This window comes from Flavobacterium ponti (genome assembly GCF_042652765.1).
Classification (GTDB): Bacteria; Bacteroidota; Bacteroidia; order Flavobacteriales; family Flavobacteriaceae; genus Flavobacterium; species Flavobacterium ponti.
The window spans coordinates 403,700-519,042 of the sequence record NZ_JBHSGW010000025.1 but is presented as its reverse complement, the minus strand read 5'-3'; the positions used below and the strand labels follow the sequence as shown (position 1 = coordinate 519,042).

107 protein-coding genes, 2 tRNA genes, 1 other RNA gene and 1 pseudogene (2 of these 111 running past the window's edge) are annotated in these 115,343 nt (G+C 30.3%); 66 read left to right on the top strand and 45 right to left on the bottom strand.

Annotated elements, in window-relative coordinates:
* Positions 1–1,440: the 5' portion of a hypothetical protein gene (locus ACFO3U_RS10775; RefSeq protein ID WP_379741913.1), read on the bottom strand. 120 nt of this gene lie to the left of the window's left edge; 1,440 of the gene's 1,560 nt are visible here — the first part of the coding sequence; it begins with the start codon at positions 1,438–1,440; its stop codon lies off the left edge, out of view.
* 157 nt (positions 1,441–1,597) lie between these two features.
* On the opposite strand from ACFO3U_RS10775, the gene ACFO3U_RS10770 reads away from it, so the two are divergent.
* The 4 genes from ACFO3U_RS10770 (at position 1,598) to ACFO3U_RS10755 (ending at position 3,908) form a co-directional block, all read left to right on the top strand.
* Positions 1,598–2,023, top strand: coding sequence for a PaaI family thioesterase (locus ACFO3U_RS10770; protein WP_379741910.1), 426 nt, complete (start codon positions 1,598–1,600; stop codon positions 2,021–2,023).
* Position 2,024: 1 nt separating this feature from the next.
* Positions 2,025–3,056, top strand: a complete 1,032-nt coding sequence (locus ACFO3U_RS10765) for an isochorismate synthase (RefSeq protein WP_379741907.1) — start codon at positions 2,025–2,027, stop codon at positions 3,054–3,056.
* Positions 3,053–3,769: a bacillithiol biosynthesis deacetylase BshB1 gene (gene bshB1 / locus ACFO3U_RS10760; RefSeq protein WP_379741904.1), complete on the top strand. Its 717-nt coding sequence runs from the start codon at positions 3,053–3,055 to the stop codon at positions 3,767–3,769. The genes ACFO3U_RS10765 and bshB1 overlap by 4 nt, the downstream gene beginning before the upstream one ends.
* Positions 3,770–3,832: 63 nt before the next feature.
* A tRNA-His gene (locus ACFO3U_RS10755) sits at positions 3,833–3,908 on the top strand.
* Between the two features lie 35 nt (positions 3,909–3,943).
* Here ACFO3U_RS10755 and ACFO3U_RS10750 read toward each other — a convergent pair.
* Together ACFO3U_RS10750 and ACFO3U_RS10745 are read right to left on the bottom strand one after the other, a co-directional pair.
* Positions 3,944–4,675, bottom strand: coding sequence for a sulfite exporter TauE/SafE family protein (locus ACFO3U_RS10750; protein WP_379741901.1), 732 nt, complete (start codon positions 4,673–4,675; stop codon positions 3,944–3,946).
* A gap of 44 nt (positions 4,676–4,719) precedes the next feature.
* Positions 4,720–5,742: a M28 family metallopeptidase gene (locus ACFO3U_RS10745; protein WP_379741898.1), complete on the bottom strand. Its 1,023-nt coding sequence runs from the start codon at positions 5,740–5,742 to the stop codon at positions 4,720–4,722.
* 152 nt (positions 5,743–5,894) lie between these two features.
* Here ACFO3U_RS10745 and ACFO3U_RS10740 point away from each other — a divergent pair, with 152 nt between their 5' ends.
* Positions 5,895–6,476: a MiaE family protein gene (locus ACFO3U_RS10740; RefSeq protein ID WP_379741895.1), complete on the top strand. Its 582-nt coding sequence runs from the start codon at positions 5,895–5,897 to the stop codon at positions 6,474–6,476.
* 8 nt (positions 6,477–6,484) lie between these two features.
* Entirely contained in the window at positions 6,485–7,192 is a 708-nt protein-coding gene (locus ACFO3U_RS10735; RefSeq protein WP_379741892.1) for a hypothetical protein, read from the top strand.
* 24 nt (positions 7,193–7,216) lie between these two features.
* On the opposite strand, the gene ACFO3U_RS10730 is transcribed toward ACFO3U_RS10735, so the two are convergent.
* Positions 7,217–8,470 (bottom strand): glycosyltransferase, encoded by a 1,254-nt coding sequence (locus tag ACFO3U_RS10730; RefSeq protein WP_379741889.1) that lies wholly within the window; start codon positions 8,468–8,470, stop codon positions 7,217–7,219.
* Positions 8,471–8,643: 173 nt separating this feature from the next.
* Between ACFO3U_RS10730 and ACFO3U_RS10725 the strand changes: the two genes are divergently transcribed.
* The 28 genes and pseudogenes from ACFO3U_RS10725 (at position 8,644) to ACFO3U_RS10590 (ending at position 42,237) form a co-directional block, all read left to right on the top strand.
* Positions 8,644–8,728 (top strand) — tRNA-Ser (locus ACFO3U_RS10725).
* A gap of 263 nt (positions 8,729–8,991) precedes the next feature.
* Positions 8,992–10,233 carry a site-specific integrase gene (locus tag ACFO3U_RS10720; protein ID WP_379741886.1) on the top strand — a complete coding sequence of 414 codons (1,242 nt, stop codon included), beginning with the start codon at positions 8,992–8,994 and terminating at the stop codon, positions 10,231–10,233.
* A gap of 43 nt (positions 10,234–10,276) precedes the next feature.
* Positions 10,277–10,603, top strand: a complete 327-nt coding sequence (locus tag ACFO3U_RS10715) for a DUF6660 family protein (protein WP_379741883.1) — start codon at positions 10,277–10,279, stop codon at positions 10,601–10,603.
* A 97-nt stretch (positions 10,604–10,700) separates the two neighbouring features.
* A complete protein-coding gene (locus tag ACFO3U_RS10710; RefSeq protein WP_379741880.1) occupies positions 10,701–15,017 on the top strand; it encodes a CusA/CzcA family heavy metal efflux RND transporter in 4,317 nt (1,438 codons plus the stop codon).
* Between the two features lie 11 nt (positions 15,018–15,028).
* Positions 15,029–16,297: an efflux RND transporter periplasmic adaptor subunit gene (locus ACFO3U_RS10705; RefSeq protein WP_379741877.1), complete on the top strand. Its 1,269-nt coding sequence runs from the start codon at positions 15,029–15,031 to the stop codon at positions 16,295–16,297.
* Between the two features lie 22 nt (positions 16,298–16,319).
* A complete protein-coding gene (locus ACFO3U_RS10700) occupies positions 16,320–16,685 on the top strand; it encodes a DUF3703 domain-containing protein (RefSeq protein ID WP_379742082.1) in 366 nt (121 codons plus the stop codon).
* 6 nt (positions 16,686–16,691) lie between these two features.
* The gene (locus ACFO3U_RS10695; RefSeq protein ID WP_379741874.1) at positions 16,692–18,683 is read left to right on the top strand and encodes a heavy metal translocating P-type ATPase; all 1,992 of its coding nucleotides are present in this window, start codon (positions 16,692–16,694) and stop codon (positions 18,681–18,683) included.
* A gap of 72 nt (positions 18,684–18,755) precedes the next feature.
* Positions 18,756–19,118, top strand: coding sequence for a hypothetical protein (locus tag ACFO3U_RS10690; RefSeq protein WP_379741871.1), 363 nt, complete (start codon positions 18,756–18,758; stop codon positions 19,116–19,118).
* 180 nt (positions 19,119–19,298) lie between these two features.
* Positions 19,299–20,150 (top strand): DUF3347 domain-containing protein, encoded by an 852-nt coding sequence (locus ACFO3U_RS10685; protein WP_379741868.1) that lies wholly within the window; start codon positions 19,299–19,301, stop codon positions 20,148–20,150.
* 14 nt (positions 20,151–20,164) lie between these two features.
* Positions 20,165–20,647, top strand: coding sequence for a DUF305 domain-containing protein (locus ACFO3U_RS10680; RefSeq protein ID WP_379741865.1), 483 nt, complete (start codon positions 20,165–20,167; stop codon positions 20,645–20,647).
* Entirely contained in the window at positions 20,637–22,871 is a 2,235-nt protein-coding gene (locus ACFO3U_RS10675) for a multicopper oxidase domain-containing protein (RefSeq protein WP_379741862.1), read from the top strand. Before ACFO3U_RS10680 ends, ACFO3U_RS10675 begins: the two co-directional genes overlap by 11 nt.
* Before the next feature lie 173 nt (positions 22,872–23,044).
* Complete coding sequence (locus ACFO3U_RS10670) at positions 23,045–25,567, top strand: heavy metal translocating P-type ATPase (protein ID WP_379741858.1); 2,523 nt, start codon at positions 23,045–23,047, stop codon at positions 25,565–25,567.
* 101 nt (positions 25,568–25,668) lie between these two features.
* Positions 25,669–26,514 (top strand): RteC domain-containing protein, encoded by an 846-nt coding sequence (locus ACFO3U_RS10665; RefSeq protein WP_379741855.1) that lies wholly within the window; start codon positions 25,669–25,671, stop codon positions 26,512–26,514.
* Positions 26,515–26,929: 415 nt separating this feature from the next.
* On the top strand, positions 26,930–27,268 hold the full coding sequence (locus tag ACFO3U_RS10660; RefSeq protein ID WP_379741852.1) for a helix-turn-helix domain-containing protein: 339 nt from the start codon (positions 26,930–26,932) through the stop codon (positions 27,266–27,268).
* A gap of 79 nt (positions 27,269–27,347) precedes the next feature.
* Positions 27,348–28,346 (top strand): transcriptional regulator, encoded by a 999-nt coding sequence (locus ACFO3U_RS10655; protein WP_379741849.1) that lies wholly within the window; start codon positions 27,348–27,350, stop codon positions 28,344–28,346.
* A 220-nt stretch (positions 28,347–28,566) separates the two neighbouring features.
* A complete protein-coding gene (locus ACFO3U_RS10650; protein ID WP_379741846.1) occupies positions 28,567–29,190 on the top strand; it encodes a P-loop NTPase family protein in 624 nt (207 codons plus the stop codon).
* A gap of 63 nt (positions 29,191–29,253) precedes the next feature.
* Positions 29,254–29,874, top strand: a complete 621-nt coding sequence (locus tag ACFO3U_RS10645; RefSeq protein WP_379741843.1) for a hypothetical protein — start codon at positions 29,254–29,256, stop codon at positions 29,872–29,874.
* A gap of 243 nt (positions 29,875–30,117) precedes the next feature.
* The gene (locus tag ACFO3U_RS10640; RefSeq protein WP_379741841.1) at positions 30,118–33,180 is read left to right on the top strand and encodes an Eco57I restriction-modification methylase domain-containing protein; all 3,063 of its coding nucleotides are present in this window, start codon (positions 30,118–30,120) and stop codon (positions 33,178–33,180) included.
* Between the two features lie 11 nt (positions 33,181–33,191).
* Positions 33,192–34,472, top strand: a complete 1,281-nt coding sequence (locus ACFO3U_RS10635; protein ID WP_379741838.1) for an SIR2 family protein — start codon at positions 33,192–33,194, stop codon at positions 34,470–34,472.
* Complete coding sequence (locus ACFO3U_RS10630; RefSeq protein WP_379741835.1) at positions 34,465–36,228, top strand: ATP-binding protein; 1,764 nt, start codon at positions 34,465–34,467, stop codon at positions 36,226–36,228. Before ACFO3U_RS10635 ends, ACFO3U_RS10630 begins: the two co-directional genes overlap by 8 nt.
* A 60-nt stretch (positions 36,229–36,288) precedes the next feature.
* Positions 36,289–36,954 carry a hypothetical protein gene (locus ACFO3U_RS10625; RefSeq protein ID WP_379741832.1) on the top strand — a complete coding sequence of 222 codons (666 nt, stop codon included), beginning with the start codon at positions 36,289–36,291 and terminating at the stop codon, positions 36,952–36,954.
* Positions 36,955–36,997: 43 nt separating this feature from the next.
* Complete coding sequence (locus tag ACFO3U_RS10620; RefSeq protein ID WP_379741829.1) at positions 36,998–38,380, top strand: hypothetical protein; 1,383 nt, start codon at positions 36,998–37,000, stop codon at positions 38,378–38,380.
* 137 nt (positions 38,381–38,517) lie between these two features.
* Positions 38,518–39,039 carry a hypothetical protein gene (locus ACFO3U_RS10615; protein ID WP_379741826.1) on the top strand — a complete coding sequence of 174 codons (522 nt, stop codon included), beginning with the start codon at positions 38,518–38,520 and terminating at the stop codon, positions 39,037–39,039.
* A 12-nt stretch (positions 39,040–39,051) separates the two neighbouring features.
* Positions 39,052–39,444 carry a helix-turn-helix domain-containing protein gene (locus tag ACFO3U_RS10610; protein ID WP_379741823.1) on the top strand — a complete coding sequence of 131 codons (393 nt, stop codon included), beginning with the start codon at positions 39,052–39,054 and terminating at the stop codon, positions 39,442–39,444.
* The gene (locus ACFO3U_RS10605; protein ID WP_140963774.1) at positions 39,434–39,877 is read left to right on the top strand and encodes a hypothetical protein; all 444 of its coding nucleotides are present in this window, start codon (positions 39,434–39,436) and stop codon (positions 39,875–39,877) included. The genes ACFO3U_RS10610 and ACFO3U_RS10605 overlap by 11 nt, the downstream gene beginning before the upstream one ends.
* A 113-nt stretch (positions 39,878–39,990) precedes the next feature.
* A pseudogene (locus ACFO3U_RS10600) lies at positions 39,991–40,185 on the top strand (winged helix-turn-helix transcriptional regulator); the annotation flags it as partial.
* Between the two features lie 1,421 nt (positions 40,186–41,606).
* Positions 41,607–42,029, top strand: a complete 423-nt coding sequence (locus ACFO3U_RS10595) for a DUF6943 family protein (RefSeq protein WP_379741820.1) — start codon at positions 41,607–41,609, stop codon at positions 42,027–42,029.
* Positions 42,030–42,057: 28 nt separating this feature from the next.
* A complete protein-coding gene (locus ACFO3U_RS10590; protein WP_379741817.1) occupies positions 42,058–42,237 on the top strand; it encodes a hypothetical protein in 180 nt (59 codons plus the stop codon).
* Between the two features lie 239 nt (positions 42,238–42,476).
* Here the strand turns inward: ACFO3U_RS10590 and ACFO3U_RS10585 are convergent, their stop codons facing one another.
* The 13 genes from ACFO3U_RS10585 to tpx all read right to left on the bottom strand — a co-directional run bounded on the left by ACFO3U_RS10585 (position 42,477) and on the right by tpx (position 57,811).
* On the bottom strand, positions 42,477–42,692 hold the full coding sequence (locus ACFO3U_RS10585) for a hypothetical protein (RefSeq protein WP_264558352.1): 216 nt from the start codon (positions 42,690–42,692) through the stop codon (positions 42,477–42,479).
* Between the two features lie 34 nt (positions 42,693–42,726).
* Positions 42,727–43,119 carry a DUF5675 family protein gene (locus tag ACFO3U_RS10580; RefSeq protein ID WP_379741814.1) on the bottom strand — a complete coding sequence of 131 codons (393 nt, stop codon included), beginning with the start codon at positions 43,117–43,119 and terminating at the stop codon, positions 42,727–42,729.
* On the bottom strand, positions 43,119–43,877 hold the full coding sequence (locus ACFO3U_RS10575) for a hypothetical protein (RefSeq protein ID WP_379741810.1): 759 nt from the start codon (positions 43,875–43,877) through the stop codon (positions 43,119–43,121). Before ACFO3U_RS10575 ends, ACFO3U_RS10580 begins: the two co-directional genes overlap by 1 nt.
* Positions 43,878–44,656: 779 nt before the next feature.
* On the bottom strand, positions 44,657–45,556 hold the full coding sequence (locus ACFO3U_RS10570) for a mechanosensitive ion channel family protein (protein WP_379741807.1): 900 nt from the start codon (positions 45,554–45,556) through the stop codon (positions 44,657–44,659).
* 79 nt (positions 45,557–45,635) lie between these two features.
* Positions 45,636–46,196 carry a 2'-5' RNA ligase family protein gene (locus ACFO3U_RS10565; protein WP_379741803.1) on the bottom strand — a complete coding sequence of 187 codons (561 nt, stop codon included), beginning with the start codon at positions 46,194–46,196 and terminating at the stop codon, positions 45,636–45,638.
* 1 nt (position 46,197) lies between these two features.
* Positions 46,198–47,241: a Gfo/Idh/MocA family oxidoreductase gene (locus ACFO3U_RS10560; protein WP_379741800.1), complete on the bottom strand. Its 1,044-nt coding sequence runs from the start codon at positions 47,239–47,241 to the stop codon at positions 46,198–46,200.
* A 168-nt stretch (positions 47,242–47,409) separates the two neighbouring features.
* Positions 47,410–50,694, bottom strand: a complete 3,285-nt coding sequence (locus ACFO3U_RS10555) for a fibronectin type III domain-containing protein (RefSeq protein WP_379741797.1) — start codon at positions 50,692–50,694, stop codon at positions 47,410–47,412.
* Between the two features lie 484 nt (positions 50,695–51,178).
* Positions 51,179–52,309: a 3,4-dihydroxy-2-butanone-4-phosphate synthase gene (gene ribB / locus ACFO3U_RS10550; RefSeq protein WP_379741794.1), complete on the bottom strand. Its 1,131-nt coding sequence runs from the start codon at positions 52,307–52,309 to the stop codon at positions 51,179–51,181.
* On the bottom strand, positions 52,299–53,753 hold the full coding sequence (locus tag ACFO3U_RS10545; RefSeq protein WP_379741791.1) for an LptF/LptG family permease: 1,455 nt from the start codon (positions 53,751–53,753) through the stop codon (positions 52,299–52,301). The genes ribB and ACFO3U_RS10545 overlap by 11 nt, the downstream gene beginning before the upstream one ends.
* Before the next feature lie 11 nt (positions 53,754–53,764).
* The gene (lolA1, locus tag ACFO3U_RS10540; RefSeq protein ID WP_379741788.1) at positions 53,765–54,406 is read right to left on the bottom strand and encodes an outer membrane lipoprotein periplasmic chaperone LolA1; all 642 of its coding nucleotides are present in this window, start codon (positions 54,404–54,406) and stop codon (positions 53,765–53,767) included.
* Position 54,407: 1 nt separating this feature from the next.
* On the bottom strand, positions 54,408–56,894 hold the full coding sequence (locus tag ACFO3U_RS10535) for an FtsK/SpoIIIE family DNA translocase (protein ID WP_379741785.1): 2,487 nt from the start codon (positions 56,892–56,894) through the stop codon (positions 54,408–54,410).
* A 38-nt stretch (positions 56,895–56,932) separates the two neighbouring features.
* Positions 56,933–57,307 carry a diacylglycerol kinase family protein gene (locus tag ACFO3U_RS10530; RefSeq protein ID WP_379741782.1) on the bottom strand — a complete coding sequence of 125 codons (375 nt, stop codon included), beginning with the start codon at positions 57,305–57,307 and terminating at the stop codon, positions 56,933–56,935.
* Between the two features lie 6 nt (positions 57,308–57,313).
* Entirely contained in the window at positions 57,314–57,811 is a 498-nt protein-coding gene (tpx, locus tag ACFO3U_RS10525) for a thiol peroxidase (protein ID WP_379741779.1), read from the bottom strand.
* A gap of 135 nt (positions 57,812–57,946) precedes the next feature.
* Here tpx and ACFO3U_RS10520 point away from each other — a divergent pair, with 135 nt between their 5' ends.
* From ACFO3U_RS10520 to ACFO3U_RS10500, 5 genes are read left to right on the top strand one after another with little or no spacing between them, the layout of a single operon-like run.
* Positions 57,947–58,270 (top strand): ArsR/SmtB family transcription factor, encoded by a 324-nt coding sequence (locus tag ACFO3U_RS10520; protein ID WP_379741776.1) that lies wholly within the window; start codon positions 57,947–57,949, stop codon positions 58,268–58,270.
* Between the two features lie 37 nt (positions 58,271–58,307).
* Complete coding sequence (locus ACFO3U_RS10515; RefSeq protein ID WP_379741773.1) at positions 58,308–58,784, top strand: DUF6428 family protein; 477 nt, start codon at positions 58,308–58,310, stop codon at positions 58,782–58,784.
* Positions 58,785–58,793: 9 nt separating this feature from the next.
* The gene (locus tag ACFO3U_RS10510; protein WP_379741770.1) at positions 58,794–59,402 is read left to right on the top strand and encodes a class I SAM-dependent methyltransferase; all 609 of its coding nucleotides are present in this window, start codon (positions 58,794–58,796) and stop codon (positions 59,400–59,402) included.
* 1 nt (position 59,403) lies between these two features.
* Entirely contained in the window at positions 59,404–60,018 is a 615-nt protein-coding gene (locus ACFO3U_RS10505; protein WP_379741767.1) for an arsenate-mycothiol transferase ArsC, read from the top strand.
* On the top strand, positions 60,011–60,661 hold the full coding sequence (locus ACFO3U_RS10500; RefSeq protein ID WP_379741764.1) for an MIP/aquaporin family protein: 651 nt from the start codon (positions 60,011–60,013) through the stop codon (positions 60,659–60,661). Before ACFO3U_RS10505 ends, ACFO3U_RS10500 begins: the two co-directional genes overlap by 8 nt.
* 10 nt (positions 60,662–60,671) lie before the next feature.
* On the opposite strand, the gene ACFO3U_RS10495 is transcribed toward ACFO3U_RS10500, so the two are convergent.
* The 6 genes from ACFO3U_RS10495 to ACFO3U_RS10470 all read right to left on the bottom strand — a co-directional run bounded on the left by ACFO3U_RS10495 (position 60,672) and on the right by ACFO3U_RS10470 (position 67,383).
* Positions 60,672–60,929, bottom strand: coding sequence for a DUF6952 family protein (locus tag ACFO3U_RS10495; RefSeq protein ID WP_379741761.1), 258 nt, complete (start codon positions 60,927–60,929; stop codon positions 60,672–60,674).
* 89 nt (positions 60,930–61,018) lie between these two features.
* Positions 61,019–61,327, bottom strand: a complete 309-nt coding sequence (locus ACFO3U_RS10490; protein ID WP_379741758.1) for a thioredoxin family protein — start codon at positions 61,325–61,327, stop codon at positions 61,019–61,021.
* 87 nt (positions 61,328–61,414) lie between these two features.
* Positions 61,415–62,050 (bottom strand): peroxiredoxin, encoded by a 636-nt coding sequence (locus ACFO3U_RS10485; protein ID WP_379741755.1) that lies wholly within the window; start codon positions 62,048–62,050, stop codon positions 61,415–61,417.
* Between the two features lie 248 nt (positions 62,051–62,298).
* The gene (gene katG / locus ACFO3U_RS10480; protein WP_379741752.1) at positions 62,299–64,476 is read right to left on the bottom strand and encodes a catalase/peroxidase HPI; all 2,178 of its coding nucleotides are present in this window, start codon (positions 64,474–64,476) and stop codon (positions 62,299–62,301) included.
* Positions 64,477–64,628: 152 nt separating this feature from the next.
* Entirely contained in the window at positions 64,629–66,098 is a 1,470-nt protein-coding gene (gene nhaC / locus ACFO3U_RS10475) for a Na+/H+ antiporter NhaC (protein ID WP_379741749.1), read from the bottom strand.
* An 82-nt stretch (positions 66,099–66,180) separates the two neighbouring features.
* A complete protein-coding gene (locus ACFO3U_RS10470) occupies positions 66,181–67,383 on the bottom strand; it encodes an aminotransferase class I/II-fold pyridoxal phosphate-dependent enzyme (protein ID WP_379741745.1) in 1,203 nt (400 codons plus the stop codon).
* Between the two features lie 198 nt (positions 67,384–67,581).
* Here ACFO3U_RS10470 and ACFO3U_RS10465 point away from each other — a divergent pair, with 198 nt between their 5' ends.
* The gene (locus tag ACFO3U_RS10465) at positions 67,582–68,034 is read left to right on the top strand and encodes an Lrp/AsnC family transcriptional regulator (RefSeq protein WP_379741742.1); all 453 of its coding nucleotides are present in this window, start codon (positions 67,582–67,584) and stop codon (positions 68,032–68,034) included.
* A 97-nt stretch (positions 68,035–68,131) separates the two neighbouring features.
* The gene (gene lpdA, locus ACFO3U_RS10460) at positions 68,132–69,535 is read left to right on the top strand and encodes a dihydrolipoyl dehydrogenase (RefSeq protein ID WP_379741739.1); all 1,404 of its coding nucleotides are present in this window, start codon (positions 68,132–68,134) and stop codon (positions 69,533–69,535) included.
* A gap of 207 nt (positions 69,536–69,742) precedes the next feature.
* On the opposite strand, the gene ACFO3U_RS10455 is transcribed toward lpdA, so the two are convergent.
* Complete coding sequence (locus tag ACFO3U_RS10455; RefSeq protein WP_379741736.1) at positions 69,743–70,117, bottom strand: DoxX family protein; 375 nt, start codon at positions 70,115–70,117, stop codon at positions 69,743–69,745.
* A 255-nt stretch (positions 70,118–70,372) separates the two neighbouring features.
* Here ACFO3U_RS10455 and ACFO3U_RS10450 point away from each other — a divergent pair, with 255 nt between their 5' ends.
* Genes ACFO3U_RS10450 through ACFO3U_RS10430 form a run of 5 tightly spaced genes read left to right on the top strand, consistent with a single transcriptional unit; the run spans position 70,373 to position 76,714 of the window.
* On the top strand, positions 70,373–71,578 hold the full coding sequence (locus ACFO3U_RS10450; protein ID WP_379741733.1) for a hypothetical protein: 1,206 nt from the start codon (positions 70,373–70,375) through the stop codon (positions 71,576–71,578).
* A 44-nt stretch (positions 71,579–71,622) separates the two neighbouring features.
* Positions 71,623–72,915, top strand: coding sequence for an anthranilate synthase component I family protein (locus ACFO3U_RS10445; protein ID WP_379741730.1), 1,293 nt, complete (start codon positions 71,623–71,625; stop codon positions 72,913–72,915).
* A gap of 59 nt (positions 72,916–72,974) precedes the next feature.
* A complete protein-coding gene (locus ACFO3U_RS10440; RefSeq protein ID WP_379741727.1) occupies positions 72,975–73,331 on the top strand; it encodes a four helix bundle protein in 357 nt (118 codons plus the stop codon).
* A 24-nt stretch (positions 73,332–73,355) separates the two neighbouring features.
* Positions 73,356–74,663 carry a tRNA lysidine(34) synthetase TilS gene (gene tilS / locus ACFO3U_RS10435; protein WP_379741724.1) on the top strand — a complete coding sequence of 436 codons (1,308 nt, stop codon included), beginning with the start codon at positions 73,356–73,358 and terminating at the stop codon, positions 74,661–74,663.
* The gene (locus tag ACFO3U_RS10430) at positions 74,660–76,714 is read left to right on the top strand and encodes a protein-disulfide reductase DsbD family protein (RefSeq protein WP_379741721.1); all 2,055 of its coding nucleotides are present in this window, start codon (positions 74,660–74,662) and stop codon (positions 76,712–76,714) included. Before tilS ends, ACFO3U_RS10430 begins: the two co-directional genes overlap by 4 nt.
* Before the next feature lie 70 nt (positions 76,715–76,784).
* Here the strand turns inward: ACFO3U_RS10430 and ACFO3U_RS10425 are convergent, their stop codons facing one another.
* The 7 genes from ACFO3U_RS10425 to ACFO3U_RS10395 all read right to left on the bottom strand — a co-directional run bounded on the left by ACFO3U_RS10425 (position 76,785) and on the right by ACFO3U_RS10395 (position 82,779).
* On the bottom strand, positions 76,785–76,985 hold the full coding sequence (locus ACFO3U_RS10425; protein ID WP_379741718.1) for a helix-turn-helix transcriptional regulator: 201 nt from the start codon (positions 76,983–76,985) through the stop codon (positions 76,785–76,787).
* Complete coding sequence (locus tag ACFO3U_RS10420; RefSeq protein WP_379741716.1) at positions 76,975–77,454, bottom strand: hypothetical protein; 480 nt, start codon at positions 77,452–77,454, stop codon at positions 76,975–76,977. Before ACFO3U_RS10420 ends, ACFO3U_RS10425 begins: the two co-directional genes overlap by 11 nt.
* Positions 77,455–77,543: 89 nt before the next feature.
* A complete protein-coding gene (locus tag ACFO3U_RS10415) occupies positions 77,544–78,617 on the bottom strand; it encodes an alanine/ornithine racemase family PLP-dependent enzyme (RefSeq protein WP_379741713.1) in 1,074 nt (357 codons plus the stop codon).
* On the bottom strand, positions 78,617–79,768 hold the full coding sequence (alr, locus tag ACFO3U_RS10410; RefSeq protein ID WP_379741710.1) for an alanine racemase: 1,152 nt from the start codon (positions 79,766–79,768) through the stop codon (positions 78,617–78,619). Before alr ends, ACFO3U_RS10415 begins: the two co-directional genes overlap by 1 nt.
* A complete protein-coding gene (locus ACFO3U_RS10405; RefSeq protein WP_379741707.1) occupies positions 79,761–80,891 on the bottom strand; it encodes an amidohydrolase in 1,131 nt (376 codons plus the stop codon). Before ACFO3U_RS10405 ends, alr begins: the two co-directional genes overlap by 8 nt.
* 6 nt (positions 80,892–80,897) lie before the next feature.
* On the bottom strand, positions 80,898–81,332 hold the full coding sequence (locus tag ACFO3U_RS10400; protein WP_379741704.1) for a GNAT family N-acetyltransferase: 435 nt from the start codon (positions 81,330–81,332) through the stop codon (positions 80,898–80,900).
* A complete protein-coding gene (locus ACFO3U_RS10395; protein ID WP_379741701.1) occupies positions 81,322–82,779 on the bottom strand; it encodes a sodium:solute symporter family protein in 1,458 nt (485 codons plus the stop codon). The genes ACFO3U_RS10400 and ACFO3U_RS10395 overlap by 11 nt, the downstream gene beginning before the upstream one ends.
* A 272-nt stretch (positions 82,780–83,051) precedes the next feature.
* Between ACFO3U_RS10395 and ACFO3U_RS10390 the strand changes: the two genes are divergently transcribed.
* On the top strand, positions 83,052–84,587 hold the full coding sequence (locus ACFO3U_RS10390) for a YifB family Mg chelatase-like AAA ATPase (RefSeq protein ID WP_379741698.1): 1,536 nt from the start codon (positions 83,052–83,054) through the stop codon (positions 84,585–84,587).
* Here ACFO3U_RS10390 and ACFO3U_RS10385 read toward each other — a convergent pair whose 3' ends face one another.
* From ACFO3U_RS10385 to panB, 6 genes are all read right to left on the bottom strand, one after another.
* Positions 84,588–84,959 carry an SET domain-containing protein-lysine N-methyltransferase gene (locus ACFO3U_RS10385; RefSeq protein WP_379742079.1) on the bottom strand — a complete coding sequence of 124 codons (372 nt, stop codon included), beginning with the start codon at positions 84,957–84,959 and terminating at the stop codon, positions 84,588–84,590. It abuts the gene before it with no gap.
* 124 nt (positions 84,960–85,083) lie between these two features.
* Positions 85,084–85,941 carry a KPN_02809 family neutral zinc metallopeptidase gene (ypfJ, locus tag ACFO3U_RS10380; RefSeq protein WP_379741695.1) on the bottom strand — a complete coding sequence of 286 codons (858 nt, stop codon included), beginning with the start codon at positions 85,939–85,941 and terminating at the stop codon, positions 85,084–85,086.
* 12 nt (positions 85,942–85,953) lie between these two features.
* Positions 85,954–86,742, bottom strand: coding sequence for a hypothetical protein (locus ACFO3U_RS10375; protein ID WP_379741692.1), 789 nt, complete (start codon positions 86,740–86,742; stop codon positions 85,954–85,956).
* Positions 86,743–86,757: 15 nt separating this feature from the next.
* Positions 86,758–88,107: a hypothetical protein gene (locus ACFO3U_RS10370; RefSeq protein WP_379741689.1), complete on the bottom strand. Its 1,350-nt coding sequence runs from the start codon at positions 88,105–88,107 to the stop codon at positions 86,758–86,760.
* 111 nt (positions 88,108–88,218) lie between these two features.
* Complete coding sequence (locus ACFO3U_RS10365; protein ID WP_379741686.1) at positions 88,219–88,914, bottom strand: RluA family pseudouridine synthase; 696 nt, start codon at positions 88,912–88,914, stop codon at positions 88,219–88,221.
* 39 nt (positions 88,915–88,953) lie between these two features.
* Positions 88,954–89,772 (bottom strand): 3-methyl-2-oxobutanoate hydroxymethyltransferase, encoded by an 819-nt coding sequence (gene panB / locus ACFO3U_RS10360; protein WP_379741683.1) that lies wholly within the window; start codon positions 89,770–89,772, stop codon positions 88,954–88,956.
* A gap of 137 nt (positions 89,773–89,909) precedes the next feature.
* On the opposite strand from panB, the gene nhaD reads away from it, so the two are divergent.
* The 7 genes from nhaD to ACFO3U_RS10325 all read left to right on the top strand — a co-directional run bounded on the left by nhaD (position 89,910) and on the right by ACFO3U_RS10325 (position 96,143).
* On the top strand, positions 89,910–91,196 hold the full coding sequence (nhaD, locus tag ACFO3U_RS10355) for a sodium:proton antiporter NhaD (protein ID WP_379741680.1): 1,287 nt from the start codon (positions 89,910–89,912) through the stop codon (positions 91,194–91,196).
* Positions 91,197–91,211: 15 nt separating this feature from the next.
* Positions 91,212–91,652, top strand: coding sequence for a Cif family virulence factor (locus ACFO3U_RS10350; protein ID WP_379741677.1), 441 nt, complete (start codon positions 91,212–91,214; stop codon positions 91,650–91,652).
* 90 nt (positions 91,653–91,742) lie between these two features.
* Positions 91,743–92,813, top strand: coding sequence for a sensor histidine kinase (locus ACFO3U_RS10345; RefSeq protein WP_379741672.1), 1,071 nt, complete (start codon positions 91,743–91,745; stop codon positions 92,811–92,813).
* Positions 92,806–93,489, top strand: coding sequence for a response regulator (locus ACFO3U_RS10340; RefSeq protein ID WP_379741669.1), 684 nt, complete (start codon positions 92,806–92,808; stop codon positions 93,487–93,489). The genes ACFO3U_RS10345 and ACFO3U_RS10340 overlap by 8 nt, the downstream gene beginning before the upstream one ends.
* A gap of 12 nt (positions 93,490–93,501) precedes the next feature.
* Positions 93,502–93,762, top strand: coding sequence for a hypothetical protein (locus ACFO3U_RS10335; RefSeq protein ID WP_379741666.1), 261 nt, complete (start codon positions 93,502–93,504; stop codon positions 93,760–93,762).
* Position 93,763: 1 nt separating this feature from the next.
* Positions 93,764–95,116 (top strand): TrkH family potassium uptake protein, encoded by a 1,353-nt coding sequence (locus ACFO3U_RS10330; RefSeq protein ID WP_379741663.1) that lies wholly within the window; start codon positions 93,764–93,766, stop codon positions 95,114–95,116.
* Entirely contained in the window at positions 95,094–96,143 is a 1,050-nt protein-coding gene (locus ACFO3U_RS10325) for a porin (protein ID WP_379741660.1), read from the top strand. Before ACFO3U_RS10330 ends, ACFO3U_RS10325 begins: the two co-directional genes overlap by 23 nt.
* Here ACFO3U_RS10325 and ACFO3U_RS10320 read toward each other — a convergent pair.
* Together ACFO3U_RS10320 and ACFO3U_RS10315 are read right to left on the bottom strand one after the other, a co-directional pair.
* On the bottom strand, positions 96,115–96,483 hold the full coding sequence (locus ACFO3U_RS10320; protein WP_379741657.1) for a ribosomal maturation YjgA family protein: 369 nt from the start codon (positions 96,481–96,483) through the stop codon (positions 96,115–96,117). The genes ACFO3U_RS10325 and ACFO3U_RS10320 overlap by 29 nt on opposite strands.
* Before the next feature lie 14 nt (positions 96,484–96,497).
* Positions 96,498–97,919, bottom strand: a complete 1,422-nt coding sequence (locus tag ACFO3U_RS10315) for an L-serine ammonia-lyase (protein ID WP_379741654.1) — start codon at positions 97,917–97,919, stop codon at positions 96,498–96,500.
* A gap of 238 nt (positions 97,920–98,157) precedes the next feature.
* Between ACFO3U_RS10315 and dnaK the strand changes: the two genes are divergently transcribed.
* Positions 98,158–100,053, top strand: coding sequence for a molecular chaperone DnaK (dnaK, locus tag ACFO3U_RS10310; protein ID WP_379741651.1), 1,896 nt, complete (start codon positions 98,158–98,160; stop codon positions 100,051–100,053).
* 132 nt (positions 100,054–100,185) lie between these two features.
* The gene (locus ACFO3U_RS10305; RefSeq protein WP_379741648.1) at positions 100,186–101,136 is read left to right on the top strand and encodes an NAD(P)H-dependent flavin oxidoreductase; all 951 of its coding nucleotides are present in this window, start codon (positions 100,186–100,188) and stop codon (positions 101,134–101,136) included.
* Positions 101,137–101,139: 3 nt separating this feature from the next.
* On the opposite strand, the gene ACFO3U_RS10300 is transcribed toward ACFO3U_RS10305, so the two are convergent.
* Positions 101,140–101,388: a hypothetical protein gene (locus tag ACFO3U_RS10300; protein ID WP_379741645.1), complete on the bottom strand. Its 249-nt coding sequence runs from the start codon at positions 101,386–101,388 to the stop codon at positions 101,140–101,142.
* A 73-nt stretch (positions 101,389–101,461) separates the two neighbouring features.
* Positions 101,462–102,517, bottom strand: coding sequence for a glutaminyl-peptide cyclotransferase (locus ACFO3U_RS10295; RefSeq protein ID WP_379741642.1), 1,056 nt, complete (start codon positions 102,515–102,517; stop codon positions 101,462–101,464).
* 87 nt (positions 102,518–102,604) lie between these two features.
* On the opposite strand from ACFO3U_RS10295, the gene ffs reads away from it, so the two are divergent.
* The 3 genes from ffs (at position 102,605) to fsa (ending at position 104,363) form a co-directional block, all read left to right on the top strand.
* Positions 102,605–102,703, top strand: an RNA gene (gene ffs / locus ACFO3U_RS10290) — signal recognition particle sRNA small type.
* 166 nt (positions 102,704–102,869) lie between these two features.
* The gene (locus ACFO3U_RS10285; RefSeq protein ID WP_379741639.1) at positions 102,870–103,673 is read left to right on the top strand and encodes an SDR family oxidoreductase; all 804 of its coding nucleotides are present in this window, start codon (positions 102,870–102,872) and stop codon (positions 103,671–103,673) included.
* Positions 103,674–103,706: 33 nt separating this feature from the next.
* On the top strand, positions 103,707–104,363 hold the full coding sequence (fsa, locus tag ACFO3U_RS10280; RefSeq protein WP_379741636.1) for a fructose-6-phosphate aldolase: 657 nt from the start codon (positions 103,707–103,709) through the stop codon (positions 104,361–104,363).
* A 76-nt stretch (positions 104,364–104,439) separates the two neighbouring features.
* Here fsa and ACFO3U_RS10275 read toward each other — a convergent pair whose 3' ends face one another.
* The gene (locus tag ACFO3U_RS10275) at positions 104,440–105,843 is read right to left on the bottom strand and encodes a TlpA family protein disulfide reductase (protein WP_379741633.1); all 1,404 of its coding nucleotides are present in this window, start codon (positions 105,841–105,843) and stop codon (positions 104,440–104,442) included.
* Positions 105,844–106,006: 163 nt separating this feature from the next.
* Between ACFO3U_RS10275 and ACFO3U_RS10270 the strand changes: the two genes are divergently transcribed.
* The 4 genes from ACFO3U_RS10270 (at position 106,007) to rocD (ending at position 110,261) form a co-directional block, all read left to right on the top strand.
* Positions 106,007–107,626 carry an ABC-F family ATP-binding cassette domain-containing protein gene (locus tag ACFO3U_RS10270; protein WP_379741630.1) on the top strand — a complete coding sequence of 540 codons (1,620 nt, stop codon included), beginning with the start codon at positions 106,007–106,009 and terminating at the stop codon, positions 107,624–107,626.
* A gap of 71 nt (positions 107,627–107,697) precedes the next feature.
* The gene (locus ACFO3U_RS10265; RefSeq protein WP_379741627.1) at positions 107,698–108,231 is read left to right on the top strand and encodes a DUF1697 domain-containing protein; all 534 of its coding nucleotides are present in this window, start codon (positions 107,698–107,700) and stop codon (positions 108,229–108,231) included.
* A gap of 123 nt (positions 108,232–108,354) precedes the next feature.
* Positions 108,355–108,765, top strand: coding sequence for an OsmC family protein (locus tag ACFO3U_RS10260; RefSeq protein ID WP_379741624.1), 411 nt, complete (start codon positions 108,355–108,357; stop codon positions 108,763–108,765).
* Positions 108,766–109,016: 251 nt separating this feature from the next.
* Positions 109,017–110,261 (top strand): ornithine--oxo-acid transaminase, encoded by a 1,245-nt coding sequence (gene rocD / locus ACFO3U_RS10255; protein WP_379741621.1) that lies wholly within the window; start codon positions 109,017–109,019, stop codon positions 110,259–110,261.
* 69 nt (positions 110,262–110,330) lie between these two features.
* On the opposite strand, the gene ACFO3U_RS10250 is transcribed toward rocD, so the two are convergent.
* Together ACFO3U_RS10250 and ACFO3U_RS10245 are read right to left on the bottom strand one after the other, a co-directional pair.
* Positions 110,331–110,687: a CCC motif membrane protein gene (locus ACFO3U_RS10250; RefSeq protein WP_379741618.1), complete on the bottom strand. Its 357-nt coding sequence runs from the start codon at positions 110,685–110,687 to the stop codon at positions 110,331–110,333.
* Positions 110,688–110,716: 29 nt separating this feature from the next.
* On the bottom strand, positions 110,717–110,992 hold the full coding sequence (locus ACFO3U_RS10245) for a DUF2752 domain-containing protein (RefSeq protein WP_379741615.1): 276 nt from the start codon (positions 110,990–110,992) through the stop codon (positions 110,717–110,719).
* Between the two features lie 107 nt (positions 110,993–111,099).
* On the opposite strand from ACFO3U_RS10245, the gene ACFO3U_RS10240 reads away from it, so the two are divergent.
* Positions 111,100–111,654, top strand: a complete 555-nt coding sequence (locus ACFO3U_RS10240; protein WP_379741612.1) for a Smr/MutS family protein — start codon at positions 111,100–111,102, stop codon at positions 111,652–111,654.
* Position 111,655: 1 nt separating this feature from the next.
* On the opposite strand, the gene ACFO3U_RS10235 is transcribed toward ACFO3U_RS10240, so the two are convergent.
* Complete coding sequence (locus ACFO3U_RS10235; protein WP_379741609.1) at positions 111,656–112,177, bottom strand: hypothetical protein; 522 nt, start codon at positions 112,175–112,177, stop codon at positions 111,656–111,658.
* Between the two features lie 329 nt (positions 112,178–112,506).
* On the opposite strand from ACFO3U_RS10235, the gene ACFO3U_RS10230 reads away from it, so the two are divergent.
* Both ACFO3U_RS10230 and ACFO3U_RS10225 read left to right on the top strand, forming a co-directional pair.
* The gene (locus ACFO3U_RS10230; RefSeq protein ID WP_379741606.1) at positions 112,507–114,288 is read left to right on the top strand and encodes an MFS transporter; all 1,782 of its coding nucleotides are present in this window, start codon (positions 112,507–112,509) and stop codon (positions 114,286–114,288) included.
* Between the two features lie 117 nt (positions 114,289–114,405).
* Positions 114,406–115,343, top strand: the 5' portion of a protein-coding gene (locus ACFO3U_RS10225; RefSeq protein WP_379741603.1) for a cysteine desulfurase family protein. The gene runs 187 nt beyond the window's last position; the window shows 938 of its 1,125 coding nt (coding positions 1–938); the start codon lies at positions 114,406–114,408; the stop codon falls past the right edge of the window.

The following is a 115,343-nucleotide window of genomic DNA, read 5'->3' as shown; positions in this document are numbered from 1 at the left end:
AGCAGAATCACTCCCAATAATTAGTTTATTATCATTTGGAGCTAAAAAGTCAGGTTTGTTTTGATTAGAATTTGAAGCTCTTAAGCAATTTTCAAAAATAGAATTATCCGAAAAATTATATAAAGGATCATTTGCAAACTGATTGTTAGTATCAACAAATTTTAGTAAGCAATTGGTGTATTTGAAATTGAAAATATTCCCTTTTTTCTTATGAGAAATTCCCAAATTACTTGAACCATAAATAATGCAATTGTTGAAATTAGCTTTTACTAATTCAAATTCAGTTTGTCCTTCATAGTCATCTAAAACCACACAAGTTTGATTTGGAGTTGGCCAATAATTCGCAAAGGTACAATGAGTAAATTCATAACTTCCACCAAAACTACCAATGAAAGAAGCTTCACCACAATTATTAATAACTACGTTTTTTCCATCTACAAAACCTGTTGTGGCATATAAACCAATATTTGAACAATTGTATATTTGAACATTATTTAGAGTTGCATTTACCGAATTTGTGCCATCATTTCCATTTACATAAAGACCAATAACAGCATTTTTGATGGTAAGATTATAGAGAACATTTGAATGACTTCCGTTGGTTAACCAAATTGTTCCCCATTGTCCTGGAACTTCTGAAAAATCAGGTTCTAAACGGTCTCCTTCAAAAATCACTTCTTTTTCTAAAGCATCTGTAGTTGAAGGTTTGCCATCAACAAAAAGAGATGCATCATTGGCAACAATTATTCCAGAATCAGCATGAAAATGTATGCGAGCTCCTTCTTCGATTGTTAAAGTTTTTGTAGGTGGCACAACGGCATATCCATAGATTACATAAGGTTTGCTATTATTCCAAATCAATTCGTTGCCATTTATAGGGTCATTTTCATTTAAAATACTGGCTCTAATAGGAATTGGGTTTTCATTATCGCCTAAATTTATTTCCTCATAATCAAATCCACCGTTTCCATTTGGAGTTCGACTTGGATAAATAAAATAAGCATCTTGAATTAAAGTAACTAATTCTACTTTTTGCATACCAGAAGTAGAATTAAATTCAATAAAATCAGTATATAAAAAATCTGTTGGATTTACATTGGCAACATCTTCAGTAACTTCTATAAAAACAAACATACTGTCTTTTGCAAGCATTTCGATATTTGAAAATTCTTTACCAGGAATTCCATCAACCATTAAACGATATTTTGAAGCTTGACCTTTGTTTAATCGAATACTTGGAATAGAAATATTTTTGTCACTTCTGTTGTAAACTTTTAAAGTATAAGTACTTGAACCAATATTAGTAAAAACAGTGTCCAAATAAACTGTGTCTTTAGAAAATTCTAATCCACCAGAACTAGTTTCAAAATCAAAATCGTTCCTACATGAAGTTAATGAAGCTACAAGTACAACCAAAAGTAATCCTATATATTGACGCATAAATAATCTGAATTTTCGTAAAAGTAATTATTAATTTGAAAAAGCTAAATATTCAAACGAAAAAAAAACGTTTTTAGTCTCAATTAACAATCTATTATAAAAAGTTATTAGGCTTAAGATTTAAAAATTGAGTAATTTTGTATGAAAATAATAAACCATGTTTGATAAAGATAAAATGCTTCAATTGTGTAACGATTGGTCAAAAAACACTTTGATGGAAACGTTAGAAATTGAATATATTGATGCTGGAGAAGATTTTTTAACGGCAAAAATGCCCGTTAATCCTAGAGTTCATCAACCCATGGGATTATTACATGGTGGTGCAAGTGTAGCTTTAGCAGAAAGTGTTGGAAGTGCTGCATCCATTATGTTTGTAAATCCTGAAAAATCTGAAGTTAGAGGAATTGAGATTTCTGCAAACCATTTAAAAGCCAAACGAGATGGAATGGTTTATGCAACTGCTAAAATAGTTCACAAAGGAAGAAGCATTCATTTGTGGGAAATTAGAATTACAGATGAAAATGATTCTTTAGTTTGTTTATGTAAATTGACAAATATGATTTTACCTCGAAAAGAACGCTAAAATGGAGATTCTTAAAAAAGCAGAAGTTTATTTTCAATCGAACTTACCTTTTGTTTTATTTGTTGAGCCTAATAGAAATCAACTGAATGCTTATTTTCAGAAAGATGATATTTTGCATGAATTTGAAAATCAAAAAGGATTTGTTTTTGTCTCTTTTAATGGTTTATCTAAAGTAGTTTTACCCAAAGAAAATTCAGATTATTTTGAAGAAGAAATTGATTTTAATTTCAATTTTAAATCAGAATCCATACAAATTCCAACATCAGATAAAGAAAAAAAACATTTTGAAAGCTTGGTAAATCATTCGGTTCAAGCTATTAAGTCAGGTGATTTTGAGAAACTTGTGGTTTCTAGAAAAATAGATTTTTCAGATGAAATTGATGTTTTCAAAACGTATCAAAATTTAATTAAAACTTATCCAACAGCTTTTCGTTATTTGTTTTTTCATCCAAAAGTTGGAATTTGGATGGGAGCAACTCCAGAGCAATTAATTAAAATTGAAGCTAATCATTTTGAAACCGTTGCTTTAGCTGGAACTCAATTATTTTCGGAAAATTTAAAATGGACTTCGAAGGAAATTCAAGAACAACAATTTGTGACAGATTATATTGTTTCCAATTGTGAAAATATGGCTTCAAATATTGAAGTTTCTGAGCCTTTTACAGTGCAAGCTGGGAAATTAGCACATATAAAAACCAAAATATCTGGAACTATTTCTAAGGAAAATGTAACGGTTTTAATTTCAAAATTGCATCCAACTCCAGCTGTTTGTGGTTTGCCTAAAGAAAAGGCCAAAGAATTTATCTTGAAAAATGAAAAGTATGACAGAAAGTATTATGCTGGTTTTTTAGGAGAATGGAATGTGAATGAAACAACCAATTTATTTGTTAACTTGCGTTGTATGGAAATAGGAACTATAAATTCAATTTATGTTGGCTGCGGTATTACAAAAGATAGTATTGCAGAAAAAGAATATATAGAAACTCAAAATAAATCAGAAACGATTAAAAATGTTTTAATTACGAAAGAATGAAATTAGATATATTAGCATTTGGAGCACATCCAGATGATGTTGAATTAGGAGCAGCAGGAACCATTGCCAAAGAAGTTTCACTAGGAAAGAAAGTCGGAATAATCGATTTAACTCGTGGTGAATTAGGTTCAAGAGGTTCAGCCGAAATCAGAGATGAAGAGGCTAGGAAAGGAGCAGAAATTCTAGGAGTTGCTGTTCGTGAAAATTTACGATTTAGAGATGGTTTTTTTGTAAATGATGAAGCACATCAAATGGAAATTATAAAAATGATTCGAAAGTACAAACCAGAAATCGTACTTTGTAACGCTATTGAAGACCGACATATTGATCATTCAAAAGGAAGTAATTTGGTAAGTGATGCTTGTTTTTTATCAGGTCTAATTAAGATTGAAACAGAACTTGATGGTTCACAACAAGAACATTGGAGACCAAAGCAAGTTTATCACTACATTCAATGGAAAAATATTGAACCAGATTTTGTAGTAGATATTTCTGGGTTTATGGACAAGAAAATGGATTCTGTTTTAGCTTATAGTTCACAATTTTATGATCCAAATTCTAAAGAACCTATTACACCAATTACTTCAAAAAACTTTTTAGATTCTATAAAATATAGAGCAGAAGATTTAGGTAGGCTAGTAGGTGTAGATTTTGCCGAAGGATTTACTACAGAAAGATATTTGGCAATCAATAGTTTAAGTAATTTGAAGTAAATTTATGTTTTTTTTGTTTGTAGAATAGAAAAACAGTAGTATATTTGCACTCGTTAAACAAATGGTGATTGTAGCTCAGTTGGTTAGAGCATCGGTTTGTGGTACCGAGGGTCGTGGGTTCGAGCCCCATCATTCACCCAAAAGTAAAAAACTCCTAAGATATTAGGAGTTTTTTTATTTTATACTATTCCATAAAGAAAAAATACCAATTCCTAAAATTAAAAACAATGACAATTTTTTGAATCTATTTTGTGGAATTTTATTTAATATTTTCTGACCAATCCATGTTCCTACAAATCCAATTATAAATAGAAAAGGAATATAAATTAATATTTCTTTGGTAATATATCCATTAAAAAAGTAAACAAAACTTCTTGTAAAGTCGATTCCAAAATCAATAGTGGCTGATGTTGCTACAAATACACTTTTTTCTAAATTAAAAGCAGCCATGGTAATTCCTCTAATTGCTCCACCTGTTCCTAGAAAACCAGCAGTAAAACCAGACAAAGAACCTCCAATAATACTTTCTTTAAGTTTAGGAGGAATAACGAGCTTGTCTTTAATCAAAAAAAGTAGGCTCAAAAGAATTAAAAATATTCCTAAACTAATTTCTAAAATTTTAGAGTTAAAACAATTACTTAGTAGTCCACCAATAATTACAAATAATATGGAAGGAATACCAATTTGAAGTAATAATTTCTTATCTAATCCATCTCTAAAGAGGTAAATTTTACTGATATTGCTTGATAAATGAAAAATAGCTGTGATACCTAAAACGGTATGAAAATTAAAAAATAATGCAGTAAATGGAACAAAAAAAACAGAAGAACCAAAGCCTCCAATTGTTCCAATGATTTCAGCAATTAATGCCAAGAATAAAAAAAGAATGCTTTTATCTAATGTCATAAAAAAAAGCACTCCAATGAGTGCCTTATATTAGTTATTTATATTTATTCACCGTTTCTGTCGGCAATTATTCTTTTATCTCTATTAGCAATTTCCCAAGCATCAGCAAATGCCAATTGAGCTCTTTTTGTCATTAGTTCATAATTGATTTTATCAGGAGTATCAGTTGGTTTGTGGTAGTCTGCATGAACACCATTGAAAAAGAAAATAGCTGGTACACCGTTTTTAGCAAAGTTATAGTGGTCTGAACGGAAATAAATTCTTTCTGGATCATTTCTGTCGTTGTATTTGTAGTCTAAATTAAGTCCAACATATTTGGTATTCATTTCTTCATTAATCTGGTGTAATTCTGTACTCAATCTGTCAGAACCAATCACATAGATATAATTTGGATTTTCTTCGTGAGCAGGATCAACTCTTCCAATCATATCAATATTGATATCAACAACTGTGTTTTTTAATGGGAATAATGGATTTTCAGAATAATATCTTGAACCATGTAAACCTTTTTCTTCAGCAGTTACGTGTAAGAATAAAATAGAACGTTTTGGACCATGACCTTCTTTTTTCGCTTGAGCAAAAGCTTGAGCCATTTCTAAAAGCGCAACAGTTCCAGATCCATCATCATCTGCTCCATTATAAATTTCATCATTTTTTGTTCCTACATGGTCATAGTGAGCCGAAATTACTACAATTTCATCAGGAAATTCACTTCCTGGAATAAATGCCCAAATGTTTTCAGAATCAACACCTTTATTACCAAATTTTTTAGTCATAAAAGCTGCTGGTACTTTTTGATAATAAGAGCTAGCTCCTTTTGGATAGTTTATACCAAGACTTTTATAATAATTGATAAGATATTCACCTGCTTTTTTTTGTCCAGCAGAACCTGTGTCTCTTCCTTCCATTTCATCACTAGCTACAATGTAAAGGTGCTTGCTTAAATCTGTTTTGTCAATAAGATTAATATAAGTTCCTGCATTTACTTCTTTTTTGTTTAGCGAAGAACTTGTTCCACAACTATACAAAGCTAATCCAATAATGCTATAAGCAATTATTCTTTTCATACTCTATTATTTAAATGATACTATATTTTTAAAAATATGTTTTTTATTTAAAAAAAACTCACTTTTTATTTAATTAGTATAAAGTTAGATTAAAAAGTTTCAATATTATAAGTTTAAATTTAAAAGTTTATTTTTGCAAAAAAGAAATTACAATGTTCAAATTAAAACTACCAACAGACCCAAGATGGGCAAAAATAGCAGAGTCAAACATTGAAGAGGTGTTAAGTGATCACGCTTGGTGCGAACAGAAAGCAGTGACCAATTGCATTACATTAATTACAATGTTACCAGAACATACACATATCATCACTGAATTAATCAAAATTGCTAAAGAAGAAATGGAGCATTTTGAGCAAGTTCATGAATTGATAAAAGCTAATGGTTGGGTTTTAGGAAGAGAACGTAAAGATCATTATGTAAATGAGTTGTATAAGTTTATGCAAAAGGGTGGAAGTAGGCAATCACATTTGGTAGAACGATTGTTATTTTCTGCAATGATTGAGGCAAGAAGTTGCGAACGCTTTAAAGTGTTATCAGATACCATAGAAGATCAAGAAATGGCTAAATTTTATAGAGATTTAATGATAAGTGAAGCCAATCATTACACTGTTTTTCTTGGATTTGCTAACGAAATAGGAGAAGGTTTAGATGTTAAAAAGCGTTGGGAAGAATGGTTAGCTTATGAAGCAGAAATCATAAAAAGTTATGGAAATTCGGAAGCAATTCATGGGTAGTTAAAATTATGAAAAATGCTATAATAAGAACATTACAGATATTTTTTTTAATAACTTTTATAAGTTGCAATAGTAGTTATAATAAGATAGAGATTGTTTTCTCTAAATCTGATTTAAAAGATACAATTCCAATTAAATATAGTCTTTTTAATCTGTCCAATAAAGATTCAGTTATATATAAAAAAAAGATAATCGAATATATTATAGTTAATAAAAAGTATGTTTTTGATAGTTTGCCAAACGGTGAATATATTTTAGAATATAGCGATATTAAACAAGATACTTTTACTAAAAAAATAAACTTAAGAAACAATGAAGTTTATAAAACCAAAATAATATTTGATTCACTTTCACTAGAAAAATATTATAGTCATACTCCAATTAATAATTTAAGAAACGGAGAATCATATAAGCTTTTTACTTGGGGAGGATGTATTGCAAGAATGGAATCTTTCTATAAAATTACTAATCTCAACAACAAATATTTACTTGATTCAAATTTAGATAACCAAAAAATTCTAACCAAAGACGAGATAAAAGCAATTAACAAATTTGAAGCAGAATTGTTAGCTTTAAAAGGGAAAGGAATATGTAACAGTACAGGACAAATGAGTTACTCTATATCTAAGCAAAATAAAATTGACACTATATCAGAAATGACTTGTAATTGGAATAGTTATAATTTATTAATGAGTAAACTTTACAAAAGAGAGTAATAAACATTTTAAATTAATAATTTACTACTTGGAATTTGGAGTTTTTTTATTAGAATTTTTCTCTTCAATCCATTTACTCATATACATTGTGCTTTTCAAAGTATGATGATTTAAAATCTGTCCCATAAAATTTTGGGAACGATGATTTTCTAGATTAATAATTAAATATCCAATTTGTTCAGCAAACTCTTTTTCAAAATTTACTTTATTGAAAGTTGTATTGATAATCTTTAAACCGTTGACTTGGGATTGTTTCCATGTATGTATATTCGTATAAAGTAAAACTGCTTTTTCAGCAAACTCAACGGGATTTTCTTCAATAAAACCATTCCAGTTTAAGTTGTTTTGCATTCCCTCAGCACCAATTTTTGTAGTTACGTTTGGTGTTCCAAAAAGCATAGATTCTATTAATTTTCCTTTTATACCAGCACCATAAGGTAAAGGAGCTAATAAAACTTTATATTTTTTGAATATAGTAGAACTGTCGTCAGCTCTTCCTTTTATAATAAAACCTTCTTTTTCGTTGTGCAATTGCTTTGCTTTTTCAGGAAGATATGCACCGTAAATATGAATTTCAGCTTTTGGTAATTGTTTTCTAATTAAAGGCCAAAATGTGTTTTTTAATTGTAATACTGCATCCCAATTAGGTTGATGATAAAAATTTCCAATAGAGAAAAAATGATTTCTTTCTTCAAATTTAGGATAGTTTTCAAAAGTATTTTCTTCCATCTCCTCGTAAATCATTGGAATATAGTACAATAATTTAGTAGGAATAGAAAAAGTATTCACTAATAAATCATATTCAAATTTAGAAATGATTAATGTCAAATCACATCTGTAGATAGAAGCAATTTCGCGTTTAGCAATTTCATTTTGTAAATGTTTTGTTTCGCAAGCTATTTGTTGTTTGAAGCACTGAAATCTTGCCTCACGTAAAAAATGCAAGTCTTCTGAATCTAATATTTTTATTGAATTAGGACAATTTTCTGAAACACGCCAACCAAATTGCTCTTCAGTCATAAAGCGATCAAAAAGTACAATTGTTGGATTTTCTGATTTTATAAAACTATCAAAGGAGTTGTTATTTAATTCAATTTCAACTGTTTTAACATTCAAGACATCCAAATCAACCGAATAATCAGAAAAAGAAGCAATAGAAGTAAAGGTGATTTGGAAGTCAAGCTTTTTGAAAAAAGTGATGATCTGCATCATTCTTTGTCCTGCAGCTGTTGAATTTGGTTCTGGCCAAACTGATCCAATAATAACAATTTTCTTCATAGATTATATCTTATGGCAAAGGTATAAAATAAAAAGTTATGCTCTAAAAATATGATTTTTAAAGAGATAAGTTTTTGGTCAAAAAAATATTTCAAATAAATTTAAAAAAGGTTTGTAGAAATAAAAAATGATACTATATTTGCACTCGCAATACGGAAGTAGTGCGATATATTGGAGAAATGGCAGAGCGGTCGAATGCGGCAGTCTTGAAAACTGTTGACTGTAACAGGTCCGGGGGTTCGAATCCCTCTTTCTCCGCGAGCTGAAAAGCAAATGGTAACAAAACCCACTAAATTCAACAATTTAGTGGGTTTTTTCTTTTAGGGCTATATCAAATTATTCATTAAATCTCAAAGTTTAGGTGTCTTTCAAGGTGTCACTAAAAAATTAAATTTTAAGTGACTCCTCTCAATGAAAAACACCGCTACTACAAGGTGTTCAACAACATATTCAAAAAATGTACATCTTGTGTGTAGTTATTAAATCGAATAAATTTAATACTAACTTTAAGGTCACCAATTATGAACACATCTGTATCAATTCTCTTTTACATCAAGAGAGCAAAAGTCAACAATTTAGGAGTTTGTCCAATTTATGCAAGAGTTACTATCAATGCAAAGCGTTTTGAATTTAGTACAAACAAGTATATCAATCCAGAAAAATGGACATCAGAAGGTACTAAAGTTAAAGGTACTTCCGAAGAAGCTAGAACAATAAACAGTCATCTTGATTATTTGAAAAATCAAGTGTTAGAAGCTGAAAAAAGACTATTTAAAAAAGATATTCCTGTTAGTACTGAAAATCTTAAAAATGAATTGTTTGGATTAGCTGAGACTAAACGAATGTTAGTTCCTATTTTCCAAGACCACAACAACAAAATCAAAGAATTAGTTGGTAAAGAATATGCACCAGGAACATTAGAGCGTTACACCACTTCTTTGAAACATACCATTGAGTTCATGCAATGGAAATATAATATTTCTGATATTGATATAACCAAGATTGATCACGCTTTTATAACCGATTATGAATTCTGGTTAAGAAGTGTTAGAAATTGTGCGAATAACACAGCTGTAAAATACATCAAGAACTTCAATAAAATTATCAAAATATGTTTGGCCAATGATTGGATTGATAAAAATCCATTTGCAAATTATAAATCAAAAGTTAAAGAAGTCGAACGAGTATATTTAACTGAAGATGAAGTTCAAGCTATACTTGAAAAGGAGTTTAAAACAGAAAGACTTTCATTAGTTCGCGATATATTCCTTTTTAGCTGCTTTACTGGTTTGGCTTACATAGATGTCAAAAACTTAACAAAATCGCATATAAGCTTTGGAATTGATGGTGAGAGATGGATATTTACACATAGACAAAAAACAGAAAGTGCTTCTAAAATTCCAATCTTACCAGTTACACAAATGATTATTGATAAATACCAGAATCATCCACAAAGTAACAATCAAGAAAAATTACTTCCTATTTTATCTAATCAAAAAATGAATGCCTATTTAAAAGAAATAGCAACTGTTTGTGAGATTGAAAAAGAATTAACTTTTCATATTGCTCGTCACACTTTTGCGACAACTGTAACGCTTACAAATGGTGTACCAATTGAAAGCGTAAGTAAAATGCTTGGACATAAAAATTTGAGAACAACACAACATTACGCAAAAGTGTTGGATAGAAAAGTAAGTGAGGATATGAAAACTTTGAAAGATAAATTTAGTTCTAGTTTTAAGTTGAATAGTAAAGAAGCATAAAAAAAAGTAAAAATTAAAAATTAATTTTACTACTTTTGCATCTGTGAAATTTTTAAACTACATATTATCACTGTATTTAGTAGTACTTTCATGTTTGCCTTGTGCAGATGTGGAAGCAACTAGTTTTACGCACACTTCTAGTAAAATAGACACAAACCACCAAAATCATTCACACGATAAGGAAAATGACGCTTGTTCTCCTTTTTGTGTTTGTAATTGTTGCGGACAAAGTGTTTTATCTTATGTTCCTACAATAGTTTTTAATTTTCATACTCCAACAGTAGAAATTCAAACGCTAAACTCCATTTACAAATCAACTTTATTTTCAAATTTTTTTGGGAGTATTTGGCAACCCCCTCAAATAGTATAATGAAGCCCGAATAATTTCGGGTTAGAGAAACTTGTGTATATCACAAATTATGGCAAATTTTTAATTTGCTAATTTCTAATTCATTATAATATTTTCAATGTTAGACAAAATCATACAATTCAGTATAAAAAACAAGTTTATTATACTACTTTTTACACTTGTGTTAATAGCTTGGGGAAGCTATTCAATAAAACAATTACCATTAGATGCATTACCAGATGTAACTAATAACCAAGTACAAATCATTACAAATGCACCAACTTTAGCAAGTCAAGAAATTGAACAACTTATCACATACCCTTTAGAACAATCTTTAAAAACAATTCCAAAAATTATAGAATTGAGAAGTATTTCTCGTTTTGGACTTTCTGTAGTTACAGTAGTTTTTAAAGATGATGTAGATATTTATTGGGCAAGGAATCAAATTTTTCAAAGAATAAGTCAAGCTAAAGAAAACATTCCAGATTATGCAGGTTCCCCAGAAATGGCTCCAATAACTACTGGTTTAGGAGAAATATATCAATATGATGTATATGCGAAAAAAGGATATGAAGATAAATACGACGCTACCAAATTAAGAACTATTCAAGATTGGATTATAGTTCCACAATTACAAGGAGTTGAAGGCGTTGCAGAAGTTGCTACTTGGGGTGGTAAATTAAAACAGTTTGAAATAGCTGTTAAACCAAATACCTTAAAGAGTTTAGATGTAACGATCACTGAAATTTTTGAAGCTTTAGAAAAAAATAACCAAAATACAGGAGGAGCATATATAGAAAAGGATCAAATGACCTACTTTATTCGCGGGGTAGGTATGGCAACTGGAAGTAATGATTTGGAAAATGTTGTTGTAAAAAACAGAAACGGTGCACCTGTTTTAATTCGTGATGTAGCTTCAGTTAATGAAGGATATGCTATGAGATATGGTGCAGCTACAAAAGATGGTAAAGGAGAAATTGTTTGTGGAATGGCATTAATGTTAAAAGGTGAAAACTCAAAAGCAGTTGTAGATAGAGTTAAAGAAAGAATGGTTCAGATTAATAAAACACTTCCAGAAGGAGTTGTTGCAGAAGCTTTTATTGACAGAGGTAAATTAGTAGAGAATGCCATTGGTACAATTAGTAAGAACTTATTAGAAGGAGCATTAATTGTAATTTTTGTATTGATTTTATTTCTAGGAAACTTACGAGCAGGATTAATAGTAGCTTCAGTAATTCCATTGTCAATGCTGTTTGCGGTTATATTAATGAATCAATTTGGAGTAAGTGGAAATTTAATGAGTTTAGGGGCTATCGATTTTGGGATTATTGTTGATGGAGCAGTAATTATTGTAGAAGCAACAATGCATCATTTACAGAAACTTAAAAGGAAAAAGAATTTGACTCAATTAGAAATGGATGTTGAAGTGTACCAATCTGCTTCTAAAATTCGTAACAGTGCTGCTTTTGGAGAAATAATTATTTTAATCGTATATCTACCAATATTAGCATTAGTGGGAACAGAAGGTAAAATGTTTAAACCTATGGCTATGACTGTTGGCTTTGCTGTAATTGGTGCTTTCATCCTTTCTTTAACTTATGTGCCCATGATGAGTGCAATGTTCTTGTCTAAAAAGACAGAACATACTGAAAATTTCAGTGATAAATTGATAGCATGGTTAGAAAAAATATATACTCCGTTTTTAGACAAAGCATTACAAATAAAAAAAGCAGTATTGGGTATTGCAATCGGATTATTTGTAATGGCATTACTAGTTTTCCAAAATATGGGTGGTGAATTTATTCCAACAATTGAAGAGGGAGATTTAGCAATAAATGTTACAATTATGACAGGAAGTTCGCTTACTCAAACTATTGAAACTTCAACTAAATGTCAAAAAATTTTAAAAGCAAAATTTCCTGAAATTAAAACTATTGTAACAAAAATTGGTAGTGGAGAAATTCCTACAGATCCTATGCCTATTGAAAGTGGTGATTTTATTATTGTTTTGAAAGATAAATCAGAATGGAGTTCGGCTGAAAACTGGGAAGATCTAGCTAACTTGATGAAAGAAGAAATAGAGGTTATTCCTGGAGCAAATATTGAAGTTTCTCAACCTATTCAAATGCGTTTTAACGAATTAATGACTGGTAGTAGAAGTGATATTGCTATAAAAATTTTTGGTGATGATTTAGAAGTATTAGATGAAAAAGCAAAAGAATTAATTTCAAAAATAAATAATATTCAAGGAGTGGGTGATTTAAAACCCGATAAAGTAACAGGGTTACCACAAATCACTATTAAATATGATTACGATAAAATAGCCTTGTATGGACTAAATATTACAGATGTAAATAAAATCATCAGATCCTCTTTTGCGGGTGAAAGTGCAGGTAAAATTTATGAAGAAAGTAAACGTTTTGATGTAGTAGTTAGAATGAATGCCGAAAATCGTAGTGATATTTCAGATGTATCTAATCTTTTTATACCATTACCAAGCGGCCAACAAGTACCACTTTATCAAGTAGCTTCTGTAGAATACGAGCAAGGACCAGTTCAGGTTTCTCGTGAAAATGGAAAGCGAAGAATAACCATAGGATTAAATGTACGTGGTCGTGATGTAAAAAGTGTTGTTGAAGAAATTCAACAAAAATTAGAAACAAATTTTGAACTTCCAGCAGGATATTATATAACTTATGGAGGTCAATTTGAAAATTTAGTAGAAGCCAATAAAAGACTTTCTGTAGCTTTACCTATTGCATTGGGATTAATTATGGTTTTGTTGTTCTTTACATTCAATAGCATGAAACAAGCCTTGTTAATTTTTACAGCTATACCATTGTCAGCAATAGGAGGTGTTTTTGCTTTATGGATGAGAGGAATGCCATTTAGTATTTCAGCTGGTATTGGTTTTATTGCTTTATTCGGTATTGCTGTTTTAAATGGAATTGTACTAATCTCCTTTTTCAACCAATTAAAATCAGAAGGAATTACAGACCCATTACAACGCGTTTTAATTGGAACAAAAACCAGACTTAGACCTGTATTAATGACTGCTGCTGTTGCTTCTTTAGGGTTTTTACCAATGGCTTTATCAACAAGTGGTGGTGCGGAAGTGCAAAAACCATTAGCAACGGTTGTTATCGGTGGCTTATTTTCTGCAACCTTACTAACCTTAATCGTTCTACCTATTCTTTATTTATTAGTTGAGAAAGGTTTTAAAAAAAGAAAAAAAATGTCAAATTCAATCATGACCCTAATCGTATTATTTATTAGTACGTTTTCATTTGCTCAAAACAGCAAACCCATAACTTTAGAACAAGCTATTACAATGGCTAAAACCAATAATATGGATTTAAAAATTGCCGATAAGGAAATTGAAAAACAAACAGTTCTTAAGAAAACAGCTTTTCAAGCAGATCCTTTGCAAATTGAATACATGGGTGGACAATACAATAGTGTAGATTATGATAATAATGTAAGTATTCAGCAATATTTTCCAATTGGTGGAAGTACAAAAGCAAACAGACAGCTTCAGGAAGAATTAGCAAAATTGGCTGAAAAACAAAAAGCATTATCGGAATATGAAATCGAAAAAGCGGTAACTATTGCATATTATCAATATTTATATGGTATTTCAATCCAAAAGCTAAATGACGAATTGTATGATGTGTATTCAAAATTTCTTAAAAATGCAGAACTTCGATTTAAAACAGGTGAAAGCGGAAACATAGAAGTAATTAGTGCCAAAGCTAAAGTAAAGGAAATTGAAACCTTAAAAGAACAAATGCTTCTTGATTTAGTAATCTATCAAAAGCAGTTGCAGTATTTTATACAGACAAATGAAGATATACTTCCAGAGAGTACAACTTCATTAAAATATAATAATACATCAGTTTTAAACGAAAATAAAGTAGACACATTAATAAGCGACTATTATACACAACAAGCAACGGTTTTTGAAAAAGAATCAAATGCTTTTAAAAAAATGAGAGCCCCAAAATTAGGCTTGGGTTACTTTGGTCAAACATTAAACAAAGAATCTTATTTTCAAGGGTTTACGGTTGGTTTGCAAATTCCTTTGTTTAGTGGAGCTAATACAGCTCGTGCCAAAGCTTCTGAAATCAGTATGTCGCAATCGCAATTAGAATTCGATAAAACAAAATTGACTTTAAAACTGCAAAAAGAACAATTAGTAAACCAATTTTCTAAACAAGAAAAAGCAATTCAATATTTTGAAAAGGAAGGGTTAAAATATGCAGAACAGATAATCACTACTGCTCAAAAAAGTTATGCCAATGGCGATATGAGTTACTGGTCTTACATCAGTTTCTTAAATCAAGCCATTGATATTAAAAAGCAAAATATCGAAGCAGTAAACGCTTACAATCAAAGTGCTATACAAATGCAATTTCCATCTTTCAATAACAATTAATACTCACGATAATGATCAATATATCTTTAAAACCAAATTATAAAATAGGCTCATTTTTTAAAATATTTCTTCTTTCTTCTTTCCTCTTGATTCTAAACTCATGTGGAGAAAAGAAAACAGAAGAAGAACATGAAGAAGAAAAATCGGAAACAGAAGTTGCATTAACTAAAACGCAATTTGAAACCGTGGGCATTGAAATGGGTAGTATTGAAATGAAAAACCTCAATACAATCATCAAAGCCAATGGTTACACAACTGTTCCACCTCAAAACCGAGCAGATGTTTCAACCTTAATTGGTGGAGTGGTAAAAGACATCTTTGTATTAGAAGGTACTTATGTAGCAAAAGGGAAAACTTTGGCTACACTTCAAAACCTTGAAGTTGCTGAAATGCAAGAAGATTACAATGCAGCTGTAGCAAACATTGAATATTTACAATTAGAATACAACCGTCAAAAAACTTTGAGTGAAGAAGATGTAAATCCTCGCAAAGTATTCCAAGAAGTAAAAGCAAAATTGGCAGTGGAAAGAGCAAGGTCACAAGCCGCTAAAAACAAATTACAAGCATTAAATGTAAGTCTATCTGGCAATTCTTCATTGATTCCAATTATTGCTCCAATAAGTGGTTACGTTGGTAAAATAGGCATTACAAAAGGAACCTTTGCAGATACAGGAATAAGTCTTTTTGAAGTAATTGACAACACACAAATGCACCTTGATTTAAATGTTTTTGAAAAAGATTTAGGTAAAATTTCTATTGGTCAAGAAGTTGATTTCGTGTTAACCAATCAATCTAATAAAGTGATTAAAGGAAAAATATTTGGCATTAATAAATCCTTTTCAAACGAAAGTAAATCGGTGGCAGTACATGCCAAGATTAATGAAAGTGATACAAAAGGTTTAATTTCTGGAATGTATGTTGCAGCAAATATTAATATTACTAATCAAACGGTTCAAGCATTGCCTAAAGATGCAGTTGTTAGAAACGGAGATAAATATTATATTTATATACAAGAAGAACATGTAGAAGAAACTCCAAAAGGTAAGAAAGAAACACACGTTCATAAAGAAGGAGAATCACATAATCATGAGGAAGAAACTACCGAAAAAGAACACGACGAAGTACACTTTAAAGCAATTGAAGTAGTTCCAGGAACAACCGATTTAGGTTATACGGAAATTAAATTAGTAGAAGAAATTCCAGCAAATGCAAAAATTGTTATTAAAGGAGCATTCTATTTATTGGCAGCTTCAAAAGGTGGTGGAGAACATGAACATTAATCATTTACAACAAAAAAGAGACATGAAAGTAAATACAATTATGCCAACAAAATTGAAATCTTTTTATGATACAGAACTAAAATTAGCAAAAATAAATAGTAACGAAAATAATTTACAAAAATCTTGGTTTCATCTAGAAAGAGCACATATAATCGGACAAAAATATCCGTATGAACATACATTCGTACATTGGAAAATGTTGCAATTTGGTGTTAAAATAAAAAGTTCAAAAGAAATTGTTGGTCAAATACCAAGATTACTGGTAGGTGGTGTAAAATCATTTGTTGGACACATTCCTGTTGGTAATACTGGTGGTGCAAATGTTCCACCATTAAAAGCAATGGATATTCCTGATGACATTAAAAAAATACTAAACGTAAACACATAAATTATTATGACAGATAAAAAAGCACACAAAACAGAAGACGATGCAGAATGTTGTAGAATAGAGGAAAAAATCAATAAAGCAGAAGAACAACATGCAGAAGAGGATGGACATGATCACGACCATACATCTAAAGAAAAATCTACATTCCAATTATTTTTACCAGCAATAATAAGTTTCGGCTTATTATTGTTGGCTATTGGGTTTGATAATTATTTTACCCAATCTTGGTTTACGGGTTGGGTTAGAATAGTTTGGTATGTTGCAGCCTATTTGCCAGTCGGACTCCCAGTTATAAAAGAAGCCATACAAAGCATTCGTAAAAGTGATGTATTCTCTGAATTTTTACTGATGTCTATAGCAACCATTGGAGCATTTGCTATTGGTGAATATCCTGAAGGTGTAGCGGTAATGTTATTTTATGCTATTGGAGAAATCTTTCAATCATTGGCTGTACAACGAGCTAAAAGAAACATAAAATCCTTACTCGACCAACGACCAGATGAAGTTACTATTCTCGAAAATAATGTAGCTAAAACAATCAAAGCTTCAACGGCTAAAATTGGAGATATTATCCAACTTAAAGCTGGAGACAAATTAGGTTTAGATGGAGAATTACTATCAGATAAAGCTTCCTTCAATACAGCAGCTCTTACTGGAGAAAGTAAACCCGATTCAAAACTAAAAGGAGAAACAGTTTTAGCAGGAATGATTAATTTAAATACTGTTTCGCAAGTTAAAGTAACAACAGCTTATACAGATAGTAAATTATCTAAAATTCTGGAACTGGTGCAAGAAGCAACATCTAAAAAAGCACCAACAGAATTGTTCATTAGAAAATTTGCTAAAATCTACACACCTATAATAGTGTTTTTAGCAATCGGAATATGTATAGTACCAATGCTTTTTGTGGAAAATTATGTATTTAACGATTGGTTGTATAGAGCATTAATCTTCTTGGTAATTTCATGTCCTTGTGCATTAGTGATAAGTATTCCTTTAGGATATTTTGGTGGAATTGGTGCAGCTTCTAAAAACGGAATCCTTTTCAAAGGAAGTAATTTTTTAGATGTAATGGCTTCTATTCAAAACGTTGTGATGGACAAAACAGGAACGATGACTGAAGGTGTTTTTAAAGTACAAGAAGTCGTTTTTAAAGCTGATTTTGACCAAAATGAAATACTTCAATTAGTAAACGCTTTAGAAAGTCAAAGTACGCATCCAGTTGCAACAGCAATACATGAATTTGTTGGAGAAATAGATAGTAAAATCAGTCTTAAGGTAGTTGAAGAAATAGCTGGACATGGTTTAAAAGCTAATGTAAATGGAAAAGAACTTTTAGTTGGAAACTTTAAATTAATGGATAAATTTTCTATTAAATATGATATTGATCCATCAAGTATTGTTTATACTTTAATTGCAGTAGCGTATGACAATAATTTTGTGGGTTATTTAACCATTGCAGATAGTATAAAAGAAGATGCACAAATCACAATTGATAAATTAAAAGCATTAGGAATCAAAACTACTATGTTAAGTGGAGATAAAAATAATGTAGTACAATTTGTGGCTCAAAAATTAGGAATTACAAATGCATTTGGAGATTTATTACCAGAAGATAAAGTAAATAAAGTCAAAGAAATTATAGCCAAAAACGAAACGGTTGCTTTTGTAGGCGATGGTGTTAATGATGCTCCAGTAGTTGCTTTAAGCAATGTGGGTATAGCAATGGGAGGTTTAGGAAGTGATGCAACAATAGAAACAGCAGATGTAGTAATTCAAGACGATAAACCTTCAAAAATTCCAATGGCAATAAATATTGGAAAACAAACCAAGAAAATTGTTTGGCAAAATATCACTTTAGCTTTTACAGTAAAAGCGATAGTTTTAATTCTAGGTGCTGGTGGTTTAGCAACGATGTGGGAAGCGGTTTTTGCCGATGTTGGTGTAGCATTATTAGCAATATTAAATGCAGTAAGAATTCAGAGAATGAAGTTTTAATCTTGATTTTTAACATTTTTTTGTTAGAAATAAATTTGTATTGATTAAATTTGTATTGTCTTATAAGAAGTAATGAAAAAATCATACATCATAATAATTTTGTTTTTAGGAATATTTTTTATTCCTAATAATACTTTTGCTTGTGGTAGTGAAAAGCAATCTTGTGAAAAAGAACTTTCAACTACTAAAACAAAAGAGAAAAGTTGTTGTGATAGTAACAATAATTCTGATGATAAAGGATGTAAAGGAAGTTGTGGTCACTCAAAATGTGGCTGCCCTTCAACTTCTATAAGTAGTTCCACATCAATAATACTTTCATACAAATCAAATAGTATTTTTAACTTTACATCTTTAAATAAAGTTAATTTTTTCTATAAAATAACTTCTGTTTTAGAAGGTCATTCTTCTATATGGCTTATACCTAAAATAAGCTAAATTTAAAATTTGACAGCCATACTTGTGTCAAATTTATAGCATTTGCTATTTTTTATAACAGTATTGAATCTTAAATTATTCATGTTTTAGATGCTTATTTAATTCATTATATCTGTTATTCAATCTAAATTTATTTCAAAACTTTATTAAAAAAATCTTTTAATATTAAAATCATATAAAATGAAAAATTCATTATTAAAAATATTGGTAACAATCGTAGTTCTGTTATCAATTACATCTTGCAATGCACAAATAAAAAATCAAAATACAGAAACCGTTAAAATCTACGGAAACTGTGGAATGTGTAAAAGCACAATCGAAAAAGCTGGTAATATGAAAAAACAATCCGTAGTGAATTGGAACAAAGAAACCAAAATTGCGACCATTTCATACGATAGCTTAAAAACTTCAAAAGATGAAATCCTAAAACGAATTGCTCTCGCAGGTTATGACAGCGATAGCTTTTTAGCACCAGATGACACGTATTCAAATTTGCCAAATTGTTGCCAATATGAAAGAGCAAAAGCAGTTTCGTCAAAAATGAATATGTCTACAAACGACCATTCGCAACATTCAAACGAAATGACCGAAATGCAAGACGAAAATCCGCTTTCAGCAGTTTTTGACAATTATTTTGCTCTTAAAAATGCGTTGGTAAAAACTGATGGAACTACAGCTTCAACAAGTGCCAAAAATCTTTCGACTGCATTAAGCGAAGTGAAAATGGCAAATCTTTCAAATGAAGTTCATATGGTCTGGATGAAAATTTTGGATAATTTAAAAATTGATACTCAAAAAATTTCGAACACAAAAGAAACAAGTCAGCAAAGGCAATATTTCAATTCGCTTTCAAAAAACCTTTACGAAGTGATGAAAATATCAAAACAAGAAACACCAATCTATTATCAATTTTGCCCTATGGCAAACGATGGAAAAGGTGCGAATTGGTTAAGTAAAGAAGAAACTATAAAAAATCCTTACTACGGTTCACAAATGCTAAGTTGCGGCAAAACCGTTGAAACAATAAATTAATAAAAATATCAACGATGGAAAATTCAGAAACACATAAAAAAAACAATAAATACACAATATTTTTTCTAATGTTAGGATGCTCTTTTGTAGCAATGTACATCACAATGTATTTAAACACTTATGCAATAGACCACGTATATTTTAGTCTCACACGTTTTTATATGACGTGTTTGGGCATTTCAACAATGGCAGTAATTATGTGGTTTTTTATGCGAAATATGTATAAAAACAAGAAAAAAAATATCGCAATACTGTTAGGCAGCTTTATAGTTTTTAGCTCTGCCCTATTTCTTGTCCGAACTCAAAAACCAATCATTGGAGATATTTTGTGGATGGAGGCAATGATACCGCATCATTCTATTGCAATTTTAACAAGTGAGCGAGCAGATATTAAAGATCCAGAAGTCAAAAAACTGGCAGAAGATATTATCGAGGCTCAAAAAAAGGAAATCGAGGAAATGAAAGTAATGATAAAACGATTAGAAAATGAAAAATAACAGATTTATTATTATCATTTTACTATTGTTCATTACAAGTAAAACTTCGGCTCAAAATATTGTAAAATATGAATTAACGGTTACGGACACTATTGTCAACTATTCAGGAAAAGAGAAAAGAGCGATTGCGGTAAACGGTCAAATACCCATGCCAACATTAACTTTTACTGAAGGTGATATTGCGGAAATTGTCATTCACAACAAATTAAAGGAAAGCACATCCTTACATTGGCACGGAGTATTTCTTCCCAATAAAGAAGATGGCGTTCCGTATTTAACACAAATGCCAATTGAACCCAACGCAACTTTTACATATCGTTTTCAAGTCATACAAAGCGGAACTCATTGGTATCACAGCCATAGTGGATTGCAAGAGCAATTGGGTATGTACGGTTCGTTGGTTTTATTAAAGAAAAAAGACGACCCAACGTTTAGAAAAGGAATTGACGATTTGCCAGCAGTTCCAATCATCTTGAGTGAATGGACAGACATAAAACCTGAAAACGTACACAGAATGTTGGCTAACGCAAACGATTGGGCTGCAATAAAAAAAGGAACTACACAAAGTTATTCCGAAGCTATAAAAGCAGGACACTTTAAAACAAAATTGACCAACGAATGGAAACGAATGTTAGCAATGGACGTAAGCGATGTGTATTACGACAAGTTTCTAATCAATGGTAAAAAAGAAAGTCAACTTTCTCAATTTAAAGCAGGCGACAAAGTGCGTCTAAGAGTTTCAAACGGAGGAGCATCGTCCTACTTTTGGCTGAATTATGCAGGTGGAAAAATGACTGTAGTAGCCAACGATGGTAACGATGTTGAACCCATTGAAGTCGATAGATTGATTATTGGCGTTTCAGAAACTTATGATGTTGTAGTTACAATACCGGACGAAGATATTGCTTATGAATTTTTGGCAACACCAGAAGACCGTACAGGTTCAACTTCAATATATTTAGGAAATGGCAAAATTCAGCTTAAAAGCAGAATGCCAAAACTGAAATATTTTGAGGGAATGAAAATGATGAACGATATGATGAATATGGACGGAAGTATGGACGATATGGGAATGGATATGTCGTATCAGCAAATGGATATGAATACGGTTATGTATCCTGAAATTTCGGGTAATCCTAAAATGAAAATGAATGACGAAATGGATATGGACGATAAAATGGGCCATTCAAATCATTCAATGAATTCAAACCAAGATATTGTAACCTTGAATTACGGAATGTTGAAAGCACCACAACCCACAACATTGCCAAAAGATGCACCAGTTAGGGAATTACGTTTTGAACTGACAGGGAATATGAACCGCTACGTTTGGAGTATGGATAACAAAGTACTTTCCGAAGTTGATAAAATCCTCATTAAAAAAGGCGAAAATGTTCGCATTACGCTTTATAACAATTCGATGATGCGACATCCAATGCATCTTCACGGACACGATTTTAGAATATTGAACGGACAAGGAGAATATGCACCAATGATGAATGTTATCGACATAATGCCAATGGAAACCGACACGATAGAATTTGCAGCGAATATAGATGGAGATTGGTTTTTTCATTGCCACATTCTGTATCATATGATGGCTGGAATGAATAGGGTTTTTTCAACGGGTGATTATGAAAATCCGTATTTGCCAAACAAAAAAAAGGCTTACAACATATTGCAATCTGAAAGTAACAAGTTTCATTTTATGGCGGAAAATGACTTTGCGACAAACGGAAACGATGGAATGGTAATGTTGCAAAACACACGTTGGAGTTTTGGAACGGAATGGCGTTTGGGCTATCACGATGAACACGGTTACGAAACGGAAACGCATATTGGAAGATACATTGGCAAAAACCAATGGTTTATGCCATTTGTAGGTTTTGATTGGCGTTACCGAGAACAAAATGGCGAAGTTGAAAAAAACATTTTTGGACAAAACAATACAAAAGACCAAAGAGCAGTTTTGAGTTTGGGAGCGGAATATACTTTGCCAATGCTCGTGAAACTACAAGGCGAAGTTTTTACGGACGGAAATGTACGGTTTCAGTTAATGCGAGAGGATATTCCTATTTCGCCACGATTAAGATGGGCTTTTATGGTAAATACTGACAAGGAATATATGACAGGATTTAAGTATATCGTTACTCGAAATTTGGGAATTTCAACACATTATGATAGTGATATGGGGTTAGGTTTTGGTATTAATTTACATTATTAATAAACAAAATAACAGGAATTAAGTTATTGAATATAAGTAAATTAAAAAATACTGACAATTTATTAAAATAACAAAATTATGAAATCGCTATTATTAGATAGTTTATGTAAACAAACACCATTGATTAAAAAAGCGACTCCATATATACTAGTTAAAAAATAAAATTTAAACAGATGAAACACACATATACAATTACAGGAATGACCTGTTCAGGTTGTGAAGCTAAAGTTAAAAAAGATTTGTCGAATGTTGAACATATCACAGAAGTTGCAGTTTCTAAAGAAGACAAAGCAGCAACCATTATCATGTCTAAACATGTTGAAATAGAAGTTTTACAAAATGCTTTAGGAGGAAAAGATAGTAAATATCAAATTACTTTATCAGATAATTCTAGTAAAGAAGTAGTTCAAAAAAGTTGTTGTTCTACTGGAGAAAAAGAGCACAAACATGAAGAAATAAAGCACAACCATCAAGCAGGTAAATATTATTGTCCCATGCATTGTGAAGGTGACAAAGTGTATGATAAGGCGGGTGATTGTCCTGTTTGTGGAATGGATTTAGTACAACAACCAACGGTAATTCAAAACACACAATATACTTGTCCCATGCATCCTGAAATCATTCAAGACAAACCAGGAAGTTGTCCTTTTTGTGGAATGGATTTAGTGCCAATGGAACCAACCGAATCTGAAGAAGATAAAACCTATCAAAAGTTAGGTAATAAAATGAAAATTGCTACAATTTTCACCTTGCCCATTTTTATTATAACCATGTCTGATATGATTCCAAATAACCCATTATACAAAATTATGGAGTTACAATATTGGAATTGGATTCAATTTATATTAACGATTCCTGTTGTTTTCTATGCTTGTTGGATGTTTTTTGAAAGAGCGTGGAAATCCATAATCAACTGGAATTTGAACATGTTTACCTTAATTGGTATTGGAACTGGAGTCGCTTTTGTTTTTAGTATTATCGGATTATTATTTCCAACTGTTTTTCCTGACCAATTCAAAACTTCAGAAGGAACAGTCCATTTATATTTTGAAGCTACAGCTGTAGTTTTAACCTTGGTATTGTTAGGGCAATTGTTAGAAGCCAAAGCACACAGTAGAACTAGTGGAGCTATTAAAGAGTTATTAAAATTAGCACCAACCGAAGCTACGTTAGTGATTGATAGTGAAGAGAAAGTAATTTCAATTCACGACATTAAAAAGGGAGATATAGTTAGAGTAAAACCTGGAGAAAAAATTCCTGTAGATGGAATCATTACAGAAGGAAACAGCACCATTGATGAATCAATGATTACTGGAGAACCTATTCCAGTAGATAAAAAAATGGACGATAAAGTAAGTTCTGGAACCATAAACGGAACAAAATCTTTTTTAATGATTGCCGAAAAAGTAGGTTCAGAAACTTTATTATCACAAATTGTTCAAATGGTTTCAGATGCAAGTCGTTCGAGAGCTCCCATTCAAAATTTAGTAGATAAAATTTCAAAGTATTTTGTTCCCATTGTAGTTTTAATATCAATTATGACCTTTTTTGCTTGGTGGATTTTTGGACCAGAACCTAAATTGGTTTATGGATTTGTAAATGCAATTGCGGTTCTGGTTATTGCTTGTCCGTGTGCTTTAGGATTAGCAACACCTATGTCAGTTATGGTTGGAGTTGGTAAAGGAGCAAAATCAGGTGTATTAATTAAAAATGCAGAAGCCATTGAAAAAATGGATAAAATTGATGTTTTAATAACCGATAAAACAGGAACACTAACTGAAGGAAAACCATCAGTTGAAAAAATTATTACAAAAGATGTAGATGAAAATACCACTTTAGGAAAAATTGCATCTCTAAATCAAAATAGCGAACATCCATTGGCAACAGCAGTTGTAAATTTTGCTAAATCTAAAAACAGTACTTTTTTTAAAGTAGAAAAATTTGACTCTATAACAGGAAAAGGAGTAATAGGATTTATTGACAATGAAAAAGTCAGTTTAGGCAACAAAAAACTTTTAGAGCAAGAAGGTATTCAAGATTTTTCAAGTATAGAACAAGAAGTTATTGAAGAACAAAAGTTAGGTAAAACAGTTTCTTACATCGCTTTCGATAAAAAAGTAGTAGGATATATAACCATTACAGATGCTATAAAAAAATCAAGTTTAGAAGCTATTAACGAGTTAAAGCGACAAGGAGTTCAAGTTATTATGCTAACTGGTGATAATGAAAATACAGCAAGAGCTGTTGCCTCTGAACTTAATTTAACAGATTTCAAAGCAAGTTGCTTACCACAAGATAAATTAGAATACATCAAAGAGTTACAAGCCAAAGGTAAAATAGTAGCCATGGCAGGGGATGGTATAAACGATGCTCCAGCATTAGCACAATCTGATATTGGAATCGCAATGGGAACAGGAACCGATGTTGCCATTGAAAGTGCAAAAATTACTTTGGTAAAAGGAGATTTAAAAGGAATTGTAAAAGCAAAAAACCTAAGTCATGCTGTAATGAAAAACATCAAACAAAACTTATTTTTTGCTTTTATATATAACGTTTTAGGAATTCCAATTGCTGCTGGTGTTTTATTTCCAGTTTTTGGTTTATTACTTTCTCCAATGATTGCAGCTTTAGCAATGAGCTTTAGTTCTGTATCAGTTATTGCTAATGCATTACGATTAAGAACTATAAAAATTTAAAACACAAATTTATTTATTTAAACAACTAAAAATAATTAGCTATTTTAACAATAATTTTAACACAATGAAGTTTTATACAAACTAACCTAAATTGTATTAAAATGAATGAGTATTGTCTGAATTTTTTTAGTGAATTTGAAAAGGAGTATCAAAACATTAAAACTACAAATTCAGACAGTATTGTCATTGCACATAAAGTCACAGAATTAATTGAAACTAGAAGTAAGGAATTATTCAAATGGCTAAAAAAACATAAATTTAGTTCTCCAGAAGAAGAAATATATTTTTTCAAAGACTTGAAACCTATATTTATATCAAAACTTATCTACTACAAAACAGTTTTAAGTATAGAAACGAACTTACCAACTTCAAAAAAGAATAAGATTAAATTTTATGAAGATGCTTTAAATTTAATTCAAGAAAACACCAATAAGAATAGAAAGTTCTATGAATATTATAGAGCAAGAGCTTCACATAAAGACAAAATTTATTTCTTGAGAAATTGTGATGCTAACATTTTAAAAAGAGATTGTTCTCTAATCAATTACGATGTGAAATTGTGTACCACTCATGATTATAATATGGCTGTGATGATTGCCAACGATATATTGACCAATTATCTAGAAAATAAAATAGAACAATTAGAAAACAATAGTTCAATAGTTCATCCATCCATACAACAAACAGTTAATTGGACTGGTACTAAAATTGATTTAATCGAATTAATTTATGCCTTACATCATTCCAAAAAAATTAACAACGGCAGCACTGATATTAAGGAATTAGCTTTATTCTTTGGTAAAATTTTCAATCAAGATATTGAAGAAAATATTTATCGTTTTTACATTGATATTAAAAACAGAAAAACAGGTCGTTCCAAATTCATCAATCAACTTTCAGAAGTATTAGAAAAGCAAATACTAGAAGAAGAAAATGAAAGTAAATAACCTTTTTACACCTAAATATTTTCCAAAAACACACAACTTGTGTTGAGGTTGTGAATCAGCTTAAAAACCCATGATTTTCATCTAATTTCCAAAATTGAATTTTATACTTTAGATAAATTCAATTCAATAAAACTAGAAAACAAAGCACTTTGTATTATTTTAATAAAAAATCGTACACAACTTGTGTTTAGGTTGTGAAATAAAATCAATCAAACTTCACAAATTTGTATTACCGATTAATATTCAAAATTGCCTTAAAGAAATTGAGGCTATTTTTCTTTATTCAATAAAGAAAAATCAAGCATAACCATTGTTACGTTTTATTTTTCTTTTGAAGAAGAAAGGAAAAAAGACCGATTTATTAAGGTCATTTTGGGTGTTAATCGGTAAAATATAACAATTTAAAACACAAGTTATGGCAATTGAAACCGACAGGTTCGCGAACACAGCTAACAACAATAGAATGTTCCGTGAGCAAATTATCACACGCGAAGACTTAAACGAATTTCGTAGTCTTCTTCTAAATGATTTAAAAGAAATCATACAATCCAAACCACAACAAACAAAACAGTGGCTCAAATCCAAAGAAGTCAGAAAGTTGTTAAACATTTCTCCAGGTACTTTACAAAACCTTCGAATCAACGGAACACTAACATATACTAAAGTGGGTGGCATCATGTATTATGACAATTCAGACATTGAAAAACTCCTAAACGGCAATAAAGTAAATGCAGTTCCAACCCTGTTCAAGTAATGTCATTGCGAGGAACGAAGCAATCTTTTCTACTCACTCTTCACTACTCACTCTTCACTAATTACTAATCACTAGCAAAATGAACTACATAAAACACCTAACCGGCTTTTTCGAAAAAGTAGCAATAGACAAAACACTTAATCCAACACACGTGAGTTTATACATAGCTTTATTCCAATTTTGGAATTGCAATCGCTTTAAAAATCCAATCAGCATTTCTCGTGATGAGGTTATGCGTATCAGTAAAATTAGTTCGAAAGCAACCTATCATAAATGCCTTAAAAATTTACACAGTTTAGGATACATCAATTACGAACCATCCTATAATCCATTCAAAGGAAGTCATGTGTATTTATTCAATTTTTCACACGACTTAAAACCCATTCAAAAAAACGAAAGAAAACCAAAAATTGAACCTCTTTTTGAACAAGTTGATGAACAAGCTCTAAACAAGTCTTGTACTAGTGATGAAACAAGTACTGAACAAGCACTAGTACCTTCTATAAACTATATAAACAATACAAACAATTTAAACATTGAAAACGTTTCAAACTTGAACAAGCAAGCAAAAAATTTTGAAGAAATAAAAAATTTTCAATTAAAAAACGAAAATTTAAAAGAAGAAAAAAGTTCCGCTAAAAAAGAAGAAAAAGAAATGCTGGAAAAAATAGTTAATGAAAAAGCAAAATCGTCTTCTCCGGCATTCGCTGAATATAATGCTGAGCACACTGAAACCAGTCAGCAAAAAAAGTTGCGCGAAAAAAAGAAAGATGAAAGTTGTCACACTGAGCTTGTCGAAGTGCCTCGCACTCAAAAATCAAATCCAACACTCCAAATTGTCAAATCCTACTTCCAAGAAAACAACTTTCCGGAACTAGAAGCACAAAAGTTTTTCAATTACTTCTCAAGCAACGGTTGGTTAGTTGGTGGTAAAACACCAATGGTCGATTGGCAAGCAGCAGCACAAAATTGGATATTAAACAGCATTAATTTTAAAGACAACACCACCAATTCACCACCTAATCGAGCAAAACACCTCAACACAGGAACAGACAAAGACTATTCAGAACCACTTTAACCTGATCTTGCTTGTACTGAATTCATTTCAGTATCTCAATCTATGTGATTAAAAAAATCCGTGCTAATCCGTCAAATCTGTGTCATCAGTGTTCCAAAAACTTCGCTTTAGCTAGAAAAACTATGATAAACTATCCAGAGCAAAGCGACTTTTTTAAAATAATAATTCTATGCTTCGAGCCTGTACTGAGCCTGTCGAAGTATGGTTAAAAAAATAAAAAATGGAAACACAAATTAAAACCCACTACAACTACCCAGAAATAATTAATAAGCTCGAAGCAAAAGGCATCGAACTATACGGCAATCATTTCAAAATACAAGAAGCAGATTATCCAATCGTTTACAAACTCATTGCCTATTTCCTCAAAGACGAACCAACATGCTTTCAGTATAACATCAACCTCAACAAAGGTCTATTACTTTCTGGACCAATAGGCTGTGGAAAAACATCACTAATGAACCTAATGAAATACCTGGCACAAACAGAAAATAAATTTTCAGTAAAACCATGTAGAGACATAAGCTTTGAATTCATACAAGACGGTTACGAAGTCATACATCGCTACAGTAAAGGAAAATTATACCAAGCAGAACCAAGAACCTATTGCTTCGACGATTTAGGAACAGAAAACAACATCAAGTATTTTGGAAACGAATGCAATGTAATGGCAGAAATAATTTTAAGCCGTTATGATCTATTCATTTCTAAAAAACTATTAACTCATATCACCACAAACCTATCAGCTACAGAAATAGAAAAAAATTACGGCAATCGAGTTCGCTCTAGGCTTAGGGATATGGTAAATTTAATCGCATTTGAAAAATCAGCCCAAGACAAAAGATAAAATCCGTGTAAATCCGCGTTGCGAAGCATCCGTTTCATCCGCGTTCCAATAACAAGTAACAACATGAAAACAATAACAACCTTCTGGAACTACTTCCAACAAAACAATTTCGTTTTCCTTCTCCTTACAGAAATCCCAAAAGACGACCTAAAAATGCAATTAGACAAACTATTATATTATTTGCATCAATACAACAAAGACCTAGACCTCATTATAAAAAACAAAAAATCAGAAGCTGAAATAATCATCACAGCAAATGGAAATCCGTATTTATTCAAAGAAGTAGAGTTATTGGTCCACCACGCACCAAAATTAAACCGTTGGAAAACAACCGCATTCCTCCAACCTCAAACAAATATTGAAAAATACGAAAACGGCACAGACAAACCATTAGATTATTACGGCATCACCATACGAATAAGCGAAATGTATTTCATACCACTAGAAAACCCAAACAAACCAACCGATTTAGGAATTAGAGTCTTACTCAAAAACTACATAGTCCATAAAGAAAACCCTAAACTTAGAGAAGCAGTTTATACACATTTAGAACACTTAATTGGAGAAAAGTCGTTTGCTAATGATATTGCATTTATTCAAATAGCCCAATTAGAAGGTAACCAAGAGGATATAATCGAATTATACAATTTAAAATCCTATATTGATATTTACTTGGAAAATTAACTTTCGGCAACAAAACCAATTTACTGCCAAAGCTTAACTAATATTTTATTAGCGAAACACTACACATTCTGTAGTAAATTGCAAATGAAATATCAACTTATCTTTCATAGTAAAATGGTGAGGTTTAAACGCACGAATTCACTACAAATCATAAATTATAAAACTGTTAAAAACTCAATTCACTATTCCTACAATATCCATAAATTTTTACTAATTTGGTAATCTAAACTTTAAGGTTACCACATGGCATTATTCCAAACATCTGTACTCAATAAATATTTGAGCCAACAAGATACAGACAAAGTTCAAAAAGCATACAAAAAATACAGCAAATACTTCCACAATTCGACTATTCAAGAAAATATCCGAAACAGCAAAGAAGAACAATTTCAAGAAGGATTTCTTAGAGAACTTTTTGTGGAGATTTTAGGATATACCCTAAATCCAACTCCAAAATTCAATCTAACTACGGAATTCAAAAACCTCAAAGGTGCAAAAAAAGCTGACGGTGCTATGCTTAAAGGAGGTAAAGCAATTGGTGTTATTGAATTAAAAGGTACAGATACTAAAGATTTAGAAAGCATCAGGCAACAAGCATTTGATTACAAATCCAATCATGTGGGTTGTACCTATGTGGTTACTTCAAATTTCGAGAAACTACGTTTTTATATAGACGATTCTGTTTGGTTTGAGGAATTCAATTTGTTCACGCTAACAAACCAACAATTCGAATTGTTATACCTCTGTTTGGCTAAAGAAAACATAGTAGCAGATAAACCTTTAAAAATAAAAGAAGCTTCCATAGTTGAAGAAAAAGACATTACCAATAAACTATATGGGGATTATTCCTTATTCAAAAGAGAATTGTACCGCGATTTAGTAAAACAGAATAAAAATAATGCTTTGTTTCGTGATAGTAACGAAAAAAACTTCAAACTAACATTATTCAAAAAATCGCAAAAACTATTAGACCGTTTCCTTTTCATACTATTTGCAGAAGATAGAGGATTATTAACACCCAATACAATCACAACCATCAACAACGAATGGTTAGCATTAAAAGAATTAGATGTTGAGGTACCATTATACGACAGATACAAACAATATTTTGGATACCTAGATACAGGGAGAAAAGGAACAGATAAAAAAGAAGAAATATTTGCATACAACGGTGGATTATTTGAACCAGATACTATTTTAGACACCATAACAATTGATGATGATTTATTATTACGTCACACAAAACACCTTACAACCTATCATTTCGAAAGTCAAGTAGATGTAAATATTCTAGGGCATATATTCGAGCATTCCTTAAACGAAATTGAAAGCATTAATGCAGAAATCGAAGGAACATCGTTCGATAAACAAAAAACCAAACGAAAAAAAGACGGAGTATTTTACACTCCAAAATACATTACCAAATACATTGTTGACAATACAATTGGAAAACTGTGTACCCAGAAAAAACAGGAAATAGGGATTACAGACGAAGAGTATGCAAAAGGTCGAAAAAACCGTCACGAAACAACAATAAAAAAATTAGACCAACAACTAAAAGACTATCGCGATTGGCTGTTAGAAATCACAATTTGTGATCCAGCATGTGGTTCTGGTGCATTTTTGAACCAAGCATTAGATTTTTTAATCAAAGAACATACATATTTAGACGAATTAAACAGACAACTTTTTGGCGGTTTCTTGGTGTTTCCAGACATTGAAAACCACATTTTAGAACGAAACATTTATGGCGTAGACCTCAACGAGGAAAGTGTGGAAATTGCAAAGCTTTCATTGTGGTTACGAACAGCACAACCCAAAAGAAAACTAACAAGCTTAAACAAAAACATCAAATGTGGCAACTCATTGATAGAGAACAAAGCCATAGCAGGTGAAAAAGCTTTCAACTGGAAAGAACAATTTCCTGAAGTATTTGATAAAGGTGGTTTTGATGTAATTATTGGAAATCCTCCTTATGCAGGTAGAAGCAGTTCTGTAAATGATGATGAAAAAAAATATATAAAAAAAAGGTTCTCTTCTTCTGAAGGTAAGTTTGAATTATATCAACTATTTATTGAAAAATGCTTTGAACTGGTTAAGATAGAAAATTCATTTATTTCTTTAATAACACCGCAAACATGGCTTTCAATTTTGCAAGCGACAAAGCTTCGAAAGTTAGTCTTAAAAAATAATGAACTTTATGAAGTTGTCTTTTTAGGAAAAGATATTTTTGAAGATGCTTCAGTAGACTCATTAATTTTTATTATTAACACTGGTAAAAAATTTAATGTTATAAATTTTTTGAATTCAAATGTCCTTTTAAATAATAGTACATTGTTTAATGAAATTAAATATTCGTCTATAGATACAAATTCTTTTATCATTCCTTTAGCTAACAATACTATTAATAATATTCTAATTGAAAAAATAAATAAAAATTCAACGATTTTAGAAAAAATTGGAATATGGAGTGATGGTGTGAAAATAGTTGGACCTGCAAAAGATTTTGCATTCCAATATGAAAAAATTGATGATACTTTCTTTCCCATTCTTTTAGGGAAAGATATAGAGAAATTTTCTTTGAGTTGGAGCGGTCTATATTGTTGTAGAGATAAAGCAAGAATAGAAAGTTACAATGCATCAGATATTAGATTGCGAGATAGTTCAATGTTTAATAGAGAAAAAATTTTAATTCGTAAAACTGGAAATGAAATTGTAGCAACAATAGATAAAAATAATTATTACAACGAACAAAGTCTCTTTAATTTTGGGGTTTGGGACACAAATTATAATTTAAAAATAATATTAGCCATATTGAATTCCAAATTGGCTAATTTTTTACTTAAAGAAAATGCTTTTTCTAAAAAAGAGACATTTCCTCAAATTAGACTTCATTGGCTAAAAGAATTTCCCGTTCCTAAAATAATTGAAAGTAAAGAAGAAATTATAGAACTTGTGGATAGAATTTTAGAGAAAAAAAATGAAATAAATAAATTAAGCAATAAGTTTTTAAATTATTTGTCAGGGCAATACAAACTAGGAAAATTATCCAGAAAGTTAGAAAACTGGTACGAATTATCGTTTACAGAATTCATTTCAGAACTCAACAAAGCAATAAAAGGAACTAGCCAAACTTCATTAACAAAAAAAGACGAATTCGATTGGATAGAGTTATTTGAAGAAAACAAAACCAAAGCTAAAAACTTAATATCCGAAATAAATCAAATAGACGACAATATAAATGAAATGGTTTATGAGTTGTATGGTTTGAGTGAGGAGGAAATTGAGATTATCAATAATAGCTAAAACAAGAAATCATGAGTAAAAAATTCATTTATTTAAATGGAAAAAAATCTGTAGAAGTTCAATATGGTGCTGAAGATGCAATTGTTGAAGTATATATTGATGGTGTTATACATCAGTTTGATGAAAATAATCCAAATAAGTTAGAATATGCTATAGCTACAAAAAGAGAAAAATATTCCGAATTTTTGAATAATCAATTCGAAAATTTGATTATACTAACTGGTGCTGGATCTTCTGTTGGTATTGGAAAAGATCTTCAAATTGGTGAAGAAAAAAAAGAACGTAAAGGAAGATTATTAGCCCAACTTTGGGATGATGTTAAAGAGGTAATTTCGGAAGAAACACTTCATGAATTTTGCAAGTTAGTTAAGTATGAAGATAAGTTTATAAAAAATGAAGGAGAAGAAGAACAATATGTTAAAAACTTGGAAAAACTTCTTTCATTAGCAAATATATCTAAGAATTATGTAGAACATACTCCAAAACAAGGAGAAGTTAAAATTATTATTGAAGATGTTATAAAGAAAGTAGAAGAAGTTATAAAAACAAACTGCACCTTAAAATTACCTCAAAATGCTCCACATTCTCTTTTTATTGAAAAAATTGCAAAACGTAAAGTAACAAATCCTAGAGTAAAAGTCTTTACATTAAACTACGACACATTATTTGAACAAGCTGGACGAGAAAAGAATTTTACTATTATAGATGGTTTCTCATTTTCACATCCAAGAACTTTCAGTGGTCGAAATTTTGAATTGGACATAGTTTCACGAAATTCAAGCCGTGTGAAAGAAGAAGATAACTTCATTCAAAAAGTGTTTCATTTATACAAACCACACGGATCCGTTGATTGGACTAAAGAAGAAAATCAAATTATTCAAAAAGATGAGCCAGAAAAATCATTAATGATTTATCCTAAAGATAGCAAATATGAAAGTTCATACGAACAACCATATTTTGAAATGATGTCGCGTTTTCAACAAAACTTACGAAATGAAAATACATTGTTAATTTGTATAGGTTTTAGTTTTAATGATAAACATATTGTAACAGCTATTATTGAAGCATTAGAGCAAAATCCAGGATTTCAATTAATGGTTGTTAATAAAGAAATTGATAGTTGCTCAAATTCATTTAAGCCAATTTTTGAAGCAGCTAAAATCCACAATAATATTGTCTTAATTGATGAAGTTTTTGAAGACTTTGCAAAGCATTATCCCGATTTAAAATCGTACAACCAGGAAGATGCTAAAAAGATTATTCTCAATTTAAACAACTATAAATATGAGTAGTAATCCATTTAATCACAGTCATTTTATTGGATATATAAACCAAGTCACACCTCAATATGTAAAAGTTCACTTCCCATCGTCAGTGTTAATGAAATCTTTTACATTTTATGGTGAAGAGCTAAAAGGTGGCTTAGTTGGAAGTTATGTAGTTATCGAAGGTGAAAAATATGGTTTTCTGGGCAAAATCCTTGAATTAAGTTTGCCTGAAAAAGAACGACTTGAATTAAGTGAAAAATCATTTAATACAAAAGAATTTCATCCAACTGGAAAAATAGAAATCCTGTTGTCATTCGAGCTTTTTGAACCATCAAATATTGATAAAGGATTAAATTCTTTACCAATGATTGGAGCAAAAGTATTTATATGTTCATCGGAGTTTATTAAAGGTTATTTTAAAGGTTTTGGAGTAAAAAAAGAGCAGCAAGATAAAGCTCCAGTAATTGAATTAGGTAGATTAACCTATGATAAATCAACAATTGTTGAACTATCTCAGCAAGCCATATTTGGTAGACATTGTGCTATTGTTGGTACAACAGGTGGAGGTAAAAGCTATACCGTTAGCAAATTAATAGAAGGAATGATTGAAAACAAAAGCAAAGCAATTATTATTGATCCCACCGGAGAGTATTCAAATTTTGATATAAACAATGAAATTGCTAGTAAACCATTAATACTGACAAATGATGCTTTTTTTCATTATTCGAATTTAACTGTTTCTGATTTATTTGTTCTTCTTAGACCATCAGGTCAAGTGCAATCGCCTAAATTAATGGAAGCCATAAAGTCCTTGAAAATTCTGAGAATATTAGAGAATAATATTGATAACGATTTTATAACCAAACCTGATGAAAATACATATTCAATTAAAATAACTGATGTAATAAGAGAAGAAATAAAAGTTAGTAATAATACAATTTTAAAAGCAGGACAATTAATAAGACCTTTCAATAGAGTATATTCAAAATTTTTAAATCAAATTGAGGGTTTAAATTCAGATTTTAATATAGAATCTCTTTCGTTTCAACTTGTAAAAGAATGTATTAATGATGTAGATTTTAATAACCATCATAAATGGGGTGGGATAAATAATAATCATGCAACAAACTGTATAAGCTTAATACTTAGAGTAAATAATCTAATAAATAACCCTGAATTTAATAAGATTTTTGGTTTTGAAAAGCAAAAAAATGATCCTTCTGAACTTATAAATGGAATTAATGAATTCATTAATGGTGATTTAAATATCCTTAGGATTGGATTCGAACAGGTAAGTTTTGATTTTCAAGCAAGAGAAATATTAGCAAATGCAGTTAGTAAATTTTTATTAGAATTAGCCAGAGATAAAAGATTTCAGGAAAGTCCTATTGTTTTATTTGTTGATGAAGCACATCAATTTTTAAATAAAAAGGTTAAAGACGAATATTTCGAAACTACGGATTTAAGTTCTTTTGATAGTATTGCCAAAGAATGTAGAAAATATGGTTTATTTCTTTGTATTGCAACACAAATGCCCAGAGACATTCCTAATGGTACTTTAAGTCAAATAGGGACTTTTATTTCTCACAGATTAATTAATCATCAAGATAAAGAAGCTATTGCAAATGCCTGTTCGTCAGCCAACAGAGATACACTATCATTTCTACCTGTTTTAGGCTCTGGAGAAGCAATATTAATGGGTGTTGATTTTCCAATGCCTGTTATGTTAAAAGTTGAAATGCCTTTGATTAAACCAAAATCAGATACACCTCTATTTTAAATTATAAAGAACACCAAAAACAAATAATAGGAAAATTTATAAAATATCAATTCAAACAAAATGATCAACTATAGTTCACACATTAGGTCGTTCGGGATAAAATGGAATATTAAAATCGAACCTGTTTATAGATTGTTAGACAATGCTGACTACATAAATAACTTTTTCGAGAAAGGCGAAATAATGCTAAGTTGTTTCAATAATTTTAAAAAAAATCCAGATGAAATGCAAGGTGACAAAGAAGAAGGTCACGCAATAGTTGGTGAATTTGGTAATGGTTCAAGAAATAGCCATGTCATATATGAAGCAGGTTTAAATGCTTTTGTAATGTCAACTACAAGTAAAATAAATGATACACTAATTAAAGATTTTAATGCGGTTGGTGCAATTAAAATTAAAGACCCATCAATGTTTGCTTTTGAAATTGCTAAAAAACTTCCTTATGTAGAATCAGGTGTTGAAGGATTTTGCAATTACAAATCATCTAGAGTTGAGTTTTTACAAGGTGAAGAAGGCAAAATATTAAATTCATTAGACTTTAATATTCCTTCAAGCTATCAAATATTTCAGGAAATTACTAAAGGGATAGAATTATTTTTAAAACTAGATAAGTATGAATATCAAAATGAATATCGATTAGTTTGGTTTTCAAATGAGGACATCAAAGATTCAATAATTGTGCGTTGCCCAGAAGCTATAAGATATTGTGAAAAAATATTTTTTTAGATATTATTCTTCAAAATAATTTGTACGAAAAACATTTAGAATAATGAAAAAACCCAAAATTAAAAATTTCACTCAAGAATTATCTTGTATAGAAAAGTTTGAAAGTTTTAAAAAACACAAGGTCATTATTGATAATTGTGAGGGAAAAGCACACATTACAAAAGCAAAAAAAGAATTTAAACTAGTTTATGATGGAGTTTTTAAGTACTGTCCAGACAACAAAATAAAAGTAGCAATTGATGATTTAGAATTTACATTCCAATCAAGAGATTTTAATGAACCTTGTAATGATATCTTGGCCGATGTTTCAGCACAACATACTTTTGACATAGACAAGGTTTACAAAGGAGATATTAACAAAGTTGCATTATTTAGAATGTTCTTTTTTGATAATTCAAAAAGAACCAACCTTTTCCACACAAAACTAGAAACAGTTAAAAATGATGACATAAATATTTGGGCATTTGATTGTGTTAGAACGAGTGTAAATCAAAACAGATACGACATAACACAATATAAAAATAAAGATAAAAGCTATTTTGTAATAGAAAATTTAGAACCATCATCGTTAGAAGTATTTGAAAAAGATTCTTATGCCATTCAAAAAGGAATTGGTTTTTTAATAGGATACATGCCCGGTGGTCAAAACTATATTTTTTCAGGAGAAAATTTCATTTATAAAAGACTAGCTAGAAAATCATTAAAATCTATTTTTCATCCAGTAACTTCCAACCCATATTCAAAACTGCATAAGGAAAAGAATATTGCAGACAATTATTACGGAAAATTAAAAGTAATACCTATAGAAGTAATTTCAAATTTCATAATACAAATTAGAAACAATGAAGATTTTTCGGTAGCCATAATTTTTTTAATGGAAGTAAGCCATCTAAAATCGGTCGTTTCAATGCCTGGTGTCTTTTCAGTTATTTTAGAATCTCTTGCTAATATCATTACAAAAAAACAAACCAAATTAGAAAAATTAATAACCGAAGAACAACTATTTGAAAATATAAAAAGCGACTTAAATACGGTTATAGATAGCTATAAAGGTAAAATAGATGAGAATGCTGAAATAAAAATCCGAAGAAGAATAAACGAATTAAACAAACCCATAAATCCCAAACGATTAACAAATGCTGAAAAATTACGACAACCTTTTGATCAATTAAAAATCAAACTCTCTTGTGCAGATGAAGCAGCAATTGATTTTAGAAACGATTTATTACATGGTAATATTTTAATGAATAATGAAACAACAAGAACTAGCAAAGAGATAGACAATAAAATGCTCTATGCAAGTGCTAAGTTATATACTTTATTAAGCAAACTGATTTTAAAAAATAGTGGATATAACGGCTATGTAATAAATCATGCTAAATTCTACAATAAAAATTCTAAAGAAGAGTATTTTGAAATTATCTAACTAATTTAAGACATATTAAAAAATAGTTTTAAAGTAACAAATAGTATTCTTACATTTGAAAAAATAAACTAAATAGTATATTAAATAATCATAAAATACACTTAAAAGTGTATTTTTGTTTGCAAAATAATAATAAAGTGAATATATTTGCTCTAGAAATATGGGATGATGAAGCTGCTAAATGCACTTTTTACACCGTAAAATATGATGATGTTGAGACAAATGAAACTGATTTATTCTTTGAAAAGTATGATGCATTAGCAGAATATAAAGAAGCAAATCAAGAATTGTTGTCTTTTATATTGTTATCAATTGGTAATGATCACGGAGCAATAGATGAATTATTCAATAGAGATGAAAACGAAGTCAAAGGATTACCTGTACAAGGAAAAAGAACAGTCGAAAATATTACCTATCATTTTCCTGAATTCCCATTACGATTATATGCCTTAAAAATCACAAATAATATAGTTATTCTTTTCAATGGAGGCATCAAAGATGGTCCAACAAATCAAACAAGTTCATTGCATTTAGAATGGAGAGCAGCATGTGAATTCGCAAAACGAATTAATGAAGCTTTACACGATGGAACAATAATTGTAAATGAAAAACATAGAAAACTTACTAATTATGATGGTTCAGATGAAATCATCCTCTAAAAATCCAAAACAATGAGAAGCAAAGTAGCACAAAGAATTTTAGCAGAAACATCGGAAGAAACAAAAATCTTCGCGAGATTGTATGCTGATATCGTGGTTCGAGTAAATCAATTGTTAAAAGCAAAAGGATTTAGCCAAAAAGACTTAGCAGATAAGTTAGAGAAAAGACCTTCCGAAGTGAACAAATGGTTAGTAGGAGAACATAACTTTACGTTGCGTTCTTTAGCTAAACTTGAAGCAGAACTTGGGGAAACAATTATTAACGTTCCACAACGCAAGCCAATGGGAACAACTGGATATGTAACACTGTATAAAAACAATGTTATAAATACTGATGTAGCATATACCAGTGCATGGAAAAAATCAAAAACAAACAATAAAACAGCATTAGCAAATGTCAGCTAATTTATTACAACCTGAAAAAATTGAAATTGTTGATTTTAAAATCATAAAAGGACAAATTAATAGTCCATTCGATTTTGAAGATGAAAAAGTGCAAGGACACAATTTCAATGTGAACTTTGAATTGGGATTTAATATTCCAGATAAATTAGTTAAAGCTGATTTTTCTGTAAATGTGGAAACCAAAAGTGAAAAAGAAGATAGCGAAGAAGCAATCGGAGCGTTCAGTTTTGTTTATGTTTTTCATGTCGATAATATTGAAGAATTAACCAAGTTAGAAGAAGACAATACAGTTACAATTAGTCCTGCATTAGGAAATGCTTTAGCTGCAATTACATATTCAACGTCAAGAGGAATATTAATGACTCGTTTTCAAGGTACAGCTTTAAGTAATTTTATATTACCTGTTATTAATCCAAATAAGTTAATAGAATAATATTTTGTTCTTCAAAGAGTATAATATGTCCCATTTATAGTAAATATTTGGGACATTTTTTTTAAACAAATAATTCTAAAATGTAAAATTTCGAAAAGTGGGTAGAAAACTTAACGGAAAATAGAGTTGATATTCTAAAAAATATTCATAAAAACAGTATAATCACCATTCGTGAGCTATCAGAGAATATTGGCTTAAGCCTTTCTGCTATTGACAAAAACTTGCTTTTCTTAAAAGATTTAGGCATACTAGAAAGAATGAACGTTGCTAAAGGTGGATACTGGGTTATTCATTTTAAATTACCATAAGTGGGTAGAAAAGGTTAAAATAAATGAATTAAAATCTCTTTCCAATTGCCACTCCTTTATCAACGCTCCTAAAAAAATTACTGTCATGGTTTTTGTCCCAACGCACATCAAGCACTTTGCCTGTTGGCAATAACCTTTTGTTTAATAATGAAATTCCAATAAGCCATCAGCCAAAGAGCTTGCCCAACGCTCAAAACAAAAACACGTACGCTTCGCAACTCATGCCAGTAATTTTTTCTCCCAAGCTTAGTTACATAATGTGGCATTATAGTGCATAATCAAAATCCCAATTCCAAAAGAGAATAACGGATGCACTATAATAACATTATGTAAAAAAGCCGCACAGCCAACGCTCGTGTGGTTTGCTCCAGGACACCTTTTTTAAAAACTTCCTCGCACCAGCCGGTTTTTAAAAAAGGCATCCTTCACAAACCACTTTCATAAGTCCGTTGAATATTTGAAATTGTTAGAAAAATATCACATCGCATGACTAGCAGTATTGTTTTATAAACTAACCGCAGACATAGGTAGTATTTTCATTGTTTTTGTGCGTGCTACATTTCCAAAACAACCCAATTCATAATTCATAATTTTACATTCATAATTACTTTCTGGCACCCACAAAATCAAAAAGGGACAGCAAGAGTGTGTTTTTTTATTTGCTACAAACCATAGACTCCATTGCTTTCACGCTGGCCAGATGCCTTAATCCTTTCCACAAGAGCTAATCACTAATTACTAATCACTCAAAAAAAGGCATCTATCCAACATAAAAGCAATCACAACAATCCCATAAGCAAATAAAAAATCACACACTTGCCTGCGCTACTGCCTCATCGCACTAGGATAGTTTATGCATTGTTTTTTGAAGATGCTTCCCATTTCCATAAGCACATTTTTACTGAACACTAACAACTGATTACTTAACACTATCAATGCATCCTCAAAAATCAAATCCACAAAAGAGTATTGAAATTTAAAACAGGATAAAAGCATTATCTATAATTTGCCAATGGTTATTTATCCTGTTTTAAATTTCAATACCCTTTTAAGAACTACCACATTCCAAAACACAATCAAGTTAGATAGAACGTTACCAAAAAAACACCCGATTTCAAAACAACTATTGTTTTGAAATTCAAAAAAATAAAAATAAAAAAAAGGAAGCAAAGATAAGTTCCAGGTTTACAAAAAAGCAAGTTCAAGCCCTACGGGTTTCGGATAAAATCTCCACCTTATCAGGTAGTATTTTATCCGAAAAACTTGCTTTTTTGAAACCTTCCACTTGAAATGACGGCTTTCTTTTTTTTCTTTTTTTCTTTTGAAAAAATTTATGGGTGGAGCATAGCGAGACACACCTGCATTTCATAAGAAACACCGTAGAAAATTGAAAATATAACCAATTTTTAAAAGCCGATGTTATGCTAAAATTTGTCATTAAAACATACACTAAAGGAACGATTTACAAAAATCCACACCTATTCATTTTAAACAAAGGATTGAACAGTGGAAAGCCTTCAAATGAGCCATTCACTAATAGTTTTGTTATCATTTTCGAGAACAACGAAGATTTTGATAATATCAATTTAACTGCTTATGCACTTTGGAAAACTAAATTCTGGCATCAATTTCTTTGTGGTTCAGTAATTCCATTTTTACGCTTACACGATGTTAGAAAAGAATTTTCAAACAAAGTCAACCAAGAGATAAAAGACCACGAAGAACACCTTAAAAACGTTCAAACTTTAAAGCTTTTAGAACAATCTGAAAAACGATTCAATGAAAATCTAAATCTTATTAATGATATGCGTAGAGTGATTTTACATCGCTATTGCAATAGATAATATTTTTTTAACTTTTAAATTTATAATTATGAGCATCTTTTTGTTATTTCAAACGGACACATGGAAATCAAGAGCTTCAAGAGTGTTTTTTGGAGCTTTTGATAGTAGAATCAAAGCATTAGATTATGCAAAATATAACGAGTTATATTGGTGCAATTCTGATGTGGTAGTAGTTGAGGTAGTACTCAATCAATTCGGAGAATTCTAAAAAAAAATGCCTAATCCATTTGGAAAAGGCATTTTACAATTTAACCCAAAGGTCACCACAACTTGGGCTAAACTTATTTTCTGTGCTTCTTTTTTTGTAGACTTTTAAGCAGTAAAGATATAGTAAAACTGACAATTGCTCCAACGGATGCCAAAACAATTGTTTTTGCTATATCTTCAGAATTTATATTTGGTACCATGCTTAAAAATGTACCACCTGCGGTTCCCATTAGAGTATGGTTATTCGCTGTCATCTGTTGTAGTAAGCTGGCTTGTTGCAGTTAAAACTCCTCCAGCAACTGCCATATAACCTCCAATTGTTGTAACTAATACTGGTAAGGCGATTGGAGCAGCTAAAATCGTTCCACCAACAGCAGCCAAAACCAAACCAACATTTCGAAGCACTTTAAAAAACTTTGGAGTAGGAGCTGTAGCTCTATTTACTATTTTTTTCATAATTTATATTTTTTCATTCCAAGAAAATGGGAATCTATTCAACAATCAATTCAACACTTTCTTTATTGTCCAAAGCTTGATAAACTAACGTTTTAAGCTTTTCAAATGCTTTTCGAGACATTAATCCTAAACCTGGACCAGAAAGTTTTGTTACGGGAGCAATACAACCATTCAATTCTTTCAAAGCATTATTAGCAGGATGAAGTAAAATAAAACTTCTATTTGCTACATCTAAAACTTCTAAATGCCATTTGAATTTCTGACTATATCGCTTTCTAATAAAATATTTCCCTACCGGAATGCAGGAAACTCTCTTTTCATTATTCTTCCAAGGTAATTCAATCGTATAACAAATAAATTTACCATCACATTCGAGTTTTCCGTTTGTTCCGTCAGGGAAATAAGTTCTAGTTAAATGAATAACCATTACACACCACCATCAACTTTAGCAAGTGATAACGGATTAAAAGCACCATTTTTCAAAGGATACATTTGTCCATTAATTTCTTGATAAAATTCAACTCCAACAGCCAAAAACAATGGTTTTGTACTTGCTGGAGTTACAGCATTCACTTGGTTTATTGCAGCGGTAGCTGTATTATCCCAAGGTAAAATCGCAGTTTCAGAACTAGAAACCACAAAAGTTTCAGTTTCAAAATCAACTTCTGCACCTCCAGAAATAATTTTAAAGTGAGTTGTTCCACTTGGAGCTGCAATCATGTTTGCAGGAATAAATGATACCAAATCCACTTTGATTTCTCCAACTACACGGTCAATTGAAGCCACAAACGGAGCAAACAAAGAAGTTCCCAGCTTACCACGAATATTGAATTCAAAACCAAATAGCAATTCAGCTTCTCCATCAATAACGTTTCTTAAACCTCTCTCACTTACTAAATCCGCTTGAATAACTTTCACCATTCTTTGCGTCAAACGACTCACCATTCTACCATCAGCAGAGTTCAATAGTAATGGTCTAAAAGCTGTTCTTAAAAGCTTTCCAGCCTTTCCAGCTCTTCCAAACTCCGAACCATTCTCACGTGTTCTTTGAAAAGCAGGATCACTTGCAATTCTGCTAGCGTCAATTCCACCTTTCTCACGAGCTAAATGTCCGTCTTGGGTTTTATAAAAAGTAATATCTCCGATAGTACCTTTTAATTTAATTATGCCTTTCTGTCTAGCCATAACTTAAAAATTTAATTAAACAATCATTTAAAATCTCCTTCATTCTATCAACAGGTTGCAACCACTTTCCGAATGATTTAAACAAAGTTTACATAACATTTAGCTAAAGAAAAAGATATGAGTGTACCATATGTCCAAAAACGACACAAGTGTCTTAAATAAACATAAAAACACAATAAATACGTTTAATAAAAAAGGATTAAATTGCAGATGAATTTCTGCAAGTCAGAAGTAAGTCAAAGCCTAATCAAAGGTATAGATAAAGTATGAAAATTGAAAAACAGAGGGTATGCATCTATCCAAAGGACATACAACGAATAACAGGTAAAAGTTATCGTCAAAGTACTAGATTGATGCAAAAGGTAAAAAAGGACCTTAACAAGTTCGAAAATGAGTTTCTAACAATTGAAGAATTTTGCTCATATGCTGGCATAAAATATGAACAAGTAACTCACTTGATTTTTGGTTAATTTTCTTGAAAATATTTCAACATTATTAACTTAAAAATAGAGTCATTATATACTTAAATAACTAGTTCAAATTTTAGTCTTGATGCTTTAATATTCAAACTATTATTCTTATATTTGACTACTTTGAATTTAGATTAATTGTTTCCCAATATTGAGGAGTCAGTCAAGGAGTCACTTAGAAAATATACTTTGCGAAGTATTGATTTTATTGGTTATTTTTATTAGTAACAAGACCCTCTTTCTCCGCGAAAATTAAACCCTAACGATTGATTATCAATTAGTTAGGGTTTTTTTTGTATGTAAAATGTTTTATTGTTCTTTATTAGAAATTTGAACAGGCATTTCACCTAATTTTGTTCCTCCTTTAATCCCAAAATCTAATGTACGAATAGGGAAAGGAATCATGATATCATTAGCATCATAGGCTTTTTTAATTTTCATGATAGCTTCACTTCCTACTTTGTTATAAACGGATTGTTCGGGTGAGCTAATCCACATTCTTACAGATAGATTGACTGAGCTATCTCCAAATTCCACAAAATATACTTGGGTAGTATCTTCTTTTGACAATTCTTCAATATCACTAACAGCATCAAGGGTTATTTGTCTTACTTTTTCTAAATCATCTCCATAAGAAACACCAACACTTAAATCAAAACGTCTTTTTTGTAAGTAGGAATAATTTTCAATAGGATTTTGAAAAACCTCTTTATTTGGGATAATAACTGTTTGTCCTTGAAACGTTTCTACAACAGTATCACGTAAATTTACTTCTTTGACTTTACCCATATAATCTTTAACTTCTACAATATCTCCCACTTTTAAAGGCTTTCTGAAGGAAATAAAAATTCCTGACATAAAGTTTGCTGCAATATCTTGGAATGCAAAAGCTAAAGCCAAACCTAAAATTCCGGCACCTGCTAGAATAGAAGTAACTGCTTTATCTAATTGTAGAATACTTAAAACGGTGAAGCAAACAATTCCAATAAAAATGAAATAAATAATAGAACTAAATAAGTTGTTTAAAGTAACATTATTAGAAACCTTATGGATTAGTTTACCAGCTATTTTACGAATAAATTTTGCTATATAAAAACCAATCACCATAACAACAGCAGCTAATGCAATATTAGGTAACAATTTTATAATGGCTTCAACCCAATCCGTAAGTTTATCCGTAAGTAAATCTGTGATTTTATTTATGTCCATGTTTTTTAATTTATTCTAAGACAATATACCAAAAGATTACTTTATTTACAACTAAAGATAAATTAAAATTGATTTCGTTTTAAAATAAGCTTCCTTGAATTTCTTCAGAAGAATCTTCATTTTTGAATTCAAAAGAATCGATTATTTCAAATTGTTTTATACTAGGATTAAATTTTCTTAAGAAAACTGAATGACATAGAAATGATAAATTAATTTTTTGAAATAAATTATTTGCTGTATTTAGTTTTTTATCATCTAACTTTCTAGCAATTGAAAGATGAGGTTCACTACTTTTATAAATTTTGTTAATGGATAATGTAGTAGTTAAACTTTTCATTATGTTTTTTAATTCTGATATTGAATCCTCTGAAGGTTTAATAAAAAATGCTCCATTTGGATAACTATCAAAACCATTTAATTCAATTTCAATAGGAGAGTAGGTAGATGTTTTTCTATCGATTTGTTTTTTAACGATTTCAATATTATTTTCTGTTGTAGAAAATTCACAAATAGTAATATGAGCTAATGAATTTTTACTATTATACCAACCAATTTTGTCTGCTAATTGAAGTTTCATTTTTTTAATTTCTTCAATTGTATTTGAATCAGGAATAAAAGCTAATGAATATTTATTTTCCATTTTAATTCAAGCTAATTACTTTTTTTTGATTAGAACTTTCAATTGCTGCTTCAATAATTTGCATTACTTTTAAACCATCTTCAGCGGTAACAGGTTCTGTTTTATTTTGAGTTATTGATTCATAAACAGCTTCAAAGAAATCATAATAATTACCATTTAGCGTTGGAATTGTTTTACGAATAGTTTCTCCGTTTACATTAATATTTAAAAGACCCTCTTTTTCTTTTGGTTCTTTTCCCCAATTTTCTATATTTGGTTTAGCTCCAGCTTTAAGAACATCTTCTTGTATGTCAGCACGAGCTTTTAAAAAGCTTCCATTTCTACCTTGTAAAGTAAATCCTGGAAATTGTTCTTTATTAAAAAAACCTGCATGTAGCCTCACTCTTTTATCATCATAATACAATAAAATATCAATATTGTCATTAACTTCAGAATGCTCTCTTACAGTTCTAATATCAGCAAATACAGCAATTGGAAATCCAAAAAGACATAATGCTTGATCAATTATATGTGGTCCTAAATCTTTTAAAATTCCTGCACCAGCATTATTACTTTCTTTCCACTTTTTTGGACTTAAAATAGGATTATATCTATCAAAACGAATTTCAGCTTCTATTATTTCTCCTAAGATTTTTTCATCAAGTACACTTTTTACAGTTTTAAAATCACTGTCCCATCTGCGATTTTGGTAAACCACAAGTTTAAGTCCTTTTTCTTGGGCTAAATCCTTTAATTCTTGAGCTTCTTTTGCAGTTGTTGTGAATGCTTTTTCTACAAGAGCATGTTTTCCAGCATTTAAAACTTGTTTTGCATATTCATAATGGGTATCTATAGGAGTGTTTACAATTACTAAATCAATACCATCAGCAAGAAGTTCTTCGATAGAAGAATAACTTTTTACAGTAGGGTAGTCGAGGTGAATTAATTTTTTGTTACGTTCCCATGAACCGACTAATTCAAAACCCTCATGCATTTTAATAAAAGGAGCATGAAATACTTTTCCTGACATTCCATAAGATAAAAGAGCTGTTTTTATTTTTTGCATTTACAAGTTTTTTTATATAAACAAATTTAAAAAAATAGATAAAATTTGCACTTGATATTAGTGTAATGTTAACATATTTTATCTTCAAAATTTACTTGAAATTTATTAAAAATAAAAAAGGGTAGCAATTTTATTGCTACCCTTTAAATAAAAATGGTTTATTATGATTTATTGCTTAATCACTTTAATTGCTTTAGTAACATTACCAACAGTGATGTTTACAATATAAGCCCCAGCAGTTAAATTTGTCATATCAATTTGAGTTGAAGTGTTTCCAACTTTTCTTGAAATAACTTCTTGACCTAATAAATTAATTACTTTTACAGATGAAATTTCTGAAGAGTAAGATAAATTTAATACGTCGTTAACTGGATTTGGATAAGCTACAAAATTTGAGTTATCAAAATTATCAGCACTTAAAACTGTGTTTACTTGAATTCCAAATGAACCATCAGTTGCTGTTCCCCATCTATCAACTTGAACATAATAAGTATCACCAGAAACTAATCCTGTTAAAGAAAGATAAGATGAATAATTAACTGTCGTTCCTCCATCTTGATCACATCCTACAGCTGTACCTAAAGTTGTTAAATCACTACATGTTACTCCTGTTGCTGCATATACAGCAATTTCTGTATCACCATCAGATAGTGTACCTCCTGTGAAATCTGTTGTAACATCAACAGCACCAGAAGAAGGAGCAACAAAACTAAACCATACTGATCCACTAATTCCTCCATTGAAACATGATGGAACTGGCTCAGAAGTTTGAGCTGTAGCAGCTACAAGTGTGTAATCATTTCCAGTAGCAGGAGCATTTAAAGTAAGAGCAACTGCATTACATAAATTATCATTAGCTGGAGGTGAAGCTAAAGTAGTGAATGATATTGTTGACCATGTACTTCCACAGTCTGATCTAACATGAAAATAATATGTTGTTAAAGGAGTTAATGTAGTTGCAGGATATGTTGTTAATGTAGTTGCTGTTCCTGCTCCTGTAGGATCTGCAGCATTATTATCTAGAACATATTCGTAGTTAGCACTTGAACCCATCCAAGATAGATCTGCAGAAGTGGAAGTCACATTAGCTACAGCAAGACTATTTGGAGCAGGACATGTAGGTGTAACATCAATACTAATATCATCTAATGAAATATACCAAGGTGTACCATTCATATATCCCTTAATACCAACATAATAAGTTCCAGTAGTTACAGGAGTAAATGATCCAGTAAGTTGTTGATAGTTACCATTAACAATTCCAGTACTAGGCACAATAGCATTTGTCATTGCAGCTGCTGTTCCATTATTTCCATAACTAATTAACATATTTGAATTAGTTGCAGTAGCTCCATCTTGTCTAGCATATAATTCAACAGTATAGTTAGTTCCACCAACTAATTCAATTGGTATAAAAATCCAATCTTCATTACCATATCTTAAAAAAGCATTCCAGGCACCAGTTCTAGGAGCTCTATTATATGTTGTAAGAGTGTTATTAGCTGTCCAATCTTGAGTTCCAGTAACTGATTCTCGTAATAAACATCCTGCCACAGTAGTATTATGTGTATACCCTGATTCGAAACCTTCAAAATATGGAATTGTATAGGCTACACAAGGAGTTGTAAAACTAAATGGTCCAATCCAAACGCTATTTCCGCTTGTACCACCACAACTAGCTTGCACATAATAGCTATAAGCAGTTGAAGGAGATAATGTTGTTATTGTGTATGGGTTAGTTGTAACTCCTAAAACTTGAGTTCCTGCTCCTTGAACAAATCCTGTAGGACCATATTCAATGTTCCAAGTCGTAGCAGAACCACCTTCTGTCCAAATTAATTCTGCCGAAGTAGCCGAAATCGCTCCTACTGAAAGTGATGTTGGTTCAGGACAAGCAGGAATTGCTTCCCATTTAACATCATCAATGTAAGCTGTTGTAGTTGAACCAGGATAACCTGGATTTTTTATCACAAGATTTTTTACACCAGTAGGAATTCCTGTAGGAACAATTGTGAACTCTTGAGTATTAGCAATTACAGTTGATGGAAGAGTTATCTCTTGTAATTGTATATAAGTACTAATATCAGTAGGATCTGACATATAACCAACTTCAATAATATGACCAACTAAAGTTGCAAAAGCTTTAAATTTAAGTCTATGTGTATTAGCTTGTAAATTTGAAACTGCCGGTAAAATTGCATAACCTTCTGTAGGTGGTGTTGCTGTTCCACTAGCGTACATATATAATCTATTTGCTGATGACATTGGTGCAATAGCTCCAGTAGTAATGTAAGTACTAGCTGTTCCTGCTTTGCTCCAACAATCAGGCATTGGAGTATTTGCACCTGCAGCATAGGTGTCAAAGTTTTCAATAAATTCTGTTACATCAGCACATAAAGTTTTAAAAGTAAATGGACCTGTCCAAAAACTAAATCCACTTGGAGAACAAACTGTTCTTACATAAACATCATATGAAGTTTGTGAGTTAAGAGTAGAGAAATTGAATGAATTTGTTGCACTTGGAGTACCTGTTGCAGGTATTGCATCTCCACTATTAACAATTGCTACTTCAAATGTATCTGTTGAATTTGCAGAATCCCATGTAACAGAAGCATCAAATGAATTGATAACAGTAGAACTAATATTTGTTGGACCTGCACAAGTTCCAATAAGTTTTCCAGTTGCAGCAAAAAGATTAAAAACACCACCACTGTTTTTTAGAACAGTAATTCCAGTTACAATTTTACCTTGATTTGCTACATCAATATTTAAATCCAATTGATAAATTCTTGGATTATTTGCAGGATTCTCTAAGTTGTTGTTTGTTAGGTTTCCTCTACCTATTCCTGAAATAATAACAGGTAATGTTGTAGCATTAAACCAATCTGGAATTGCTGCATTTGAAATTACTTGAGTAGTTGCATCAGAAAAATTTACTGTAAAAGTAACATCAGAAGCTCCACTCCCAGATGTTACTGCTAAATGAATTTTTTCATACGAATTTGCTTCTGCAAAAGTAATTGTAGATTGACCAGCAGCACCAACTTGATTTACTCTCAAGGAATTGTTGCCACTGTAAGAAGCCATTTGAAAATATAAATCACTGTTTGCCACATCGAGTAAACCACTAGTAGGTAATCCATAGGTAGTTGGAGTTGCAGTACCTGAAACCTGAGTACCTAGAGCTAAATAGCAGTAATTAACACCATCAACATCATTTGTTGTTGTTGTGTTTAAAGCACCAAGACCATTAGCAATAACGTCAGCATTATATCCAGTTATAGTCAATGGCAAGTAACTAGCTGGGTCAATTGTCTTCGTAGCAAAAGCTATCGATTTTTTCTTTTTTGGATTTTCAGCTTTTTTTGGAGTAAATGCTACTAAAAAGCAAAAAACACCAAATATTGCAAGCTTGAGATAAAATCCTTTTAAATTAAAGTACTTTTTCTTCATTTTGTTATTTTGGTTAAAAGGTTAAAATTTTAGTAAATATAAAAAAAATGAAGTTGTAAACAATATTAAAAATTCAAATAGTATTAAAACTTTGAACTAAATTATTATTATTAGTTTTATGTGTTGTTTTATAATAAATTGACAATTTTTATTTTTTTTTAAATAATATAAAATAGTTGTTATTTTTTCTCAAGAAAAATCTTTATTATTTACTGATATTTTTTGACTTTATTTAAATGGTTATTTCAAAGAAATTGATATTTAAAACAAAATGCTACAAAATATTTGTAGCATTTATCTTTATAAAAAGGTGTAGTTATTGTTTTAGATTTTTATTACAAAATTGACTTTTAATTAGCGACAATTTTATCATAAAAAATGTTCAAGAAAATGATTAAATAATCATTAGGCTGTTTTAAAAAAGTAATTAAAAAGTTTTAGTAATTACAGCTACTTCTTTAGCAATTAAACGGTGGTTTTTTGATTAATACTTCACGTACTCTGTGATTTCCAATCCATAACCAATCATTCCCACACGTTTTGTTTGCTCTGAATTAGAAAGCAATTTTATTTTAGAAATATCTAAATCATGAAGAATTTGTGCTCCAATTCCAAAGTCTTTTGCATCCATTTTTACTTGTGGAGCTTTATAAATACCTTGTTCTTGTAATTCTTCTAATTCCACAATTCTATTAAGCATTTCAAGAGATTGTTTTTCTTGATTTATAAAAAGGACAGCTCCTTTTCCTTCTGATTCAATTTTAGCAAACATATCTTCTAATTTATTGTCAGGATTAGAAGTTAGTGTTCCTAAAATATCATTGTTTATTTGCGATGAATTAATTCGTGTTAAAACTTGTTCACCATTGTTCCAACTTCCTTTTGTTAAAGCAATATGAACTTGTTTATTGGTTGTTTGAAGGTAAGCTCTTAATCTATATTTTCCAAAACGAGTTACAATTTCAAAATCATTTTTCTTTTGAATTAAACTGTCGTGTTGCATTCTATAAGCAACTAAATCTTCAATAGAAACTAATTTTAAATCAAAACGCTTTGCAACTTCTGCTAATTGTGGTAAACGTGACATTGTTCCATCTTCATTCATGATTTCGCAAATAACACCAGCAGGAGTGAAGCCAGCTAATCTTGCAAAATCAATAGCTGCTTCTGTATGGCCTGTTCTTCTCAAAACACCACCTTGTTTAGCTATTAAAGGAAAAATATGACCAGGTCGAGCTAATTCAAATGGCTTTGTATTTTCATTAACTAATGCCATAACTGTTTTTGCTCTATCTCCAGCAGAAATACCAGTGGTAACACCATTTCCTTTCAAATCAACAGAAACGGTAAAAGCTGTTTCCATATGATCGGTATTATTGGTTACCATAGTATGTAATTCTAATTCTTTACAACGTCTTTCAGATAAAGGAGTACAAATCAATCCACGACCATGAGTTGCCATAAAATTAATCATCTCTGGAGTCACTTTTTCGGCTGCAGCTAAAAAATCTCCTTCATTTTCTCTATCTTCATCATCAACAACAATAATTACTTTACCTTGACGAATATCTTCAATGGCTTCTTCAATAGTGTTGAGTTGTATTTTATGTGACATTTTGTGTGCTTGTTTTTTGTTTTTTAAACTTGTTTATTATTTTTTTAAATGGATCTGTTATCCAATCAAAATTTATCATTATTCCTATATCGTTTGTAGCTCTATATGTTAATAGAATAGCAAAAGGTGTTAATATTATAGAAGACATCCAAGCTCCTAAAAAAGGTGTTATTGAATCTTCTTGTGCTAGTTTTCTACCAAATGTGTTGATAAAATGAAAAACTATAAAAATTAAAATAGCAAAAACCATCGGCAAACCTAGTCCACCTTTTCTAATAATAGCTCCAAGTGGAGCACCAATAAAAAACATTAATAAACACGAGAATGCTAACATAAATTTTTCGTGAATAGCTGTCCAATGTTGGTTGATGTTTTTCTTTTTAAATTCTAAATCATTTTTACTACTCTCAATTGAAAAATCAATACTCGATGTGTTGTTTGAAGCTATCTCTATTATTTTTTTTTGATCCACTAATTCGTATAATCCTAATAAATTATCAGTAATGGTATCGTTTTGAACCAATTGAATTTTTCTAGAATTTAAAACATTTGAAGTTCGTTGCGTAATATTATCAGAAAAGGAAATAACATCTTCATTGAAACTCTTTTGTAAAGAATCAATAGTTATGTTTAATTCACTAATATTAAGCATTTTATCAGTGTTTGATATGTCTTGTTCGTCTATGTCAGAATCGTTTAGTTTTCCAATATCAATTGTTAAAATATATTTTTTGAAAGTACTTTTTGCAAAAGGTATTTTCTTTTGTTCTTCATATTTTTTTGGAAAAATATCTTCATAATAATTTCCATCAAAGAGTTCTAAATTTAGTAAATTTCCATTATCATCACTAGATAAAATACCATTTTTTGCATATATAACAGTACTTGCTCCGTTTCCGTTGTTGGATTTTTTGTGAATTGTGATACCTTTTAAAAATTGTCCTTTATCTCCAGATTTTTCTTGAACTTTAATATTCGTATTTCCAATTTGATTAAATTGTCCTTCTGCAATTGCCATGGCAGGTTTTTGTTGAACAATATTTTGACGTAAATTGATGAACTTATATTGAGCTCGTGGAATGACATTATTAGAAAAAACAAAAGCAACTAAACTAAGTAGAAGTATAAATGCCGTTAAATATTTCATGGCTCTTTGCAAAGAAATTCCTGAAGATTTCATGGCAGCAAATTCATAATTTTCTGAAAAACTTCCAAAAGTCATGATTGATGCTAATAAAACAGAAAGAGGTAATACTAGAGGAATTACATTTGGAGCATAAAAACTCAAAAATTTTAAGATGGTTATAAAATCCAAATCTTTACCTGCTAGTTCAGCAATAAAAAGCCAAACTCCCTGTAGAATGAATATAAAAAACAAAATTACGAATACCGAAGTAAACGTAATTATGAATGATTTTAGAATATATTTATCTAATATTTTCAACGAAGCTTTTTTTAGTCTAATCTATTGATATAATAGCCAGAATATTTTGATTCGGTAAAGGTAAAATGATTTTTTGATAAAGGCTGATTTGTTTTAAAAGAATTAACAGTTAAAGTTGTTTTTGTTCCTTTTTTATCAGTCTCAATCATGTTGTAGATGTGATTTGTTGAAATATCAATTCCAATTAAAACTTCTTTTATGTTTTCTTTTGAGCTTGTTGGTTTCAATTTTACATATTGAATTTTTCTTCCTTTTAAATTTTGAAGAATATCCCAAGAATAGCTGTAACCTGTTTGAAAAAATGTAAGCATTTTGTCAGGTGTGATGTTTTTGTCATCATCTTTACCGCTTGAAATGGTTATTTCTTCATCTTCAGGAACAATGGTATATGTTTTTTTACCATCATACATTTTAGTAACACCCATGAAGTTTAAAACATATTTGTTTCCGCTAATGGCAACGTTTCCTTTGCTATCTTGGTTTATGTTTTCTTTGGCATTTTGTAACGAATATTTAAAGTCAATAACAATATTAGTATAACCTTTTGCCTTAGCTGCTACATCATCTAATAATTGTTTTGCTTTTTTGGCATCTTGTGCCTGAATGTTTAAAGTAAATAAAAATAATACTACGACTTTAATTAAAGTTTTCATTTTATGAGTTGTTTTGTTCATTATTTAAAAATTGTTCTAAGGCTACTAAATCTGGAATTAAGACTGAACGAGCTTTACTTCCTTCAAAAGGCCCTACGATACCAGCAGCTTCTAATTGATCAATAATTCTTCCTGCTCTGTTGTATCCTAATTTAAGTTTTCTTTGTATCAAAGAAGCACTTCCTTGTTGAGCTGTTACAATAACTTCTGCAGCATCTCTAAAGAGTGTATCTCTTTCGGATATATCCATATCAAGTTTTGTGCCACTTTCCTCACCAACATACTCTGGTAATTGATAAGCTTCTGGATATGCTTTTTGTGATCCAATATAGTCTGTAATTTTTTCAACTTCTGGTGTATCTACGAATGCACATTGCACACGCACAATTTCGTTTCCTTGAGTAAAAAGTAAATCACCTCGACCAATTAATTGATCAGCTCCACCAGAATCTAAGATTGTTCTTGAGTCAATTTTTGAAGTTACTCTAAATGCAATTCTGGCAGGGAAATTGGCTTTAATCATTCCTGTAATAACGTTTACAGAAGGTCTTTGAGTAGCAATGATTAAGTGTATTCCAATGGCACGAGCCAATTGAGCTAAACGAGCAATTGGTGTTTCTACTTCTTTACCAGCAGTCATGATTAAGTCAGCAAACTCATCAACTACAAGAACTATATAAGGTAAGAATCTGTGTCCATTTTCTGGATTTAGTTTTCTTATTTTGAATTTTTCATTGTACTCTTTGATATTTCTAACCATTGCATCTTTTAATAAAGAGTAACGATTATCCATTTCTATACAAAGTGAATTTAAGGTGTTGATTACTTTTGCATTATCAGTAATAATAGCATCTTCGGTATCAGGAAGTTTGGCTAAATAATGTCTTTCAATTTTATTGAAAAGTGTTAATTCTACTTTCTTTGGGTCAACCAAAACAAACTTAACTTCAGCAGGATGTTTTTTATAAAGAAGTGAAGTCAACACAGCATTTAAACCAACCGATTTTCCTTGACCTGTTGCACCAGCCATCAATAAGTGAGGCATTTTAGCTAAATCAAATACAAAAGTTTCATTTGAAATAGTTTTTCCTAAAGCAACTGGTAGTTCCATTTCCGATTGTTGAAATTTCGTAGAGGAAATTACACTTTTCATGGAAACCAATGTTGGGTTTGCATTTGGAACTTCAATACCAATTGTTCCTTTTCCAGGAATAGGAGCAATGATACGAATACCTAAAGCGGCTAACGAAAGTGCAATATCATCTTCTAAATTTTTAATTTTTGAAATACGAACACCAGCATCAGGCACGATTTCATATAAAGTTACTGTTGGTCCAACTGTTGCTTTAATTTGAGAAATTCCAATGCCATAATTCTTAAGGGTTTCAAGAATTTTATTTTTGTTTTGTTCTAATTCATCTTGATTGATTGTAATTCCTCCTGAAGAATATTCTTTTAGTAACTCTACACTTGGCATTTTGTAGTTTGATAATTCCAGTGTTGGATCAAATTCACCAAAATTTTCAACAATTTTTGCTGCTAAATTACCTTCTACAGTTTCTTCTTCTTCAGCGGTTTCAATTACAAAATTTTCATCACTAGTTTCAATAACTTTTTTAGCTTTATCTTCAATAGAGAAGTTTTGCTCTACTTTTTCTTCTTCTTTTGGAGTTTCCTTTACTTTAGGATCCAAAGATAGTTCTGAAGGGTGACCAATTGTTGGCTTTAGACTTCCTTTGTCAATTTCAAATGTAGAATTAGGTTTTAATTCAATTTTTGAAATAGCTTCTTCATCTTCAGTAATAACAAAATCTTTTGGAGTGTTTGTCTCAATATTCTCGATAATGTTATTTTCTGATTCTTTAGTTATTGTTTTATCTTCTTGCTCAAAAACAGGAGTTGGGATTTTATTTTTAATTTTTTCAACTTTGTCTTTAATCTTATCTGGAGACATTTTCATTTTAAAAACTAAAAAAGCAATAGTTACTAAAATCAATAATAGTAAAGTTCCAATTTTTCCGATATAATGCTGAACGTATTGATTTACTTCATAACCTATGATTCCAGATAAATTAGGAAATTGATCCCAGAAGAAACCAAATAGTAAAGAGAAAGTAATAATTAAATAAAAATCCCAAAATAAAGATTTTCTAAGTTTAAAAATACTAATGTCTAGAATGAAATAAATTCCAATCATTAATATGGATTTCACAAATATAATTGAAGCCACTCCAAATCCTCTATAAATAAAGAAATCTGCTAAATAAGCTCCAAATTTACCTAACCAATTTTGAGTTTTATTTGTTCTGTCAATTAATGAACCCAATTGGCTTTGGTCATGATTTCCGGTAACATAATATGAAATAAAAGAAATCAGCAAAGCAATAGCTATTAATACTAATAGACATCCAATAACAAATCTATGCTGCCTATAATTTTTAGTAGCACTTTTTTCTTTTTTTGGTTTTGGTGTTTGCTTCTTAGCCATATAAACTCACCTTGATTAAAGGTTTAATTCAGAATTAATTAAAATATTCTTGGAATATAAATGATGCATCCAATAGCTATAGCAGTCATTGCAGCAAAAAATACGGCACCAGCAGCTATATCTTTAATAAAGCCAATTCTTTCATGATAATTTGGATGAATAAAATCTGCAATTTTTTCGACAGCAGTATTTAAACCTTCAATTCCTAAAACCAATCCAATAGCTAAAGTTTGAACAAGCCATTCTTCATGTGATATTCCAAAATAAAATCCAGCAATAATCATCAAAACTGCTAAACTACTTTGAACCATTACACTATGTTCAGTAGTAATAAGTTTTACTGCACCTCTAAAAGCAAACCCCATGCTTTTTAACCTTCCAGTAAAAAGCGTTTCATCTTTTTCGAATTTCATAAATTATTATAGTGAAGCTAAAGCTGATTCATAGTTTGGTTCATCAGCTATTTCATTAACTTGTTGAGAATGCACAACTGTACCGTTTTCATCTAATACAATTACAACACGTGAGTGTAAACCTGCTAAAGGACCATCTACGATTTCTAATCCGTAATCTTTTCCAAAGCTACCATCTTTAAAATCAGATAGGTTAACTACGTTTTCTAAACCTTCTGCACCACAAAAACGTTTTTGAGCAAAAGGTAAATCTCTAGAAATACACAATACTTTTGCGTTTTTTAATTTGCTTGCTTCTTCATTAAAAGTTCTTACAGATGCTGCACATGTTCCTGTATCTATACTTGGAAATATATTTAAAACCACTTTTGTTCCTCTAAAATCTTCAAGAGAAACGGTTGATAAATCGTCTTTAACTAATTTAAAATTGGGAGCTTTCATCCCTTTTACTGGTAATTCACCTGATGTTAATATTGGATTTCCTCCTAATGTAATTGATGCCATTTTCTTATAAATTTTAAAGAACAAAAGTATGAAATAAATTTGGAATAGGGAAAGTCTATTTTATTTAATAAAAACAAAAAAATATTAGTTTATTAAATTTGTTTATTGTAATATTGCAATATAATAATTAAAATTATGGGAGCATCTAAATCTGATTTTTTTTCTGAGGAACAAAATGAATTGGCTAATTTGTTTAAAGCTATTTCTCATCCTGCACGAATAGCTATAATTCAATATTTGTTGTCCGTGGATACTTGTATTTGTGGTGATATAGTAAATGTTTTGCCTTTAGCACAACCAACGGTTTCGCAACACTTAAAAGAATTAAAAAACGTTGGGATTATCAAAGGAACCATTGAAGGAACTGCGATTTGCTATTGTTTAAATCCTGAAAAAATGCAAAAAATAGAATCTTATTTTGGAGGAATCTCTAAAGAATTAAAAAACAAATGTTGTTAACTAATTACTTTTTACTAACCACTAATTACTTAAAAAAATGAAATTATCAGAAATTAAAAACAGTCTAAAAGTACTAGAAACTATTGCTTTTCAATTGCCAAATGGTGATTTGGTGCCAAATCATTTTCATGTGACAGAAGTTGGAAAAGTAACTAAACATTTTATTGATTGTGGTGGAACGGTTCGAAATGAAGAAGTTGTGAATTTCCAATTGTGGGAAGCTAACGATTATGATCATAGATTACATCCTGAAAAACTATTAAGTATTATAGAATTATCTGAAAATAAACTACAAATTCCTGATTTAGAAATTGAAGTAGAGTATCAGATGAAAGAAACCATTGGAAAATTTAATTTAGAATTTGATGGAAAAAACTTTCAGTTGGTTTCTAAATTAACCGATTGTTTGGCAAAAGATAAATGTGGAATTCCACCAGAAAAATTAAAAGTCAAAATAGGTGAGTGGAAAGCTAAAGAAACTTCTTGTTGTGCACCAGAATCAGGTTGTTGTTAATTTATGGAAATGAAAAAAGAGCATTGGGAAAACGTATTTACTACGAAACAAGAAACAGAAGTAAGCTGGTATCAAAAGCAACCTAAAACTTCTGTTGATTTAATCGAAAAATTGAATCTTTCTAAAGAGGCAAAAATCATTGATGTTGGTGGTGGAGATAGTTATTTAATTGATAATTTACTTGAGTTGGGTTACACTAATTTACACTTATTAGATATTTCTTCAAAAGCCATTAAACGTATTAAAAATAGGTTAGGAGCAAAAAGTGAAAACGTAACATTTATTGTTTCAGATATACTTGATTTTAAACCTGAAATTAAATTTGATGTTTGGCATGATAGAGCTTCATTTCATTTTTTGACTGAAGAAAATGATATTCAAAAATATTCAAATTTGGTTGCTAATTCAATTGCCTCTAATGGAAATTTAATAATTGGAACTTTTTCAGAAAATGGACCTTTAAAATGTAGTGGTTTACCCATTTCTCAATATAATGAATTAAAAATGAAAGCTGTTTTTGAAAATGATTTTGATTTGATTGAAAGTTTTACTGAAGATCATCAAACACCATTTGATACGACTCAAAATTTTATTTTTGGCACTTTTAAAAAGCGATAATATGTTTCCAAAATTGATAGAAAATATAAAGATTATTTCAGAAATGAATGTTACTTCTGAAAGAAAACAAGTATTACAACCATTAATTGATTTTGTTCAAAATAAGTTGAATAATAAGGAAGAAATTCGTCTAAATTTTATTTGCATACACAATTCTAGAAGAAGTCATTTGTCGCAAATTTGGGCTCAAACTATGGCTTTGAATTTTAATATTCAAAATGTTTTTTGTTATTCTGGAGGAACAGAAGCAACTGCTATGTTTCCAAAAATAGGTGAAACACTAGAAAATCAAGGATTTCATATTCAGCAATTAAGTGAAAAAGAAAATCCTGTTTATGCTGTTAAATATGATGAGAATTCACATCCAATAATATGTTTTTCAAAAACTTTTGACGATGCATTTAATCCAAAATCAAAATTTGCAGCGATAATGACTTGCTCGTCAGCAGATGAAGGTTGTCCATTTATAGCTGGTGCTGAAGCTAGATTGCCAATTCGATATGAAGATCCAAAAGCCTTTGATGGAACCGAATTAATGGATGAAAAATATGCAGAACGAAGTTTAGAAATTGCTTCTGAAATGTATTATGTATTTTCAAAAGTTAAACATGAATAATTATAGAAAACTTTGGGCAGAATTTTTCGGAACGTTCTTATTGGTTTTATTTGGAACAGGCTCTGTGATTGTTAGTGAAGAATATGATGGAATTATTCAAGCATTTGGAATTGGAGTTGTTTTTGGTTTAACCGTTTGGCTTTTAATCCAATATTTTGGGAGAGTTGCAGATTGTCATATAAATCCAGCTGTGACTTTGACTTTTTTAGTTTCAAAACAGATTTCATTTAGAATGGCTATGAAATATATTGGTTTACAGTTAGTTGGTTCTTTGTTGGCTAGTTTAGTTTTACATCTCTATTTTCCAACAAACCTAAATTTAGGAAATACATTACCAAGCGGAAGTTGGCAAGAATCTTTTATTTTTGAATTTTTCTTAAGTTTTGCATTGATGTTGGTTATTTTGATTACTACAACAAACCAATTTTTAGTAAAATATGCTCCTTTTTTAATTGGATTCACTGTTTTTTTAGAAGCTTGGTTAGCTGGGCCAATTTGTGGTGCTTCAATGAATCCTGCAAGAACATTTGGACCAGCAGTTATTTCTGGAAATATAACTTATTTGAGTTTGTATATTATTGCTCCGATAGTAGGAATGATTTTAGCATTATTCGTTTTTAATAAAAAAATGCTCCCAAAATAGAGAGCATTTATTATTTATCAATAGAACCTAAAACACGTTTCATGAAATCATTTAACGCTGTTTTTTTGTCTTTTCCTTCTTTGACCATTTTATGAACTTCAAGAGCTCCATACATATTGGAAATTAATTCGCCAATAACATCTAATTCTTCATCATTTAGAGATGGAACCTCTGTTAAAGCCTCTAAAACTTCAATAGTTTCTACTATATAATCTTGGTCATTTTCCTCAATAAATTGAGTTAAATGTTTGATAACAGGTAATTTCATTTGTCTAGATTGTAAGTTTATATGTTTAAAAGGTTAAAAGGCTAGAGTAACTTTTAATCTCATAACCTTTTAAACTTTTAACCCTTTTTTTAGATTACTTCATTAACTAATTCTGTTAATACTTCTAACTTGTTAGTTTGTGTTTGATTTACCAATTTTCCGTTTTTGAAAGTAGCAAATGTTGGTAAATTATCAACAGTAGCTAATTTTCTTGATTCAGGAAATTTTTCTGCATCAACCATTAAGAAAGGAATACTTTCGTTTTGAGAAGCCAACATTTTAAATTTTGGTTTCATAATACGACAATTTCCACACCAAGTTGCAGAATACTGAACTATAACTGTATCATTTGAAGCAACAACTTCTGCTAAATTATCTTGTTCTATTTCTGTAAACATAATTTTAAATTTAAAAAGCAATGACAATATCAAACTTCAAAAAATGAACCTAATATTGCCATTGAATTTTGTTATTGGAGTTGAATTTTAGTTTTGACTTAAATAAGCCGCTGTACTTAATCTATCAGCATTCATTGCTTCTTTTCCTTCTTCCCAGTTAGCTGGACAAACTTCTCCTTTAGTTTGAACATGAGTATAAGCATCAACTAAACGTAAATATTCATTTACATTTCTACCTAAAGGCATATCGTTTACACTTTCGTGGAAGATTTTTCCTTCTTCGTCAATTAGGTAAGTTGCTCTAAAAGTTACGTTTGAACCTTCTAAAATTTCATCGTTTAATGCTTCATCAAATGCCCATTCAGCATCTAAAATATCTAAGTTTGCAGCTAAGTTACGAGTTGTATCTGCAATTAAAGGATAAGTTACACCTTCAATTCCACCGTTTTCTTTTGCAGTGTTTAACCAAGCAAAGTGAACTTCATTAGTATCACATGAAGCACCTATTACCATAGTGTTTCTTTTTTCAAATTCACCTAAAGCATTTTGAAAAGCGTGTAATTCAGTTGGACAAACAAAAGTAAAATCTTTAGGGTACCAAAATAAAAGTACTTTCTTTTTGTTGTTTACTGCTTCTTCTAAAACGTTAATTCTTAAATTGTCTCCCATTGCTGAGATTGCGTCTACTGTAATGTTTGGAAATTTTTTTCCTACTAATGCCATTGTGTTTGTATTTATTATTAATAATTAATTTCTACTGCAAATTTACTAAAGCATCAAGCAATTTTGATGGAATTTGATGTTTTCTTTTTATTAGATTATAGATATTAATTATGCATATATTTCTTACATTTAATTAACTTTTTTTTTATCAAATTCTTATTTATTCAATTGTTTAAATAAGATTATATTAAAAAAAACCACCTTTTTCAGATGGTTTTTATTTATCAAGATTAAAATATATGTTTATTTTAAAATCTATCAGCATTCATAACTTTAGTCCATGCTTTTATAAAATCATGAACAAATTTTTCTTTAGAGTCATCTTGTGCATACAATTCGGCATAAGCTCTCAAAATTGAATTTGAACCAAAAACTAAATCTACACGAGTGGCAGTCCATTTAGTTTCTCCTGTTTTTCTGTCAACGATATTATAATTATTAAATCCGTTTTCTTTCCAACTGTATTTCATATCGGTAAGATTAACAAAATAATCATTAGTCAAAACTCCTTTTCTATCCGTAAAAACTCCATGTTTTGTTCCACCATAATTGGTGTCTAGTACTCGCATTCCACCTAATAAAACAGTCATTTCTGGAGCTGTTAAACCCATTAACTGAGCTCTGTCAAGCATTAATTTTTCAGGTTTTACTTTGAATTCCTTTTTTAACCAGTTTCTAAAGGCATCGTGAGTTGGTTCTAAATCAGAAAAAGAATCTGCATCTGTCATTTCATCAGTGGCATCACCTCTTCCTGACAAGAAAGGTACTTTTACTTCAAATCCTGCTTCATGAGCCGCTTGTTCAACAGCAGCAGTTCCTCCTAAAACGATTAAATCAGCTATGCTTATTTTTTTTGATAATCCTGATTGAATTTCAGTGAGTTTATTCAAAACTTTTTGAAGTCTTTCAGGTTCATTGCCTTGCCAATCTTTTTGAGGAGCTAATCTGATTCTTGCTCCATTGGCACCACCTCTAAAATCTGAACCTCTAAAAGTTCGAGCACTGTCCCAAGCAGTAGAGATTAATTCTGAACTAGTCAAGCCACTATTTAATAACTTTGATTTTAACTCTTCAACTTCAGCATCAGAAAAAGTATAATCTACTTTTGGAATTGGATCTTGCCAAATTAAATCTTCTTCTGGTACATCTGGTCCAAGATATCTTTCTTTTGGACCTAAGTCACGATGTGTTAGTTTAAACCAAGCTCTTGCAAATACATCTTCAAAATAGGCTTGATCTTTGTGAAAACGTTCTGAGATTTCTCTGTAGATTGGATCCATTTTCATTGCCATATCTGCATCTGTCATGATAGGGTTATTTCTTTTTGTTGGATCAAAAGCATCAATAGGTTTGTCTTCTTCTTTAATGTTTATTGGTTCCCATTGCCAAGCTCCAGCTGGACTTTTCTTTAGTTCCCAATCATATGTAAATAATAAATGAAAATATCCATTATCCCATTTTGTTGGGTTTGTAGTCCAAGCTCCTTCAATTCCGCTCGTTACTGCATCAGTACCAACACCAGTTCTTGTTGGGTTATGCCATCCAAAACCTTGTTCATGCAATTCACCAGCTTCAGGTTCTCTACCCAATATTGATGCATCACCATTTCCGTGTGCTTTTCCAACAGTGTGTCCTCCTGCTGTTAAAGCAACAGTTTCTTCATCATTCATTGCCATACGTTTAAAAGTAGTACGAACATCAATGGCTGTTCTTAATGGATTTGGAACACCATCAACACCTTCCGGATTCACATAAATTAATCCCATTTGCACTGCAGCTAATGGATTATCTAATGATTCACGATTTGCATCATCACTATATCTATTTTTTGTTTCTGCTAACCATTCTTTTTCTGAACCCCAATAGATATCCTTTTCAGGATGCCAAATATCTTCACGACCACCTGCAAAACCAAATGTTTTTAAACCCATTGATTCATAAGCCATGTTTCCTGCAAGTATCATTAAATCTGCCCACGAAATTTTATTTCCATATTTCTTTTTAATAGGCCATAGAAGTCTCCTTGCTTTATCTAAACTAACATTATCAGGCCAACTACTTAATGGAGCAAAACGTTGATTTCCTGTATTACTTCCACCACGACCATCAGATACTCTGTAGGTTCCAGCAGAATGCCAAGCCATACGAATCATTAAACCTCCATAATGACCCCAATCGGCTGGCCACCAATCTTGACTTTCGGTCATTAAATTTTTTAGGTCAGTTTTAAGTTCTTCTAAGTCAATTTTTTTAAATTCTTCAGCATAGTTAAAATTTTCTCCCATGGGATTTGTTTTACTGTCTTGCTGATGTAAAATGTCAAAATTAAGTGCATCTTCCCACCAATCTTGATTATTAGTTGCTGGCTTTGTTAAGTCTTCAATCTGATGAAAAGGACATTTACCAATGTTGTTTGAGTGATCCATAATTTTACTTATTTGTTAATTATTATCTGATTTTATTATTAATAGTTTGCATTTTTAATTCTGATGTTATCAAAAATACAAATAAAAAAACCACTACTTAAATTAAGTAATGGTTATTTTTTATTTTAAAATAGATTTTTATTATGAAAAGATTACTCTTTGATAGTCGAAACTAATTGTTTAATTTTTATGTTAAAAGCAGCAAAAATTAATGTCATAATAGGACTTAATAAATTAAAGAAAGCATAAGGTAAATAATCAATTGTGTCAACACCTAGAGTTCCTGATTGATATGCTCCACAGGTATTCCAAGGCACTAAAACAGACGTTACAGTTCCAGAATCTTCTAGAGTTCTACTTAGATTTTCCGGAGCTAGTCCTTTATCTCTATAAGCTTTAGCAAACATTTTACCAGGTACAACTATAGCTAAGTATTGATCTGAAGCAGTTATATTAAGAGCTAAACAACTTCCAACAGTAGAAGCAAATAAACCTAAAGTAGACTTTGCCATTTTTAATAAAGCTTGACTAATTCTAGCTAAAGCTCCGATTGCATCCATGACACCACCAAAAACCATTGCGCAAATAATCAACCAAATTGTCCCCAACATTCCATACATTCCTTTTGCTTTAAATAGTTTAACTAAACTTTCATTTTCAGTTGGAACAATTGTTTCGGTTGTAATTGCATTCATCAAACCTTTATAGGCAGATTTAAAAGTCATTTCGTCAACATTCATCAATTGATTTATGACTTGAGGTTGGAAAATTAAAGCAAACAATGCACCTAATAACACTCCTATAAATAAAGCAATTAGTGGTTCTGTTTTTTTAAATATTAATCCAATAACAATGATAGGTACTAAAAATAACCATCCTGTAATATTAAATGATTTTTCGATATCCATTAGCATTTGAGAGGTGTCTGCATTTCCATGAATATCAATTGTTAGTCCAAGTATAATAAACAAAATCAAAGAAACTGTAAAGGTAGGTACAGTTGTTAAAGTCATATATCTAATGTGAGTGAATAAATCCGTTCCAGCCATAGCAGGAGCAAGATTTGTTGTGTCAGACATTGGAGAAAGTTTGTCCCCAAAATAAGCACCAGAAATTACAGCACCAGCAACCATTCCTAGTGGGAATCCAATTGCTCCACCAATACCAATTAATGCTATTCCTACTGTTGCAGATGTTGTCCATGAACTACCTGTTGCTATTGAAATAATGGCACAAATTACCATGGTTGCTGGCAAAAATATTGAAGGACTTAAAATTTGTAAACCATAATAAATCATTGATGGGATAACACCACTTATTAACCAAGTTCCAGCTAGAGCACCAACCATTAAAAGAATTAATATAGCTCCAGCAGTTGATTTAATATTTTCTGCTACTTCATCAATCATTGCTTGAAATGTAACTTTATTAAAAATACCAACGATAACAGCTACAGCAGCACCTAAAAGTAAAACAAATTGATTGCTTCCTGCTAAAGGATCATCATCTGGTCCATTGTAAGCAAATAATACATTGTAAGCTAACATTGCAATTAGGGCAAAAACAGGAATTAGAGCTTCCCAAATATTAAGCTCTTTGTTTCTTTTAATATGTGTATCCATGAATTATCTTTTTGAAGACGCAATATATAAAAAAAAATCCGCTTAAGAATTTCTTAAACGGACTTTGTTGATGTGTTAAATATTATAAAACATTTAATTCTTTCATACATTCTTTCATCATTTCATAAGTTCTTTCAATATTATTGTCTAAACCAATTGAAAAACGGATTAAACCATCTGTTAAACCCATTTCTGCTTGTTCTTCCAAAGGTATTTCAGAAGAAGTTGATGTTCCAGGAGCACTGAATAAAGTTTTGTAGAAACCTAAACTAACAGCTAAATACCCTAGGTTTCTTTCTTGCATTAACTCCATTAAAGCATTAGCTTTATCTAATGAACCTACATCAATAGTCAACATTCCTCCAAAACCATACTCTGGATTAATCATGTTTTTGTAAACTTCATGACTTGGATGACTTTTTAAGCCAGGATAAACCGTTTTTAAACCGTCTTTCTCAAATTTTTCGGCTAAATAAGCTGCATTATGACTGTGTTGTTTAATTCTTAAATGTAAAGTTCTTAAATTTTTCATTACACTTGCAGAACGCATACTATCCATTGTTGGACCTAAAAGCATACTTGCTCCAGAGTTTACGTTTTTTAAGTCATTGATAAATTCCTGTGAAGCACATACAACACCACCAACTGTATCACTACTTCCATTAATATATTTTGTTAAGGAATGAATCACTATATCTGCACCTAATTTAATTGGAGAAACCGATAAAGGTGAAAAAGTATTATCAACAACTAGTTTCAGATTGTGTTTTTTAGCAATTTTAGAAAGATTTGCAATATCAGCAACTTCTAAAAGAGGATTACTTACTGTTTCACAATATAAAACTTTTGTATTTGGGGTAATTGCAGCTTCAACAACATCTAATTTAGTAATATCTACAAAAGTAGTTTTTACACCCATTCTTGGAGCGAAGTTTTTTAAGAAAGCATAAGTTCCACCATAAATTGTTCTACTTGAAACAATATGATCACCATTACCACATAATTGTAAAAGAGTAGGAGTGATTGCACCCATTCCAGAAGCAGCAACATTTGCAGATTCTGTTCCCTCCATAGCTGCTAAAGCTTTATCTAAATATAAATTACTTGGAGAAGAATGACGAGAATATAAATAACAACCTTCAGCATTTCCTTCAAAGGTGTCAAACATTGTTTTTGCAGAAAGGAATGTATAAGTTGAAGAATCTGAAATAGAAGGATTCACACCACCAAATTCTCCAAAATATTGTAAATCTTGTATGTTGTCAGCTGGATTAAATTTGCTCATTTTTATAAAATTTATGTTTATTGTTTTTAACTAATAGTTTTCAAAAGTCATCAATTATAATTAAAAAATCAATTGATATCCTTAAATTTAGATTTTTATACTATTTTTTTTAAAATAAATAGATTTTAAAACAGTGTAAAGTTAAATGTTGTAAATTTTTTAGTATTTTTGAAATGCTTAAAAACTAATATCAAAACTATGGATGCAATAGATAAAAAGTTACTTGAATATCTTCAACAAGATGCCAAAAAAACAACCAAAGAGCTATCTTCAAAATTAAATCTTTCTGTAACTGCTGTTTATGAAAGAATAAAAAAATTAGAGAGAGAAGGTGTAATTTCAAAATATGTTGCTCTTATTGATAAAAAGAAGATTGATAGAGGTTTTATGGTAATTTGTCAAATTAAATTAATTCAACACAATGTTGATAGTGTCACAACTTTTGAGAAAGAAGTAGTTAAACTAGAAGAAGTGCTTGAATGTTTTCATGTAAGTGGTGATTATGATTATTTTATTAAAATATTTGTAAAAGACATGGATGCTTACAGGGAATTTATGTTGACAAAACTAACAACACTTCAACATATTGGTAGCACACATAGTGTTTTTATGATAGGTGAAGTTAAGAATACAACGGTTTTTAATGTTTAGTTTTAAAAAGTATAATTATTTTATAAAATTTATAATATTACCTACAAAAATCTTAATTTTGCACTACAAAATAAAATAACACACAAAAAATACAAATATGAGTCAATTTGATGTTACAATTATAGGTTCTGGTCCTGGTGGATATGTTTCGGCTATTCGTTGTGCCCAATTAGGATTTAAAACCGCAATCATTGAAAAATATTCAACTTTAGGTGGAACATGTCTTAATGTTGGATGTATTCCTTCAAAAGCAATGTTAGCTTCTTCGCATCATTATGATGAATTAAAACATTTTGCTGATCACGGAATTGAAGTTTCAGGAGATGTAAAAGTAAATCTTCAAAAAATGGTGGATAGAAAACAAGCAGTTGTTGACCAAACTTGTAGTGGTGTTAAATTCTTGATGGATAAAAATAAAATTACAGTATTTGAAGGAATTGGTTCTTTTGAAGATGCTACTCATGTAAAAATTACTAAAAATGATGGTTCGTCTGAAGTAATTGAATCTAAAAATATTATTATTGCTACAGGTTCAAAACCTTCTAATCTGCCTTTTATTACTTTAGATAAAGAGAGAATTATAACTTCAACAGAAGCTTTAAAATTACCTGAAGTTCCTAAACACCTTGTAATTATTGGTGGTGGAGTTATTGGAATTGAATTAGGTCAAGTATATTTAAGATTAGGAGCTCAAGTTTCTGTTGTTGAATATATGGATAGAATTATTCCAGGAATGGATAGCTCATTGTCTAAAGAATTAACCAAAGTTCTTAAAAAACAAGGAATGAAGTTTTATGTTTCTCACAAAGTTCAAGCTGTTGAAAGAAAAGGAAATGAAGTTACTGTAAAAGCTGAAAATACTAAAGGTGAAGTTATTACATTAGAAGGAGATTATGCTTTAGTTTCAGTGGGTAGAAAACCATACACAGCTGGATTAAATGTAGATAAAGCTGGTGTTAAAATTTCTGATAGAGGAATGGTTGAAGTAAATGATCATTTACAAACAAATGTTTCAAATATTTATGCTATTGGTGATGTAGTTCGTGGAGCAATGTTGGCACATAAAGCTGAAGAAGAAGGAACAATGGTTGCAGAATACTTAGCTGGACAAAAGCCTCATATTGACTACAACTTAATTCCAGGTGTTGTTTATACTTGGCCAGAAGTAGCTGCTGTTGGAAAAACTGAAGAGCAATTAAAAGAAGAAGGTGTTACTTATAAAACAGGAAGTTTTCCTTTCAAAGCTTTAGGTAGAGCAAGAGCTGGTGGTGATTTAGATGGTTTTGTAAAAATTTTAGCTGATGCAAAAACAGATGAAGTTCTTGGAGTTCATATGATTGGAGCTCGTTGTGCTGATTTAATTGCAGAAGCTGTAACTGCAATGGAATTTAGAGCTAGTGCAGAAGATATTTCTCGTATGAGTCATGCACACCCAACATTTGCAGAAGCAGTTAAGGAAGCAGCTTTAGCAGCTACAGATAATAGAGCATTACACGTTTAAAATTGCAATAATAGTAATAACTTTTACGTTTTATTTATAAAGCGAAAGGTTTAATGGTACAATTATTGTGCTTAAAAATATAAATTATTGCAGTTTTCATAATATGTATTTAATTGGTTTAAAATATCGTATAGAAAAGTTCCTGCAATATAGAAAGTCCCGTGAAAACGGGACTTTTGTTTTTATTTACTATAGCTTATATTTCAATTATGCTTTAAATAAATGTTTATAAGAATCCCAATGAGCATATATTAAAAATAAATTAGCTCCAAGAACAAAAACAGCAACAGGAACATCAGAAACTTGAGTTACTGTATGGATTAAGAAAATGTTTACGGATATAGGCAATAAAGCAAGTAATGTTACTTTCATAAATTTTCCACTTAGTAAACTCAATCCAGCAATTAGTTCAATAGTTTTTGCTAAAGGCATTAAATATTTGGAAGCCATAATTCCAGTCATAAATGTTAATAAATCTCCAGTTAGTGGTTCTGCTTCTATCAAATCAAAGAAATAAGCAACTGAAGCAAATACCATAAATGCTCCAAGTAAGATTCTCACAATTAAAATTGCAATTTTCATAAATAATTAGTTTTAAGGGTTAGTGTATCAAATTTAAATTATTTTGGAATCATAATTATTTGAAATGTAATGTGTTATTAACAAAGTTTTCAATATTAATTAGTTTTTAGTAGATGTTTTCATTTTTTTCTAAACATCATTTTTCTAACGTGAATTTAAGTAGAATAACTTATTAGTAAGAATTTGTTATAAAACAACAACAATTTTGTAAAGGCCTATTATTCCTCTAATTTTGTAAGCAAATTGACATATAAAATGAAAAAAATTATTGCAATGATGATTTTGTTCACAACTTCAATTGCGTTCTCGCAAGTAGGAATTGGAACAACATCACCAGATTCCTCTTCAATGTTAGACATAACAACTTCAAGCAAAGGATTACTTATTCCTAGAGTAAATTTAACTTCAATTTCAGATGTGACTACAATTCCAAATCCAGCGGTTAGTTTATTAGTTTATAATAAAACTAATGGAAGTGGCCTAATACCAGGTTTTTATTATTGGGATTCTCAGTGGAAATTATTAGAAGTAGCTTCATCAACATCTACTGATTGGAGCTTGTCTGGTAACTCAATAACTTCGGATAAATTTTTAGGAACGACAAATAATCAAAGTTTAATTTTTAAGGTAGCTAATACTGAGAGAGCAAAATTTGATACTTCGAGTAATATGATTTTAGGTTTTGCTTCAAATATTACTCCTGGTGTTACTAATGCTACAATTATAGGAAATCAATCAAATGTTTCTTCACCATATTCTTTTGTTTTAGGTTATCAAGCTAACGTTTCTGGACAAGCTTCAACAGCTATAGGGTATCAATCAACTGCTTCTGTTGATAATGCAACAGCAATTGGCTATCAATCTATTGCCACGCAAGCTAATTCAATAATTCTCGGTAGTTCAACTAATGTGGATAATAAAGTTGGAATTGGTACAAACACACCAGATGAAAGACTACATATTGTAGGTTCTGTTAAAATTGTTGATGGAAACCAAGGAGCAGGTAAAGTTTTAACTTCAGATGCTAACGGAAAAGGGACTTGGACTGATGTTAATACAAATAAATTATACGGTGAAATTAACCTAAGTTCATCTACAGCTTTAACCTCTGGTAAACTCACTTTAGCATCTAGTGGAGTTGGTAATGGTGTAACACTTTCTACAACTAATATTCAAGTACAAAAAAAAGGATTATATAAGGTTTCTTATAGAATTTCTTTAAAGAAAAATAGTAGCGGTTCAATAAGCCCAGAATTTTATTTAGCTAATGATTCTGGAATTGAGTATACTGGAACAAGAGCTTTTGCAACTCTCGATAATGGAAATACAAGAACAGTTTCTGTTGATAAATTGATAAATTTAAATGCACGTGATAAAGTTGCTATTTTTTCAACTTTAAGTGATTCTAATACAAATTTATTAGCCAACGGATGTAATTTAGTTGTTGAGTTAATTAAATAGATTGTTTTTAATATTGTATTTTTGAATTTCAAAAAATATACTTCTTGAGAACATCAATTACAAAAGAAATAAACAACCTAAAAGAGTTTAAAAAACAGCTTCTTAGTTGGTCCAACCAATTTAGAGAAGCTGTTTTTTTAGATTCTAATGTTTCATATAATAAAAATTCAAAGTATTCTAGCTATGATTTGGTTGTGGCAGTGGATGCATTTACATCAATAAAAACCGATTATACCAATTCATTTCAAGATTTATATGAGTATCAATCAAGAACTAAAGATTGGCTGTTTGGATATTTATCGTATGATTTAAAAAACGATACAGAAGATTTAAAGTCCAAAAACTTTGACGGTTTACATTTTCCAGATTTGTATTTTTTTCAACCAAAGAAGTTGTTTTTTCTTAAAGAAAATCAATTAGAAATTCAATACCTAAATATGGTTGATGATGAGATTGAGGTTGATTTTGAGGAAATTAAGAATTATGAATTAGTATTTACTAATTACGAATTACCTAAAATAAACCAACGAATTTCTAAAGAAAGCTATTTAGAAAAAGTTTCAAAAATGTTGGAACACATTCATCGTGGAGATATTTATGAAGCTAATTTTTGTATGGAATTTTTTGCCAAAGATGCTCAAATCAATCCTTCTCAAATTTATGAAAGTTTGAATGCTATTTCAGAGCCACCTTTTGCTGTTTATTTTAAGAATAAAGATAATTTTTTGATTTCAGCTTCACCAGAACGATATTTGAAGAAGATTGATACTAAAATAATAACTCAACCTATAAAAGGAACTGCCAAACGTAGTTTTGATTTAGAATTAGATGAAGAGTTAAAAAGCAATTTATCAAAAGATGCTAAAGAACGTTCAGAAAACATAATGATAGTTGATTTGGTTCGCAATGATTTATCGCACACAGCTACAAAAGGAAGTGTTCAAGTAGAAGAATTATGCCAAGTTTATACTTTTAAACAAGTGCATCAAATGATTTCTACAGTTGTTTCTGAAGTAGAAAATACAACTTCTCCCATCCAAATTATTAAATCTACTTTTCCAATGGGAAGTATGACAGGAGCACCCAAAATTTCTGCCATGAAAATCATAGAAGAATTAGAAGAAACCAAGCGAGGTTTGTATAGTGGAGCAATAGGTTATTTTTCCCCAAATGGTGATTTCGATTTTAATGTTGTAATCAGAAGTATTTTATACAATTCTTCCAATCAATATTTATCATTTTCTGTAGGAAGTGCTATTACTTCTCAATCCATTCCTGAGAATGAGTATGAAGAGTGTTTATTAAAAGCTAAAGCTATGTTTGAGGTTTTGAATTAGAGAGAAAGTAAGAAGACAATAGGGAAAAGGGATAAGTTAAAAGTAAAAAAAGTTAGAATATGAAAAGTTATAGAGATTTAATTGTTTGGCAGAAATCAATGAATTTAGTTACTTTGGTTTGTTCATTAACTACTGAATTTCCTGAAAATGAAAAGTTTGGATTGACTTCACAAATTAAAAGAAGTGCAGTTTCTATTCCTTCAAACATTGCAGAAGGTTATGGAACAAATTACAGAAAAGATTATAGTAGATTTTTACAAATTGCTAAAGGTTCATTATTTGAATGCCAAACACAAATCGAAATTGGAGTTAATCTAAATTTTATTTCAGTCGAAAACTGTAAAGAAATAAATGATTTATCCATAGAAGTTGAAAAAATGTTAAATTCGCTAATAAATAAGTTGGCTGATAACTAATCCCTTATCCCTAATTACTGATACATGCTTTCAATATTTCAAAATCATATTCAAACCAATTTTAACTACTTAAAAGAAAAAAAACTTCTTTTAGCTATTAGTGGTGGTATTGACAGTATGGTTTTGTTACATTTATTTCATAAGTTGAATTATGATATTGCAGTTGCTCATTGCAATTTTAGTTTACGTGATACGGAAAGTGATGCTGATGAAGATTTTGTTAGAACTACTTGTGAAATTTTGAAAATTCCTTTTTATATTCAAAGATTTGATACCAAGCAATTTGCATCAGATTATAAACTTTCTATTCAATTAGCGGCTCGAAAATTACGTTATGATTGGTTTTCTGAACTTTTATTAGAACAAAAATTAGATTATGTTTTGACAGCTCATCATTTGGATGACGAAATTGAAACGTTTTTAATCCATTTAACAAGAGGAACTGGTTTAGAAGGTTTAACTGGAATTCCAGCAAAAAATGGCAATGTAATTCGGCCATTATTAAAATTTTCTAGAGATGAAATTGAGTCATTTGCTAAAGAAAATAATATCAAATGGAGAGAAGATTCGAGTAATGCTTCCAATAAATATTTACGAAATAAATTACGTCACGATGTAGTTCCAATTTTAAAAGAATTGAATCCAAGTTTCATGAATTCTTTTCAAAATACGTTAGATAATTTAAAACAATCACAATCATTAGTAGATGATGCTTCTCGAATTGTATATAGAAAAGTAGTTCAAGACGAAGAAAATCAAAAGAAAATCAATATTTCAGAATTAAAACAACTTGAAAATTACGAAGCTTATCTTTTTCAATGGTTGAAACCTTTAGGATTTTCAGCTTGGGAAGATATTTATAATATGGTTGACGCTCAATCAGGGAAACAGGTTTTTTCTGAAGAATATTCTTTGCTAAAAGATAGAAATTATTTAATAGTCACTACACGAAATATTGATAAACAAATTAGCTATAAAATTGAGAAATCAGATGTTGAAGTTAATATTCCCTTAAAAATGAGTTTGTGTAACATAGGTTACATATCTAATTTAAATGCAAATTGTATATTTGTCGATGAAGATAAAATTTCTTTTCCGTTAACCATCAGAAAATGGCAAGGAGGAGATGTTTTTTATCCTTCAGGAATGCAAGGAAAAAAGAAAGTCAGCAAGTATTTTAAAGACGAAAAATTTTCTTTAATTGACAAACAAAATCAATGGTTATTGTGTTCAAATGATGAAATTGTATGGATAATTAATCATAGAGCAGACCAACGATTTTTAGCGAAGAACAACACAAAAAACATATTAAAAATAGAATTAAAAAAATGAAGAAACTTCTTTTAAGTTTAGTGCTTTTAATTTCCTTTTTGGGAAATTCACAAATATTAGATCCTGTAAAATGGAAAACAAAAGTGGTTCAAAAATCTGATACCGAATTTGAATTGGTTATGGATGCAACCATTGATGATGAATGGCATATGTATTCACAATTTACACCAGATGGAGGAGCATTACCTTCTGTTTTTGAATACAAAAATACTAAAGGAAACTATACTTTAGTTGGAAAAACAAAAGAAAGTCCATACAAAAAAGTGTTCAATGATATTTTTGAAGTGGATGAATATTATTTTGCCAAAACAGCACAATTTAAGCAGGTTATTAAAGTAACTAATCCAAAATTAAAGGAAGTTAAAGTTTATGTTGAATATCAAGCTTGTAAAGAGCAATGTATCCAACAAGATAAAACATTTACATTCAAATTGCCTGAAATTAAAGCTACTGAAAAAGGAGAAGAAGTTATCAAAGAAGAACCAAAAGAGGAAATTGTTCCAACAGAAATAGCTTCTAATGATATTGATTCAACTTCCATTAAAACAGAAAAAGTTACAGAAACTAAAGCAACAACTGAAACAAATAAAACTGAAGTATCAAACGAACCAGTTGAGGAAGAGAAAAAAGGATTATGGTCTATTTTTGTTTTAGCTTTTTTAGGTGGTTTTGCAGCATTGCTAACACCATGTGTTTTTCCTATGATTCCAATGACAGTGAGTTTCTTTACAAAACAGAGTAAAACAAAAGCTATCGGAATAAGAAATGCAATTATTTATGGTTTTTCAATAATTGTTATTTATTTACTTTTAGGAATTTTAGTAAGTTTAATTTTTGGAGCAGATGCTTTAAATGCTTTATCAACTAATGTTTGGTTTAACATTATATTCTTTGTCCTTTTAATAGTTTTTGCAGCTTCATTTTTAGGTGCTTTTGAAATTATGTTACCAAATAAATGGGCAAATAAAGTAGATTCACAAGCGGATAGAGGAGGACTTTTAGGTATCTTTTTTATGGCTTTAGCTTTAGCTATTGTTTCATTTTCATGTACTGGACCAATTGTAGGAACATTATTAGTTCAAGCTGCAGCTGGTGGAAGTCAAATTGGACCAATTGTTGGAATGTTTGGGTTTTCTTTAGCTATTGCATTACCTTTTGCATTGTTTGCAGCTTTTCCAGGTTGGATGAATTCTTTGCCTAAATCTGGTGGTTGGTTAAATACAGTAAAGGTTTCATTAGGATTTTTAGAATTGGCTTTAGCTTTCAAATTCTTATCCAATGCAGATTTAGTTTTACAAGCACATTGGTTAGAAAGAGAAGTGTTTTTAGCAATTTGGATTGTAATCTTTGGAGCATGGGCAGTCTATTTATTTGGAAAAATCACATTACCACATGATAGCCCATTATCACACATTTCAGTGGGAAGATTATTTTTAGCCTTATTAGTTTCAATTTTCACTGTTTATTTAATTCCTGGACTTTGGGGAGCACCTTTAAAATTAATTTCAGGATTTCCACCACCAATGACTTACAGTGAAAGTCCAAATGGAGTAGGTTATAAAAATCAAGGTATTGTTGGAGCTACTGCTACATTACCCGAACATGCACATTTTAGTGAACATGGAATTGTCGCTTTTCATGATTATGATAAGGGATTAGCTTATGCGAAAGAAGTTGGTAAACCAGTTTTATTAGATTTTACGGGTTATGCTTGTGTAAATTGTAGAAAAATGGAACAAAATGTTTGGTCTAAGCCTGAAATTTTACCACTTTTAAAAGATGAATTTGTGTTGATTTCTTTATATGTGGATGCCAAAGAAGAATTACCAAAAGAAGAACAATATGTTTCTCCAGAAACTGGAAAAGAAATTGTAACTGTTGGAAATAAATGGAGTGATTTTCAAATAACAAGATATAAGAATAATGCTCAACCTTACTACATTATTCTAGATGATAATGGAAAAGACCTTACAGAACAAGTAGGATACACTCCAGATGTAGAAGAATATCAAGCTTGGTTGGATAAAGGTTTGAAAGCTTTTAAAAAGTAATTATTTATTGTCATTCTGAACTTGTTTCAGAATCTAAAAAATCCCAATCATTATTCTGATTGGGATTTTTTTAATCCGTTTCTTCTAAACTAAATATTTCTTCAACAGGTTTTTCAAAATATCGTGCTAATTTTAAAGCTAATAGGGTAGAAGGAACATACTTACCTTTTTCCATAGCATTTATGGTTTGTCGGCTGACATTTATTTGTTTGGCCAATTCTTCTTGCGATATGTTTTTGATAGCTCTTAATACTTTTAAATTATTCGTCATCTCGATTGGCTTTATTTAGCTTATAAATAGTATAATGAAAACGTATGATGAAGAATAGAAGTAGAGTAAATAAATTATAAAAAACAATACTTAAATAAGCAAATCCATATAAAAATAAAGTAAAAATAATTATTAAAGCATAATTTAAATAGGTTGCCCAAACTAAACTTTCATATCTAATTTTAGAAATATATTCATCTTCATTTTTTAATTTTGAAAATCCTATAAAAATTCCCCCAATTATTAAACCTATTAAAATTAATTCATCAATAATGTCATTTTCTACAAACTTAAAATAACTATTATAATTAAATAATTGTGTTTCTGCAATTGCGAATACTTTAATTTTAAGAAATGATTTTAATATTTCATTATTAATACTATATAGTATACCTAGAATTAAACTAGGAACAAATAAAATCCAACCTAAAGTTTTAAATTGGTTAGGAAATAAAAAACGTGTTTTCATAAGAGAAATAATTAAAATTATTTTTCAAATGTAAAGTTTATTTTACATATTGACAAATAAAATTAACAAAAAGTAAAATTTACTATACTTTATTCAACTCTTTTTTCAATATAATCTGAATTTAGCAGATACAAAGCACCCATGTATTGTAAGTCAAAAGAGACCAAATCACCAACTTTATATTTATTTTTAGAGTTGCTAATATCAATCACTGTCATATCTGAACTAGAATCTATTATAGTTATGGATTCATCAGTTGGAGCTAAATATTGTGGTTGCATATCAAGTAATCCAAAATCCAAAATAGCTCTCAATGAAGTTTCACTTAAATCTACATCGTCATTGACTTCATAGGTGTGACCAGCTACATTTTCACCCAATTCACCTGTTGGGTTGTTTGGTTTTTCGGTAATTTCAATAATTTCTGCATATAATTTAAATACATCATTGTGCATACCTTCCATGGTTTCTCCTGTAAATAAATCTTTTCCAAAGAAAAGAGCTTCACCAACACGAAAATGATTCACAGCCATTGGACGAGCATTTTTAAGCATCAAAGGAACAGCCACAGAAGTTCCTCCAGAAACCCATGGAATTTTGACATTAAATTTAGCTTCAATCAGTTGTTTATATAAACTCAATTGGATTAATTTATCTTGCGTTGGCATTACGCCACTTAAACAATTTAAATTGGTTCCAATTCCTCTGATTTCAATATTTGGTAAACTAAAAACTTGTTCATAAAAAGACATTAATTCTTCACCCAAAACTCCTTCTCGCAAATCTCCCATTTCAATCATGATGATGATTTTGTGGACTTTGTTTTGTTTTTTGGCTTCTTCTGATAAAAGTTTAATGGTATAAATTTCCGTATTGAAACTTACATCAGCATATTTCACTATTTTTTCAATATTCAATCTTGAAGGTGGTTTGATATAAACCGTTTGAATATTAGGGTTTAACTTCTTGATTTTCTTTAAATTACTAATTCTAGAATCGTGCATTTCCATTACACCTAAATCAATAACTTCTTTTAGGTAAATAGTATTTCCACAAAGTAATTTAGTAACAACACCCCATTGAATTTTTCTTTCACTAAAAATAGTGTCTAGAAAAGTATAATTTTCGATTAATTTTTTGCGATATAATTTTAAAAAAGCCATTATTCAATTATTTTTCTTGGAATTGTTTTTGATATTCGTGATAAAAATTCGTAATTCAGTACATTATTTATTTCTCCAAACGAAGCAACTGTTATAGACAAATCTCCTTGATTTCCTATGATTACAACTTCGTCTCCTTTTTTTATATGATCAATTTCAGATACATCAATAGTTAACATATTCATATTTATAGTTCCAATGACAGCACAGCGTTTTCCATCAATTAAAACGCGACCTTGGTTACTCAAAGAACGACTATATCCATGAGAATAACCTAATGGAATTGTTGCAATTTTCATGTTTTCTTTTGCCATATAACTGGTTCCATATCCAATAAATTCTCCCGATTTCACTCTTTTTACATTCATTATTTCACTTTTCCATGAAATAACGCGTTGCAAAGGATCAATTTTTTTCTTTTTAGTATTTAGGTAAGTTACTAAAACTTCTGGACTTGGCCACAAACCATATTGTAAAATGCCAATACGAACTAAATCCATTTGCGTTTCTGGAAACATCATGGAAGCTGCCGAACAAGCAGTATGTTTAATTTTTGGTTCAATTCTATAAAATTTAAAGATTTCAATTGCTTCGTTAAATTTCTTAATTTGACTTTCTACTCTCATGTAATTAGAAATGCTTTCTGCTCCTGCATAATGAGTACAGATTCCAACAAAATCGAGATGTTTTGATTCTTTAATCAAATATTTTGATAGGTTTGCTAGCTCTCTTTTTGCAAAACCTGTTCGGTTCATTCCTGTTTCAATTTCGATATGAATTTTAGCTTTTCTTTTTAATTTTTTTGCTGTTTTAGTTGCAGAAGCTAATCGGTATCTTTCAAAAACAAAAAACTGAATTTCATTTTCAATAACCCAATGTAAATCATCATCAGCTACGAAACCCATAATCATAATGGTAGCATTATTTCCTAAAGTTTCAAAAACAATTTTAGCTTCTTCTACATCAAAAACCGAAAAATGATTTACACCATTTTGATAAGCCATTGTTACAAATTCTTTGATACCATGACCATAGGCATTTCCTTTGACAACAGACGAAAAGATGACTTTTTTGCCTAACATTTTCTTAAGAAATGCAAGGTTATTTTGATAGGCTTTTTGATTGATTTCTATGATAGAATTTCTATGCATTTAAAATTTCTTTTGTAATTTGATGGAATAATTTAATTCCAGTTTCTATGATTTCATCAGGAAAATCATAATCTGGATTGTGTAATGAAGGTGTGTTTTCTCCAGAACCTAATCCTAACATAGCTCCTTTAAAATGTTGGGTAAAAATGCCAAAATCTTCTCCAAACGTGAAAGGTTGTTCTTTTTCTAAAATGTCAAAACTTAACTTTGAAGCTGATTTTCTGATAAAATTCACAGCTTCTTGATTATTTTCATTGGCTTGAAAACTTTGTGTCCAATCGATATTTAGATCTAATTTATATTTAGAAGCAATTTCTTTGGTAGTTTCTTCTAATTCAGTTTCAATATTTTTCATTTGAGCATTACTATTGCTTCTAACAGTAAAATGAATTTCTCCATAACCAGCTGAAACACCATAAGCTTTTTCACCCATATTAATGTGAATAGGAGTGATAAGGCAATATTTTTGTGATGCTACATCATTATTTATTTTTGAATTGAAAAGTGTAGTGATTTCAGCTATAGCCAAAGCAGGATTGATGCCGTTTTCAGGTTCACCAGCATGAGAAGTTTTTCCTTTTAATTGAATAATCATGCTATTGACAGCACAAGTAAAAGTATTTTCTTTGACAATTATTTGGTGCTTTTTATAATCAGGAAGGTTGTGTAAAGCAAAGGCAAAATCGGGTTTTATAGTTTCAAATTTTGAATCATTTAGTACTCTTTTTGCTCCATTTCCATCTTCTTCAGCAGGTTGAAACAACAACATCACTGTTCCTTTTTCTAGAGGATTTTTATGCAATGTTTTTGCCAAACCACACAAAATTGCCATATGACCATCATGTCCACATTTATGGGAAACTCCTTCATAAATTGATTTATAATCAAACGAATTAATTTCTTGAATGGGCAAAGCATCTAATTCACATCGAAATAGTATTGATTTTCCGTCTTCTTTCCCTTTATAAATAGCTAAAATACCTTCACCACCAAGATTTGTAATCATTTTAGTAGGAGGATATTTTGATAGAAAAAGCAGTATTCGATTAGCTGTTTCTTTTTCATTTCCAGAAACTTCTGGATATTTATGTAGTTCTTGTCTTAATTGAATAAGTTCTTCCAAAATTGTTTATTTCGTTAAACGCATTTCCAAATATTTATTGGTAAATCCTAGTTTTTCATACAATATTTTTGCAGGATTATCAGGTTCAACATGTAAGGCTATATCACCTTTTGCTGTATCGATAGCTTTTTGCATTAGTTTTTTACCAAAACCTTTTCCTCGTTGGCTATTATCTACTGCAATATAAACTAGAATGTTTTCAGGAATAAATCCACTCATTCCAGTATTGTTTAAAATAACAACACCAACAATTTTTTCATCATCCAATCCAACGATTATCGTTCCACCTTTTTCAGGATTCATGGCATAATCGATACATTTTAAAATATCTTCTGTTTTGTCACCATATTGTTCCAAATGTGTAAATAGAAAATTAGCAATAGTTTGGTGCGAATATGTTTTGTGTTCTCCAGTTTCAGGAGTTATGATTTTAAATTCCATTTGTTGATTTTTTATAATGATAATTTGATAATAATATGAATGTGATTAAAGATACGCAAATTCCGAAGATATTAGCGTCTAAATGTTCTGGTAAAGAATAATTTAACGGTAATTTATTATTTGATAAGATTAACCCAATAGTTGTTGAACCTCCAAGTAACATACTCCAAAAAGCAGCAACAGGATTACTTTTATGCCAAAACAATGCACCTAAAACAGGCACAAATAATCCAGAAACCATAAAAGCATAGGAGTAGAGCATCAGTTCTAAAACGTTTTGCATTTGAGAAGCTAAAAGAATGGCAAAGCCACCTACAGAAAGCGTAACAATTTGTGATAGACGTAATAATTTTTTCTGTGTTAACTCTTTTTTATAGAACTTCGAAATGATATCTGTTACAATGTTTCCAGAAGCAGCCATCAAACAACTATCAGCTGTAGATAAAATGGCTGAAAAATAGGAGGAAAGCATTAATCCCATTAGACCAACTGGTAAAATGGTGCTTAAAAGAATTGGCAAACCCATTTCACTGTCCATTGAAGCTACATCTGTAATTCCTTCAAACATTCCTTGCGTTGCTGCTACTTTGGCTAACATACCTAAAATGACACCCATGAATGCCATTATTGGCCATTCAAATAGGCCTGCTACAAACCAAGCTTTTTTAGCTTCTTTTTCATCTTTACAAGCATAAATTCGTTGGTATAAAGTCATACCAATAAACCAAATAGGAATAATAGTAACCGACCAGTTTAAAATTTGATGCCATGAAACATTAGTTAAAGATAAATATTCAGGTGCTAAAGTTGCTTTAATAACTTCATAACCACCAACAGCATTGTAAGCAATTGGAATCCCAATGAAGACTAAACCAGCAATTAATATTATCCATTGAATAGTATCTGTGTAAATCACTGCTTTTAAACCACCAACAGCCGTATAAATTACAGCAATTGCACCCATAACAATTAAAGCCCATTGCAAATCTAATCCGTCAATTGTGGCAGAAGCTAATTTGGCACCAGCTAAAACTTGGGAACTTGTGAATCCAACATAACCAATGGCAGAAATAATTCCAGCTAATAAAGCTACTTTTCCGTTGTAAAAATGATTGAAAATTTGTGGAAAAGTGAAGAATTTATATTGATGTCCCAGTTTACTAACTTTCGGAATTAAAAAAACAGCACTTAACCAAGCACCAATTAAACCCGTAAACAACATCCATGAACCTGAAATTCCCATAGTGAAACCCAGTCCACCAAGACCAATTGAGAATCCACCACCAACATCAGTTGCTACAACAGATAAACCAATATGCCAACTGCTCATGTTTCGACCACTCACGTAAAAATCTTCAGAAGATGTGTTTTTTTTGTAAAAATAAAAGCCTACACCTAGCATAGCTACCATGTAAACAACAAAGATTATATAATCTATGATGTGCATTATTCGTATTTTAGATTAAACTGCCTGAAATGGAATTTTTCCAAAAGGCTAGATGCAAAATTTTGCAAAAGATGAAAATAAGATTGATTTAAGATTAAAATCAAAGAAGGAACATTTTGTGCCGTCTTATTTTCAAAATAATGATGCAAAGGTAAGAAAATTAAACTAAATACTTTTTGTGATACTAAAAAAGTGGAATTAATAGTAGGAAAATTAAATTTATTTTTTAGATATTTGCATCAGTATAAGCCATTTAAATAAAATTATAAGCCATGTTAGTAAAAGTCTTTGGAAGCGCTGTCTTTGGCGTTGAAGCTACCACAATTACCGTAGAGGTAAACATCGATAAAGGAATTGGATACCATTTAGTAGGGTTACCAGATTCTGCCATTAAAGAAAGCAGTTTCCGAATTGCTGCTGCACTCAAGAACAATAACTACGAACTTCCCGGAAAAAAGATTACGATAAATATGGCTCCAGCCGATTTGCGTAAAGAAGGTTCTGCTTATGATTTAACCTTAGCTGTTGGAATTCTCGTAGCATCTTATCAAATAAAAGCTGAAAATTTATCGGAATATGTCATTATGGGAGAACTTTCTTTAGATGGAAGTTTACAACCTATAAAAGGAGCTTTGTCTATTGCTATTAAAGCCAAAGAAGAAGGTTTCAAAGGTTTGTTTTTACCCATACAGAATGTAAAAGAAGCCGCAATTGTTGAAGGATTAGATGTTTACGGAATCGAAAATGTTTTGCAAATTATAGATTTTTTTGAAGGAAGAGGAACAATTGAACCAACTGTTATTGATACGAAAGAAGAATTTTCAAAAACTTTAGAGTTTCCAGAATTTGATTTTTCAGATGTGAAAGGACAAGAATCTATTAAAAGATGTATGGAAATTGCAGCTGCTGGAGGACATAATATTATTTTAATTGGTCCACCAGGTTCAGGAAAAACGATGCTTGCTAAACGTTTGCCAAGTATTTTGCCACCAATGACCATGAAAGAAGCTTTGGAAACCACAAAAATTCATTCCGTTGCTGGAAAAACAAAAGAAGGAGGTTTGATGGCTCAACGACCTTTTAGAAGTCCTCATCATACGGCTAGTTCTGTTTCTTTAGTTGGTGGTGGAAGTTATCCTCAACCTGGAGAAATTTCTTTAGCTCACAATGGAGTTTTATTTTTAGATGAATTACCAGAATTCAAAAGAGAAGTTCTTGAAGTAATGAGACAACCTTTGGAAGATAGAGAAGTCACGATTGCTAGAGCTAAATTTACGATAACCTATCCTTCTTCATTTATGTTAGTTGCGAGTATGAATCCAAGTCCAGGTGGTTATTTTAATGATCCTGATGCTCCTGTGACTTCATCTCCAATGGAAATGCAACGTTATTTGAGTAAAATATCTGGGCCTTTATTAGATAGAATTGATATTCATATTGAAGTTACACCAGTTCCTTTTGAAAAATTAACTGAAACTCGAAAAGCTGAATCTAGTGTTGAAATTCGAAAAAGAGTCACAAAAGCAAGAGAAATTCAATCTATACGATTTGAAAACTTTGAAAATTTGCATTATAATGCTCAAATGAGTAGCAAACAAATTCGTGAATATTGTGAATTGAACGAATCTTCTTTACAAATGCTAAAAACAGCTATGGAACGTTTAAATTTGTCAGCAAGAGCTTATGATAGAATTTTGAAAGTGGCTAGAACCATAGCAGATTTAGAAGCTTCAGAAAATGTGAATTCCAATCATATAGCAGAAGCGATTCAGTATAGAAGTTTAGATAGAGATGGTTGGTTGGGATAATTAACCATGCTTTTTCCAATATCTTTTGCCATAGCTACAGAAAATTTCATTACCAGATTTGATGTTTTTAGTAGCTATGATACAAACATTGTGTTCATCATCTAATGAAATTTTTGCATTGTTTTTGAATTCTGAATTTTCAAAAGCTTCTGCATCATTGGCATATTTGTCAAAACAATCTATATACATTGAATCCATAATAGTACCATCAATCATGTTGATGAAGTATTTGTCGTTTCCATTTGCAACACGATTTTCAGCTTCAATTTGGGTTAAGATTTCACCTTCAAATAAAGTAATAACTTCATGTTTATAAATAGCAATTGCTGTAAATAAACCTCTTCCAGCATTTGGTAATTGAGAATTTTCAATATATAAATAATCGGTTTCTGGTGCTTCTATTTTTAGAGATGAGTGGTTCAGGATTTTGCTTTTTGTAATTAATAAAAAAGAGCTACTAAAAAAAGTAACTCTTTATGATTGAGATGTTTATAGTTTATAAAATTTCTTTAAAAGTATCATGGTTTTTAATATCACCAGTTTCATATCCTTTCATGAACCATTTCATTCTTTGTTCAGAAGAACCATGAGTAAAGGTTTCTTGGTTTACATGGCCTTGCATTTTAGATTGAATGGCATCATCACCAACAGCATGAGCAGCACTTAGAGCTTCTTCAATATCACCAGCTTCTAATAAATTTTTGTTGTAATGTGCCCAAAGTCCAGCATAGAAATCTGCTTGTAATTCTAGAGCGACAGAATATTTGTTTGCTTGAGCTTGAGTTTTTCCTTGTTGAGCTTGTCTGACTTTTTGAGAAGTTCCTAATAAGGTTTGCACATGATGACCCACTTCATGAGCAATTACATAAGCAATGGCAAAATCTCCTCCTTTAGCTCCAAATCTAGTTCTTAGTTCTTCAAAAAAAGCTAAATCCATATACACTTTTTGATCAGCAGGACAATAAAATGGTCCAGAAGCTGCAGTTGCACCACCACATCCTGTTTCAACTGAATCTGTGAACAAAACCATTCCCGGTTTTTGATAGGTTCCAATATTATTTTCAGCAAATATTTTTGCCCATGTTTCGTTATTGTATACGAAAACTGCTTCAGTGAAATCACCTAATTCTTTTTCAGCAGCTGTTAACTCTCTAGTTTGTGTTTGTTCCGTTTGCGTTTGAGCACCTTGTGTTTGTTCTAAAACATTTCCTATGGTTTGTCCGGTTTCACCACCAAAAACATTTAGTAGTAAAATAACTATACCAATTAAACCACCACCAAGAACAGCTTTTCCACCACCAGACATTCCTCTTCTGTCTTCAAAGGTGTCACTTTTTTTTCTTTCCCATTTCATAATTTTCTGTTTTTAAAATTCTTCTTGTCCGATTTCGTCGATTACTGATTTTTCCTCAAACCCAATGGCTTGATTATATATAGCATAAACCATAGAGTAATAATATGGAGCAGTAAAAATAATCCCTATACAAAGTGCAATAATCCCAATAAAAACTCCTATAATAGCTAATAATAGTGCTACAAAAATTAAAAGAGGTTGTTTTAAAAATAACTTAAAACTTTTCGTTAATGCATTTTCATAGTTTTGTCCCCCATAAATGACTAATGGTATTGTAAATACTGTAACCATACTAATAAATAACTGAACAAAATAGGTAAGTATTTCTAAATTAATTAACGATAAACTAGAACTCAATAAACCACCTGTTAAGCCAATAATTAAATGACTTAGAAATAAATCTTTAAAGAACGTGCTTTTATAAAAGTCAAAAAACACATTAATTCCAATTTCTTGATTGTTTTTAGCTAAATGATTAGCATGAATAAATCCAGCTGTGATTGGAGCAAAAAAAGCACTAGTAACCGTTGCAATAATCACAGTACTCAACATTCCAACTGCTGACGATTGACTAGCTTGAAATTCAGTCATAGTAGATGTAAAATCTGAAAGCCCATAAATTAGAACAAGAATAGTTCCATAAATTAGTATAGTAAATATTGCCAACAATATAACTGCAACTCCAGATATTAAAAATGTTTTTTTAAAAGTGTTTACACTCTCATCAATTAAACTTCCTGTTTCAAGCGTGTACCCATTTTGGATTTTTAAATCAATTTTAGAATTAATTTTACTGTTCATTTTTTATATTTATAATTAAAAGCCAATTCTAAATCCAAGGTAAACATCTGCTTGTTTTGTATCGTCAATCATTGCTGTTAAAATAGAACCTGAGCCCATGAAGAATCCACCCAATCTAAATCCAAATCCACCAGTAAAGCCAGAAATTTCATTATCAGATAATGGTACATAAATTTCATAATTTTCACCAGAAAAACGAGGAGTTAAAGTTATACTATTTTGAGTTGTTGAAAAATCATTATCGCTGTCATCTACTAATTTTTGTTGCGTAAAGGCACTTACATAAAAACGTTTTGCAACTTTCAAATCTGCATAAGCTGTAAAAAGAGTTGGTAGTTTTATTGTAAAATCACTTTCATCACTTGTTTTAGTTAAATAGCCACTGTTTAATAATAATTGCTCAATATCTCTGACATTATCAACATCTTCAAATTGATTTAAATCTAGAAACTGAGTATCAGAAATGTTTAAATTGTAATTGTTAGAAATATTGTTATCAGATTTAAAAGTCATTGAACCAATGTTTTTTACTGCAATTCCTGAGTTTAATTTATAGTCTTTAGGATTATTATCTTCGGATTTAATTTTAAAATTTACTCCTAAATCAATTGCATAACCATTAATTCCAGAGCTAAAAAAATCATTAAAATTATCTGCATCAGTAAAGCCATCCGCAATTGGACCAGAATAGGCAATGTTTAAGTTGGCCTGTGTGTCAGTTAAACTTAAATCTCCACCAACATTTACAATGGAACCATTAAACTTATCAGCAGCAAAATTGGTGAATGAACTAGGAAAAAGTAAACGTAAATTTGTTCCTGCACTAAATTTATATTTATCTGTTTCATATAAATCTCTTGCTAAAGAAAGACCAATTTCTCCCCAAGTTGCTGCATTAATTTTTTGGTTGTATTGAGTATTAACACCTGTAATTCCAGCGATAGAATTTATTCCAGAATTTGTAAGAGCTTCTCCTAAGTTTACATCTACATCTATAATATTGGCTTTAGCTACTGCATTAGTTGAAATTCCGAAAGCCCATTTTTTATATTTCATGGCAAAAGCAGGACCATTTACTAATAAATCTAAACGCATATTTGCAGCTTCATCTCCATCGAAAATTAAATCTTCAATATCTTCATCAGAGCTAACTATATCTCCAAAACTTACTTTATTATTAGAAACATTTAGACTCGTGTTGAATACATTTACTTCGTAGGTATTAGACAAATTGGTTAATTCGGCTGGATTAAATGAAGAATTTAATATTCCAACTCTTCTTGATATATTAATTCCTGAATAATGTTCTTGTGCAATACTTAAATTGAACACCAATAACGATAAAAACAAAAGTATTTTTTTCATTTGTAAAAGATTAAGTTTGGTCTTAAAAACAAATGTATAAAATTTTGTTAATATTTGGGAGAGATTATTATTTATATAGCTTTAAAGTAATATTATTTCGATGAAATACTTTTAAATAGCTTTCCAAATTACATCATTTGGAACAGCTGCTTCAAAAGTTAATTTTTCTTTTGTAACAGGATGTATTATAACTAATTTTCTAGCATGAAGATGAATTCCACCATCAGGATTACTTCGGTCAAATCCATATTTTAAATCTCCTTTAATGGGACAACCAATAGCTGCTAATTGTGCTCTAATTTGATGATGTCTTCCAGTATGAAGATTGATTTCTAAAGCAAAATAATTATCTAATTTTTTAATAATTGCATAATCTAAACTTGCTTTTTTACTTTCAGGAACTTCTTTTGTATGTGCTTTAGAAGTATTGTTTTTAGGATTTCGTTTTAGAAAATGAATTAAAGTATCGTTTTCTTTTGGAGGAAAATTTTTCACAACAGCCCAATAAGTCTTTTGTGTTTCTCTGTTTTTGAACGATTCATTTAATCGTGTTAAAGCTTTTGAAGTTTTTGCAAAAACTATAATTCCAGTGGTAGGTCTGTCTAATCGATGCACAACACCTAAATAAACGTCACCTGGTTTGTTGTATTTTTCTTTAATATATTCTTTAACAACTTCAGATAAAGGTTTATCACCAGTTTTATCACCTTGAACAATATCACCAACACGTTTATTAATCACAATGATATGGTTGTCTTCGTGAAGAATTTGAAGGTTAGATTTTGTTGAGACAATTTTATCAGCCATAATTTTCTAAATTCTGAATTCTAATTTCTAACTTCAGAATTAGTATTGCTCATTTTCATTAGGAAAATCAACTGCTTTTACATCAGTAACATATTGACCAATAGCTTTAGTCATTTGATCGTATAAATCTAAATATCTACGTAGAAATCTAGGGTTAAATTCATTGTTCATTCCTAGCATGTCATGAATCACTAAAACTTGCCCATCAACACCACTACCAGCACCAATTCCAATTACAGGAATTGAAATACTTTCGGCAACTTTTTTAGCTAATTTAGCAGGTATCTTTTCCAAAACAAGTGCAAAACAACCAACTCTTTCAAGCATTTTAGCATCTTCAATTAGTTTATCAGCTTCTTCATCTTCCTTAGCTCTTACAGTGTAAGTTCCAAATTTATAAATAGATTGTGGAGTTAAACCAAGATGTCCCATCACAGGAATTCCAGCATTTAAAATACGTTTAATTGAATCTTTAATTTCAGAACCACCTTCTAGTTTAACAGCATGACCACCACTTTCTTTCATAATTCGAATAGCAGAACGCAAAGCTTCTTTTGGATCAGATTGGTAACTTCCAAATGGTAAATCTACAACAACTAAGGCACGCTCAATAGCTCTAACAACTCCAGAAGCATGATAAATCATTTGATCTAAAGTGATTGGTAAAGTTGTTTCGTGACCAGCCATTACATTACTGGCAGAATCTCCAACTAAAATAACATCAACTCCAGCTGAATCAACAATTTTTGCCATAGTAAAATCATAGGCAGTTAACATGGAGATTTTTTCTCCATTTTGTTTCATTTCAATTAATGATTTTGTGGTGACTCTTTTGTAATCTTTTTTAGCTACAGACATAGTATTTGTGTAAAGTTTAGGCAAATGTAGTAAATCAAATTATCTTTTAAATTATGATAAAAAAATAATTTAAAATTTAAGAGTTGCTTGCAAAATAGATTAGTATCTTTATTGCGTTTTTTTTCAAGCAAATAATAATGATAGCAATTTTATTAACGGTAGCTATTTTGGGCTACCTTTCGGTGATTTTTGAATCTCCAATTCGAATCAACAAAACAATTACGGCCATTTTAACAGGAGCTTTATGTTGGATTGTAATAGCCATTTTTAATCCAGGAAATGCACCTCTTATTTCCGAAAAATTAATAACTTATTTTGGTGAAATTGCAGGTTTATTAATATTTTTACTTGGAGCAATGACCATTGTTGAACTTATTGATTTACACAAAGGTTTTACAGTTATTACACACAGAATTAGAACAAAATCAGTTTTAGAATTACTATGGATTGTTGGTTTTGTAACCTTTGTATTATCTGCACTTTTAGATAATTTGGCAACAGCTATAATCATGGTAACATTATTGAAAAAACTAATGCCAAAAGGTGAAGTCAGAATGACATTAGCAGGAATAGTTGTTATTGCTGCAAATGCCGGTGGAGCTTTTAGCCCAATTGGAGATGTTACCACAACTTTATTATGGATTGGAGGACAAGTTAGTGCTTTAGGAATAGTTACAGCATTGATTATACCTTCAATAATGGTTTTATTGGTTCCTTTAGTAATTGCTAGTTATAGAATGAAAGGTTTTGCCGTTTTAAGAGCTCAAATATCAATGGCTGATGCAAAGCGAGAAGAAAAAATGAAAGGAAGTTTAAGTGTTTTTGTTGCTGGAGTTATTGGTTTAGTTTTGGTTCCTGTTATAAAGTCGATTACTGGCTTGCCTCCATTTATAGGAGTTTTAGTTTCTTTGAGTATGGTTGCTTTAGTTTCGATTGTTTATCATAGAAAAAAAACACAAGAAGAAAAAGATAAGTATTCAGTAGCTGCAGCACTTTCTAAAGTTGATGTTAGTTCCATTTTATATTTCATGGGAATATTATTGTTGGTTTTTGCTTTGCAAGAAGTACATTTATTAACTCAATTAGCTGCTTTTTTAGAAACCAATTTGCCAAATAATAATTTAATGATAATTGTAATAGGCTTTTTATCATCTATTGTAGATAATGGAAGTTTGGTTGCTGCCACACAAGGAATGTTTTCAATTACTGAATTTCCGATGGATAACAGTTTATGGGAATTTATTGCTTTGTGTGCTGGTACAGGTGGAAGTATGATGATAATTGGCTCAGCTTCAGGAATTGCAATTATGGAAAAAGAAAAAATGACTTTTATGTGGTACTTGAGAAAAATAACTCCCTTGGCTATAGCAGGTTATATTGCTGGAATTGTAACATATTTAATTCAAGTGCTACTAATGCATTAAACAAATAATTTTGCAATGAAAAAGCTACTTATTATCGCAACAGTTTTAGTATCAAACTTATTTTTTGCTCAGGAAAAAACACCAAAAGCAATTGTAGAAGAATTTTTTATTGCTTTTCATGCAAAGGATACTGTTGCATTAAGAGGATTATGTCATCCAGAAATTGTATTACGAACAGTTGCAAATACTAAAGAAGGCAATAAACTGAAAGATGAAAAATTTGATGATTTTTTAAAATCGATTACTACAATTCCGACTAATCTCAAAGTATTAGAAAAACTAATCGATTATAAAGTTGAAGTTGATGGCAATTTAGCACATGTTTGGACTCCTTATGAATTTTATGTAAATGATAAATTAAGCCACATTGGAGCAAATGCTTTTACTTTATATAACGATAACGGAAAATGGCAAATTATCCATTTGATTGATACCAGAAGAAAGAAATCTTTATAAAATCTTTATACTTATTTGTATTTCTTTTATACGCTATTTATAAAACCCAACTTATCTTTGCCTTGTAATTAATTGGTAAAGTTTTAAAGCGTGTTTAATAGAACTTCAAATCTTAATAATCAATATCTTTTCAGCATAATATTAGTAGTGCTAATCTCTCTTATTTGTTATGCTTTTAAAGATATTATTGGATACAAAGTTATTGCCTTTATTCTTTTGGTTACGGTTTCTTTTGTTGCCATGTTTTACAGAATTGTTCCAACATTATTAGCTGCTATTTTTAGTGCTTTAATTTGGAATTTCTTTTTTATTAAACCTTATTTTACGTTTTATATTGGAAATACTGAAGACAAATTTATGTTTTTCATGTATTTTGTAATTGCTCTGATTAATGCTGTTTTGACCTTTAAAATCAGACAAGTTGAACGAATTGCAAATGAAAAAGAATCCAAATTAAAATCCATAAAACTCTATAATACACTTTTAGATAGTTTATCTCATGAATTAAAAACGCCAATTGCAGCCATTATTGGTTCAACCGATGCACTTCAAAGCAATGCAATTATGTCCGAAAATCAGAAGGAAAAACTCTTGGAAGAAATTTCAATTGCTTCGCTACGCTTAAATAATCAGGTAGAAAATTTATTGAATATGTCGCGTTTAGAATCGGGTGTTATTGTAGCAAAAATGGATTGGGTTGACGTGAATGAAATTGTATATGAAGTAATTAGAGCTCTAAAAATCAAATCATATTCGCAAAAAATAATTGTCAATGTTGCCGAAAATTTACCACTTTTTAAATTGGACTATGGGTTAACAGAGCATGTTATTTATAATTTATTGAACAATGCCATAATTTATACACCCGAAAAAAGCACAATAACAATCAATTTATCATACGTTGAAAATACATTGCAAATTATAATTTTAGATGGAGGAAATGGTTTTCCAGAAGATGAAATAGCCTTTGTTTTTGATAAATTTTACCGACTTAAAAATTCCCGACCAGGTGGTTCTGGATTAGGATTATCTATTGTAAAAGGTTTTGTTGAAGCACAATACGGAACCGTAACTTTAGAAAATAGAGTAGAAGGAGGATCAAAATTTGTAATCAAAATTAAAACCGAAGTTTCAAAATTTAATCAAACTGAAAATGAATAAACACCAAATTTTAATCATTGATGATGAATCGCAAATCAGAAAGCTTTTAGAAATTACTTTGAGCACAAATGATTTTGAGGTGAAATTGGCTGAAAATGGCCTAGAAGGTATTCGTTTTGCAGCTACTTTTCAACCCGATTTGATTATGCTAGATTTGGGTTTGCCTGATGTTGACGGTCAGAAAGTATTGCAACAATTACGCGAATGGTATTTGAATCCTATTATGATTTTATCGGTAAAAAGTGAAGAATCGGAAATTGTGAAAGCATTAGATAATGGAGCCAATGATTATTTAATTAAGCCATTTAGAACACAGGAATTATTAGCAAGAGTGCGTTCTCACATGAGAAACCATATTAAAGAAGCTTCAGAGCCAATAATTAGTTCATCTAATTTTTCAATTGACTTGGTGGCTCGAAATGTAAAAGTAAATGATGAAGAAATTAAATTAACCCAAACGGAGTTTAATTTATTAGCCATTTTGGCAAAAAACGAAGGAAAAGTATTAACACATCAATACTTATTGAAGGAAATTTGGGGAAAAAGTTATAGTGACCAAACCCAATATCTACGTGTGTTTGTAGCACAATTAAGAAAAAAAATTGAGAAAGATGCTAATCACCCAGAAATGATTCTTACCGAAAGCGGAATTGGTTATCGATTTATTCTGACATAAAAATCATCACATATGAAAAATTCTGACAGCAACACAGCTAATGTGCCAAGCGATAGTCTTAGTTTGTCTTTAAATAATGCAATACATCAATCATATTCAAATGCAAATTCTGATAGTTGGCTTCGAGAATTCATTAAAATTAATCAATGTCCACAACGAGAAGACGCTCTAGAAAATCAACTCAACGATTTGAGTTTAGTTGCCGAAAAACTTGGATTAGTTCACGCTTCGCACTTTATCAAAAACTATTATAAATTTAAAATTAAAAAATAAAATGCCTAAAACACTATTTCAAACCGTAAGACGCAAATACTTAAAATTTCATTTGCGATTAAATCCTCAACAAAGTTTATTTTTTGGATTTTTCATGTACATGGTTTTGGGTTGGATATTTCTTTCCTTGCCTTTCTCACAGAAAATTCCAACAGACTTTATTGACACACTTTTCACATCCACATCAGCGCTTTCGACTACAGGATTAGCAACCGTGAGTACATTTGACAATTATACCTTTTTTGGGCAATTCATAATTCTAACATTGATTCAAATAGGAGGAATTGGATATATGACATTGACTACTTATATTTTACTTTCTACGACTAAGCAAATAACGCATTGGCACAAAAAAATAATGCAAAATGAGTTTACCATGCCAAAAGAATTTAAAATTCAGGATTTTTTAAAATCGGTTATTGTATTTACTTTTACTGTTGAGATTATTGGAGCTGTTTTGTTTTATTTTGCCTTTAGACCCATTCATTCTGATACATTTTTTACCATTTGGACAAGTGTTTTTCACAGTGTTTCCTCTTTTTGTACCGCAGGGTTTAGTTTATACAATACTAGTTTTGAAGCTTACGCTTCTAATAGTTTTTTAAACGGAATTGTTATCTTTTTAACTATTTCAGGAGCATTAGGCTTTATTGTAGTTACTGATATTTGGAATTTTATTTCAAAAAAATCAAAAGAAATTTCATTCACCACAAAAATGATTACACTTTCTTTTTTTACAGTACTTTTAATAGCATTTTTTATTCAGTTTTTTGGTGAACCAACTATCCAATATTTACCATTATCTTATCGTTTTAAAGTTGCATTATTCACTACGGTTAATGCTATCACAACAGCTGGTTTTAATTCCTTGCCAATTGGAACTTTGAGCACAAGCGTTTTGTTGAGTATAATTTTCTTAATGTATGTTGGAGCAGCACCATCAAGTTCGGCTGGTGGAATGAAAATAACCACACTTACTGCAATTATAGCAATTGTGAAAAGTAAAATCAGAAATGAAAGTAAAGTAACTTATTTTGGAAAAAAGATTCCAGCAGATAGATTGGAAATGGCTGTTTCTACATTCATTTTTTATACTGCAATATTGTTTTTAAGTGTATTTCTATTAAGTTTTACAGAAAACCAAACTTTAGATAAATTACTTTTTGAAGCTACTTCTGCCATAGGAACCGTTGGTTTAAGTATGGGTATTACTGGAGATTTAACTATTTTTGGTAAGTTAATTATAATTTGTATAATGTTCATTGGAAGAGTAGGTGTTATCACTTTTGGATTAGCAATTTTAGCAAGAAAACAACATAAATTAATAGATAATGAGACAGATTTGGCTGTATAGTATAGTGCTTTTATGCTTTTTAGGAAGAGCACAAGAGAAAGATTCTTTAGAAATTAAAGTTTCGGGTTATTTAGAAACATATTATGCTTATGATTTTAGCAATCCAAGAACTGATAATAAACTTCCATTTATGTACAATTACAACCGTCACAATGAGTTTAATGTGAATAATGGATTAATTCGTACACAATTACAATATGGAAATACTTATGCTTCTGTAGCAATTCATGCTGGAACTTATGTTGATGATAATTATGCCGCAGAAGATATAAAATTATTGAGTGAAGCTTATGTGGGAATGTATTTCAATGACAACAAAAAGTCGTCTATTGAAGTAGGAATTATGCCAAGTTATATTGGATTTGAATCAGCCACTTCTAATTCAAATTTGACGTTAACACGTTCTTTATTGGCAGAAAATTCACCCTATTTCATGACCGGAATTAAGTACAATTATGAACCAAATGAAAAATGGAGTTTTTCGGGATTGGTAACGAATGGTTGGCAACGCATCAACAAACCACAAAAAGATGTTGTACCAGCTTTTGGAACACAGATTGTTTATGAACCTACTGAAAATTCTATTTTAAATTGGAGTACTTTTATTGGTAAAGAATTCTATGGAACTGAATTAGCCATGCGTTATTTTAGTAATTTATATTGGGATAATACATGGAATTCAAAATGGCATACAATTTTAGGATTTGATTTTGGAATTCAAGATAGTTCTACTTTAAATGATAAACATTTATATTGGATGAGTCCAGTTTTAATTGCACAATATGCAATAAATGCAAAATGGCAAGCGGCTGTTAGAGTAGAATATTATCAAGATGAAGATAATGTGATTGTTGCAACTTCAGATGCATTTAAAACTTCAGGAGCTTCCATTAATTTTGATTATTTGCCCAATTCTAAGGTGAAATTAAGAACCGAAGCAAGATATTTAGATTCTCAAAGCTCTATTTTCAATGATAATAAATCCAATAACTTTTTTGTTACAACGAGTTTAAGTTTTGAGTTTTAAGATATTTCAAATCCATTAAAAAAGCTATTAAACTTCCAATTGTGTAACAAAATAAATCTAACCAAAGAAAACCTTCACCCAAAATGTAATGTCCTAATGTAGTTTTTCGAATGGTAATTAACCAATCAATTTGAACCAATTGTAAAATTTCGATAGTAAAACAAAAAAGTAAACTAAGTACAAATGTTTTGTATGTTTTCAGATGAATAAAAAGGAATCGCAATCCAAAATAAATCAAGATAGCATACAAAACATCTCCTATTAATAAAGGTATTCCATTTATTTTTCTTGAAGAAATTCCAAGAATCATGACTATTAAAACAAGAATAAAATATTTCAATCGATTGTTTTTCATTAACAATCTGCCATATTTACGGCTACTGCCAAACCACCTTCAGAGGTTTCTTTGTATTTGGTATTCATGTCTTTAGCTGTTTCCCACATTGTATTTACCACTTTATCCAAAGGAACTTTAGCATTTTTTGCATCAGTTTCTAAGGCTAATTCGGCAGCGTTTATAGCTTTTATAGCTCCCATTGTATTTCTTTCAATACATGGAACTTGCACTAAACCACCAATAGGATCACAAGTTAGCCCTAAATGATGTTCCATTGCAATTTCAGCTGCAACTGTTACTTGTTCAGGTGTTCCACCCATGGCTTCACACAAAGCAGCAGCAGCCATAGCACTTGAAACCCCAATTTCAGCCTGACAACCACCCATGGCAGCACTAATTGTGGCACCTTTTTTAAAGATACTTCCAATTTCTCCAGCAGTCATTAAAAAACGCTTGATTTCTTCTTCTCCAGCTTCATGGTTTTCGATTACTAAATAATACATCAAAACAGCTGGAATAACTCCTGCACTTCCATTGGTTGGAGCTGTTACAACTCTTCCCAAAGATGCATTTACTTCATTAACTGATAAGGCAAAACAACTTACCCATTTTAAGATTTGTCTAAATTTAACTTCAGTTTGACGAATAACTTGCATCCATGAATAAGGATCATTGTATGGTAAAACACCAATTAAGTTTTTGTGCATGTCATAAGCTCTTCTTCTCACATTTAATCCACCAGGCAAAGTTCCTTCAGAGTGACAACCTATATACATACATTCTAACATAGTGTCCCAAATACGCATTAATTCATTGTGAATCTCATCTTTAGAACGCATGGATTTTTCATTTTCGTAAACAATTTCCCAAATTTGTTTGTTTTCTTGATTACAAAAACGCAATAAATCACTGGCATTGTCAGTTCTAAAAGGAAAAGAACATTTAATCTCTTCGTTTTTAGTTGAATTTAATCGCTCTTCTATTACGACAAAACCACCACCAATAGAGTAGTAGGTATTTTCATATTCTTCATCAGAAGTATAAGCTGTAAATTTAATACCATTAGCATGAAAAGGTAGAAATTCACGATTAAAAACGATGTCAGTTTCAAAATTAAAAGGAATGATAATTTCATTACCTAAAAATATTTCTTTTTTGTTTTTGATAGCTGAAATAATAACATCAATACTTTCTACAGGAATATATTCAGGATCTGCACCACTTAAGCCTAGCATCACAGCTAAATCTGTTGCATGACCTTTTCCTGTTAATGAAAGAGAACCATACAAATCAACTTTGACTCTATTGATATTGTCAATAAGTTTTTTATCTTTTAATTCTCCTAAAAAGCGTTCGGCAGCTCTCCAAGGTCCAAGGGTATGTGAACTTGAAGGTCCAACACCAATTTTTAACATGTCAAAAACTGAAATACATTCCATAGCTAAATCGTTATAGTTGCAAAGATAAAAGAAAGTTTATGAGTTTAAGAGTTAAATTTACAAAATGTTTACTGCTACAGACTTCGTACTTTGACTTTCATATTTTGTACTCATAAATGTCATCTTGTCATATAATTTTATCAAATACTGACAATTAATTAAGAAATAATGTGTTGGCATAAAACTTGACTTATTAAAAGCGAGTTTAAAAAATTAAATAAATTAGAAATTAAATAAGATGAGTAAAATTATTGGAATTGACTTAGGAACTACTAACTCTTGCGTCTCTGTAATGGAAGGTAACGAACCAGTAGTAATTCCTAATGCAGAAGGAAAAAGAACAACACCATCAATCATTGCATTTGTTGAAGGTGGAGAAATTAAAGTGGGAGATCCTGCAAAAAGACAAGCAGTGACTAACCCAACGAAAACTATTGCTTCTATCAAGCGTTTTATGGGTAATAAATATTCAGAAAGTGCAAACGAAGCAAAAAATGTGGCTTATAAAGTAGTAAAAGGAGATAATGACACACCAAGAGTTGATATTGACGGAAGACTTTACACACCACAAGAATTATCAGCTATGACACTTCAAAAAATGAAGAAAACTGCTGAAGATTATTTAGGACAAACCGTAACTGAAGCTGTTATTACTGTTCCTGCTTACTTTAATGATGCACAACGTCAAGCTACAAAAGAAGCTGGTGAAATTGCAGGTTTAAAAGTAATGCGTATTATTAATGAACCTACTGCTGCTGCGTTAGCATATGGTTTAGATAAAAAAGGTACTGATCAAAAAATTGCTGTTTACGATTTAGGTGGAGGTACATTTGATATTTCTATCCTTGAATTAGGTGATGGTGTATTTGAAGTATTATCTACAAACGGAGATACTCATTTAGGAGGAGATGATTTTGATCAAGTTATTATTGACTGGTTAGCTGAAGAATTCAACAAAGATGAAGGAATTGATTTACGTCAAGATCCAATGTCGTTACAAAGAATTAAAGAAGCTGCAGAAAAAGCTAAGATTGAATTATCATCTTCTGCTGAAACTGAAATCAACTTACCATATGTAACAGCTACTGCTACAGGACCAAAACACTTAGTTAAAAAATTAACTAGAGCTAAATTTGAACAATTATCAGATGCCTTAGTAAAACGTTCTATGGAACCAGTTGCTAAAGCGTTGAAAGATGCAGGTTTATCAACATCAGATATTGACCAAGTAATTTTAGTTGGAGGTTCAACTCGTATGCCAAGAATTGCTGACGAAGTTGAAAAATTCTTCGGTAAAAAAGCATCAAAAGGAGTTAATCCTGATGAAGTAGTTGCTATTGGAGCTGCTATCCAAGGTGGTGTATTATCTGGAGATGTGAAAGATGTATTGTTATTAGACGTTACACCTTTAGCATTAGGTATCGAAACTATGGGTGGAGTTATGACGACTTTAATTGAGTCTAACACAACAATTCCAACTAAAAAATCGCAAGTGTTCTCTACAGCTGCAGATTCTCAACCATCTGTTGAAATCCATGTGTTACAAGGAGCAAGAGCAATGGCTGCAGATAATAAAACAATTGGTCGTTTCCACTTAGATGGAATTCCACCAGCACCTAGAGGTGTTCCTCAAATTGAAGTTACTTTTGATATTGATGCAAATGGTATCATCAAAGTTTCTGCAACGGATAAAGGAACAGGAAAATCTCATGATATTCGTATCGAAGCTTCTTCTGGTTTAACAGCTGAAGAAATTGAAAGAATGAAAAAAGATGCTGAAGCAAATGCAGATGCTGACAAACAAGCAAAAGAGAGAATTGAAAAATTAAATCAAGCTGATAGTATGATTTTCCAAACAGAAAGTCAATTGAAAGAATTAGGTGATAAATTATCTGATGACCACAAAACAACTATCGAAGGAGCATTAACTGAATTAAAAGCGGCTCATGAATCACAAGATTTATCAGCTATTGATACTGCTTTAGAAAATGTAAATGTAGCTTGGAAAACAGCAACTGAAGCTATGTATGCTCAAGGTGAACAAGGTGGAGCTCAACAAGCACAACCTCAAGCTGATGCATCAGGTGATCAAACACAAGATGTAGAATTTGAAGAAGTAAAAGAAGATAAATAATAGCAATATTATTAATTCAAAATTAAACCGAGTAAGTAATTGCTCGGTTTTTTTATGTCTAAAATTAATTAGTATGCATGCATAGTAAAATCAATAAGTTTTACTATATTTGGTATTAGAAAAATTATTCAAATGCAAAAGCCAACATTAACTTCGTTATTAAAAATAAAACATCCCGTAATAATTGCTCCAATGTTTTTAGTTTCCAATACTAAAATGGTTATTGAAGGCATGAAAAGTGGAGTAGCAGGTTGTATTCCAGCTTTAAATTATAGAACATTAGAAGAATTAAGAGCATCAATTAAAGAATTAAAAGAAGCTAAAGTTGAAGGAGGAAGTTTTGGATATAATTTAATTGTAAATAAATCAAACCCAAAATATAAAGATCAATTGCAAGTTATTTGTGAAGAAGGGGTCGATTTTATCATCACCTCGCTAGGAAGTCCTGAAGAAACTATTAGAGAAGCACATAAAGTTGGTATTAAAGTATTTTGTGATGTCACCGATTTGTCATTTGCTAAGAAAGTAGAAAGTTTAAGAGCAGATGCCTTAATTGCTGTCAATAATCAAGCTGGTGGACATAGAGGAAATATAAATCCAGAAGAATTAATTAGACAATTAAATGAAAATACAACTTTACCAGTCATCTCAGCAGGTGGTGTTGCAAGTAAAGCTGATTTAGATAAAATAATTAATTATGGTGCAGTTGGAGTATCGGTAGGAAGCCCTTTTATAGCATCAAATGAAGCTGGAGTTTCTGATGAATACAAACAAGCTTGTGTAGATTATGGTGCAAAAGATATTGTTATGACACAACGAATTTCTGGAACACCTTGTACAGTTATCAATACACCTTATGTTCAAAAAATAGGAACCAAAGAAACTTGGTTAGAACATTTACTAAACAAAAACAAAAGTTTAAAAAAATGGGTAAAAATGGTTCGTTTTTATATTGGAATGAAAGCCACAGAAAAAGCAGCTACACAAGCTACCTATAAAACCGTTTGGGTCGCTGGACCAAGTATTGAAAATACAAAAGCTATTTTGCCTTTAAGGGAAATTGTTAAGGGTTTGGTAAATTGATTCCTAATTAATAATAATGATTTCATCTTTGTTAATTTTAGATTGTAATCTTATTATATAATTTTCTTTTGTTGAAACTGTTACTTGTAATTTTTTATGTTTCTTATATTTAATTATTAATTGTTCTCCTAATTTTGAATCAAATTTAAATTTACCTTCTAAATCTGTATAATATACGTCTCTACTTATTTTACACTTAATTTTTAAATTTGGAATAGGTTTACTTTCACTATCATATATAATACCAGACACTTTTCTTTCTTGTTAGTCTGAAAAAGAAAAGATATTTATTAAAATGAACGATATGAAAATTTTTAAAATCAAATTACTCTACCTTTATCTCAAAAGCTTTATCCCAATTTTTACCAGTAACTAACATAGTTTTTGTTTCAGGGTTATAAGCTATTCCATTTAAAACTTCTCCTTGTTGTAAAGGCTTAGTTACTTTAGTTTTTAATTCGCTTAAATTTAATATTTTTTCAATGGCTCCTGTTTTTGGATTAATTCTGATAACCATATCTTTTTCGTAAATATTGGCCCAAATTTTTCCATCAATCCATTCCATTTCATTAATAAAATCTATTTTATTTGCATTAGTATATACATTGATGTAATCAATCATTTCAAAAGTTTCTGGATTTAAAATATAAATTTTTTCAGAACCATCACTCATATATAAATTTGTTCCATCATTAGTTAAACCCCAACCTGGTAAATCTTTTCTAAAATATGGTATTGACTTTTCTTTTTTGAATGTTTTAGCATCATAAACAAAAGCAGTATTTTCATTCCAAGTTAATTGATATATTTTGTCTTTTAAAACAGTAACTCCTTCACCAAAATATTGCTTATCTATATCAATTTTTTCAATAACATCACCTGTTTTGTAATCTGTTTTTCTCAAAGAAGAATTACCATATTGTCCACTTCCTTCAATTAAAAAACCATCGTAAAATTCATATCCTTGCGTATAAGAACTCAAATCATGATTATAAGTATTTACAATTTTATAATTTACTAATTCAGGAGCATCTTTTGCATAAATGATAAAATTAGTTTCAGTTTCACTATTTTTTCCTTCAGAATAAATCAGTGCTTTAACTCTTGTATAACCCAACTTTTCATTTTCTAAAGAAAAATTAATTTTTTCATTTTTAATTGACTTGCCGATATTTTTATCATTTATATAGTAAATAACTGAGTCAATAACTTTACTTTCTTCGTTTTTTATACCCAAATCTACACTTTGAGAAGGGTTATAAGCTTGCATCATTGCTGATGTATCTATTGAAAAATTATTTTTTTCATCATTTTTATCTTCACCACATGAAATTGATAAAATAGTTAAACCAATGAAAGAGAATACCTTATATTTAAACATAATTAATTTTTTTAAAAATCGAATATACAACGTTTTTTTTAACCGACAATTGCCTTGCAAAAATACAAAAAGATTGTATATTTGCACCGGCAAGTCCTACACGACCAGCTCCTGCAGAATCCCCCAGGGTGGGAACGCAGCAAGGGTACGCGGTTGTAGCGGTGCGATGTAGGTCGCTTGCCATTTTTTTTGAGAATTTACATTATAATTATCTTCCAAATCGGAAGATTTTTTTATTTCAAATAAATCCATTGTAAAAATATAACGCATTATTCAATTTGAAGTTAAAGTTACATTAAAATTAACCCAACTTTTTAATTAACTTTGCAATTCTAATTTTGAAAAGAAAATAATGCAAAAAGTTGTTTTTATTACTGGAGCTTCATCCGGAATTGGTAAAGCTATTGGAGAATTTCTACATCATAAAAATTTTATTGTTTATGGCACAAGTCGAAATCCTTCAAAAGTAGAAAATTCAATTTTTCCATTAGTTTCATTAGATGTAAGAAATTCGCAATCTATTCAAGCAGCAATTTCAGAAGTATTATCAATAACAAAAAAAATTGATGTTGTAATTAATAATGCTGGTGTTGGAATAACAGGACCATTAGAAGAAATTCCTTCAGAAGAAATTAAAAATAACTTCGAGACTAATTTATTTGGACCTATAGAAGTAATGAAAGCTGTTTTACCTCAAATGAGAACTCAAAAACAAGGATTAATCATTAATATAACATCCATTGCTGGTTATATGGGATTGCCTTATAGAAGTGTTTATTCATCTTCAAAAGGAGCTTTAGAATTAATAACTGAAGCATTGCGAATGGAAGTAAAATCTTTCGGAATTCATATTACAAATGTTGCACCAGGTGATTTTGCTACAAACATTGCAGCTGGTCGTTATCATGCTCCTGTAATTAAAGGTTCAGCGTATGAAATAACATATGGAAATACTTTAAAAGAAATGGATTCTCATGTAGACAGTGGAAGTAATCCTAACCAAATGGCAGAAGTTATTTATAAAATTATCAATACACCTAATCCAAAAATACATTATAAAGTGGGTGCTTTTTTACAAAAATTTTCAATTGTTTTAAAGCGAATGCTTCCAGATAAAGTATATGAGAGAATGTTGATGAATCATTATAAGTTATAGACAATCAATAATAAACGATTAAAAATAAAAGACATGAAATTTTTTATAGACACAGCTAATTTAGCTCAAATTAAAGAGGCACAAGAATTAGGAATTTTAGATGGTGTAACAACAAATCCATCATTAATGGCAAAGGAAGGAATAACAGGTAAAAATAACATTCTTAAACATTATGTTGACATTTGTAACCTTGTGGAAGGTGATGTGAGTGCAGAAGTAAATGCAGTTGATTATGATGGAATGATTAGAGAAGGAGAAGAATTAGCTGATTTACATGAGCAAATTGTTGTAAAGTTACCAATGACTAAAGAAGGAATTAAAGCGTGTAAATATTTTTCTGACAGAGGTGTAAAAACAAACGTAACTTTAATTTTTTCTGCTGGTCAAGCTTTGTTAGCCGCTAAAGCTGGTGCTACTTATTGTTCTCCGTTTTTAGGAAGATTAGATGATGTTTCAACAGATGGTTTAAATCTAATTGATGAAATTCGTCAAATTTACGATAACTATGGTTTTGAAACACAAATACTTGCTGCTTCAGTTCGTCATACAATGCATGTTGTAAATTGTGCAAAAATAGGAGCAGACGTAATGACTGGACCATTGTCTTCTATTTTAGGTCTGTTAAAACATCCTTTAACAGATATTGGTTTAGCACAATTTATTGCTGATTACGAAAAAGGAAATAAATAATTTTAGTTTATAAATAATAGTAATAAAAAAAGCGATTTTCATTTGAAAATCGCTTTTTTTATGTTTTTAAAAGACCTTATTCTAGATTTTTTTCAAAATTCACATCAAATAAATTTACAAAAGCATTTTTTATTGTGCCATCTGCATTTAAAACAATAGTTCTATGAATTTTATTAATTACCCAATCTTCTCTAATTTTTTCAAAATCAACAGCATGAATTTCAATAATGTTTTTATGATTAAATCCTTCTAATTTTGTTTTCCATTCTTCATAACTGTCATCAATGTTTACTGCTATGAAATCTACATTTGGGTATTTTTCTTTCAGTTTAAATACTTTTTTATGGACTGAATTTAAATGAGATTCTGCATTTGTAGTACAAAAGAAAATAACAGTTTGATTGTGGATTAATTTTTCAAGAGCAATTGGATTGTTATTGATATCTACAAAATTTTCGGTGGGCAATTTTTTACCAACTGTTAATTTATGGATAGAAGCAGCAATATTATTAATTTCTTTTTGCATCTTTTTATCAGTGGATATTTCAAGATATCTATTTATAAAAGTAGCATTATTGTACATGTTTTGGTCTTCAAGAAGATAGCGCATTGCTAGACCATTCAAAACTGTGTTTTTTATTTTATGATTCTTTATTAAAGTATCAGCAATATTTAATTTCTTAATTGAGTTCTCGAGTGTGAATTCGTCAATATCACCTTTTTTTTCAGTAAACGTTATATTGTTTAATAAAGAAGTAACATAGTTTACATAAGGATAATAGTTGGCAAATGTAGGATTGTTAAAGTCAATTTTCTTCCTGTGATTATAGTAATCTTTGGGTAATTCATCTATTACATTTTCTCCCGAAATGAATTTGTGAGCATAAGGATAAACCTCTTTTACAAAATATTTGGGTAACTCCAAACTAGCAAGTGCTAAAGAATCAAAACTTTCATTCCATTCATTTTTTGCTTTATGTTTTTCGTAAACTTTTTTTCTTAATGCAAAACTTGAATCTATATTCTTAATAAAATCTTTAGAATTTCTAAAGAACACATCATACATACTAGAGCGATCTTTTTCATTTAAAAGATACATTTCCATCAAGTAATTGTTTTTTTCGTAACCTCTTCCACAGAAAACTATTGAGTTGTCAAAATCTCTCGTGTTTATCAAAACCATCAGACTATCATTTTTATCAAAATAGACATATTGATATTCTGGTTGATGTTTAAAAGTATATAATCCTGGTGTTAAAGAATCAAATTTATGTAAAAAGCGATTTTTTTCATCTAAAAAAAGGGTGTCAACAACTTCATTATCCTTTAATAATAAAACATAATTGGTTTGTGGATCTATAACTTCGCCACCAAAATAAGCAGTAAAATCTTCATCGCTATGTTTTTTATCGCAAGATGTAAAAAAGCCTAACGAGATAATCGTTAAAATTGAAGGTAGTAATTGTAAATATTTTATCATGCTATCTAATTTCGAAAACAAATTTATAGCTTCCATTTTAATAGCGTTGTTAAAGCATAGTTAAATTAAACCTATTATTATTCTAAATAAGCCTTGAAAAAACTATGATTTTAACATTAAAAAGTAAACGCAATTTACTACTTTTGCAAAAAAAATATTTAGCATGTTAACAGTTTCTAATTTATCAGTTCAATTTGGTAAAAGAATATTATTTGATGAAGTAAACACCACTTTTACCCAAGGTAATTGCTACGGAATTATTGGTGCCAATGGTGCAGGAAAATCTACATTTATGAAGATTATTGCTGGTGATTTGGATCCAACTTCAGGAAGAGTGATTCTTGAGCCAGGAAAACGTATGTCAGTTTTAAATCAAAACCATAACATGTTTGATGAACATACGGTTTTAGAAACGGTTTTGATGGGAAACAAAGTCCTACACAAGATTAAAGCTGAAATGGATGCTTTGTATTTAGATTATAACGAAGAAAATGCCAATAGAATAGGTGAGTTACAAATGCAATTTGACGAAATGGACGGTTGGAATGCAGAATCTGATGCAGGAGCAATGTTATCTAATTTAGGAATTTCAGCAGATTACCATTACACTTTAATGAGTGAAATGGAAGGAAAACTAAAAGTTCGTGTGTTATTAGCACAAGCACTTTTTGGTAATCCAGATGTGTTGATTATGGATGAGCCTACCAATGATTTGGATTTTGAAACCATAGGTTGGTTAGAAAATTTCTTAGCGAATTATGAAAATACGGTTTTAGTAGTTTCTCACGATAGACACTTTTTAGATGCAGTTTGTACACATATTTCGGACATAGATTTTGGAAAAATAAATAACTACTCAGGAAATTATACATTTTGGTATGAAAGTAGTCAATTAGCCGCAAAACAAAAAGCACAACAAAACAAAAAAGCGGAAGAAAAGAAAGCTGAATTAGAAGAGTTTATTCGTCGTTTTAGTGCAAACGTTGCTAAATCTAAACAAGCAACTTCTCGTAAAAAAATGATTGATAAATTAAACTTGGATGAAATCAAACCGTCAAGTAGAAGATATCCAGCGATTATTTTTGATACAGAACGTGAAGCTGGTGATCAAATCTTAAACGTACAAAATTTAAGTGCATCAATTGATGGAGAAGTCTTATTTAAAGATGTGCATTTAAATATGGCAAAAGGTGATAAAGTTGTAGTTTTTTCTAAAGATTCTCGAGCTACAACAGCATTTTATGAAATTTTAAATGGCAATCAAAAACCAGATTCAGGAGAGTTTGATTGGGGAATTACAACAACACAATCTTATTTACCAGCAGATAATCATGCTTTTTTTGAGAATAAAGATTTAAACTTGGTAGATTGGTTGCGTCAATATGCTAAAACAGAAGAAGAAAGAGACGAAGTGTATATTAGAGGTTTTCTTGGAAAAATGATTTTTTCTGGAGAAGAAGCTCTAAAAAAATGTAACGTTCTTTCTGGAGGAGAAAAAGTGCGTTGTATGCTTTCTCGTATGATGATGATGAGAGCCAATGTATTGATGTTAGATGAACCAACGAATCACTTAGATTTGGAATCTATCACAGCTTTCAATAATTCCTTAAAAAACTTTAAAGGTTCTGTTTTATTTACAACTCATGACCACGAATTTGCACAAACCGTTGGTAATAGAATTTTTGAAATAACACCAAACGGAGTTATAGATAGATACATGACATTTGATGAATATTTAGACGATCCAAAAATCAAAGAACAAAGAGCTAAAATGTATAGTTAATTACGAATTAGCAATTAAAAATAACTAATCCCAATTTTTATGAAATTGGGATTTTTTAATAACTTTAAAAAATGAAACACTTAGCATTACTTCGAGGAATCAACGTATCAGGTCATAATATGATTAAAATGGATGTTTTAAAAAAGTTACTTGAAAATATTGAATTTCAAAATGTTGAAACTTATATTCAATCAGGAAATGTATTTGTAGAAACTGCAGAAGAAAATCCTAATAGTGTTGGTTTTGCTATCAAACAAGAAATCTTTAAACAATTAGGTTTTGATGTTCCAGCGATTGTAATTAGTAAATCAGATTTAGAAAAATGTTTGACTAATAATCCTTTTTTTAAAGAGAAAAATGTAGATACCAAAAAACTTTATGTGGCTTTTATTTCAAAAGAATTAAACAATAATGCTTTGAATGATTTAAAAATTAGTCAATTTAAACCTGATGAAGCTTTTATTGATGGAAATAGAATCTATATGAAATTAGAAACAGGTGCAGCCAAAACAAAACTAACTCAAAAATACATAGAAAAAAAATTAAATGTAACTGCTACAAGTCGCAATTGGAATACTGTTAACAAACTGTTAGAGATGTTTTAAAGAACATTCATATTTCGAGTTCAAAAGTTAAACTTTGTTTAAAAATAGCTTATTTCAGTTTTAATCTACTGCATTATAATCCCTTTTTTGTAAATTTATGAAATAACCAAAAAACAAATTAACATGAAAAGAAATGCAACTGCCGTTTGGAACGGTGACGTTAAAACAGGAACAGGAAAAATATCAACACAAAGTACAACATTAAACAATGTTCAATATTCATTCAAAACGCGTTTTGAAGATGGAGTAGGAACAAATCCAGAAGAATTAGTTGCAGCAGCTCATGCAGGTTGTTTTTCAATGCAATTATCAGCTTTTCTTGGAGAAGAAGGCTGCAAAATTGAAAGTATTCAAACAAAGTGTGAAATTAACTTAGTAGAAGGTTCAATAATTGGTTCGCACCTAACGGTAGAAGCAAAAATAGAAGGAATTTCAGACGATAAATTTCAAGAATTAGTAGCTAAAGCTGAAAAAAATTGCCCAATTTCTAAATTATTAGATACAGCAATTACTTCAACTGCAACTTTAATATAACTCAGTAATAAATTGTAATTCAGTAATAATCCTCTGTTTTAATTGTGTTTTTTCTATCTGAAAAATAAATTAATAGCAATTAAAAAAGTGCAAATTCAATTTTGAATTTTAGAATTTCTTATTTGGAATTTCTTTTTTATATCTTTGTAAAACATGGATGATTTCTCTCCAATAAGAAGGAATATTGCCTATTGAAAAGTAGGTTGGTTTATTAAAAATCTGTAACGAGTTCAGATTAAAAAAATACATTTATGTCAGTTTTAGAAAAAAATGCAGCTAATCAAGCAATCAATTTAGAAGACCAATATGGTGCTCATAACTATCATCCACTTCCAGTTGTTCTTGCAAAAGGAGATGGTGTTTATGTTTGGGATGTTGATGGAAAAAAGTATTATGATTTTCTTTCAGCTTATTCAGCAGTAAATCAAGGTCATTGTCATCCTTCGATTATTGGTGCAATGATTGAACAAGCCAAAACCTTAACATTAACTTCTCGTGCTTTTTACAACGATAAATTAGGAGTTTATGAAGAATATATTACAAAATATTTTGGTTTTGATAAGGTTTTGCCAATGAATACAGGTGCTGAAGCAGTGGAAACAGCTATCAAAATTTGTAGAAAATGGGCTTATGAGAAAAAAGGAGTTGACGAAAAAGAAGCTCAAATCATAGTTTGTGAAAATAACTTTCACGGAAGAACTACAACAATCATTTCGTTTTCAAATGATGAAAATGCGAGAAAGAATTTCGGACCTTATACAGCTGGTTTTATTAAAATTCCTTACGATGATATCGAAGCTTTAGAAAAAGCCATTAAATCGTCTAAAAACATAGCAGGTTTCTTAGTTGAGCCAATACAAGGAGAAGCTGGAGTTTATGTTCCTAGTGAAGGATATTTAGCAAAAGCAAAACAACTTTGTAAAGAGAACAATGTTTTGTTCATTGCAGATGAAGTTCAAACTGGTGTTGCAAGAACTGGAAAATTATTAGCAGTTGATCATGAAAATGTAAAACCAGACATGTTGATTTTAGGAAAAGCATTATCTGGAGGAGTTTATCCTGTATCAGCAGTTTTGGCAAATAATGAAATCATGAATGTAATTAAGCCTGGTCAACATGGTTCAACTTTTGGAGGAAATCCAGTTGCTGCTGCTGTTGCAATTGCTGCTTTAGAAGTAATTAAAGATGATAATTTAGTTGAAAATTCGGCTGTTTTAGGAAAATTATTTAGAAGTGAAATGCAAAAATACATTGAAACTTCAAACATAGTTTCATTAGTAAGAGGTAAAGGTTTGCTTAACGCAATTGTAATTAATGATTCTGAAGAAAGTGAAACTGCTTGGAATATTTGCATGAAATTATCTGAAAATGGTTTATTGGCAAAACCTACTCATGGAAATATCATTCGTTTTGCACCACCTTTAGTAATGACTGAAGAACAATTATTGGAATGTGTATCAATTATTACGAAGACTTTAAAAGAGTTTGAAAAATAAACTTATTAATTCATAAAAAAATCCGTCTAATTAATTTATTAGACGGATTTTTTGTTTAATGTTGTTTAATTATTGTGCTCCATATTTTCTCATCATTTCTTCTTGCATTTGCTGTAAACCTTCCATTCCAAGAGTTGAGAATATAACTATTAAATAAATGATATAAATTGCACTTAAAACAATGCCGATAATAGCTAAAATTTTACCAGTATTTAAATTAGAGTAGTTGGTATAAGCGTGAGGATTTGCTTTGTATAATTGCATATCTTTTTTTGCTAAATACAAAGCAATGATTCCTAATGCTAAACCAATTATGCCATAACAGCAACATGTTAAGATTGATAGAATTCCTAAAACAAGTACTGCTGAAGCGTTAGGTAATTTTTGTCCAGTTTCAAAATTGTTAAAATTTGTAGTTTGTTCCATAAGAAAAATAGTTGTTAAGTGGGTTAAAATTAAAAGAAATGTTTTATTGAATAAGAGGTTATCATGATTAGTGCATTGCAAATGGCTAAACCAATGATTAATTTGTGATATGATCTTGATTTGTCAAAAAAGTGTAAGATTAAAATTAGAAAAAATAGAATAGTAGTATAAATTGCAGGAAACATTTTAAAAGCTTCTACAAATTCACCATGAAAAAGTAAATTTAATGCTCTTTGAGTTCCGCAACCTAAACAATCTACCCCAAATAATGATTTATTCATACAAGGAACCATGTATTCTTCCATAAAAATAATTTTAGTTGCATACAATTTTACAAATAATAAATGTAATTATGGTTAAATCATTTAATCTTTTTTTACTTTTGAGACAGATAAATTTTAAATAAAAAAGGATGTCAGTTTTTCAAATAGGTGATAAGGTTTCAGTTTTAGATGATGCGATTGATGGAGTTGTTACTGCTATCAATTCTAATCAAATAACAATAGAAACAGAGGATGGATTTCCGATGACATATTTTGTCAACGAATTGGTTAAAAACAACATTTCCAATGATTTAAAAGGTTTTATTTCAAATGCTGCTATAAGTCAAGTGAAAAATGAAAAACAAGAAGAAAAAAAGCGAAGTTTTACTAAAGAGAAGAAATCTTCAAGAGAAGTTTTTGCTTTAGAGGTTGATTTGCACATAGAAAAATTAGTACCAAACAAGAATGGTTTAAATAATTATGATATTCTAAATATCCAAATGGATACCGCAAAACGACAAATGGATTTTGCAATTAGAAATCGCATTCCAAAATTAGTTTTGATTCACGGAGTTGGTGAAGGTGTTTTAAAAAGTGAATTAGGATTTCTATTAAGAAAATATGAAAACATAAGTGTCCAAGAAGCCAATTATCAAAAATATGGTCAAGGAGCTATGGAAGTGTACTTTTTACAGAAAAAGTAAATTAAATAGATGTTTGGTAATTTCCAACAAAATATTCTTCAAAACTGAAGCTATTTGTTCCATTGGAAAAATTCACATTTACAAGTTTAATAGCATGTGTGTAACCTAACAATGTTGTTCCGTCAGTATCAAATCGTTGAGTAGTAGTTACATCTAATGTTCCACCAGTTGCATTCCATTCATTAGTTACAACAGGAGTTGCAGGAGCAATTACACTACAAATTGTTGTACTTGTTGCGGTATCATTGTATAGTCTATAAATTATAGATACTGAAGAATTATCTATTGGGTATGATTTTGAATATGGAAATTCATTGAAATTTGAATCATAAGTATATGGTTCTGCAGAAATATCTAGCAACAATAACTCATTATCATTTATTTTGTATAAGAAAGTTTTATTATCATCCGGACATTTCTGGATAGATTGACTTGAAAAGTTGAAAGATTCTAGAGTTATATCTCCATCATCACAAGAACTGAATGTAAAAAAAACAATTAACAGTAAAAATAGCTTTCTCATTATTGGGTATTTTTAGCAAAAGTAAATTTTAAATTGAAAAAGTAAGTAACTTTTAACTTAGTTTTTATAATTCTGTATAAAAAATTGTTGAATAACACTATGTTTTGGTAGATAAAAAACTTTTATACAGAAAGATACTATTGCTTTTCATCATATTTAAAAGCCAAAGAAATCGTTTTCGTTGATAAATTAATTTTAAAACAACATAAAATAAAGGCTTATAAATGTATATTTAGCAAATTTTTCAGGTTAATGTTATCATTTAGATAATTTAAGTTCTTAAAAATTAACAATTTAAAAATAGTTAAAAAAATAAACCACATCTAATTATGAGTTCAAACAAGATTCAAACTAATTATCCTGCGCTATATACGCTTATTACAGTGTTTTTCTTTTGGGGATTTATTGCTGCTGGAAACAGTATTTTTATTCCTTTTTGTAAAAGTTATTTCTCTTTAGATCAGTTTCAATCTCAATTAGTAGATTTTGCTTTTTATACGGCTTATTACATTGGAGCCTTATTGTTATTTGCTTTAGGAAATAATTCAGGAAAAGACATTGTAGGAAAATGGGGTTATAAAAAAAGTATTGTGTATGGTCTTTTATTTTCCGCATTAGGAGCTGGTGCGATGATTGTAGCAGTTGAAGCTAATTTATATGCAGGAATGTTGGTTGGACTTTTTATAGTTGCTTTAGGATTTTCATTGCAACAAACAGCAGCTAATCCATTTGCTATTTTATTAGGTGATCCAAAAACAGGTGCAAGCCGTGTGAACCTTGGTGGTGGAATTAATTCTTTTGGAACAACTATTGGACCTATTGTTATTGCATTGGCTTTGTTTGGAACAGCTTCTTCAGTTACTGACGAACAAATTAAGTTATTAGAATTAAATAAAGTTGTTATTCTTTACGTTTGTGTTGGGTTGCTTTTTGTGGCAGCAGCAGCATTATTTTACTTTTCTAAGAAAGTTCCAACAGGAGTTTCTGATGAACCAATTGAACCAGCTAATAAAGCTTTAATGACTTTAGTGGTAATGACAATTTTATTAGGAGTAATGTTTACACCAGTTTTTCAGAGTTACAAAAGCGATGATGCTAATAAGATTGTTACTCTTCAAAAAGAACTTGATTTTGATAAGTCAGAAGCTAATATTGAAAAATTAAAAGATTATACTGGTGATGAATTAGCTGTTTATAGAAAAGAGATGCAAACTAAAAGCGATGAATTAGTAGAATTGAAATCTAATTTAGAGCATTATAGAATGTATTGGCTTTTTGGAGCATTAGCAGTTATTCTTGGTGGAATTTTATTTTCATATACTTCAGCAAAAAAGAAAGCTGAAGGTTGGGGAGCCATGCAATATCCACAATTGGTTTTGGGAATGTTGGCTATTTTTACTTATGTTGGAGTAGAAGTTGCTATTGGAAGTAACTTAGGTGAATTATTAAAATTAAAAGAATTTGGAGGTTTAGAATCTTCAGATATTGCTCCTTATATTTCTATGTATTGGGGAAGTTTAATGATTGGTCGTTGGGCTGGAGCAGTAAGTGTTTTTGAATTAAAAGGTGCTAAAAAAACATTAGCTTTAATCATTGTTCCATTAATAGCATTTGGAGTGATTTTGGGAGTAAATATTTTATCAGGAAAAGATATGAAACCTTTATATTATTATGTTTTCTGTGTTCTTGTTCAAATTGGAGCTTTCTTCTTGAGTAAAGACAAACCAGCAAGAACCTTAACTATTTTTGGAACTTTCGGAATTATAGCTATGTTAATTGGATTATTTACAACAGGAACTGTTGCTATTTATGCCTTTTTAGCTGGTGGATTAGCTTGTTCAATTATGTGGCCATCTATTTTTAGTTTATCTATTATTGGTTTAGGAAAATATACTTCTCAAGGATCAGCTTTCTTGGTAATGATGATTTTAGGTGGTGGAATTATTCCTCCAATACAAGGGAAATTATCTGATATTATCGGAATTCACCAATCGTATATTGTAGCTGTTTTATGCTTTGTTTATTTGACTTTATTTGCAATTATTGTAAAAGGGTTATTGAAAAAACAGAACATAGATGTTGATGCAATTGAAGTAGAAGCAGCTCATTAAAAAATTATAAACTCAAATAGATTAAATTCCAAATTCCAATTTTAATAAAACTTTGGAATTTGGAATTTCTTTTTTGGGTCTTCTTATTTGTATCTTTGTATAAATTATTAAAATCGAATGTCAAAACGTATATATTTAGATAGTGCTGCTACTTCATCAGTACATCCAGAAGTTATAAAAGCAATGGTTGAAGTATTGCAAAATGATTACGGAAACCCATCTTCAACACATAGTTATGGGAGAAGTGCCAAAACTTTAGTAGAAACTTCAAGAAAAAGCATTGCAAAACACTTAAATTGTTCAGCTCAAGAAATAATTTTTACGAGTAATGGAACAGAAGCTACCAATTGGATTTTAACTTCTTTAGTAAAAACCAATCAAGTTCAACGAATTATTACTTCTAGAATTGAGCATCATGCTACTTTATACACAGTTTTAGCGCTTCAAAAAGAGTTTGGAGTACAAGTTGATTTTGTTTCGGTTTTGCCTTCTGGTGCGATTGATATGAAGCATTTGGAAGAACTATTGCAACAAGATATTCCAACAGTGGTTACGTTGATGCATGTGAATAATGAAATAGGAACTGTTTTAGATTTGGAAAAAGTTTGTACTTTATGCCAAGAAAATAAGGCTTTGTTTCATTGTGATACAGTTCAGTCTGTTGGAAAAGAAATAATAGATTTGACAAAATTACCCATTGATTTTATTGTAGCTAGTGCCCATAAATTTCATGGTCCAAAAGGAGTAGGGTTTGTTTTTATAAAGAAAACGGCTTCTATAACTCCTTTTACTCATGGTGGTTCTCAAGAAAAAGGATTGCGTTCTGGTACTGAAGCTGTGCATCAAATTGTGGGAATGAGTAAAGCTCTTGAATTGTGTTATGAAAATTTAGAAACTGATAAAAAACATATTACCGATTTAAAAAGGTATTGTTTGGAACAGTTGCAATTGAATTTTCCAGAAATAAAAGTAAATGGTGAAGATTCATTTTATAATATTATCAATGTGTTGTTGCCTTTTTCAGAAGAGAAAACAGCTATGATATTGTTTAATTT

What these genes read in the sequence shown, in the direction of transcription:
- ACFO3U_RS10770 (WP_379741910.1), top strand. Translation starts at nt 1,598, where the DNA reads ATGTTTGATAAAGATAAAATGCTTCAATTGTGTAACGATTGGTCAAAA.
- ACFO3U_RS10765 (WP_379741907.1), top strand. Translation starts at nt 2,025, where the DNA reads ATGGAGATTCTTAAAAAAGCAGAAGTTTATTTTCAATCGAACTTACCT.
- bshB1 (WP_379741904.1), top strand. Translation starts at nt 3,053, where the DNA reads ATGAAATTAGATATATTAGCATTTGGAGCACATCCAGATGATGTTGAA.
- ACFO3U_RS10750 (WP_379741901.1), bottom strand. Translation starts at nt 4,675, where the DNA reads ATGACATTAGATAAAAGCATTCTTTTTTTATTCTTGGCATTAATTGCT.
- ACFO3U_RS10745 (WP_379741898.1), bottom strand. Translation starts at nt 5,742, where the DNA reads ATGAAAAGAATAATTGCTTATAGCATTATTGGATTAGCTTTGTATAGT.
- ACFO3U_RS10740 (WP_379741895.1), top strand. Translation starts at nt 5,895, where the DNA reads ATGTTCAAATTAAAACTACCAACAGACCCAAGATGGGCAAAAATAGCA.
- ACFO3U_RS10735 (WP_379741892.1), top strand. Translation starts at nt 6,485, where the DNA reads ATGAAAAATGCTATAATAAGAACATTACAGATATTTTTTTTAATAACT.
- ACFO3U_RS10730 (WP_379741889.1), bottom strand. Translation starts at nt 8,470, where the DNA reads ATGAAGAAAATTGTTATTATTGGATCAGTTTGGCCAGAACCAAATTCA.
- ACFO3U_RS10720 (WP_379741886.1), top strand. Translation starts at nt 8,992, where the DNA reads ATGAACACATCTGTATCAATTCTCTTTTACATCAAGAGAGCAAAAGTC.
- ACFO3U_RS10710 (WP_379741880.1), top strand. Translation starts at nt 10,701, where the DNA reads ATGTTAGACAAAATCATACAATTCAGTATAAAAAACAAGTTTATTATA.
- ACFO3U_RS10705 (WP_379741877.1), top strand. Translation starts at nt 15,029, where the DNA reads ATGATCAATATATCTTTAAAACCAAATTATAAAATAGGCTCATTTTTT.
- ACFO3U_RS10700 (WP_379742082.1), top strand. Translation starts at nt 16,320, where the DNA reads ATGAAAGTAAATACAATTATGCCAACAAAATTGAAATCTTTTTATGAT.
- ACFO3U_RS10695 (WP_379741874.1), top strand. Translation starts at nt 16,692, where the DNA reads ATGACAGATAAAAAAGCACACAAAACAGAAGACGATGCAGAATGTTGT.
- ACFO3U_RS10690 (WP_379741871.1), top strand. Translation starts at nt 18,756, where the DNA reads ATGAAAAAATCATACATCATAATAATTTTGTTTTTAGGAATATTTTTT.
- ACFO3U_RS10685 (WP_379741868.1), top strand. Translation starts at nt 19,299, where the DNA reads ATGAAAAATTCATTATTAAAAATATTGGTAACAATCGTAGTTCTGTTA.
- ACFO3U_RS10680 (WP_379741865.1), top strand. Translation starts at nt 20,165, where the DNA reads ATGGAAAATTCAGAAACACATAAAAAAAACAATAAATACACAATATTT.
- ACFO3U_RS10675 (WP_379741862.1), top strand. Translation starts at nt 20,637, where the DNA reads ATGAAAAATAACAGATTTATTATTATCATTTTACTATTGTTCATTACA.
- ACFO3U_RS10670 (WP_379741858.1), top strand. Translation starts at nt 23,045, where the DNA reads ATGAAACACACATATACAATTACAGGAATGACCTGTTCAGGTTGTGAA.
- ACFO3U_RS10665 (WP_379741855.1), top strand. Translation starts at nt 25,669, where the DNA reads ATGAATGAGTATTGTCTGAATTTTTTTAGTGAATTTGAAAAGGAGTAT.
- ACFO3U_RS10660 (WP_379741852.1), top strand. Translation starts at nt 26,930, where the DNA reads ATGGCAATTGAAACCGACAGGTTCGCGAACACAGCTAACAACAATAGA.
- ACFO3U_RS10655 (WP_379741849.1), top strand. Translation starts at nt 27,348, where the DNA reads ATGAACTACATAAAACACCTAACCGGCTTTTTCGAAAAAGTAGCAATA.
- ACFO3U_RS10650 (WP_379741846.1), top strand. Translation starts at nt 28,567, where the DNA reads ATGGAAACACAAATTAAAACCCACTACAACTACCCAGAAATAATTAAT.
- ACFO3U_RS10645 (WP_379741843.1), top strand. Translation starts at nt 29,254, where the DNA reads ATGAAAACAATAACAACCTTCTGGAACTACTTCCAACAAAACAATTTC.
- ACFO3U_RS10640 (WP_379741841.1), top strand. Translation starts at nt 30,118, where the DNA reads ATGGCATTATTCCAAACATCTGTACTCAATAAATATTTGAGCCAACAA.
- ACFO3U_RS10635 (WP_379741838.1), top strand. Translation starts at nt 33,192, where the DNA reads ATGAGTAAAAAATTCATTTATTTAAATGGAAAAAAATCTGTAGAAGTT.
- ACFO3U_RS10630 (WP_379741835.1), top strand. Translation starts at nt 34,465, where the DNA reads ATGAGTAGTAATCCATTTAATCACAGTCATTTTATTGGATATATAAAC.
- ACFO3U_RS10625 (WP_379741832.1), top strand. Translation starts at nt 36,289, where the DNA reads ATGATCAACTATAGTTCACACATTAGGTCGTTCGGGATAAAATGGAAT.
- ACFO3U_RS10620 (WP_379741829.1), top strand. Translation starts at nt 36,998, where the DNA reads ATGAAAAAACCCAAAATTAAAAATTTCACTCAAGAATTATCTTGTATA.
- ACFO3U_RS10610 (WP_379741823.1), top strand. Translation starts at nt 39,052, where the DNA reads ATGAGAAGCAAAGTAGCACAAAGAATTTTAGCAGAAACATCGGAAGAA.
- ACFO3U_RS10605 (WP_140963774.1), top strand. Translation starts at nt 39,434, where the DNA reads ATGTCAGCTAATTTATTACAACCTGAAAAAATTGAAATTGTTGATTTT.
- ACFO3U_RS10595 (WP_379741820.1), top strand. Translation starts at nt 41,607, where the DNA reads ATGCTAAAATTTGTCATTAAAACATACACTAAAGGAACGATTTACAAA.
- ACFO3U_RS10590 (WP_379741817.1), top strand. Translation starts at nt 42,058, where the DNA reads ATGAGCATCTTTTTGTTATTTCAAACGGACACATGGAAATCAAGAGCT.
- ACFO3U_RS10585 (WP_264558352.1), bottom strand. Translation starts at nt 42,692, where the DNA reads ATGAAAAAAATAGTAAATAGAGCTACAGCTCCTACTCCAAAGTTTTTT.
- ACFO3U_RS10580 (WP_379741814.1), bottom strand. Translation starts at nt 43,119, where the DNA reads ATGGTTATTCATTTAACTAGAACTTATTTCCCTGACGGAACAAACGGA.
- ACFO3U_RS10575 (WP_379741810.1), bottom strand. Translation starts at nt 43,877, where the DNA reads ATGGCTAGACAGAAAGGCATAATTAAATTAAAAGGTACTATCGGAGAT.
- ACFO3U_RS10570 (WP_379741807.1), bottom strand. Translation starts at nt 45,556, where the DNA reads ATGGACATAAATAAAATCACAGATTTACTTACGGATAAACTTACGGAT.
- ACFO3U_RS10565 (WP_379741803.1), bottom strand. Translation starts at nt 46,196, where the DNA reads ATGGAAAATAAATATTCATTAGCTTTTATTCCTGATTCAAATACAATT.
- ACFO3U_RS10560 (WP_379741800.1), bottom strand. Translation starts at nt 47,241, where the DNA reads ATGCAAAAAATAAAAACAGCTCTTTTATCTTATGGAATGTCAGGAAAA.
- ACFO3U_RS10555 (WP_379741797.1), bottom strand. Translation starts at nt 50,694, where the DNA reads ATGAAGAAAAAGTACTTTAATTTAAAAGGATTTTATCTCAAGCTTGCA.
- ribB (WP_379741794.1), bottom strand. Translation starts at nt 52,309, where the DNA reads ATGTCACATAAAATACAACTCAACACTATTGAAGAAGCCATTGAAGAT.
- lolA1 (WP_379741788.1), bottom strand. Translation starts at nt 54,406, where the DNA reads ATGAAAACTTTAATTAAAGTCGTAGTATTATTTTTATTTACTTTAAAC.
- ACFO3U_RS10535 (WP_379741785.1), bottom strand. Translation starts at nt 56,894, where the DNA reads ATGGCTAAGAAGCAAACACCAAAACCAAAAAAAGAAAAAAGTGCTACT.
- ACFO3U_RS10530 (WP_379741782.1), bottom strand. Translation starts at nt 57,307, where the DNA reads ATGAAATTCGAAAAAGATGAAACGCTTTTTACTGGAAGGTTAAAAAGC.
- tpx (WP_379741779.1), bottom strand. Translation starts at nt 57,811, where the DNA reads ATGGCATCAATTACATTAGGAGGAAATCCAATATTAACATCAGGTGAA.
- ACFO3U_RS10520 (WP_379741776.1), top strand. Translation starts at nt 57,947, where the DNA reads ATGGGAGCATCTAAATCTGATTTTTTTTCTGAGGAACAAAATGAATTG.
- ACFO3U_RS10515 (WP_379741773.1), top strand. Translation starts at nt 58,308, where the DNA reads ATGAAATTATCAGAAATTAAAAACAGTCTAAAAGTACTAGAAACTATT.
- ACFO3U_RS10510 (WP_379741770.1), top strand. Translation starts at nt 58,794, where the DNA reads ATGAAAAAAGAGCATTGGGAAAACGTATTTACTACGAAACAAGAAACA.
- ACFO3U_RS10505 (WP_379741767.1), top strand. Translation starts at nt 59,404, where the DNA reads ATGTTTCCAAAATTGATAGAAAATATAAAGATTATTTCAGAAATGAAT.
- ACFO3U_RS10500 (WP_379741764.1), top strand. Translation starts at nt 60,011, where the DNA reads ATGAATAATTATAGAAAACTTTGGGCAGAATTTTTCGGAACGTTCTTA.
- ACFO3U_RS10495 (WP_379741761.1), bottom strand. Translation starts at nt 60,929, where the DNA reads ATGAAATTACCTGTTATCAAACATTTAACTCAATTTATTGAGGAAAAT.
- ACFO3U_RS10490 (WP_379741758.1), bottom strand. Translation starts at nt 61,327, where the DNA reads ATGTTTACAGAAATAGAACAAGATAATTTAGCAGAAGTTGTTGCTTCA.
- ACFO3U_RS10485 (WP_379741755.1), bottom strand. Translation starts at nt 62,050, where the DNA reads ATGGCATTAGTAGGAAAAAAATTTCCAAACATTACAGTAGACGCAATC.
- katG (WP_379741752.1), bottom strand. Translation starts at nt 64,476, where the DNA reads ATGGATCACTCAAACAACATTGGTAAATGTCCTTTTCATCAGATTGAA.
- nhaC (WP_379741749.1), bottom strand. Translation starts at nt 66,098, where the DNA reads ATGGATACACATATTAAAAGAAACAAAGAGCTTAATATTTGGGAAGCT.
- ACFO3U_RS10470 (WP_379741745.1), bottom strand. Translation starts at nt 67,383, where the DNA reads ATGAGCAAATTTAATCCAGCTGACAACATACAAGATTTACAATATTTT.
- ACFO3U_RS10465 (WP_379741742.1), top strand. Translation starts at nt 67,582, where the DNA reads ATGGATGCAATAGATAAAAAGTTACTTGAATATCTTCAACAAGATGCC.
- lpdA (WP_379741739.1), top strand. Translation starts at nt 68,132, where the DNA reads ATGAGTCAATTTGATGTTACAATTATAGGTTCTGGTCCTGGTGGATAT.
- ACFO3U_RS10455 (WP_379741736.1), bottom strand. Translation starts at nt 70,117, where the DNA reads ATGAAAATTGCAATTTTAATTGTGAGAATCTTACTTGGAGCATTTATG.
- ACFO3U_RS10450 (WP_379741733.1), top strand. Translation starts at nt 70,373, where the DNA reads ATGAAAAAAATTATTGCAATGATGATTTTGTTCACAACTTCAATTGCG.
- ACFO3U_RS10440 (WP_379741727.1), top strand. Translation starts at nt 72,975, where the DNA reads ATGAAAAGTTATAGAGATTTAATTGTTTGGCAGAAATCAATGAATTTA.
- tilS (WP_379741724.1), top strand. Translation starts at nt 73,356, where the DNA reads ATGCTTTCAATATTTCAAAATCATATTCAAACCAATTTTAACTACTTA.
- ACFO3U_RS10430 (WP_379741721.1), top strand. Translation starts at nt 74,660, where the DNA reads ATGAAGAAACTTCTTTTAAGTTTAGTGCTTTTAATTTCCTTTTTGGGA.
- ACFO3U_RS10425 (WP_379741718.1), bottom strand. Translation starts at nt 76,985, where the DNA reads ATGACGAATAATTTAAAAGTATTAAGAGCTATCAAAAACATATCGCAA.
- ACFO3U_RS10420 (WP_379741716.1), bottom strand. Translation starts at nt 77,454, where the DNA reads ATGAAAACACGTTTTTTATTTCCTAACCAATTTAAAACTTTAGGTTGG.
- ACFO3U_RS10415 (WP_379741713.1), bottom strand. Translation starts at nt 78,617, where the DNA reads ATGGCTTTTTTAAAATTATATCGCAAAAAATTAATCGAAAATTATACT.
- alr (WP_379741710.1), bottom strand. Translation starts at nt 79,768, where the DNA reads ATGCATAGAAATTCTATCATAGAAATCAATCAAAAAGCCTATCAAAAT.
- ACFO3U_RS10400 (WP_379741704.1), bottom strand. Translation starts at nt 81,332, where the DNA reads ATGGAATTTAAAATCATAACTCCTGAAACTGGAGAACACAAAACATAT.
- ACFO3U_RS10395 (WP_379741701.1), bottom strand. Translation starts at nt 82,779, where the DNA reads ATGCACATCATAGATTATATAATCTTTGTTGTTTACATGGTAGCTATG.
- ACFO3U_RS10390 (WP_379741698.1), top strand. Translation starts at nt 83,052, where the DNA reads ATGTTAGTAAAAGTCTTTGGAAGCGCTGTCTTTGGCGTTGAAGCTACC.
- ypfJ (WP_379741695.1), bottom strand. Translation starts at nt 85,941, where the DNA reads ATGAAATGGGAAAGAAAAAAAAGTGACACCTTTGAAGACAGAAGAGGA.
- ACFO3U_RS10375 (WP_379741692.1), bottom strand. Translation starts at nt 86,742, where the DNA reads ATGAACAGTAAAATTAATTCTAAAATTGATTTAAAAATCCAAAATGGG.
- ACFO3U_RS10370 (WP_379741689.1), bottom strand. Translation starts at nt 88,107, where the DNA reads ATGAAAAAAATACTTTTGTTTTTATCGTTATTGGTGTTCAATTTAAGT.
- ACFO3U_RS10365 (WP_379741686.1), bottom strand. Translation starts at nt 88,914, where the DNA reads ATGGCTGATAAAATTGTCTCAACAAAATCTAACCTTCAAATTCTTCAC.
- panB (WP_379741683.1), bottom strand. Translation starts at nt 89,772, where the DNA reads ATGTCTGTAGCTAAAAAAGATTACAAAAGAGTCACCACAAAATCATTA.
- nhaD (WP_379741680.1), top strand. Translation starts at nt 89,910, where the DNA reads ATGATAGCAATTTTATTAACGGTAGCTATTTTGGGCTACCTTTCGGTG.
- ACFO3U_RS10350 (WP_379741677.1), top strand. Translation starts at nt 91,212, where the DNA reads ATGAAAAAGCTACTTATTATCGCAACAGTTTTAGTATCAAACTTATTT.
- ACFO3U_RS10340 (WP_379741669.1), top strand. Translation starts at nt 92,806, where the DNA reads ATGAATAAACACCAAATTTTAATCATTGATGATGAATCGCAAATCAGA.
- ACFO3U_RS10335 (WP_379741666.1), top strand. Translation starts at nt 93,502, where the DNA reads ATGAAAAATTCTGACAGCAACACAGCTAATGTGCCAAGCGATAGTCTT.
- ACFO3U_RS10330 (WP_379741663.1), top strand. Translation starts at nt 93,764, where the DNA reads ATGCCTAAAACACTATTTCAAACCGTAAGACGCAAATACTTAAAATTT.
- ACFO3U_RS10325 (WP_379741660.1), top strand. Translation starts at nt 95,094, where the DNA reads ATGAGACAGATTTGGCTGTATAGTATAGTGCTTTTATGCTTTTTAGGA.
- ACFO3U_RS10315 (WP_379741654.1), bottom strand. Translation starts at nt 97,919, where the DNA reads ATGGAATGTATTTCAGTTTTTGACATGTTAAAAATTGGTGTTGGACCT.
- dnaK (WP_379741651.1), top strand. Translation starts at nt 98,158, where the DNA reads ATGAGTAAAATTATTGGAATTGACTTAGGAACTACTAACTCTTGCGTC.
- ACFO3U_RS10305 (WP_379741648.1), top strand. Translation starts at nt 100,186, where the DNA reads ATGCAAAAGCCAACATTAACTTCGTTATTAAAAATAAAACATCCCGTA.
- ACFO3U_RS10295 (WP_379741642.1), bottom strand. Translation starts at nt 102,517, where the DNA reads ATGTTTAAATATAAGGTATTCTCTTTCATTGGTTTAACTATTTTATCA.
- ACFO3U_RS10285 (WP_379741639.1), top strand. Translation starts at nt 102,870, where the DNA reads ATGCAAAAAGTTGTTTTTATTACTGGAGCTTCATCCGGAATTGGTAAA.
- fsa (WP_379741636.1), top strand. Translation starts at nt 103,707, where the DNA reads ATGAAATTTTTTATAGACACAGCTAATTTAGCTCAAATTAAAGAGGCA.
- ACFO3U_RS10275 (WP_379741633.1), bottom strand. Translation starts at nt 105,843, where the DNA reads ATGATAAAATATTTACAATTACTACCTTCAATTTTAACGATTATCTCG.
- ACFO3U_RS10270 (WP_379741630.1), top strand. Translation starts at nt 106,007, where the DNA reads ATGTTAACAGTTTCTAATTTATCAGTTCAATTTGGTAAAAGAATATTA.
- ACFO3U_RS10265 (WP_379741627.1), top strand. Translation starts at nt 107,698, where the DNA reads ATGAAACACTTAGCATTACTTCGAGGAATCAACGTATCAGGTCATAAT.
- ACFO3U_RS10260 (WP_379741624.1), top strand. Translation starts at nt 108,355, where the DNA reads ATGAAAAGAAATGCAACTGCCGTTTGGAACGGTGACGTTAAAACAGGA.
- rocD (WP_379741621.1), top strand. Translation starts at nt 109,017, where the DNA reads ATGTCAGTTTTAGAAAAAAATGCAGCTAATCAAGCAATCAATTTAGAA.
- ACFO3U_RS10250 (WP_379741618.1), bottom strand. Translation starts at nt 110,687, where the DNA reads ATGGAACAAACTACAAATTTTAACAATTTTGAAACTGGACAAAAATTA.
- ACFO3U_RS10245 (WP_379741615.1), bottom strand. Translation starts at nt 110,992, where the DNA reads ATGGAAGAATACATGGTTCCTTGTATGAATAAATCATTATTTGGGGTA.
- ACFO3U_RS10240 (WP_379741612.1), top strand. Translation starts at nt 111,100, where the DNA reads ATGTCAGTTTTTCAAATAGGTGATAAGGTTTCAGTTTTAGATGATGCG.
- ACFO3U_RS10235 (WP_379741609.1), bottom strand. Translation starts at nt 112,177, where the DNA reads ATGAGAAAGCTATTTTTACTGTTAATTGTTTTTTTTACATTCAGTTCT.
- ACFO3U_RS10230 (WP_379741606.1), top strand. Translation starts at nt 112,507, where the DNA reads ATGAGTTCAAACAAGATTCAAACTAATTATCCTGCGCTATATACGCTT.